The organism is Streptomyces sp. NPDC048288 (assembly GCF_043201555.1).
In the GTDB taxonomy this organism is placed as follows: Bacteria; Actinomycetota; Actinomycetes; order Streptomycetales; family Streptomycetaceae; genus Streptomyces.
Window position 1 is genome coordinate 283,361 of sequence record NZ_JBICZD010000008.1, and the last position, 109,446, is coordinate 392,806.

At 71.4% G+C, this 109,446-nt stretch carries 107 protein-coding genes and 7 tRNA genes (1 of these 114 running past the window's edge); 77 read left to right on the forward strand and 37 right to left on the reverse strand.

The genetic code is table 11. The annotated features are described in order from the left end of the window. The 6 genes from ACGFZS_RS28865 to ACGFZS_RS28890 all read left to right on the forward strand — a co-directional run. On the forward strand, positions 1–22 hold the final stretch of the coding sequence (locus ACGFZS_RS28865; protein ID WP_393797565.1) for an ATP-binding protein. It extends 1,115 nt beyond the left edge of the window; 22 of the gene's 1,137 nt are visible here — the last part of the coding sequence; its start codon lies beyond the left edge, outside the window; it ends in the stop codon at positions 20–22. Between the two features lie 137 nt (positions 23–159). Then, positions 160–1,281: a phenylalanine--tRNA ligase subunit alpha gene (gene pheS / locus ACGFZS_RS28870; protein ID WP_393797566.1), complete on the forward strand. Its 1,122-nt coding sequence runs from the start codon at positions 160–162 to the stop codon at positions 1,279–1,281. Next, complete coding sequence (gene pheT / locus ACGFZS_RS28875) at positions 1,281–3,809, forward strand: phenylalanine--tRNA ligase subunit beta (RefSeq protein WP_393797567.1); 2,529 nt, start codon at positions 1,281–1,283, stop codon at positions 3,807–3,809. Before pheS ends, pheT begins: the two co-directional genes overlap by 1 nt. Positions 3,810–4,101: 292 nt before the next feature. Further along, positions 4,102–5,208 carry a PP2C family protein-serine/threonine phosphatase gene (locus ACGFZS_RS28880; RefSeq protein ID WP_393797568.1) on the forward strand — a complete coding sequence of 369 codons (1,107 nt, stop codon included), beginning with the start codon at positions 4,102–4,104 and terminating at the stop codon, positions 5,206–5,208. 192 nt (positions 5,209–5,400) lie between these two features. Next, positions 5,401–6,741 carry a transcriptional regulator gene (locus tag ACGFZS_RS28885; RefSeq protein ID WP_393797569.1) on the forward strand — a complete coding sequence of 447 codons (1,341 nt, stop codon included), beginning with the start codon at positions 5,401–5,403 and terminating at the stop codon, positions 6,739–6,741. Positions 6,742–6,808: 67 nt separating this feature from the next. Further along, positions 6,809–7,345: an NUDIX hydrolase gene (locus tag ACGFZS_RS28890; protein ID WP_355710957.1), complete on the forward strand. Its 537-nt coding sequence runs from the start codon at positions 6,809–6,811 to the stop codon at positions 7,343–7,345. Here the strand turns inward: ACGFZS_RS28890 and ACGFZS_RS28895 are convergent. Further along, positions 7,342–7,599 carry a hypothetical protein gene (locus ACGFZS_RS28895; protein ID WP_355710958.1) on the reverse strand — a complete coding sequence of 86 codons (258 nt, stop codon included), beginning with the start codon at positions 7,597–7,599 and terminating at the stop codon, positions 7,342–7,344. The two genes, ACGFZS_RS28890 and ACGFZS_RS28895, sit on opposite strands and share 4 nt — an antisense overlap. 207 nt (positions 7,600–7,806) lie before the next feature. Beyond that, a complete protein-coding gene (locus ACGFZS_RS28900) occupies positions 7,807–8,667 on the reverse strand; it encodes a 3-hydroxybutyryl-CoA dehydrogenase (RefSeq protein ID WP_365685349.1) in 861 nt (286 codons plus the stop codon). 183 nt (positions 8,668–8,850) lie between these two features. Between ACGFZS_RS28900 and ACGFZS_RS28905 the strand changes: the two genes are divergently transcribed. After that, complete coding sequence (locus tag ACGFZS_RS28905; protein ID WP_393797570.1) at positions 8,851–10,116, forward strand: glycoside hydrolase family 10 protein; 1,266 nt, start codon at positions 8,851–8,853, stop codon at positions 10,114–10,116. Positions 10,117–10,149: 33 nt separating this feature from the next. On the opposite strand, the gene ACGFZS_RS28910 is transcribed toward ACGFZS_RS28905, so the two are convergent. Together ACGFZS_RS28910 and ACGFZS_RS28915 are read right to left on the reverse strand one after the other, a co-directional pair. Further along, entirely contained in the window at positions 10,150–10,350 is a 201-nt protein-coding gene (locus ACGFZS_RS28910) for a DUF1918 domain-containing protein (RefSeq protein WP_355710961.1), read from the reverse strand. 13 nt (positions 10,351–10,363) lie between these two features. Then, on the reverse strand, positions 10,364–11,302 hold the full coding sequence (locus ACGFZS_RS28915) for a DMT family transporter (protein ID WP_393797571.1): 939 nt from the start codon (positions 11,300–11,302) through the stop codon (positions 10,364–10,366). On the opposite strand from ACGFZS_RS28915, the gene ACGFZS_RS28920 reads away from it, so the two are divergent. The 3 genes from ACGFZS_RS28920 (at position 11,301) to ACGFZS_RS28930 (ending at position 13,946) form a co-directional block, all read left to right on the forward strand. After that, positions 11,301–12,746, forward strand: a complete 1,446-nt coding sequence (locus tag ACGFZS_RS28920) for a PLP-dependent aminotransferase family protein (RefSeq protein ID WP_393797572.1) — start codon at positions 11,301–11,303, stop codon at positions 12,744–12,746. The genes ACGFZS_RS28915 and ACGFZS_RS28920 overlap by 2 nt on opposite strands. Positions 12,747–12,789: 43 nt before the next feature. After that, positions 12,790–13,236: a GNAT family N-acetyltransferase gene (locus ACGFZS_RS28925; protein WP_393797573.1), complete on the forward strand. Its 447-nt coding sequence runs from the start codon at positions 12,790–12,792 to the stop codon at positions 13,234–13,236. 116 nt (positions 13,237–13,352) lie between these two features. Then, positions 13,353–13,946, forward strand: coding sequence for a histidine phosphatase family protein (locus ACGFZS_RS28930; protein ID WP_393797574.1), 594 nt, complete (start codon positions 13,353–13,355; stop codon positions 13,944–13,946). A gap of 246 nt (positions 13,947–14,192) precedes the next feature. Here ACGFZS_RS28930 and ACGFZS_RS28935 read toward each other — a convergent pair whose 3' ends face one another. Next, positions 14,193–14,642, reverse strand: a complete 450-nt coding sequence (locus ACGFZS_RS28935) for a DUF6314 family protein (RefSeq protein ID WP_393797575.1) — start codon at positions 14,640–14,642, stop codon at positions 14,193–14,195. A 5-nt stretch (positions 14,643–14,647) separates the two neighbouring features. Then, entirely contained in the window at positions 14,648–14,773 is a 126-nt protein-coding gene (locus ACGFZS_RS28940) for a hypothetical protein (protein WP_393797576.1), read from the reverse strand. Between the two features lie 148 nt (positions 14,774–14,921). Between ACGFZS_RS28940 and ACGFZS_RS28945 the strand changes: the two genes are divergently transcribed. After that, on the forward strand, positions 14,922–17,408 hold the full coding sequence (locus tag ACGFZS_RS28945) for an alpha-L-arabinofuranosidase C-terminal domain-containing protein (RefSeq protein WP_393797577.1): 2,487 nt from the start codon (positions 14,922–14,924) through the stop codon (positions 17,406–17,408). Here ACGFZS_RS28945 and ACGFZS_RS28950 read toward each other — a convergent pair. From ACGFZS_RS28950 to ACGFZS_RS28960, 3 genes are all read right to left on the reverse strand, one after another. Further along, positions 17,395–17,829, reverse strand: coding sequence for a carboxymuconolactone decarboxylase family protein (locus tag ACGFZS_RS28950; RefSeq protein WP_365685328.1), 435 nt, complete (start codon positions 17,827–17,829; stop codon positions 17,395–17,397). The genes ACGFZS_RS28945 and ACGFZS_RS28950 overlap by 14 nt on opposite strands. An 88-nt stretch (positions 17,830–17,917) precedes the next feature. Next, on the reverse strand, positions 17,918–18,904 hold the full coding sequence (locus ACGFZS_RS28955; RefSeq protein WP_393797578.1) for a phosphotransferase family protein: 987 nt from the start codon (positions 18,902–18,904) through the stop codon (positions 17,918–17,920). A 60-nt stretch (positions 18,905–18,964) separates the two neighbouring features. Next, positions 18,965–19,873 carry a LysR family transcriptional regulator gene (locus ACGFZS_RS28960; RefSeq protein WP_365685324.1) on the reverse strand — a complete coding sequence of 303 codons (909 nt, stop codon included), beginning with the start codon at positions 19,871–19,873 and terminating at the stop codon, positions 18,965–18,967. An 81-nt stretch (positions 19,874–19,954) separates the two neighbouring features. On the opposite strand from ACGFZS_RS28960, the gene ACGFZS_RS28965 reads away from it, so the two are divergent. The 11 genes from ACGFZS_RS28965 to ACGFZS_RS29015 all read left to right on the forward strand — a co-directional run bounded on the left by ACGFZS_RS28965 (position 19,955) and on the right by ACGFZS_RS29015 (position 31,449). Further along, positions 19,955–20,878, forward strand: a complete 924-nt coding sequence (locus tag ACGFZS_RS28965) for a DMT family transporter (protein ID WP_393797579.1) — start codon at positions 19,955–19,957, stop codon at positions 20,876–20,878. Between the two features lie 194 nt (positions 20,879–21,072). Further along, positions 21,073–23,694, forward strand: a complete 2,622-nt coding sequence (locus tag ACGFZS_RS28970; RefSeq protein WP_393797580.1) for a YfhO family protein — start codon at positions 21,073–21,075, stop codon at positions 23,692–23,694. A 25-nt stretch (positions 23,695–23,719) separates the two neighbouring features. Next, on the forward strand, positions 23,720–24,694 hold the full coding sequence (locus tag ACGFZS_RS28975) for a glycosyltransferase family 2 protein (protein ID WP_393797581.1): 975 nt from the start codon (positions 23,720–23,722) through the stop codon (positions 24,692–24,694). Continuing rightward, positions 24,694–25,140, forward strand: a complete 447-nt coding sequence (locus ACGFZS_RS28980; protein WP_393797582.1) for a GtrA family protein — start codon at positions 24,694–24,696, stop codon at positions 25,138–25,140. The genes ACGFZS_RS28975 and ACGFZS_RS28980 overlap by 1 nt, the downstream gene beginning before the upstream one ends. A 45-nt stretch (positions 25,141–25,185) precedes the next feature. Beyond that, complete coding sequence (gene argC / locus ACGFZS_RS28985; protein WP_393797583.1) at positions 25,186–26,214, forward strand: N-acetyl-gamma-glutamyl-phosphate reductase; 1,029 nt, start codon at positions 25,186–25,188, stop codon at positions 26,212–26,214. Beyond that, positions 26,211–27,362, forward strand: coding sequence for a bifunctional glutamate N-acetyltransferase/amino-acid acetyltransferase ArgJ (gene argJ / locus ACGFZS_RS28990; RefSeq protein WP_393797584.1), 1,152 nt, complete (start codon positions 26,211–26,213; stop codon positions 27,360–27,362). Before argC ends, argJ begins: the two co-directional genes overlap by 4 nt. Continuing rightward, positions 27,359–28,261 (forward strand): acetylglutamate kinase, encoded by a 903-nt coding sequence (gene argB / locus ACGFZS_RS28995; RefSeq protein WP_393797585.1) that lies wholly within the window; start codon positions 27,359–27,361, stop codon positions 28,259–28,261. The genes argJ and argB overlap by 4 nt, the downstream gene beginning before the upstream one ends. Further along, positions 28,258–29,454 carry an acetylornithine transaminase gene (locus tag ACGFZS_RS29000; protein ID WP_393797586.1) on the forward strand — a complete coding sequence of 399 codons (1,197 nt, stop codon included), beginning with the start codon at positions 28,258–28,260 and terminating at the stop codon, positions 29,452–29,454. The genes argB and ACGFZS_RS29000 overlap by 4 nt, the downstream gene beginning before the upstream one ends. Positions 29,455–29,461: 7 nt before the next feature. Beyond that, positions 29,462–30,007 (forward strand): arginine repressor, encoded by a 546-nt coding sequence (locus ACGFZS_RS29005; RefSeq protein ID WP_123978432.1) that lies wholly within the window; start codon positions 29,462–29,464, stop codon positions 30,005–30,007. A 109-nt stretch (positions 30,008–30,116) separates the two neighbouring features. After that, a complete protein-coding gene (locus tag ACGFZS_RS29010; protein ID WP_355710981.1) occupies positions 30,117–30,704 on the forward strand; it encodes a sigma-70 family RNA polymerase sigma factor in 588 nt (195 codons plus the stop codon). Beyond that, positions 30,694–31,449, forward strand: a complete 756-nt coding sequence (locus ACGFZS_RS29015) for a zf-HC2 domain-containing protein (RefSeq protein ID WP_393797587.1) — start codon at positions 30,694–30,696, stop codon at positions 31,447–31,449. The genes ACGFZS_RS29010 and ACGFZS_RS29015 overlap by 11 nt, the downstream gene beginning before the upstream one ends. Before the next feature lie 31 nt (positions 31,450–31,480). On the opposite strand, the gene ACGFZS_RS29020 is transcribed toward ACGFZS_RS29015, so the two are convergent. The 7 genes from ACGFZS_RS29020 to ACGFZS_RS29050 form a co-directional block, all read right to left on the reverse strand. Next, entirely contained in the window at positions 31,481–33,352 is a 1,872-nt protein-coding gene (locus tag ACGFZS_RS29020) for an ABC transporter ATP-binding protein (RefSeq protein ID WP_393797588.1), read from the reverse strand. Next, entirely contained in the window at positions 33,309–33,467 is a 159-nt protein-coding gene (locus ACGFZS_RS29025; RefSeq protein ID WP_393797589.1) for a hypothetical protein, read from the reverse strand. Before ACGFZS_RS29025 ends, ACGFZS_RS29020 begins: the two co-directional genes overlap by 44 nt. A gap of 155 nt (positions 33,468–33,622) precedes the next feature. Beyond that, positions 33,623–34,363 carry an FAD:protein FMN transferase gene (locus tag ACGFZS_RS29030; RefSeq protein ID WP_393797590.1) on the reverse strand — a complete coding sequence of 247 codons (741 nt, stop codon included), beginning with the start codon at positions 34,361–34,363 and terminating at the stop codon, positions 33,623–33,625. Between the two features lie 55 nt (positions 34,364–34,418). Continuing rightward, on the reverse strand, positions 34,419–35,213 hold the full coding sequence (locus ACGFZS_RS29035) for an FMN-binding protein (RefSeq protein WP_393797591.1): 795 nt from the start codon (positions 35,211–35,213) through the stop codon (positions 34,419–34,421). 46 nt (positions 35,214–35,259) lie between these two features. Further along, on the reverse strand, positions 35,260–36,642 hold the full coding sequence (locus ACGFZS_RS29040; protein ID WP_393797592.1) for a ferric reductase-like transmembrane domain-containing protein: 1,383 nt from the start codon (positions 36,640–36,642) through the stop codon (positions 35,260–35,262). A gap of 59 nt (positions 36,643–36,701) precedes the next feature. Then, the gene (locus ACGFZS_RS29045; protein ID WP_393797593.1) at positions 36,702–37,205 is read right to left on the reverse strand and encodes an FMN-binding protein; all 504 of its coding nucleotides are present in this window, start codon (positions 37,203–37,205) and stop codon (positions 36,702–36,704) included. Between the two features lie 10 nt (positions 37,206–37,215). Next, on the reverse strand, positions 37,216–38,574 hold the full coding sequence (locus tag ACGFZS_RS29050; RefSeq protein WP_393797594.1) for a ferric reductase-like transmembrane domain-containing protein: 1,359 nt from the start codon (positions 38,572–38,574) through the stop codon (positions 37,216–37,218). A 151-nt stretch (positions 38,575–38,725) separates the two neighbouring features. On the opposite strand from ACGFZS_RS29050, the gene ACGFZS_RS29055 reads away from it, so the two are divergent. Both ACGFZS_RS29055 and ACGFZS_RS29060 read left to right on the forward strand, forming a co-directional pair. Then, the gene (locus tag ACGFZS_RS29055) at positions 38,726–39,466 is read left to right on the forward strand and encodes a response regulator transcription factor (protein ID WP_359222658.1); all 741 of its coding nucleotides are present in this window, start codon (positions 38,726–38,728) and stop codon (positions 39,464–39,466) included. Positions 39,467–39,522: 56 nt separating this feature from the next. Continuing rightward, positions 39,523–40,998 (forward strand): sensor histidine kinase, encoded by a 1,476-nt coding sequence (locus tag ACGFZS_RS29060; protein ID WP_393797595.1) that lies wholly within the window; start codon positions 39,523–39,525, stop codon positions 40,996–40,998. A 25-nt stretch (positions 40,999–41,023) separates the two neighbouring features. On the opposite strand, the gene ACGFZS_RS29065 is transcribed toward ACGFZS_RS29060, so the two are convergent. After that, entirely contained in the window at positions 41,024–41,923 is a 900-nt protein-coding gene (locus ACGFZS_RS29065; RefSeq protein ID WP_393797596.1) for a LysR family transcriptional regulator, read from the reverse strand. Between the two features lie 162 nt (positions 41,924–42,085). Here ACGFZS_RS29065 and ACGFZS_RS29070 point away from each other — a divergent pair, with 162 nt between their 5' ends. Further along, on the forward strand, positions 42,086–42,709 hold the full coding sequence (locus ACGFZS_RS29070) for an NADPH-dependent F420 reductase (RefSeq protein ID WP_393797597.1): 624 nt from the start codon (positions 42,086–42,088) through the stop codon (positions 42,707–42,709). Between the two features lie 49 nt (positions 42,710–42,758). After that, entirely contained in the window at positions 42,759–43,700 is a 942-nt protein-coding gene (locus tag ACGFZS_RS29075) for an SDR family oxidoreductase (RefSeq protein WP_393797598.1), read from the forward strand. A gap of 10 nt (positions 43,701–43,710) precedes the next feature. Here ACGFZS_RS29075 and ACGFZS_RS29080 read toward each other — a convergent pair whose 3' ends face one another. From ACGFZS_RS29080 to ACGFZS_RS29090, 3 genes are all read right to left on the reverse strand, one after another. Continuing rightward, positions 43,711–44,415 carry a L,D-transpeptidase gene (locus ACGFZS_RS29080; protein ID WP_393797599.1) on the reverse strand — a complete coding sequence of 235 codons (705 nt, stop codon included), beginning with the start codon at positions 44,413–44,415 and terminating at the stop codon, positions 43,711–43,713. Positions 44,416–44,418: 3 nt separating this feature from the next. Further along, complete coding sequence (locus ACGFZS_RS29085; protein WP_393797600.1) at positions 44,419–45,006, reverse strand: pyridoxamine 5'-phosphate oxidase family protein; 588 nt, start codon at positions 45,004–45,006, stop codon at positions 44,419–44,421. Positions 45,007–45,175: 169 nt separating this feature from the next. Beyond that, complete coding sequence (locus ACGFZS_RS29090; protein WP_393661684.1) at positions 45,176–46,045, reverse strand: hypothetical protein; 870 nt, start codon at positions 46,043–46,045, stop codon at positions 45,176–45,178. A gap of 189 nt (positions 46,046–46,234) precedes the next feature. Between ACGFZS_RS29090 and ACGFZS_RS29095 the strand changes: the two genes are divergently transcribed. From ACGFZS_RS29095 to ACGFZS_RS29115, 5 genes are all read left to right on the forward strand, one after another. After that, positions 46,235–47,431, forward strand: a complete 1,197-nt coding sequence (locus tag ACGFZS_RS29095; RefSeq protein ID WP_393797601.1) for an argininosuccinate synthase — start codon at positions 46,235–46,237, stop codon at positions 47,429–47,431. A 99-nt stretch (positions 47,432–47,530) separates the two neighbouring features. Then, entirely contained in the window at positions 47,531–48,964 is a 1,434-nt protein-coding gene (gene argH / locus ACGFZS_RS29100; protein ID WP_393797602.1) for an argininosuccinate lyase, read from the forward strand. A gap of 160 nt (positions 48,965–49,124) precedes the next feature. Further along, the gene (locus ACGFZS_RS29105; protein ID WP_393797603.1) at positions 49,125–50,096 is read left to right on the forward strand and encodes an aldo/keto reductase; all 972 of its coding nucleotides are present in this window, start codon (positions 49,125–49,127) and stop codon (positions 50,094–50,096) included. 102 nt (positions 50,097–50,198) lie between these two features. Beyond that, on the forward strand, positions 50,199–50,750 hold the full coding sequence (locus tag ACGFZS_RS29110) for a TetR/AcrR family transcriptional regulator (RefSeq protein WP_393797604.1): 552 nt from the start codon (positions 50,199–50,201) through the stop codon (positions 50,748–50,750). Beyond that, on the forward strand, positions 50,747–52,273 hold the full coding sequence (locus tag ACGFZS_RS29115; RefSeq protein ID WP_393797605.1) for an MFS transporter: 1,527 nt from the start codon (positions 50,747–50,749) through the stop codon (positions 52,271–52,273). Before ACGFZS_RS29110 ends, ACGFZS_RS29115 begins: the two co-directional genes overlap by 4 nt. Positions 52,274–52,356: 83 nt before the next feature. Here the strand turns inward: ACGFZS_RS29115 and ACGFZS_RS29120 are convergent, their stop codons facing one another. After that, positions 52,357–53,994: a multicopper oxidase family protein gene (locus tag ACGFZS_RS29120; RefSeq protein ID WP_393797606.1), complete on the reverse strand. Its 1,638-nt coding sequence runs from the start codon at positions 53,992–53,994 to the stop codon at positions 52,357–52,359. A 203-nt stretch (positions 53,995–54,197) separates the two neighbouring features. Then, positions 54,198–54,947 (reverse strand): lysophospholipid acyltransferase family protein, encoded by a 750-nt coding sequence (locus ACGFZS_RS29125; protein WP_359222719.1) that lies wholly within the window; start codon positions 54,945–54,947, stop codon positions 54,198–54,200. Positions 54,948–55,189: 242 nt separating this feature from the next. Between ACGFZS_RS29125 and ACGFZS_RS29130 the strand changes: the two genes are divergently transcribed. From ACGFZS_RS29130 to ACGFZS_RS29140, 3 genes are all read left to right on the forward strand, one after another. Further along, the gene (locus tag ACGFZS_RS29130; RefSeq protein ID WP_393797607.1) at positions 55,190–56,374 is read left to right on the forward strand and encodes a glycerophosphodiester phosphodiesterase; all 1,185 of its coding nucleotides are present in this window, start codon (positions 55,190–55,192) and stop codon (positions 56,372–56,374) included. A 74-nt stretch (positions 56,375–56,448) separates the two neighbouring features. Beyond that, positions 56,449–56,955, forward strand: a complete 507-nt coding sequence (locus tag ACGFZS_RS29135) for an RNA polymerase sigma factor (RefSeq protein WP_393797608.1) — start codon at positions 56,449–56,451, stop codon at positions 56,953–56,955. Between the two features lie 44 nt (positions 56,956–56,999). Next, positions 57,000–57,497, forward strand: a complete 498-nt coding sequence (locus tag ACGFZS_RS29140) for a GNAT family N-acetyltransferase (protein ID WP_181806979.1) — start codon at positions 57,000–57,002, stop codon at positions 57,495–57,497. Positions 57,498–57,593: 96 nt separating this feature from the next. On the opposite strand, the gene ACGFZS_RS29145 is transcribed toward ACGFZS_RS29140, so the two are convergent. After that, entirely contained in the window at positions 57,594–58,013 is a 420-nt protein-coding gene (locus ACGFZS_RS29145; RefSeq protein WP_393797609.1) for a hypothetical protein, read from the reverse strand. A 1-nt stretch (position 58,014) separates the two neighbouring features. Next, positions 58,015–58,374, reverse strand: a complete 360-nt coding sequence (locus tag ACGFZS_RS29150) for a hypothetical protein (RefSeq protein ID WP_393797610.1) — start codon at positions 58,372–58,374, stop codon at positions 58,015–58,017. A gap of 69 nt (positions 58,375–58,443) precedes the next feature. On the opposite strand from ACGFZS_RS29150, the gene ACGFZS_RS29155 reads away from it, so the two are divergent. From ACGFZS_RS29155 to ACGFZS_RS29195, 9 genes are all read left to right on the forward strand, one after another. Next, entirely contained in the window at positions 58,444–59,094 is a 651-nt protein-coding gene (locus ACGFZS_RS29155) for an HAD family hydrolase (protein ID WP_393797611.1), read from the forward strand. A 374-nt stretch (positions 59,095–59,468) separates the two neighbouring features. Next, entirely contained in the window at positions 59,469–60,503 is a 1,035-nt protein-coding gene (locus ACGFZS_RS29160) for a methionine ABC transporter ATP-binding protein (protein ID WP_393797612.1), read from the forward strand. Continuing rightward, positions 60,500–61,225: a methionine ABC transporter permease gene (locus ACGFZS_RS29165; RefSeq protein ID WP_393797613.1), complete on the forward strand. Its 726-nt coding sequence runs from the start codon at positions 60,500–60,502 to the stop codon at positions 61,223–61,225. The genes ACGFZS_RS29160 and ACGFZS_RS29165 overlap by 4 nt, the downstream gene beginning before the upstream one ends. A 70-nt stretch (positions 61,226–61,295) precedes the next feature. Then, the gene (locus ACGFZS_RS29170) at positions 61,296–62,132 is read left to right on the forward strand and encodes a MetQ/NlpA family ABC transporter substrate-binding protein (RefSeq protein ID WP_359222682.1); all 837 of its coding nucleotides are present in this window, start codon (positions 61,296–61,298) and stop codon (positions 62,130–62,132) included. A gap of 198 nt (positions 62,133–62,330) precedes the next feature. Beyond that, positions 62,331–62,960, forward strand: coding sequence for a GNAT family N-acetyltransferase (locus ACGFZS_RS29175; protein WP_393661702.1), 630 nt, complete (start codon positions 62,331–62,333; stop codon positions 62,958–62,960). Between the two features lie 112 nt (positions 62,961–63,072). Next, positions 63,073–64,299 (forward strand): precorrin-6y C5,15-methyltransferase (decarboxylating) subunit CbiE, encoded by a 1,227-nt coding sequence (gene cbiE, locus ACGFZS_RS29180; RefSeq protein ID WP_359222684.1) that lies wholly within the window; start codon positions 63,073–63,075, stop codon positions 64,297–64,299. Between the two features lie 344 nt (positions 64,300–64,643). Then, the gene (cobT, locus tag ACGFZS_RS29185) at positions 64,644–68,315 is read left to right on the forward strand and encodes a nicotinate-nucleotide--dimethylbenzimidazole phosphoribosyltransferase (protein WP_393797614.1); all 3,672 of its coding nucleotides are present in this window, start codon (positions 64,644–64,646) and stop codon (positions 68,313–68,315) included. A 281-nt stretch (positions 68,316–68,596) separates the two neighbouring features. Beyond that, positions 68,597–69,829, forward strand: coding sequence for a uroporphyrinogen-III C-methyltransferase (gene cobA / locus ACGFZS_RS29190; RefSeq protein WP_393797615.1), 1,233 nt, complete (start codon positions 68,597–68,599; stop codon positions 69,827–69,829). A gap of 92 nt (positions 69,830–69,921) precedes the next feature. Continuing rightward, positions 69,922–70,740 carry an RNA methyltransferase gene (locus tag ACGFZS_RS29195; protein ID WP_093505269.1) on the forward strand — a complete coding sequence of 273 codons (819 nt, stop codon included), beginning with the start codon at positions 69,922–69,924 and terminating at the stop codon, positions 70,738–70,740. A gap of 22 nt (positions 70,741–70,762) precedes the next feature. Here ACGFZS_RS29195 and ACGFZS_RS29200 read toward each other — a convergent pair whose 3' ends face one another. After that, complete coding sequence (locus ACGFZS_RS29200; RefSeq protein ID WP_393797616.1) at positions 70,763–72,106, reverse strand: protein kinase; 1,344 nt, start codon at positions 72,104–72,106, stop codon at positions 70,763–70,765. A gap of 196 nt (positions 72,107–72,302) precedes the next feature. On the opposite strand from ACGFZS_RS29200, the gene ACGFZS_RS29205 reads away from it, so the two are divergent. From ACGFZS_RS29205 to ACGFZS_RS29220, 4 genes are all read left to right on the forward strand, one after another. Beyond that, a complete protein-coding gene (locus ACGFZS_RS29205; protein ID WP_393661708.1) occupies positions 72,303–72,578 on the forward strand; it encodes a hypothetical protein in 276 nt (91 codons plus the stop codon). A gap of 207 nt (positions 72,579–72,785) precedes the next feature. Further along, entirely contained in the window at positions 72,786–72,962 is a 177-nt protein-coding gene (locus ACGFZS_RS29210) for a hypothetical protein (RefSeq protein ID WP_046726640.1), read from the forward strand. Positions 72,963–73,303: 341 nt separating this feature from the next. Further along, entirely contained in the window at positions 73,304–74,230 is a 927-nt protein-coding gene (locus ACGFZS_RS29215; protein ID WP_393797617.1) for a phosphotransferase family protein, read from the forward strand. A gap of 143 nt (positions 74,231–74,373) precedes the next feature. Beyond that, on the forward strand, positions 74,374–74,661 hold the full coding sequence (locus tag ACGFZS_RS29220; protein WP_355711015.1) for a zf-TFIIB domain-containing protein: 288 nt from the start codon (positions 74,374–74,376) through the stop codon (positions 74,659–74,661). A gap of 54 nt (positions 74,662–74,715) precedes the next feature. Here the strand turns inward: ACGFZS_RS29220 and ACGFZS_RS29225 are convergent. The 5 genes from ACGFZS_RS29225 to ACGFZS_RS29245 all read right to left on the reverse strand — a co-directional run bounded on the left by ACGFZS_RS29225 (position 74,716) and on the right by ACGFZS_RS29245 (position 75,186). Next, positions 74,716–74,787: transfer RNA gene (locus ACGFZS_RS29225), tRNA-Val, on the reverse strand. Between the two features lie 34 nt (positions 74,788–74,821). Continuing rightward, a tRNA-Val gene (locus ACGFZS_RS29230) sits at positions 74,822–74,893 on the reverse strand. A 35-nt stretch (positions 74,894–74,928) separates the two neighbouring features. After that, positions 74,929–75,000: transfer RNA gene (locus tag ACGFZS_RS29235), tRNA-Val, on the reverse strand. Between the two features lies 1 nt (position 75,001). Then, positions 75,002–75,075 (reverse strand) — tRNA-Cys (locus ACGFZS_RS29240). A gap of 38 nt (positions 75,076–75,113) precedes the next feature. Next, positions 75,114–75,186: transfer RNA gene (locus ACGFZS_RS29245), tRNA-Gly, on the reverse strand. A gap of 178 nt (positions 75,187–75,364) precedes the next feature. Here ACGFZS_RS29245 and ACGFZS_RS29250 point away from each other — a divergent pair. The 3 genes from ACGFZS_RS29250 to ACGFZS_RS29260 are packed head-to-tail and all read left to right on the forward strand — an operon-like array spanning position 75,365 to position 78,114. Next, positions 75,365–76,417 carry a chorismate-binding protein gene (locus tag ACGFZS_RS29250; protein WP_393797618.1) on the forward strand — a complete coding sequence of 351 codons (1,053 nt, stop codon included), beginning with the start codon at positions 75,365–75,367 and terminating at the stop codon, positions 76,415–76,417. Next, positions 76,414–77,235, forward strand: a complete 822-nt coding sequence (locus ACGFZS_RS29255) for an aminotransferase class IV (protein ID WP_393797619.1) — start codon at positions 76,414–76,416, stop codon at positions 77,233–77,235. The genes ACGFZS_RS29250 and ACGFZS_RS29255 overlap by 4 nt, the downstream gene beginning before the upstream one ends. A 54-nt stretch (positions 77,236–77,289) precedes the next feature. Continuing rightward, on the forward strand, positions 77,290–78,114 hold the full coding sequence (locus ACGFZS_RS29260; protein WP_393797620.1) for a GNAT family N-acetyltransferase: 825 nt from the start codon (positions 77,290–77,292) through the stop codon (positions 78,112–78,114). Between the two features lie 216 nt (positions 78,115–78,330). Here ACGFZS_RS29260 and ACGFZS_RS29265 read toward each other — a convergent pair whose 3' ends face one another. Beyond that, positions 78,331–78,858 (reverse strand): DsbA family protein, encoded by a 528-nt coding sequence (locus ACGFZS_RS29265; protein WP_393797621.1) that lies wholly within the window; start codon positions 78,856–78,858, stop codon positions 78,331–78,333. Positions 78,859–79,103: 245 nt separating this feature from the next. On the opposite strand from ACGFZS_RS29265, the gene ACGFZS_RS29270 reads away from it, so the two are divergent. Both ACGFZS_RS29270 and ACGFZS_RS29275 read left to right on the forward strand, forming a co-directional pair. Beyond that, positions 79,104–79,550: a hypothetical protein gene (locus tag ACGFZS_RS29270; protein ID WP_393797622.1), complete on the forward strand. Its 447-nt coding sequence runs from the start codon at positions 79,104–79,106 to the stop codon at positions 79,548–79,550. Between the two features lie 165 nt (positions 79,551–79,715). After that, the gene (locus tag ACGFZS_RS29275) at positions 79,716–79,868 is read left to right on the forward strand and encodes a hypothetical protein (RefSeq protein ID WP_365685222.1); all 153 of its coding nucleotides are present in this window, start codon (positions 79,716–79,718) and stop codon (positions 79,866–79,868) included. A gap of 56 nt (positions 79,869–79,924) precedes the next feature. On the opposite strand, the gene ACGFZS_RS29280 is transcribed toward ACGFZS_RS29275, so the two are convergent. Both ACGFZS_RS29280 and ACGFZS_RS29285 read right to left on the reverse strand, forming a co-directional pair. Beyond that, the gene (locus ACGFZS_RS29280; RefSeq protein WP_393797623.1) at positions 79,925–80,485 is read right to left on the reverse strand and encodes a CGNR zinc finger domain-containing protein; all 561 of its coding nucleotides are present in this window, start codon (positions 80,483–80,485) and stop codon (positions 79,925–79,927) included. 270 nt (positions 80,486–80,755) lie between these two features. Continuing rightward, entirely contained in the window at positions 80,756–81,169 is a 414-nt protein-coding gene (locus ACGFZS_RS29285; RefSeq protein WP_004002642.1) for an SsgA family sporulation/cell division regulator, read from the reverse strand. Between the two features lie 191 nt (positions 81,170–81,360). Here ACGFZS_RS29285 and ACGFZS_RS29290 point away from each other — a divergent pair, with 191 nt between their 5' ends. The 10 genes from ACGFZS_RS29290 (at position 81,361) to ACGFZS_RS29335 (ending at position 89,858) form a co-directional block, all read left to right on the forward strand. Next, on the forward strand, positions 81,361–81,825 hold the full coding sequence (locus tag ACGFZS_RS29290; protein WP_393797624.1) for a TIGR02611 family protein: 465 nt from the start codon (positions 81,361–81,363) through the stop codon (positions 81,823–81,825). Between the two features lie 75 nt (positions 81,826–81,900). Beyond that, positions 81,901–81,972 (forward strand) — tRNA-Val (locus ACGFZS_RS29295). Positions 81,973–82,232: 260 nt separating this feature from the next. Next, complete coding sequence (locus ACGFZS_RS29300; protein ID WP_393797625.1) at positions 82,233–82,373, forward strand: hypothetical protein; 141 nt, start codon at positions 82,233–82,235, stop codon at positions 82,371–82,373. A 242-nt stretch (positions 82,374–82,615) separates the two neighbouring features. Further along, positions 82,616–83,902 carry an ABC transporter substrate-binding protein gene (locus tag ACGFZS_RS29305; RefSeq protein ID WP_393797626.1) on the forward strand — a complete coding sequence of 429 codons (1,287 nt, stop codon included), beginning with the start codon at positions 82,616–82,618 and terminating at the stop codon, positions 83,900–83,902. A gap of 8 nt (positions 83,903–83,910) precedes the next feature. Next, positions 83,911–84,879: a carbohydrate ABC transporter permease gene (locus tag ACGFZS_RS29310; protein ID WP_393797627.1), complete on the forward strand. Its 969-nt coding sequence runs from the start codon at positions 83,911–83,913 to the stop codon at positions 84,877–84,879. Further along, positions 84,876–85,748 carry a carbohydrate ABC transporter permease gene (locus tag ACGFZS_RS29315; RefSeq protein WP_393797628.1) on the forward strand — a complete coding sequence of 291 codons (873 nt, stop codon included), beginning with the start codon at positions 84,876–84,878 and terminating at the stop codon, positions 85,746–85,748. Before ACGFZS_RS29310 ends, ACGFZS_RS29315 begins: the two co-directional genes overlap by 4 nt. Positions 85,749–85,752: 4 nt before the next feature. Continuing rightward, on the forward strand, positions 85,753–86,340 hold the full coding sequence (locus tag ACGFZS_RS29320) for a hypothetical protein (protein WP_365685211.1): 588 nt from the start codon (positions 85,753–85,755) through the stop codon (positions 86,338–86,340). 97 nt (positions 86,341–86,437) lie between these two features. Then, positions 86,438–89,176, forward strand: a complete 2,739-nt coding sequence (locus tag ACGFZS_RS29325; RefSeq protein WP_393797629.1) for a Tat pathway signal sequence domain protein — start codon at positions 86,438–86,440, stop codon at positions 89,174–89,176. A 121-nt stretch (positions 89,177–89,297) separates the two neighbouring features. Further along, complete coding sequence (locus tag ACGFZS_RS29330; protein ID WP_393797630.1) at positions 89,298–89,744, forward strand: SRPBCC family protein; 447 nt, start codon at positions 89,298–89,300, stop codon at positions 89,742–89,744. 39 nt (positions 89,745–89,783) lie between these two features. Next, a tRNA-Val gene (locus tag ACGFZS_RS29335) sits at positions 89,784–89,858 on the forward strand. Positions 89,859–89,907: 49 nt separating this feature from the next. Here the strand turns inward: ACGFZS_RS29335 and ACGFZS_RS29340 are convergent. Next, positions 89,908–90,633, reverse strand: coding sequence for a 3'-5' exonuclease (locus tag ACGFZS_RS29340; RefSeq protein ID WP_393797631.1), 726 nt, complete (start codon positions 90,631–90,633; stop codon positions 89,908–89,910). 169 nt (positions 90,634–90,802) lie between these two features. Here ACGFZS_RS29340 and ACGFZS_RS29345 point away from each other — a divergent pair, with 169 nt between their 5' ends. The 3 genes from ACGFZS_RS29345 (at position 90,803) to thrS (ending at position 94,688) form a co-directional block, all read left to right on the forward strand. Further along, entirely contained in the window at positions 90,803–91,369 is a 567-nt protein-coding gene (locus tag ACGFZS_RS29345) for a DUF4365 domain-containing protein (protein ID WP_355711031.1), read from the forward strand. Next, on the forward strand, positions 91,366–92,601 hold the full coding sequence (locus ACGFZS_RS29350; RefSeq protein WP_359222704.1) for a hypothetical protein: 1,236 nt from the start codon (positions 91,366–91,368) through the stop codon (positions 92,599–92,601). The genes ACGFZS_RS29345 and ACGFZS_RS29350 overlap by 4 nt, the downstream gene beginning before the upstream one ends. A 110-nt stretch (positions 92,602–92,711) precedes the next feature. Beyond that, positions 92,712–94,688: a threonine--tRNA ligase gene (gene thrS, locus ACGFZS_RS29355; RefSeq protein WP_393537898.1), complete on the forward strand. Its 1,977-nt coding sequence runs from the start codon at positions 92,712–92,714 to the stop codon at positions 94,686–94,688. 30 nt (positions 94,689–94,718) lie between these two features. On the opposite strand, the gene ACGFZS_RS29360 is transcribed toward thrS, so the two are convergent. Next, a complete protein-coding gene (locus ACGFZS_RS29360; protein WP_393797632.1) occupies positions 94,719–95,378 on the reverse strand; it encodes a potassium channel family protein in 660 nt (219 codons plus the stop codon). A gap of 67 nt (positions 95,379–95,445) precedes the next feature. Here ACGFZS_RS29360 and ACGFZS_RS29365 point away from each other — a divergent pair, with 67 nt between their 5' ends. Continuing rightward, positions 95,446–96,006 carry an HIT family protein gene (locus ACGFZS_RS29365; protein ID WP_393661748.1) on the forward strand — a complete coding sequence of 187 codons (561 nt, stop codon included), beginning with the start codon at positions 95,446–95,448 and terminating at the stop codon, positions 96,004–96,006. A gap of 52 nt (positions 96,007–96,058) precedes the next feature. Here ACGFZS_RS29365 and ACGFZS_RS29370 read toward each other — a convergent pair whose 3' ends face one another. Together ACGFZS_RS29370 and ACGFZS_RS29375 are read right to left on the reverse strand one after the other, a co-directional pair. Continuing rightward, positions 96,059–97,702 (reverse strand): hypothetical protein, encoded by a 1,644-nt coding sequence (locus ACGFZS_RS29370; RefSeq protein WP_393797633.1) that lies wholly within the window; start codon positions 97,700–97,702, stop codon positions 96,059–96,061. 161 nt (positions 97,703–97,863) lie between these two features. Further along, the gene (locus ACGFZS_RS29375) at positions 97,864–100,062 is read right to left on the reverse strand and encodes an elongation factor G-like protein EF-G2 (protein ID WP_393797634.1); all 2,199 of its coding nucleotides are present in this window, start codon (positions 100,060–100,062) and stop codon (positions 97,864–97,866) included. Positions 100,063–100,342: 280 nt separating this feature from the next. On the opposite strand from ACGFZS_RS29375, the gene pgsA reads away from it, so the two are divergent. From pgsA to yajC, 11 genes are all read left to right on the forward strand, one after another. Beyond that, a complete protein-coding gene (pgsA, locus tag ACGFZS_RS29380; RefSeq protein ID WP_359222708.1) occupies positions 100,343–101,020 on the forward strand; it encodes a phosphatidylinositol phosphate synthase in 678 nt (225 codons plus the stop codon). After that, positions 101,017–101,925 (forward strand): phosphatidylinositol mannoside acyltransferase, encoded by a 909-nt coding sequence (locus ACGFZS_RS29385; RefSeq protein WP_393797635.1) that lies wholly within the window; start codon positions 101,017–101,019, stop codon positions 101,923–101,925. The genes pgsA and ACGFZS_RS29385 overlap by 4 nt, the downstream gene beginning before the upstream one ends. Further along, positions 101,922–103,082 (forward strand): glycosyltransferase family 4 protein, encoded by a 1,161-nt coding sequence (locus ACGFZS_RS29390; RefSeq protein WP_393797636.1) that lies wholly within the window; start codon positions 101,922–101,924, stop codon positions 103,080–103,082. Before ACGFZS_RS29385 ends, ACGFZS_RS29390 begins: the two co-directional genes overlap by 4 nt. 110 nt (positions 103,083–103,192) lie before the next feature. Further along, positions 103,193–103,744 carry a hypothetical protein gene (locus ACGFZS_RS29395; protein ID WP_393797637.1) on the forward strand — a complete coding sequence of 184 codons (552 nt, stop codon included), beginning with the start codon at positions 103,193–103,195 and terminating at the stop codon, positions 103,742–103,744. A 105-nt stretch (positions 103,745–103,849) separates the two neighbouring features. Continuing rightward, positions 103,850–104,755 (forward strand): pyridoxal 5'-phosphate synthase lyase subunit PdxS, encoded by a 906-nt coding sequence (gene pdxS, locus ACGFZS_RS29400; RefSeq protein WP_393797638.1) that lies wholly within the window; start codon positions 103,850–103,852, stop codon positions 104,753–104,755. Beyond that, positions 104,755–105,357, forward strand: a complete 603-nt coding sequence (pdxT, locus tag ACGFZS_RS29405) for a pyridoxal 5'-phosphate synthase glutaminase subunit PdxT (protein WP_393797639.1) — start codon at positions 104,755–104,757, stop codon at positions 105,355–105,357. The genes pdxS and pdxT overlap by 1 nt, the downstream gene beginning before the upstream one ends. Before the next feature lie 52 nt (positions 105,358–105,409). Continuing rightward, the gene (locus tag ACGFZS_RS29410) at positions 105,410–106,162 is read left to right on the forward strand and encodes a YebC/PmpR family DNA-binding transcriptional regulator (protein WP_359222713.1); all 753 of its coding nucleotides are present in this window, start codon (positions 105,410–105,412) and stop codon (positions 106,160–106,162) included. Positions 106,163–106,297: 135 nt separating this feature from the next. Further along, positions 106,298–106,837, forward strand: a complete 540-nt coding sequence (gene ruvC, locus ACGFZS_RS29415; RefSeq protein WP_089103224.1) for a crossover junction endodeoxyribonuclease RuvC — start codon at positions 106,298–106,300, stop codon at positions 106,835–106,837. After that, on the forward strand, positions 106,834–107,439 hold the full coding sequence (ruvA, locus tag ACGFZS_RS29420; protein WP_359222715.1) for a Holliday junction branch migration protein RuvA: 606 nt from the start codon (positions 106,834–106,836) through the stop codon (positions 107,437–107,439). Before ruvC ends, ruvA begins: the two co-directional genes overlap by 4 nt. A gap of 27 nt (positions 107,440–107,466) precedes the next feature. Then, on the forward strand, positions 107,467–108,540 hold the full coding sequence (gene ruvB, locus ACGFZS_RS29425) for a Holliday junction branch migration DNA helicase RuvB (RefSeq protein ID WP_393797640.1): 1,074 nt from the start codon (positions 107,467–107,469) through the stop codon (positions 108,538–108,540). 242 nt (positions 108,541–108,782) lie between these two features. Beyond that, positions 108,783–109,334 (forward strand): preprotein translocase subunit YajC, encoded by a 552-nt coding sequence (gene yajC, locus ACGFZS_RS29430; protein ID WP_393797641.1) that lies wholly within the window; start codon positions 108,783–108,785, stop codon positions 109,332–109,334. Positions 109,335–109,446 lie beyond the last annotated feature (112 nt).

A 109,446-nucleotide genomic window follows, 5' to 3' on the forward strand; every position in this document is an offset into this window, starting at 1 on the left:
CACGCCGGCGTATCTCGTCTGAGATCTGCCGAGCGGCCCGCGGGCGCATTCGTATTCCTCCACCCCGTTAGACTCGGCCTTTGGCACCTTTGTGTCCTTCTCACGGCCCATCAACGGTCTCGGGGACCATCCGCCAGCCAATCGGAAGCACGGGAAGAGATGTCGGCACCGAATAAGTCGTACGACCCTGTAGAGGTCGAGGCCTTGAAACCGGAAGAGATCGAGCGCATGCGGGACGAGGCGCTCGCCGCCTTCGCCGCCGCGGACTCCCTCGACGCGCTCCAGGAGGCCAAGGTCGCCCACACCGGCGGCACCTCCCCGCTGGCCCTCGCCAACCGCGAGATCGGCGCGCTGCCCCCGCACGCCAAGGCGGCCGCCGGCAAGCTGGTCGGCCAGGCCCGCGGCGCGGTGAACAAGGCCCTCGCCGGCCGCCAGGAGGAGCTGGAGGCCGAGCGGGACGTCCGGGTGCTGGTCGAGGAGGCGGTGGACGTCACGCTGCCGTACGACCGTGTCCCGGCCGGCGCCCGCCACCCGCTGACCACGCTCTCGGAGCGCATCGAGGACGTCTTCGTGGCCATGGGCTACGAGGTCGCCGAGGGCCCGCAGGTCGAGGCCGAGTGGTTCAACTTCGACGCCCTCAACATCGGCCCGGACCACCCGGCGCGCGGTGAGGCGGACACCTTCTTCGTGCAGGGGCCCGAGGGCGGCACCGAGTCCGGTGTCGTGCTGCGCACCCACACCTCGCCGGTGCAGATCCGCTCGCTGCTCGACCGCGAGCTGCCGGTCTACGTGATCTGCCCGGGCCGCGTCTACCGCACCGACGAGCTGGACGCCACCCACACCCCGGTCTTCCACCAGGTCGAGCTGCTCGCCGTCGACGAGGGCCTGACCATGTCTGACCTCAAGGGCACCCTGGACCACATGGTCCAGGCGCTGTTCGGCGAGGGCATGAAGACCCGGCTGCGGCCGAACTTCTTCCCCTTCACCGAGCCGTCCGCCGAGATGGACATGCTCTGCTACGTCTGCAAGGGCGAGTCCGTCGGCAACCCCGACCGCCCCTGCCGTACCTGCTCCTCCGAGGGCTGGATCGAGCTGGGCGGCTGCGGCATGGTCAACCCTCGGGTGCTCACCGCCTGCGGCGTCGACCCGGACAAGTACAGCGGCTTCGCCTTCGGGTTCGGCATCGAGCGGATGCTGATGTTCCGCCACAACGTCGAGGACATGCGAGACATGGTCGAGGGTGACGTCCGGTTCACCCGGCCGTTCGGGATGGAGATCTGATGCGGGTCCCGCTTTCTTGGCTGCGGGAGTACGTCGACCTTCCGGCGACTCGGACCGGCCGTGACGTCCAGGCCAAGCTCATCTCGGCAGGTCTTGAGGTGGAGACCGTCGAGCAGCTCGGCGACGGCCTCAAGGGCCCCCTGGTCGTCGGCCGGGTGCTGACCATCGAGGAGCTGGAGGGCTTCAAGAAGCCGATCCGCTTCTGTACGGTCGACGTCGGCACGGCGAACGGCACGGGCGAGCCCCAGGAGATCGTCTGCGGCGCCCGCAACTTCGCCGTCGGCGACAAGGTCGTCGTGGTCCTGCCCGGAGCCGTGCTCCCGGGCGGGTTCTCGATCAGCGCCCGCAAGACGTACGGCAAGACCTCCCACGGCATGATCTGCTCCAGCGGCGAGCTGGGCATGGGCGACGACGGCACCCACGGCATCATCGTGCTGCCGCCGGAGACCGAGGTCGGCAAGGACGCCATCGAGCTCCTCGAACTGGTCGACGAGGTCCTGGACATCGCCGTCACCGCCAACCGCGGCGACTGCCTGTCCATCCGCGGTGTCGCCCGCGAGACCGCCATCGCGTACGGCCTGCCGCTGCGCGACCCGGCGCTCCTCGACGTGCCGGGACCGAACGCCTTCGGCTACCCGGTCAAGGTCTCCGACCCGTTCGGCTGCGACCGTTTCACCGCGCGCACTGTCATCGGCCTGAGCCCCGAGGCCCGTTCCCCGATCTGGCTGCAGCGCCGCCTGCAGAAGGTCGGCATGCGCCCGATCTCCCTCGCCGTCGACGTCACCAACTACGTGATGATGGAGCTCGGCCAGCCGCTGCACGCCTACGACCGCACCCTGGTCCAGGGCACCGTCGGCGTCCGCCGCGCGGCCGAGGGCGAGAAGATCGTCACCCTCGACGGCGTGGAGCGGAAGCTGCACGCCGAGGACCTGGTCATCACCGACGACCGCGGCCCCATCGGCCTCGCGGGCGTCATGGGCGGCGCCAACACCGAGATCGCGGACCACGATGCCGGCGAGAACGGGGAGAACGCCACGACCGACGTGGTCATCGAGGCGGCCCACTTCGACGCCGTCGCCATCGCGCGCACCGCCCGCCGCCACAAGCTGTCCTCCGAGGCGTCCCGGCGCTTCGAGCGGGGCGTCGACCCGCAGGCCGCGGCCGCCGCCGCGCAGCGCACCGTCGACCTGCTGGTGCTGCTCGCCGGCGGCACCGCCGAGGCCGGCGTCACCGAGGTCATCGCGCCGTCCGCGCCGCACACCATCACGGTCGCGGCGGACCACCCCGACAAGGTCGCGGGTGTCGAGTACGGCCGCGAGACCGTCGTCCGCCGCCTCCAGGAGGTCGGCTGCGACGTCTACGGGCAGGACGAGCTGATCGTCACCGTCCCGTCCTGGCGGCCCGACCTCCTCGAACAGAACGACCTGGCCGAAGAGGTCATCCGGCTGGAGGGCTACGAGAACCTGCCCTCCACGCTGCCCAAGCCGCCGGCCGGCCGTGGCCTGACCCACCGTCAGCGCCTGCACCGCCGGGTGGGCCGCGCGCTGGCCGGGGCGGGGTACGTCGAGGCGCCGAACTACCCGTTCATCGGCGAGGGCGTCCTCGACCAGCTGGGCCTGGCCGCCGACGACCCGGCCCGCCGTGTCGTCAAGCTGACGAACCCGCTCAACGACGAGGAGCCCGCCCTCCGTACGTCGCTGCTGCCGGGTCTGCTCGGCGCGCTCCGGCGCAACGGCGGGCGCGGTGCGCACGACCTGGCGCTGTTCGAGACCGGCCTGGTCTTCCTCCCGCTCCCGCGCGAGGAGCAGGGCATCGCCGGGCACCTGCCCGTCGACCGCCGCCCGACCGACGAGGAACTCGCCGCGCTCGACGCCGTGCTGCCCGAGCAGCCGCGCCACGTCGCCGTCGTCCTCGCGGGCGCCCGCGAGCAGGCCGGCTGGTGGGGCAAGGACCGTCCGGCCGACTGGGCCGACGCGGTCCAGGCCGCGCGGACCGTCGCCGCCGAGACCGGTGCCGAGCTGATCGTGCGCTCCGGCCAGTACGGGCCGTGGCACCCCGGCCGGTGCGCCGAACTGGCGGTCCTCGCCGACGGCGTGGAGCGGGTCGTGGGCCACGCCGGTGAGCTGCACCCGCGCGTCGTCAAGGCGCTGGGGCTGCCCGCGCGCAGCTGTGCGATGGAGCTGGACCTGGACGCCCTGGAGCAGGCCGGCGACGGCACGCCCCAGGCGCCGAGCATCTCCACGTTCCCGGTGGCCACGCAGGATGTCGCCCTCGTGGTCGACAAGCCGGTGCCGGCGGCGGAGGTCGAGGCCGCGCTGCGCGAGGGCGCGGGTGAACTCCTGGAGGCCATCCGGCTGTTCGACGTGTACGAGAACGCCGCGCAGCTGGGCGACGGGAAGAAGTCGCTGGCGTACGCGCTGCGGTTCCGGGCGGCCGACCGGACGCTGACGGTCGACGAGGCGTCGGCGGCGCGGGACGCGGCGGTCGCCCTGGCCGGGGAGCGTACGGGAGCGGTGCTGCGCGGCTGAGTGCCGTGAGGGGGGACTGTTGTCGGCCGGCTGCGGGTGGTGTGTGGCTGGTCGCGCCCACGCGGCGGCAGCCGCATATCGGCACAGCCCCGCGCCCCTGACGGGGCGCGGCGGTGACGGGTGCTTACAAGTACTGCTACCTGCATAAATGCGGGTGTCTCGTTGGTGGTCACTCATTTGGGTGAGATCCATCCGGGACATGGCCCTTTCGGGGCATGCCGTCGACAGAATCGGACCGGCCTTTCGGGGTCGGTCCGTCTGTTCTGTCAGGGCCTACATGGGGGCCATCGGCATGATCCGCATCAAGGCTGGGGTTCCCTCCAGGAGGCGGCCCCGGACCAGTTCTCGGCCCTCGCGCCTCGTACAGACCCTGGGGTTGCCCACGGTCTGGGGCGCCGTCGCCGTGTCGTACAAATTCGGATGCCCGCTGGCCGAGCAGACCGGGCTCGGCGCGCGCATCGTCACCAGCGCCGTGTTCTTCGCGGTCGGTACCGGTCTCATACTCCATGTCCGCCGCACCCTGCTCAGGGAGCTGCGGCAGATCCGCAAGGTCGCCGGCGCCGCGCAGAGCGTGCTGCTGCGGCCGCTGCCGCCCCGGCTGGCCGGGCTGAACATCGCCGCCGCCCAGCTCTCCGCCGACCGGGGCGCGACCATCGGCGGCGACCTCTACGAGGCCGTCGCCACCGAACACGGCGTACGGGTCGTGATGGGCGACGTACGCGGCCACGGCCTCTCCGCCATCGGCACGGTCGCCGCCGTCCTCGGCAGCTTCCGTGAGGCCGCCCACGACGAGCCCGAACTCGGCCGGGTACTCGGCCGACTGGACCGCGCCCTCGCCCGCCACCTGCGCGAACGCGCCAGAGCCGAGCACCCGCCCAGCGGCCAGGACCCCGACACCCCGGTCGCCGAGGAGTTCGTGACCCTCCTGCTGCTGGAGATCGCGGGAGACGGGGAGCTGCGGGCGATCAACTGCGGCCATCCGTGGCCGTACCTGCTGAGCGGTGCTCGCGTCGAGCCCCTGTCGCGGGCCGATCCGCTTCCGCCGCTCGGGCCCTTCCCACTGCCGACGGACCTGGCTGCCACGCCCTGCGGTCATCTGCTCGCCGACGAGTCCCTGGTCCTGTACACGGACGGCGCGGAGGACGCGAGAGACGCCCGAGGCCGCTTCTTCTCCTTGCCGGAAGCCCTGACGGAAGCGGTGCGAAGCCACCTGGTCTCCCCCCAGGCCATCCTCCGCACGGTCTTCACCGCCCTGCTCCAGCACACGGCGGGCCGCCCCACCGACGACATCGCCCTCCTGGTACTACGCAACGAACGCGCGCACCAACACGCCTGCTTGGGGGCGCGGGGCACTGCGCGACCGACCCCCACGCACCCCCAGCCGACGAACCACCGCTGAGCCGCCAGCCAGGCCACCGCACTGTACGAGGGGGAGCCGGTGGCCCAGCCGGCCTCTTGCGAGGCAATTAAGTCAACCGGTACGACACTCTCCGCAACAGTGCGCGCACGCTACGGATGCGCGCACTCCGTTCACACCCCGTGTGAACGCACCCGCACTACGCTGACGGCACAGGCCACTCGGGGGGCATCCATGCAGCCCAACTCTCTGCTCGACGCGATCCTGGACGAGGCGGGAGTCTCGCACGCCGGTCTCGCCGCCCATGTCAACCAGGCGGGCCGGGCCCGTGGACTCGCGCTCCGTTACGAACACACCGCCGTGGCTCGGTGGTTGAAGGGGCAGCGGCCCAGGGGCCAGGTGCCGGACCTGATCTGCGAGGTGCTCGCCGCCCGGCTGCACCGGCCGGTCACCCTCGACGACATCGGCCTCGGCGTGCCCGGCGAGCCCAGCGTGCCGCACGCGACCTCGCTCTCCGGCTTCGTCGAACGGGCCACCGCCCTGTGGCGGTCCGACGAACAGCAGCGCCCGCACATACTGGGCGCCCCCGCCGTCACCGGCACCCCCGCCGTGATGCCGGTGTGGGAGTGGGAGAACCCCCCGGAGGACGTGGACGTCTCGCGGGGCGGGCGGCACCGGGTCACCGCGGCCGACCTGGAGATGCTGCGCTCCGCCCGGGCCCACTACGAGCAGATGTACCGCAAGGCCGGCGGCATGGCGACCCGCACCCGGATCGTCGGCTTCCTGAACGCCGAGGCGGCCCCGCTGCTGCGCGGCAGCTACACGGACGCCACGGGCCGTCAACTGCACCGGGCCACCGGCGGGCTGGTGGCGATCGCCGGCATCTGCGCGTACGACTCCGACGCCCACGGCCTCGCCCAGCGCTACTTCCACCAGGCGCTCCGGCTGTCAAAGGCCAGCGGGGACCGGGGACTCGGCGCCTACGTCATCGCGCTCCTGGTCAACCAGGCGCTGTTCATGCGGGAGTTCCGGCAGGCCGTGGCCTTCGCCGAGGCCGCGCTGCGCGCCGCGGGCAAGCACATCACCCCCGCCCTCGCCTCCGACCTCTACGCGATGCAGGCCAAGGCGTACGCCCACCTAGGCGACAGCACGAGCGCGCTGTCCTGCATCCGGCGGGCGGAGTCGGCCGCCGAACGCATCCGGCGGGGCTACGAACCCGACGAGACCGGCTATGTCCAGCCGGGGCTGGTCAACGTGCAGGTGGCCGAGGCGCTGCTCAGCCTCGGCGAGCTCGCCGCCGCCCGGGAGCACGCCGCGGCCGCCGTCGACAACCCGGCGCACGACCGGGGGCGGGTGCACCGGCTCGCCATGCTCAGCACCATCGAACTGCGTCAGGGGAACGCCGACAACGCCGTGGCCACGGCCGTGCAGATGGCCGAACAGGCCCGCGGAATGGAGTCCCAGCGCCTGCGTGACAGACTCCGCGCGGTACGCGAGCACCTGGTGCGCAGCGGCTCGGCCGGAACCGCCGAAGCCGCCGAACTCATCGACGGGGCGCTGCGCGTACCGCTGTAGAGGCACAGTAGGCCTGAGAAGTCCCTGCTGCGATATTGCCACTTACTCGGCGGAAGGTGGCAGAACCGTGCAGTGGACGAAACAGAACGAACAAACTGTGTATGAAAACCGCTGGTTCAGCGTCAATCTCGCGGATGTCGAGCTGCCGGACGGCCGGCACCTCGACCACTTCCTGATACGGCTGCGGCCGGTGGCCGTGGCGACGGTGGTCAACGAGGCGGGCGAGGTCCTCCTCCTGTGGCGCCACCGTTTCATCACCGACAGCTGGGGCTGGGAACTCGCGGCGGGAGTCGTCGAGGACGGCGAGGACATCGCCGTCGCGGCCGCCAGGGAACTGGAGGAGGAGACCGGCTGGCGGCCGGGAACCCTGCACCATCTGATGACCGTGGAGCCGTCCAACGGCCTCACCGACGCCCGGCACCACATCTACTGGTCCGACGAGGGTGAGTACGTCGGACACCCCGTGGACGACTTCGAGTCGGACCGCCGGGAGTGGGTTCCGCTCAAGCTCGTCCCGGACATGATCGCCCGCGGGGAGGTCCCGGCCGCCAACATGGCGGCCGCGTTACTCCTGCTGCACCACATGAGGCTCAGCGAAGACTAGTGGGCCAGCGTCTGCCAGACGGTGACGACGAGGGCGCCCAGTGCGGTGAGCGCGGCGATCGAGGGCAGGGGCCAGCGGGCGTGTTCCAGCGAGGCGAGACGGGTGTTCAGGTCGTCCAGTTCCTTGGCCGTCTCCTTGGTGCGGTGGCTCAGGAGGTTCAGCCCTCCCTCGACCTGTGCGTAGGCCACATCGAGGCGACGACGTAACTCTGCGAGTTCTCCTTGGACCACGGGATGCTCTGGTTCGGTGGCCACGGGTCCGCTCCTTTGCGTAGTCGAATGGGTAGTTCCGCATCCCTTGCATGCGCATGAAGAGTGAACTCGCCTGGTGAGCGCGTGGGGAGAGTGTGCGAAGGGCATATGCGAGCCCGGTGCGCACACGGTGTGTGAAACACACGGGCCCGGCACCGAAGGCGGTGCCGGGTCCGTGGAGCATCGCTCCCTGTGACCAACCGGGGGTGATCAGCCGTAGGTGTAGAAGCCCGAGCCGGTCTTCCGGCCCAGCCGGCCCGCCTCGACCATGCGCTGGAGCAGCGGGGGAGCGGCGTACAGCGGCTCCTTGAACTCGGCGTACATGCTGTTCGCGATGGACACGACGGTGTCCAGGCCGATCAGGTCGGACAGCTTCAGCGGGCCCATCGGGTGCGCGCAGCCCAGCTCCATGCCGTTGTCGATGTCCTCGCGGCTCGCGATGCCGGACTCGAACATCCGGATGGACGAGAGCAGGTAGGGCACCAGCAGCGCGTTGACCACGAAGCCGGAGCGGTCCTGGGCGCGGATCGCGTGCTTGCCGAGCACCTTCTCGGCGAAGACCTGGGCGCGGCTGATCGTGCCCTCGGAGGTGGTGAGCGCCGGGATCAGCTCGACCAGCTTCTGCACCGGGGCCGGGTTGAAGAAGTGGATGCCGATCACGTGATCGGGGCGGGAGGTGGCGACCGCCAGCTTGACCAGCGGGATCGAGGAGGTGTTGGAGGCCAGGATCGCGTCCGGGCGGGTCACCACCTGGTCGAGCACCTGGAAGATCTCCGTCTTCACCTGCTCGTTCTCGACGACGGCCTCGATCACCAGGTCGCGGTCGGCGAACTCGCCGAGGTCCGTGGTGAAGCTCAGCCGGGCCAGCGCGGTGTCCCGCTCCTCCTCGCTGATCTTGCCGCGCTCGGCGGCCTTGGCCAGGGAGTTGAGCAGCCGGGTCCGGCCGATCTCCAGGGCCTCGCCGGTGGTCTCGGCGACCCTCACGTCCAGACCGGCACGGGCGGCGACCTCGGCGATGCCCGCTCCCATCTGGCCGCAGCCCACGACTCCGACCTTCTCGATGTCGGTCACATCGTCCCCTTCGCTGATCTACGGGCGGCCGGCAGGACCTCCGGATCCGGTGCCTGCTTCCGTTCGTGCTCCGTTCGTGCACGTTACCCGTAAGTATCGATGATCGATCGTCCGGGTGGGGGCATCCTGTGGCGCGGAGGCGATCCGTGATCGCACGGGTCCGGAGAGTGAGAGGGTCTCACGATGGCAGGAGTGTCTCGCAGGGCGTTCGCGCTGGCGGCGCTGTCCACGCTGACGATGGCCGCCCCGGGATCGGCGGCCCCCGCCGGACGGCCGCACCGGCCGGGCCGGCCGCACCGGCCGGGCCGGCCGCGTCGGGCGGCCACCGAGATGCGGGGCATGTGGCTGGCGACCGTCTCCAACCGCGACTGGCCCTCCCGCACCGGGCTCTCGGCGTCCGACCAGCGCAAGGAGCTGACCGCCCTCCTCGACAAGGCCGTCCACTACCGGCTCAACGCGGTGATGTTCCAGGTACGGCCGACCGCCGACGCCTTCTGGCCCTCGCCGTACGAGCCCTGGTCCCAGTACCTCACCGGCACCCAGGGCAAGAACCCCGGCTGGGACCCGCTCGGCGTCGCCGTCGAGGAGGCCCACGCCCGCGGCCTGCAGCTGCACGCCTGGTTCAACCCGTACCGGATCGCCAACAACACCGACCCGGGCAAGCTGGTCTCCTCGCACCCGGCCCGCAAGCACCCGGACTGGGTGGTGCCGTACGGCGGCAAGCTCTACTACAACCCGGGCATCCCGGCCGTCCGCACCTTCGTGGAGCAGGCGATCCTGGACGCGGTCACCAAGTACCCCGTGGACGCCGTCCACTTCGACGACTACTTCTACCCCTACCCGGTGGCCGGCCAGACCTTCGACGACGACGCCGCCTACGACGCCCACGGCGGCGACTTCTCCTCGCGGGCGGCCTGGCGCCGGGACAACATCGACAAGCTGGTGACCGAGATCGCGGCCGGGATCAAGGAGCTGCGGCCCGGCACCCGGTTCGGGATCAGCCCGTTCGCGGTGTGGCGCAACGCCACCACCGACTCCCGGGGCTCGGACACCAGGGCGGGCGTCGAGACGTACGACGACCTCTACGCGGACACCCGCAAGTGGGTCCAGAAGAACTGGATCGACTACATCGTCCCGCAGGTGTACTGGCAGATCGGCAACTCCGCCGCCGACTACGCCAAGGTGGTCGACTGGTGGGCGGGCGTGGCCGAGGGGAGCGGGACGCGGCTCTACATCGGCGAGGCGCTGTACCAGGCGGGGGCGGCGGGCGCCGCCCCCGCCTGGCAGGACCCGGCCGAGCTGTCCCGGCACCTGACCCTGGCCGGGCAGTACCCGCAGGTCGGCGGACATGTGTACTTCGCGGCCAAGGACGTCGTCGCCGACCCGATCGGGGCCATGTCGCGGGTGGTCGCCGACCACTACCCGCAGCCGGCGCTCCCGCCGGGCTGACCTGCGCGCGGCCGGCGACCTCGGTACCGCGGCCTAACGTTGCGGATGGGTCTCCCGGTGCCTGACCTGGCAGTCGGGGCCGGGGGACATGATGGCCTCGTGGCCGTCCTCGAAGCGGACCCGGTAGGGCGGGGTGCCCTCCGGTCCCAGCACCTTGACGATGGTCGAGACATGGTCGTGCTGACCGACCACCCTGCCGTGCTGGACAAGCTGGTCGCCCTCGGATGCACGCATCTCCAGGGCCTCCTCACGATCGCGATCGTTGGGTGACGGCGATGCACACGAGCACGGCGGCGGCCGTGAGTGGAGCGGCCGCGGAGAGGTGCTCGCCCAGCAGCAGCACCGACCACACCAGTGTGAGCAGCGGCTGGGCCAACTGCAACTGGCTGGCCTTCGGAATGCCGACGGCCGCCATGCCCCGGTACCAGACCACCAGCCCGAGGAACTGCGAACCCGCCGCCACCCACAGCACACCGAGCACACCGTGCGCGTTCCAGACGACCGGTTCGTACGACAGCGCGAGCACGGCGGCCGGCACGGTGAGCGGCAGGCAGAGCACCAGCGCCCAGCCGATGACCTGCCAGCCCGGCATGATCCGGGCCAGCCGGCCGCCCTCGGTGTACCCGGCCGCGCACACCACGAGGGCCGCGAAGAGATAGGCGTCGGCGGTGGTCAGGGCCCCGCCGCTCTGGGCGACCGTGAACGCCAGCACGGCCGCCGCCCCCGCCAGCGCCGCCGCCCAGAAGGTGCGGGAGGGGCGGATGCCCATGCGCAGCGCGGAGAAGAGGGCGGTGGTCAGCGGGAGCAGGCCCACCACCACGGCCGCGTGCGAGGTGGTGGAGGTCTCCAGGGCGAGCGTGGTCAGCATCGGGAAGCCGAGCACCACCCCGGCCGCCACGACGGCGAGCCCCGCCCAGTGCCGGCGCTCGGGCAGCCGTACCCGGAGAAACAGCAGGCAGCCGCCCGCCATGGCCGCCGCGAGCACACTGCGCACCGCCACCAGCGCCCAGGGCCCGAAGCCCTCCAGGCCCCAGGCGGTGGCCGGGAAGGTGAGGGAGAAGGCGACGACCCCGAGGGCGGCCTGCAGGGTGCCTAGCCGGTGGGCGGCGGGGGCGGGCGCCCCGGCGGCCGGGGGAGTGCTGACCGCTATCGCAGTCGGGTCAGTAGCGCTACTCTGTGCTCTCATGCAAGAGCGTAGCAGTGTCCTTGAACTGGCGGAACAGCTGCGGCGGGACCTCGACCGCTACTCGACAGGAGGAAAGCTCCCGTCGAGCCGGGTGCTCGTCGAGCGGTTCAGGGTGAGCCCGGTGACGGTCTCCCGGGCGCTGGCCCAGCTGGTCGCCGAGGGACTGGTCGTCACCCGGCCCGGCGCCGGCGCCTTCAAGGCCCGGCCCCGCCCCGCGGCCGAACCCGCCGGGGACACCTCCTGGCAGGAGGTGGCGCTCAGCGCGGACGGCGCCCTCGACGTGGTCCCGCGCACGGTGGACGTGTCCGGGGTCACCGTCTGCCTGGCCGCCCCGCCGCCCGGTGTCCTGGAGTTCAACGGCGGCTACCTGCACGCCTCCCTGGAGCCCGAGCGGGCGCTGGCCGCGGCCCTGGCGAGAGCCGGCCGCCGCCCCGGCGCCTGGGGCCGACCGCCGCTGGACGGGCTGCCGGAGCTGCGCGAGTGGTTCGCCCGCGAGATCGGCGGGGCGGTCACCGCCGCCGAGGTGCTGATCGCGGGCGGCGGCCAGTCCGCCCTGGCCACCGCCCTGCGCGCGCTCGCCCCGCCCGGCGCCCCGGTCCTCGTCGAGTCCCCGACCTACCCCGGCATGCTCGCCATCGCCCGCGCCGCGGGGCTGCGCCCGGTCCCGGTCCCGGTCGACCCCGACGGCGTGCGGCCGGACCTCCTCGCCGACGCCCTGCGGGCCACCGGCGCCCGGGTCTTCGTCTGCCAGCCCCTCTTCCAGAACCCGACCGGCGCCGTCCTCGCCCCCGACCGCCGCGCCGAGGTGCTGCGCATCGCCCGCGCGGCCGGCGCGTTCGTCGTCGAGGACGACTACGTACGACGGCTGGTGCACGCGGACTCCGGCCCGCTGCCCCGCCCGCTCGCCGCCGACGACCCCGACGGAGTCGTGGTCCATGTGTGCTCGCTGACCAAGGCCACCTCGCCGAGCCTGAGGGTGAGCGCCCTGGCCGCCCGCGGCCCGGTCCTGGAGCGGCTGCGGGCCATCCAGATCGTCGACACCTTCTTCGTGCCCCGCCCGCTCCAGGAGGCGACCCTCGAACTCGTCGGCTCCCCGGCCTGGCCCCGCCACCTGCGCGGTCTCTCGGCCGAGCTGAAGACCCGCCGCGACACCATGACCGGCGCCCTCGCCCACCACCTCCCCGAACTCGCCCTCCCGCACATCCCGTCCGGCGGCTACCACCTCTGGCTGCGGCTGCCCGACGGCACCGACGACACGGTCTTCACCGCCGCCGCCCTCCGCGCGGGCGTCGCCATCACCCCCGGCCGCCCGTACTTCAGCGCCGAACCGCCGGCCGCCCACGTCCGCCTGAGCTTCGCGGCGGTCGCGGGGGCCGGCGAGATCACCGAAGGGGTACGACGGCTGCGGGCCGCGTGCGACGAGGTGCTGGGGTCCGGATCATGAAATCCGATCGACGCCGGCCTCCCGTACCGGCGAGGATCCCCGCATGAGCGACGCACCCAGCCTCCCCGGGGGCTACGAATTCTCCGCCGAGACGGACCGCGTGGACGTCGAGCGCGTACACGGCTGGCTGTCCGGCGACGCCTACTGGGCGACCGGCCGCCCGCGCGAGCAGCACGAGCGCGCGATGGCGGGCTCCCTCAACTTCGGGGTGTACGACACCGCCACCGGCGAGCAGGTGGCCTACGCCCGCGTGGTCACCGACGGGGCGCTGTTCGCCTGGCTCGCCGACGTGTACGTCGACCCGTCGGTGCGCGGCAAGGGCGTCGGCACGGCGATGGTCGGAGCGATCCGCGAGCACCTGCGGCCGTCCGGCATACGGCGCGTCCTGCTGGCCACCCACGACGCCCACGGGGTCTACCGGAAGCTCGGATTTGCCCCGCTCGAACACCCGGACCAGTGGATGGCCCTCTACTACGAGTCGCCCGCGTGACATTCCGGCCGACTTGTCGGACACCTCCTGACCACTGGGTAACGTTTCGTCCACCTCGGACGACTCACTGCCCGGCAGCCCTTGACCTGCGCACATGGGCGTCACACCATCGCCGCATGTCACTTCGGGTCACGTTCGTCGCAGCCGCGCGCAGCTCGGCGCTGCTCGCGGAGCGCTTCGAGGACGACCGCCCGCTGGACCAGGCGGGCTGGGAGGAGGTGCAGCGGGTCGCCGGTGATCTGCTGCCCCTGGCGGCGGCCGAGCTGCGCTACTGCTCGCCGACTCCGCGCAGCCGCGCGACCGGCGACGCGCTGGGGTACGCCCCGCTGGTCCAGCTCGCCCTGCGCGACTGCGACATGGGCCGCTGGCGCGGGCTGACGCTGGGCGAGGCGATGGCCAGGGAGCCGGGCCTGGTGGACGCCTGGCTCGCCGACCCGCGCGCCACCCCGCACGGCGGCGAGTCGCTGCTCGCGTTCATCTCCCGGGTGGGCGGCTGGCTGGACACCCGCCCGGTGGGTGACGGCGGCCGGATCGTCGCGGTCGCCGAACCCTCGGTGATCCGCGCGGCGCTGGTCTACGCCCTCAAGGCACCGCCCTCGATCTACTGGAACATCGACGTGCGCCCCCTCTCGACGACCACACTCACCGGCCTCGCCGGCCGCTGGAACCTGCGCCTGGACGTGTCACCGGCGCACTCCTCCCGCCCGTAGCCGCTCCGCTGGGTGCGCCGGGGCGCGTGGTGTGTCGGCTGCGGCGCCGTCGTGGCCGGTCGCGCAGTTCCCCGCGCCCCTTCGGGGGCGTTCCCGTGTCGCACTGGAATTCGCCGGGCTCGTGCATGTGGGCGTTCTGCCGTGGCGCGTGGTGTGTCGGCTGCGGCAACGTCGTGGCTGGTCGCGCAGTTCCTCGCGCCCCTTCGGGGGCGCTTTCGTGCCGCAGTTGGATTCGCCGGGTCGGATTCAGTCGGTGTCGCGTACGTAGTCCGTCGTCAGGAGCAGGTCCTTCGACGGGCCGCCGACCTGCCACACCGTGCGCCAGTGGTCGGCGTCCTGGACGGTGAACTCGCCGCGGTAGAGGTCGGCCGCGCAGGGGTGGTCGGCGACATGGTGTCCCGAGGTCAGGTCCAGGTCGTGGAAGGGGCGTCCGTCGGCGAAGCGTACGTCCGCCGTGCCCGGCCGGGCGCCGGGCAGGAACCGTAGCGTTCGCTCGGCGGGCCGGGGCACCCCCTGCCAGGTGAACGTTCCCGACTCCTCGTGCAGCAGTCCGCCGTCCGGCAGCGGCCGGAACAGCGTGGTGCCGTCGAAGCGTCCCTCGTCCCCGCCCGCCAGGTCCCGCACGGTCCGCCGGACCCGCCACCGCCCGCCGAGATGGGCCAGCACATCCGGCACCGGCCAGAACCCGTCGTCCACGGTCCTCACTTCTTCGGTCGGGGAGCGCCGGTCGCCATCTTGCGCTCGGCCTGCTGCCGGACCTCCTGGTACGCGGCCGGCGCGGTACCGGAACCGGCGAACGTGATCAGGTACGGCAGCAGGGTCTGCATGCCCCGACCCTACGCCCGCCCCATTGACGCGCTCATGCCCCGTACCTATCTTTCCGTTCGAAGTGCTGACCGCTGTCCGATATTTCGAATGCACCGAATGAGCAACCCCCTCAGTTCGTTCGACTCCTTCACGAGCCGCGGAGTATCCATGTCACGCACCACCCGCACCCGGCTGAGACTCGGCCTTGGGGCAAGCGCTTTCCTGCTGGCCGTCGGGCTGGTACCGGCCCCCGCCCACGCCGAGGACACCACCGACTACGCGATCACCGTCGACCCGGCCACCCGGGGCGCCAGGATCGACAAGACGATGTACGGCGTCTTCTTCGAGGACATCAACCGCGCCGCCGACGGCGGTCTGTACGCGGAACTGGTCCAGAACCGGTCCTTCGAGTACACGACCGACGACAACAAGTCGTACACCCCGCTGACCGCCTGGACGGTCACCGGCACCGCCCAGGTCGTCGACGACTCCGGCCGCCTCAACGACCGCAACCGCGACTACCTCGCCCTCGCCGCCGGTTCGTCCGTCACCAACTCCGGCTACAACACCGGCATCCGGATCGAGGACGGCAAGAAGTACGACTTCTCGGTCTGGGCCCGCGCCGAGGCCGGTACGACCCTCACGGTAGCCCTCGCCGACTCCGGCGGCACCCTCGCCACCGCCCGTCAGGTGGCCGTGAAGAAGAACGGCTGGGCCCAGTACAGGGCGGCCTTCACCGCGATCCGCACCAGCTCCACCGGCCGCCTCACCGTGGCCAGTTCGGACGCCGCCGCGCTCGACATGGTCTCCCTCTTCCCGCGCGACACCTACAAGCACGAGCCCAACGGCCTGCGCAAGGACCTCGCCGAGAAGATCGCCGCCCTGCACCCGGGCTTCGTCCGCTTCCCCGGCGGCTGCCTGGTCAACACCGGCTCGATGCAGGACTACAGCGAGGCCTCCGGCTACCAGCGCAAGCGGTCGTACCAGTGGAAGGACACCGTCGGCCCGGTCGAGACCCGCGCCACCAACGCCAACTTCTGGGGCTACAACCAGAGTTACGGCCTCGGCTACTACGAGTACTTCCGGCTCGCCGAGGACATCGGCGCCATGCCGCTGCCCGTCGTCCCGGCCCTGGTCACCGGCTGCGGCCAGAACAAGGCCGTCGACGACGACGCGCTGCTGAAGCGGCACATCCAGGACACCCTCGACCTCGTCGAGTTCGCCAACGGCCCGGTGACGTCGAAGTGGGGCGGGCTGCGCGCGCGGATGGGCCACCCCAAGCCCTTCCACCTCACCCACATCGAGGTCGGCAACGAGGAGAACCTGCCCACCGAGTTCTTCGCCCGCTTCACGCGGTTCCGGGCCGCGATCCAGGCGAAGTACCCCTACATGCAGGTCATCTCCAACTCGGGCCCGGACGACTCCGGCACGACCTTCGACACGGCCTGGCAGCTCAACAAGGACGCCAAGGTCGACATGGTCGACGAGCACTACTACAACAGCCCGCAGTGGTTCCTGCAGAACAACGACCGTTACGACTCCTACGACCGCAGCGGCCCGAAGGTCTTCGTCGGCGAGTACGCCTCGGGCGGCAACACCTTCAAGAACGGCCTCGCCGAGGCGGCCTACATGACCGGCCTCGAACGCAACGCGGACGTCGTCAAACTCGCCTCCTACGCCCCGCTGTTCGCCAACGAGGACTACGTCCAGTGGCGCCCGGACCTGGTGTGGTTCAACAACCACGCCTCCTGGGACTCGGCGAACTACGAGGTCCAGAAGCTGTTCATGAACAACGTCGGCGACCGGGTGGTGCCCTCCACGGCCACCGGTACCCCGTCGCTGCTCGCCCCGATCTCCGGCGCCGTCGGCCTGTCCACCTGGAACACCAGCGCCGCCTACGACGACGTCAAGGTCACCGACGCCGACGGGAACACCCTGCTCTCCGACGACTTCTCCGGTGACGCCGCGCAGTGGACGCACACCGGCGGCGGCAGCTGGGAGATCCAGGACGGGCAGTACGTCGAGACCTCCGACACCGCCGAGAACACCATGGTCCAGGCCGGTGACACCAACTGGCACGACTACGACCTGCATGTGAAGGCCACCAAGAAGTCCGGCAAGGAGGGCTTCCTCGTCGCCTTCGGCGTCAAGGGCACCGGCGACTACTACTGGTGGAACATCGGCGGCTGGAACAACACCCAGACCGCGGTCGAGCAGGCCGTGGCCGGCGGCAAGTCCACGCTGATCGCCAAGGCCGGGTCGGTGGAGACCGGCCGCGCCTACGACGTCGACATCAAGGTGCGGGGCCGGCAGGTGACCTTGTACCTCGACGGGCAGGAGTGGGGCAGCTTCGCCGACGACAAGCCCGCCGAGCCGTTCCGGCAGGTCGTCACCGAGGACAGGAAGACCGGCGACCTGATCGTCAAGGTCGTCAACGCCCAGTCCTCGGCGGCCCGTACGGCCATCGACCTCGGCGGTGCGAAGGTGGCCGGGAAGGCCCGGGTGACCACGCTCGCGGCGGCGCCCGACGCGGTGAACACGGAGACGTCCACCGCGGTCGCCCCCGTCACCTCCACCTTCACCGGGGTCGCGGACAGGTTCACGTACACCTTCCCGGCGAACTCGGTCACCTTCCTGCGGATCAGGCAGAGGTAGCGTCCGGCGCGGGCTGCTGGGTCACCGGCAGCAGCCCGCGCTCGGCGAACACCTTCTTCGCGACGAAGGTGGCGTTGAGGGCCTTCGGGAAGCCGCAGTAACCGGCGGAGTGCAGCAGGGCCTCGACGATCTCCTCGGGGGTCAGGCCCACGTTGAGGGACGCGTTGACGTGCACCTCCAGCTGCGGCTCGCAGCCGCCCAGCGCGGTGAGCATGCCCAGGGTCACCAACTGCCGGTCCCGGGGCGCGAGTCCGGGGCGGCTGTAGATCTCGCCGAAGCCCCAGGCGACGACCTGGTGGCCCAGCTCGGGGTTGATGTCGGCCAGCGAGTCGATGACCCGCTGCCCGACCTCGCCGTCGACCTTCCGCAGGACCTCCAGACCGTGGGCGAAACGTTCCTCGCGCGTGGTGCTCTCGCTCATGTCAGCTCTTCCGTTCTCCTCGGATCCGGTCACGACCAGAGGAACGCTAGGAGTTGGAGCGTGCTCCAGGTCAAGCCCGTCTCCGCGGTCACCCCAGTGCGCGCAGCGCGGCGACCCGCTCGCCCAGGAACGTCCGGGTCCAGTCGGCGTGCTCCCCCGTATAACCCCGGGGGCCGCACTCCACGACCAGGATCAGGCCCAGGTAGAGGCCGTACAGCGTGAGGCGGTGGCGCAGGGCCGGGGTGAAGTCGAGCCGGCCGCCGGCCTGTGCGTATCCCGCCACCAGATCGCTGTCCGGGCCGATGTCCCCGCCGAACTCCAGGGAGACCAGTTCGGCGGCCGGGTCGCCCCAGAAGGCCCGCTCGTGGTCGATGAGGCCGGTGATCCGGGCCCCGTCGCCGGTGTGGTCGACGAAGATGTTGCCCGGCCACAGGTCGAAGTGGACCAGGCGGGGCTCGGTGACCTCGTCGAGGGCCCGGCCGCCGGCGGCCACCAGGGCACGTATCCCGGCGGCGGACACCCCGAGGTCGGACCCCCAGCGCCCGGCGTCCTCCAGGACGGCCTCCACCATGGCGGTGAAGGCGGTGGGCCAGTCGGCGGCGGACAGGTCCGCCTCCGGCGCCGGATAGCCGAACCGGCCGTCCTCCGGGGCAATGGTGTGCAACCGGGCGGTGATCGCGCCCAGTTCACGGCGCAGCGCGGCCGCCGTGGCGGGCGGCAGCTGCTCGGCCGCCTTGTCCCACGGGGTTCCCTCCAGCACGGAGACGGCGAGGAAGCCGGCTCCCGAGTGCAGCAGCGCGGGCGTCGGCACCGCTGTGCCGGCGAGCGCGGCGAGCCGCCGGTAGACCATGGCCTCGGTGGCCATGATGCCCCGCTCGTACCTCAGCACGGGTGCCCCGGCGGGCGGGGCGAGCTTCACCACCGCCGGGCGTCCGTCGTCGAGGCGCACGCGATAGGCGGTGTTGAACCAGCCGTCGGTCAGTTCCGCCTCCAGCCGGCACCCGACGCCCGTCGCCGCGCGCAGGAGGGCGTCGAGTTCGGGCGCGGACAACTGCCGCTTGGTCAGGCTCTGCATGGGGCGACTCGCTCTCGTCCGGCGCTGCCTGGGAGCGCTCCCGAACTTACGGGACCCGCGTCAGCCGGGACCCCTGCTTCGGACGGTCTCCGCGGCCTCCAGCAGTTCGGAGAGCACGGTCCGCACCGCCCGGCGGGCCGCGCGCTCGGGGCGGTGGAGCACGTCGATGTGGCGGTGGGCCTCGATCCCGTCGAGCGGCCGCAGGGTGATGCCCGGGTGCGGCCGGGAGGTCCAGCGGGGCATCAGGGCGACCCCGCCGCCCGCGGCGACCACCTCGGCGACCACCGCGATCTCGTTGACCCGGTGGACGATGTCGACCCGGTGCCCGGCAGCGGCGGCGACCGCCTCGACGGTCGCGAGCAGCGGGAAGCCGTCGTGCACGGTGATCCAGGGCTGGCCGGCCACGTCCCGCGCGGTCAGCGCGGGCCGCTGTGCCAGCGGGTGGCCGACGGGCAGGGCGATGTCGAGGGGCTCGCGCAGCAGCGGGGTGGCCGTGACGGTCCTCGGCCAGCGCGGGGCGTGGTCCAGGCGGTGGGCGAGGACCAGGTCGTAGGCGCGGGTCAGGGGCGGGAAGTCGGCCTGGGCCACGTCCTCGTCGTGCAGGGCGAGCCGGGGTGAGCCGGGCGCGCGCAGCTGTCGTAGCAGCAGCGGGAAGAACGCGGCGGCGCCGCTGTGGAAGGCGGCCAGTGACACCCTGGCGTCGGGCTCGTCGACGTACGCGTCGATGGTGTGGCGGGCCCGGGCCAGCGCCGTCTCCACGCCGATCGCCGCGTCGGCCAGGGCCTGCCCGGCCGCCGTGAGGACCAGCCGGCGCCCGGCGCGTTCGGTGAGCGGGACCGGGATCGAGCGCTGCAGCAGGCGCAGCTGCTGCGAGATCGCCGAGGGCGTCACCCGCAGCGCCTCCGCGACCGCCGTGACACTGCCCAGTTCGCCCAGCTCCCGCAGGATCCGCAGCTGCCGTTCGTCCACGGCGTGAGTGTAGCTTTGCTAAAGGGTTGGTTGAGCAAGACGTCGTTTACTTCAACATGCAGGTCGTGGATCGTGAACAGCATGCCGACCAGCCGTCGTACCGATGGGGTGCTCCTGGCCGTCGCCGTCGTCTGGGGCTCCAGCTACCTGACGGCGAAGGCGGCCACGGAAGCCCTCCCCGTTCTGATCGTCCTCTTCCTGCGCTACGCCCTCGGCGCCCTCGCCTGCCTCCCCGCGCTGCGCGGCTCCCGCGCCCTCACCCGCGACGAGCGGACCTACGGCGTGCTGCTCGGCCTCACCCAGGCCGCGGTCCTCGTCCTGGAGACGTACGGCGTCGCCCACACCAGCGCCGGGAACGCGGGCCTGATCATCAGCCTCACCCTCGTCCTCACCCCGGTCCTGGACCGGGCGGTGCTGCCGGGGCGGTTCTTCCTGGCCGCCGGGGCGTGCGTGGCGGGGGTCGGGCTGCTGGTGTCCGGACACGGGCTGCGGGCCCCCGGAGCCGGTGATCTGCTGATGCTCGCGGCGGCGGTGGTCCGCGCGGGCCATGTGGTGCTGCTCGGGCGGGTGACCGCGCGCCGGGCCCTGCGCCCGTTCCAGCTGACCGCCGTGCAGAGCGTCGTGGGGGCGGTCCTCTTCCTGGTGCCCGCGGCGCCCGGACTGCCGCAGCTCGCCCGGACCGGCGCCGACACCTGGGCCCAGCTGCTCCATCTGGCCCTGTTCTGCGGGCTGTTCGCCTTCCTCGCCCAGACCTGGGCCGTCCAGCGCACCTCCCCGACCCGGGCCGGCCTGCTCCTCGGCACCGAACCGGTGTGGGCCCTGCTGACCGGCGTCGCCCTCGGCGGCGATCGCCTCACCGCGCTCTCCCTGCTCGGGGCCGCCCTGATCGTCGGCGGAACATACTGGGGCCAAGCCCTCGAACGCGGCCATCGCGCCGCCGCCCCGGCAGTCGCCCGCGACGCGGCCCCCGACCACGCCGACGCGGGCCTCACACAGGCGCGTTAACCTGGAAAACATTTCTTGGAAATCTTCTGTTTCCATTGAAGTCGCGAATTCTTTCCGGATCGCACGCGGATTCGGAATTCGACTTATTACTTCACAGGCGAGACACAACCATCAGGAACCACTACCCGTCTAAGTCGGCGAAACACCGACCTGCGGGGAGTAACGCCCCCGTTTTTCTCTGGGGGCCGCACGGAATGAATCGCACCACCCTGACCGGGCACGAACAGGGGGCGAAACCGGTAGGGCGCGAAGAGCAGGAGACGGGATCCGCGAGACGGCTCCATGCCGACCCGCGGTGGGCCGCCGCCCTGCTCGCGGCCGTCCTCACCACCGTCGCGTTCTGCGCGGCCGACGTGGTGGCCGGCAGCTACCCCTTCGGCTCCCGCACCCGCAGCGTCAACGACCTCGGCAACCAGTACGTGCCCTTCCACGCCCATCTGTGGGACCTGCTGCACGGCAGGGCCGACGGCGGGCTCCTCGTCAACTGGCAGTCCGGGTACGGCTCCAGCTTCCTGCCGGACGTCGGCACCTACGTCAGCAGCCCGTTCGCCCTGCTCGTCGCGGTGTTCCCGCGCGACGAGATCGACCTCGCCGTCTACACGATCACCGTGCTGAAGACGGCCACCGCCGGCGCCGCCATGGCCTGCCTGCTGCTCACCCTGCGCCGGGGGCGCTGGTGGGCGGCCGGTCTGCTGGGCGCCTCCTACGCCCTGTGCGGCTGGAGCCTCGCCCTCGCCTCCTACAACCCGATGTGGCTCGACGGCCTGATCGCGCTCCCGCTGCTCTGCCTGGTCGGCGAGTGGGCGCTGACCGGCCGCCGGCCGCTGCTCGGGGTGCTGGTCGTGGCGCTCGCCTGGATCGCCAACTTCTACACCGCCTACATGGCCACCCTCGGCGCCGCCCTGGTGCTGCTGCTCCGGCTGGTGCTCGCCGAACTGCCCTGGCGGCGCGCCCTCGCGGTCGTCGGCCGGGCCGCAGTGACCGTCGGGCTCGGCATCGGTCTCGCCGCGCCCCTGGTGATCGTCGTCTACTCCGGCACCAAGCACGCCTACCCCGGCCGCGAGGGCCACTTCGCCCCGGTCGGCGCCGACGACCTGCTCGCCCGGCTGCTGCCGACCACCTACAGCTACAGCTCCCCGGCCCTCTACGTCGGCATCACCGCGCTGGTGCTCGCCCTCTCCCTGCCCTTCCACCGGGCGGTCCCGGCCCGGGTGCGGGCGGGCTGGACCGTGCTGGTGCTGCTGGTCGCCCTCTCCCTGCAGTGGGCGCCGACCAGCCTGGCCTGGCACGCCTTCGCCGCCCCGAACGGCAGCTCCTACCGCCAGGCCTTCGTGCTCTGCGCCCTGCTGGTCATCGCCGCTTGGCATGCCCTCGCCTACGGGATGCCGGACTGGCGGGCGCTGGGCGCCGCGGCCGTGCTGCTGGTCCTCGTCGCCGCCGTCGCGAGCCGCAGCACCCTGACCCACCAGCACCATCACCACACCTGGCCGGTGGTCCTGCTCGCCGCCGCGGGCGCCCTGGGCGGTCTCGCCCTGCTCGGCCTGGGGAACGGCAGGCCCGTCCTGGTCGGCCTGGCCGCGCTGCTGCTGGTCGGCGCCCAGTTCGGCGAGGCCGCCGCCACCTCCGCCGTGGCCACCCGGACGCGCCTCGGCCAGATGGACGACTACGCCCCCTGGGGCGACCGCCAGCAGCGCGAGGCGGACGCCGTCGCCCAGGCCGACGCCTGGCCGAGGTACCGCACCGAACCCGGCCGCGACCAGACCGTCGCCAACGACCCGATGATGGTCGGCGGCCAGGGTTCCCAGTACTACAGCAGCCTCACCGCCGACGTCCTCAGCCGCACCATGACCGCCCTCGGCGACGGCTGGACCTCGCGCGGCCGCAGCCTGCAGAGCCTCGACAACCCCGTCACCGACGCCGTCTTCTCGGTGGGCGCCCGGGTGCACAACCCGCCGGACCCGCACCAGAAATGGCTGCCCCAGGGCGGCGGCCCGTCGACCGTCACCCGCGAGGACGTCCCGCCGCTGGTGACCGTGCGGCCCACCGCCGCGCACAGCACCCCCGCCGCCTTCGGACCCTCGCCGTACCGCAACCAGGAACTGCTCCTCGGCGCCCGCGTCTACACCCTGCCCCGCACCGCCCTCAGCGGCGAGCGCAAGGGCGACGAGGTGCGCGGCCTGCTGGTCGACGGCCCACAGACCGTCAGCGCCCAGTGCCGGGCCGGGAGTTCGGTCTTCCTGTGGGCACCGCACTACTCCGGCACGGCCCGACTCGCCGGTGGCGGCGAGCGGAAGCTGTTCCGCTCCGACGCCGAGGGCACGAAGATCGCCGCGATGCAGCCGCTCGGCACGGTCCGTGCCACGGGGCGGGTGCGGATCGAGCTGACGCCCAACCGGCTGAGCCGGATCCCCGCCCAGGGCGCGGTCGGCTGCCTCGACACCGCGAAACTCCGCGCCGCCGTCGGGCGGTTGAAGTCCTCCGGCGCCACCGAGGTGACCGTCTCCGACGGCACCCTGCACGCCCGGCTCCCCGCCGGCAGCAAGGGCACCGCCGTCGTGGCCGCCCCCAGGATCGCCGGCTGGCGCTGCTCCGCCGGCGGCCCCGAGGTCGCGGCGAGCGAGTTCCACGGCCTGATCGCCGTCCCGCTGGGCGCCTCCGCCACCAGCCTCACCTGCACGTTCCACCCGCCCGGCCTGCGCCTGGGCACCGCCGTCGGCGGTGCCTCCCTGCTGACCCTGATCCTGCTCGGCACCCTCGCGGCCGTGCGCTGCAGAACCACCGCCCGCTCCGGAGAGCCCACGACCACCGCTCACTGACCCGTCCCCAGGGGGAGAACAACCCATGCTGATATCGATCGTCGCGCCCTGTTACAACGAGGAAGACGTCATCGAGCGCTTCCACGAGCAGGTCCAGAAGATCGCCAACGAACTCCTGCCGCTCGGCCACGACATGGAGTTCGTGTACGTGGACGACGGCAGCCGCGACCGGACGCTGACTCTCCTCGCCACGCTCGCCGAGCGCGACTCCCGGGTCCGGTACGTCTCCTTCAGCCGCAACTTCGGCAAGGAGTCGGCGCTGCTCGCCGGCCTGAAGCACGCCACCGGCGACGCCGTGATCGTGATGGACGCCGACCTGCAGCACCCGCCGGCCCTCATCAAGCGCATGGTCGAACTGCGCGGCGAGGGCTACGACCAGGTCATCGCCAAGCGCACCCGGCAGGGCGACCGCTTCACCCGCACCCTCACCGCCCGCCTCTACTACCGGCTCATCAACCGGCTCGTCGACGTCGAACTCGTCGACGGCGTGGGCGACTTCCGGCTGATGTCCCGCCGGGTGGTGGACGCCGTCGTGAACCTCACCGAGTACAACCGGTTCTCCAAGGGCCTGTTCGCCTGGGTCGGCTTCCCCAGCACCACCTTCGAGTACGAGAACGCGGTGCGCGAACACGGCACCAGCTCCTGGTCGTTCCGCAGCCTGCTCAACTACGGCCTGGACGGGCTGCTCTCCTTCAACAACCGCCCGCTGCGCGCCGCGCTCTACCTCGGCATGACCCTGCTGGCCCTCGCCGGCGCGTACACGGCGTGGATCGTGGGCGCCACGATGATCCACGGCGTCCAGACGCCCGGCTATGTCACCATCATTACAGCCGTCACCGCCCTGGCCGGCGTCCAGATGATCATGCTCGGGGTCATCGGCGAGTACACCGGCCGGATCTACTACGAGGTCAAGGGGCGTCCGCACTTCCTGGTGAAGGCGACGAACGTGGACCGAACGGAAGACCGCACCCGCGGCACGACGAAGGACCTCATCCCCTGATGCCGAACGCCCTGTCGACCGCTCCGTCGACCACCAAGCCCCCGCGACCGATATCGGGGCAGATCATCACCTTCGCGGCGGTCGGCGTCGTCAACACCGCGACGTACTACGGGCTTTACCTGTTCTTTCTGATGTATTTGCCGTACCTCGCGGCGCACGTTATCTCCTTCACGCTGAGCATGATCGGCTCCTTTTTTCTCAATGCGAAGTTCACCTATCGGACGCGTCCCACCTGGCGGAAATTCCTGCTGTTCCCGCTGACCAATGCGACGAATTTCGTGATCACCACGGTGGGCGTGTACGTGATCGTCGACGTCCTTCACGTCGGCAGCGAGTTCGCCCCGCTGATGGCTTCGGCGGCGGCGATTCCGGTGACGTTCGTGGTGTCCCGCTGGGTGATGCTGCAGCGCCCCGAGGGGGCCCGGTCGAGCGATCCCGTTGCATAAAAGTGCAGCGGAACGTATAGTCATGCCATCTGGAGGAGGATGGACATGGCGGTACGTGCGGCGGTGGCCGGAGCGAGCGGATACGCGGGCGGAGAGGTCCTGCGGCTGCTCCTCGCGCACCCCGAGGTCGAGATCGGCACCCTGACCGGCAACTCCAACGCGGGCCAGCGCCTCGGCGCGCTCCAGCCGCACCTGCTGCCGCTGGCCGACCGCGTGCTCGCGGAGACGACCCCCGAGGCCCTCGCCGGGCACGACGTCGTCTTCCTCGCGCTGCCCCACGGCCAGTCCGCCGCCGTCGCCGAGCAGCTCGGCCCGGACGTCCTCGTCGTCGACATGGGCGCCGACTTCCGCCTGAAGGACCCGGCCGACTGGGAGCGCTTCTACGGCTCCCCGCACGCCGGCACCTGGCCCTACGGCCTTCCCGAACTGCCGGGTGCCCGCGCCGCGCTGGAGGGGTCCAAGCGCATCGCGGTACCCGGTTGCTACCCCACCGCCGTCTCCCTCGCCCTGTACCCGGCCTACGCCGCCCAGCTCGCCGAGCCCGAGGCGCTGATCGTCGCCGCCTCCGGCACCTCCGGCGCGGGCAAGGCGCCCAAGCCGCACCTGCTGGGCAGCGAGGTCATGGGCTCCATGACCCCGTACGGCGTCGGCGGCGGCCACCGGCACACCCCCGAGATGATCCAGAACCTCAGCGCGGCGGCGGGGGAGCGGGTCGCGGTCTCCTTCACGCCGACCCTCGCGCCGATGCCCCGGGGCATCCTCGCCACCTGCAGCGCCGCGGCGAAGGACGGCGTGAGCGCCGAGGCCGTCCGCGCCGCCTACGAGAAGGCCTACGCCGACGAGCCCTTCGTCCATCTGCTCCCCGAGGGGCAGTGGCCCGCGACGGCGTCCGTCTACGGTTCCAACGCCGTTCAGGTGCAGGTCGCGTACGACGAGGCCGTCGGCCGCATCATCGCGATCAGCGCCATCGACAACCTGACCAAGGGCACCGCCGGCGGTGCCGTCCAGAGCATGAACCTCGCCCTGGGTCTCGCCGAGACCACCGGGCTGACCACGATCGGAGTTGCGCCGTGAGCGTGACGGCAGCGAAGGGATTCACGGCGGCGGGCATCGCCGCCGGGATCAAGGAGAGCGGCAACCCGGACCTGGCCCTCGTGGTCAACACCGGGCCCCGCCGCGCCGCCGCGGGCGTCTTCACCTCCAACCGTGTGAAGGCCGCGCCGGTGCTCTGGTCCGAGCAGGTCCTCAAGAGCGGCCAGGTCTCGGCCGTCGTCCTCAACTCCGGCGGCGCCAACGCCTGTACCGGTCCCAAGGGCTTCCAGGACACCCACGCGACCGCCGAGAAGGTCGCCGAGGTGCTCGGGCGCGGCGCCATCGAGGTCGCGGTCTGCTCGACCGGTCTGATCGGCGTGCTGCTGCCCATGGACAAGCTGCTGCCGGGTGTGGAGACCGCCGCCGCGCAGCTGTCCGAGCACGGCGGCGAGAAGGCCGCCATCGCCATCAAGACCACCGACACCGTGCACAAGACGTCCGTCGTCACGAAGGACGGCTGGACGGTCGGCGGCATGGCCAAGGGCGCGGGCATGCTCGCCCCCGGCCTCGCCACCATGCTGGTCGTCCTCACCACGGACGCGGTCGTCGACAGCGAGGACCTGGACAAGGCGCTGCGGGCCGCGACCCGCACCACCTTCGACCGCGTCGACTCCGACGGCTGCATGTCCACCAACGACACCGTGCTGCTGCTCGCCTCCGGCTCGGCCGACGTCACCCCGGAGTACGCGGAGTTCGCCGAGGCCGTCCGCGCCGTCTGCGACGACCTCGGCCAGCAGCTGATCCGCGATGCCGAGGGCGCCAGCAAGGACATCAAGGTCGAGGTGGTCAACGCCGCCTCCGAGGACGACGCCGTCGAGGTGGGCCGGTCCATCGCCCGCAACAACCTCCTCAAGTGCGCCATCCACGGCGAGGACCCCAACTGGGGCCGCGTCCTCTCCGCGATCGGCACCACCAGGGCCGCCTTCGACCCCGACCGGCTCAACGTCGCCATCAACGGCGTCTGGGTCTGCAAGAACGGCGGCGTCGGCGAGGACCGCGAGAAGGTCGACATGCGCTACCGCGAGGTGCACATCGTCGCCGACCTCGCCGCGGGCGTCGAGACCGCGACGATCTGGACCAACGACCTGACCGCCGACTACGTCCACGAGAACAGCGCGTACTCGTCATGAGCACCACGCGCAAGCACACCGCGCTGCCCAAGGCGCAGATCCTCATCGAGGCGCTGCCCTGGCTGGTCCGGCACAACGGCAGGACCGTCGTGATCAAGTTCGGCGGCAACGCCATGATCGACGAGGACCTGAAGGCCGCCTTCGCCCAGGACGTCGTCTTCCTGCACCACGCGGGCCTCAGGCCGGTCGTCGTGCACGGCGGCGGCCCGCAGATCAGCGCCGCCCTCGACCGGCACGGCATCGTCAGCGAGTTCAAGGCCGGCCTCAGGGTCACCACCGAGGACGCCATGGACGTCGTACGGATGGTGCTCGCCGGGCAGGTCCAGCGCGAGCTGGTCAACCTGCTCAACCAGCACGGGCCGCTCGCCGTCGGACTGACCGGCGAGGACGCCCACACCATCACCGCGACCAAGCACCAGCCCAGGATCGACGGCGAGTTGATCGACATCGGGCGGGTCGGCGAGATCACCGCGATCGACACGGGCGCGATCGAGGCCCTGCTCGCCGACGGCCGGATCCCGGTCGTCTCCTCGATCGCCCGCTCCCAGGACGACGGACATGTCTACAACGTCAATGCTGATACGGCGGCTGCGGCACTCGCTGCTGCTCTGGGCGCCGAAACCCTCATGGTCCTCACCGACGTCGAGGGCCTCTACGAGGACTGGCCGAACTCCGACGAGGTGATCAGCCGCCTCACCGCTTCCCAACTGGAGAAGCTGCTGCCGGAGTTGAGCGCCGGCATGGTGCCGAAGATGGAGGGCTGCCTGCACGCCGTGCGCAACGGCGTGCAGACCGCCCGGGTCATCGACGGCCGGGTCCAGCACTCGATCCTGCTGGAGATCTTCACGGACGAAGGCATCGGCACGATGGTCGTGCCGGACGCGGAGGGGGACTCATGAGCAATCAGGAACTGACCACGCGCTGGCAGGGCGCGCTCATGAACAACTACGGCACCCCGCGCCTGCCCCTCGCCCGCGGCGAGGGCGTCAAGGTCTGGGACACCGACGGCCGGGAGTACCTCGACTTCGTCGGCGGCATCGCCACCAACGCGCTCGGCCACGCCCACCCGGCGATCGTCGAGGCAGTGAGCGGCCAGATCGCCTCCCTCGGCCACATCTCCAACTTCTTCATGGCCGAGCCCACCGTGGCCCTCGCCGAACGGCTGATCCAGCTCTTCGGCCGGGAGGGCAGGGTCTTCTTCTGCAACTCCGGCGCCGAGGCCAACGAGGCCGCCTTCAAGATCGGCCGGCTGACCGGACGCACCCACATGGTCGCCACCGACGGCGGCTTCCACGGCCGGACCATGGGCGCCCTCGCGCTCACCGGGCAGCCCGCCAAGCAGGACCCGTTCCGCCCGCTGCCCCCCGACGTCACCCACGTGCCCTACGGCGACGCGCAGGCCCTGGCCGCCGCCGTCACCGAGGACACCGCCCTGGTGATCATCGAGCCGATCCAGGGCGAGAACGGCGTGGTCGTGCCCCCGCCCGGCTACCTCAAGGCGGCCCGCGCGATCACCGCCGCCACCGGCGCGCTGCTCGTCCTCGACGAGGTGCAGACCGGTACCGGCCGCACCGGCACCTGGTTCGCCTACCAGGCCCACGAGGGCGTGCTCCCCGACGTCGTCACCCTCGCCAAGCAGCTCGGCGGCGGGCTGCCGCTCGGCGCGACCGTGGCCTTCGGCCGGGCCGCCGAACTGCTCCAGCCCGGCCACCACGGCACCACCTTCGGCGGCAACCCGGTCGCCTGCGCCGCCGGCCTCGCCGTCCTCGACACCATCGAGAACGAGGGGTTGCTGGAGAACGTCAAGCGGCAGAGCGAGAGGTTGCGGGACGGAATCGAGGGTCTCGGCCACGGACTGATCGATTATGTCCGGGGTGCGGGCCTCCTGCTGGGTATCGTGCTCACCGAGCCCCTGGCGGCGCAGGTCCAGCAGGCGGCTCAGGAGGCCGGGTTCCTGGTCAACGCGCCCGCTCCCGACGTCGTACGGCTGATGCCCCCGCTGAACCTCCGCGACGCCGAGACGGACGCGCTGCTCAGTGCCCTGCCCGGCATCCTCGACGCAGCGAGCGGGGACGGACGATCCGGAGAATGAGACGACGATGAGCCAGGCGCAGGAGTTCGACCAGTCCGGCGGGACGGGGGCGGCGGTGCCGCAGACCCGGACCGCCCGGCACCGCCGGATCGTGGACATCCTCAACCGGCAGCCGGTGCGCTCGCAGAGCCAGCTCGCCAAGCTGCTGGCCGACGACGGGCTCACGGTCACCCAGGCCACGCTCTCCCGGGACCTCGACGAGCTGAACGCGGTGAAGATCCGCAACACCGACGGCGAGCTCATCTACGCGGTCCCGAGCGAGGGCGGCTTCCGCACCCCGCGCGCCCCGCTGGGGGAGTCGGCGAAGGAGGAGCGGATGCGCCGCCTCTCCCAGGAACTCCTGATCTCGGCCGAGGCGTCGGCGAACCTGGTCGTGCTGCGCACCCCGCCCGGCGCCGCCCAGTTCCTGGCCTCGGCGATCGACCAGGCGGAGCTGCACGACATCCTGGGCACCATCGCCGGGGACGACACCCTGCTGCTCATCAGCCGGGAGCCGACCGGCGGCCAGGCCCTCGCGGACCACCTGCTGCGCCTGGCCCAGAACGGCCACTGACCCGCGTGCGGGGCCCGGCCCGCCGACGGAGAATGGGTATGTGATCTTCCGCGGCGGGCGGGAAGGCGGGCGGGCAATCCCCTGGCGGCCGTCGAACGTATACAGAGGTGTGTCGGGTTTCCGGTTCCCCGTCGGCCGCCTCCCGGACGAGGCGCTGCTGTCCGGGCTGGCCACCGGAGACCCGGAGCTCGCCGAGATCTTCGTACGGAGATTCCAGCACCGGGTCTTCGGCGTCGCCATGGCCGTCACCGGCGACCAGCAGCTCGCCGAGGACATCGCCCAGCAGACCTTCGAACGCGCCTGGCGGCACGCCCAGATCTACGACTCGCGCCGCGGCTCGGTCGCCACCTGGCTGACCACCATCGCGCACAACCTCGCCGTCGACGCCGTCCGCGCCCGGCGGACGGAACCGATGGCACCCGAGGACCTCGACCCGCTGCTCGACGCCGTCACCGAGACCCCCGAGCGGTGGGCGCTGGCCGAGGAGGCCTCCTCCCAGCTCCGCACCGCACTCGCGCGGCTGCCCAGGGAGCAGGCCAGGGCCCTGATGATGGCGGGCATCTACGGCATGACGGCCCAGCAGATCGCCGAGGCGGAGCAGATCCCGCTGGGCACCGCGAAGACCCGGATCCGAGCGGCGATGGCGAAACTCCGCACCGCACTCACGTCTCCGAAGCGGGGCGACCATGTCCAGTGACGCGCACTGCGAGAAGCTGCGGGAGGTCGGCGCCGAGCTGGCGCTGGGCGTCCTGCCCGGCCGCGAGCGGGCCGAGGCCGTCGCCCACCTGGACGGATGCGCGGACTGCCGGGAGTACGTCCGGCAACTGACCGGGATCGGCGACCGGTTGATCGGCCTGCTGCCCGACGCCGAACCCCCGCCCGGCTTCGAGACCCGGGTGGCGCGCGGCCTGGCCCGGCAGGCGGCCGGGACCGAAGGACAGCGGCCCGCCCGCACCGCCCCGCGCGGCTGGCGCGGCCCCGCCCGGCGGGCCCGGCTGCGGCTCGCCGCCCTCGCCACCGCCCTCGCCGTCGCCGTCGGCTTCGCCGGCTGGGCGATCGGCACCGCCGTGGAGGGCGCCGTCACCGCCTCGTCGCCCGCCGGCGAGTCCGAGCCCGTACTGGTCGGGGACATGATCCCGGCCGGGGGCGGACAGCCCGTCGGCGAGGTCTACGCCCACCCCGGCAGCCCCGCCTGGATCTTCATGTCCGTCGCCCTCACCGGCACCCCCTACAACGGCAGGGCCACCTGCCTCCTCGAACGCGCCGACGGCACCGCCACCCGCGTCGGCGACTTCCCGCTGCGCGACGGACGCGGCAACTGGGGCGTCGCGGTCCCCGTCGACCTCACCCGGTACAGCGGCGCCCGCCTGACCAGCGCCGACGGCACGGTCCTCGCCACCGCCCGGCTGCAGCAGGGCAAGGTGGTGACCCCGGAAGGGTGAGCCGCCCCGGGCGGCGGGGGAGCGGCGTCGCTCAGGACAGCACCGCGCCGCCCGCGTGCAGCCGGTGCAGCCGGGCGTACGGCCCCTCGTGCCCGAGCAGGTCCGTGTGCGCGCCGTCCTCGACGACCCGGCCGTGGTCGAGCACCACGATCCGGGTGGCGTCGCGGACGGTCAGCAGGTTGTGGGAGATGACGACGGTCGTCCGCCCGGCCATCAGCCGGCGCAGTGGATCCATGATCCGCCGCCCCGAGCGGACGTCGAGCCCCGTGGTCGGCTCGTCCAGCAGGAGCACCGGCGCGTCCCGGATCATCGCCCGCGCGATCGCCAGCCGCTGGCACTGTCCGCCGGAGAGCGTCCGGCCGCGCTGGCCGACCAGCGTGTCGTAGCCCTCCGGGAGCCGCTCGACGAACTCGTGCGCGTCCGCGGCACGGGCCGCCGCGACGATCTCCGCCTCCGTGGCCGCCGGCCGCCCGTAGGCGATGTTCTCCCGCACGGTGCCGTGGAAGACCAGCGTCTCCTGCAGCACCACCGCGACGCTCTCCCGCACGTCGGCGAGGGCCAGCTCGCGCAGATCGGTGCCGTCCAGGCGGACCGCGCCCCGGTCCGGGTCGTAGAACCGCAATTGAAGCTTCGCCACCGTGGACTTGCCCGCCCCGCTCGCCCCGACCAGCGCCAGCGTCTCCCCGGGCGCCACCCGGAAGGACACGTCCGACAGCGCCCAGGCCGCCGTACCGGGATAGCGGAACCACACCCCGTCGAACTCGACGGCACCGCGCGCCCGCCGGATCCGCCGGGCCCCCGCCGCCTCGGTCACCTGGGGCCGCTGGTCGAGCAGTTCGATGATCCGTTCCGCCGAGGCGGAGGCCGCGTAGAAGGTGGTGCCGAGCCCGGACAGCCCGTGCACCGGGCTGTACAGCTTGCCGATCAGCGCGAGGAACACCAGCAGGCCGCCGAGGCTCAGCTGGCCCTGGGCCAGCTTCCAGGTGCCCAGCCCCAGCACCGCGAGACCGCCCGCCGTCTCGACGAACTCCACGACGGGTCCGTACACGGCCCGGATCCGCGCCGAGGCCATCGCCGCCCGGAACCTGCCGAGGTTCTCCTGTTCGAACCGGCGCGCCTCCCAGCCCTGCCGGTTGTACGCCTGCACCAGCGCCACATTGCCGAGCGACTCCTCGGCGATCGCGCTCAGCGAACCGCTGCGTCGCCTGCGCTCCCGCGAGGCCTCCTTGACCAGCCGCGAGAAGTGCCGGGCGGAGCCCCAGAACAGCGGGACGACGAGAAGGGAGAGCAGGGTCAGGTCCCAGCTCAGGGAGAACAGCAGGCCGAGGAAGACACCGAGGTGGATCACGTAGTAGAGGGCGTCGGCGACCCCGGACAGCAGGAAGGCCTCCACCGCGTCGACATCGCCCGTGACCCGGGACAGCACGTCCCCGAGCCGCCGCCGCTCGAAGAAGCCGAGCGAGAGGCCCTGGAGATGCCGGAACACCTCGGAGCGCAGCGCGAGCAGGAAGTGTTCGCCGACCCAGGTGGAGGTCACGTCGTCGGCGTAGCGGAGTGCGCCGGAGCAGACGACGAGGCCCAGGCAGGCGGGCGCGATCCAGGCGAAGGGCCGCAGATCCCGGGTGACGAGGACGTCGTCGACGACGGTCTTGAAGAGCCAGAGTTCGGCGGCGTCGACGGCGGGGGAGGTCAGGCTCAGCAGGACGAGCGGCACGAGCCAGCGGCGGCCGCCGCGGGTGTACGGCCAGAACCGGCGGAACACCTCGCGCGGCGACACGGGGGGAGCGGCCGCCACCACGGCGTCGGCACGGAGCGGGCCGGCTCCCCCGGGGGTCGGCCCGCTCGGCCTTCCGATGCGGTCAGTAGCGGTCGTGGCCGTGGCCGTGGTGGTCGCCGTGGTCATGGCGGTGGTCGTCGTGGTCGTGACGGTGACCGTGGTGGTCGTCGTGCTCGTGGCCGTGGTGGTCGCCGTGGTCACGACGATGGTCGGCCGGCATGAGGTTGCTGAAGATGGCCATGTCGTTCCTCCTGGAACTTGCTTCACAGGAGGTACGGGTGAAGGGGGGGTTTGGATGGCCTTCTGGGGGATGAATCAGAAAAACTTCGCGTTGTGGGTCGGGTGCGGGCGGGTGGGGGCTGGTCGCGCAGTTCCCCGCGCCCCTGACGGGGCACGTCAGCCCAGACGCGCCGCAAGCCCCCCGGTGCACCGCACCTCGTCCCCCGCAGTGATCAGCAGTGCCTCCACCTCCGGCAGCGACTCCAGCCAGGACAGCCCCTCCCGCGAACCCATCGCGAAGGCCGCCGTGGCCCAGCAGTCCACCCATGTCAGGGCCGGACCCACGACCGTCACCGCCACCAGGTCCGTGACCGCGGACTTTCCCGTGCGGGGGTCGACGATGTGGGCGCCGCGCTCGGCCGTGCCCGACGTGGCCACCGCCAGTTCCGCGACGCCCGCCGCCGAGATGACCGCGGCCAGTCCGCCCGGCCGCAGCGGATCGGCGATGCCGACTCGCCAGGCGCGGGTGGGCTCGGGCGCGCCGTACATCTGGACGTCGCCGCCGCCGTTGACGCTGACGCCGGTGACCCCGGGCAGCAGGGAGAGCGAGCGGGCGGCCCGCTCGGCGGACCAGCCCTTCACGATCCCGGTGGGGTCGAGCCGGCCCCGGTAGCGCGTGCTGAACCAGCCGTCGCTCACCCGCTCCGCCTCGGCGGCCAGCTCCAGCACCTCGGCCACCTCGGGATCACAGGCGTCGACGTCGATCTCCTCGCGCGCCAGCCGGGAGACCTGGCTGTCCTCGCGGTAGGTGCTGAACACCTCGTCGACCCGGTGCAGATCGGCGACCGCCTCGTCGAGGGCCGCCCGTACCGCGTCCGGATCCCCGCCGCGGACGTCAAAGGAGAAGACAGTCCCCATGACCTCTTCCGCATGACGTACCGCGGCGGGAGCTTCCGCGGACTCCGCCACGGCCTCAACCACCGGCCTGGTCCAGCGCCGACTGCAGGGACTGCTTGTAGCCGGTGCTGGTGTAGGTGGCTCCGGAGACGGAGTCGATGTTGGCGTTGCCGGCCGCCACCGCCTCCTGGTTGAGCTTCGGGACGGACAGCGCGGTCTTCTGGTCGCTGGTGCCACCGCTGGGCGCCTGCACGGCCTCGGCCTTGGTGATCTTCCCGCCGGAGACCGTGATCCGGACCTGGACCGGCCCGTACTGGGTCTGCGCGACCTGCCCGGTCACCACCTTGGCCTGCGCGGACCCGGAGGACGAGCCCGAGGAGCCGGAGGACGAGGAGCCGGACGGCGTGGAGGCGGCCGCCTCCTTCATCTTGTCCAGTGCCGACTGCAGGGACTGCTTGTAGCCGGTGCTCGTGTACGTCGCCCCGGAGACGGAGTCGATGTTCGCGCTCTGCGCCGCCACCGTCTCCTTGTTGAGCTGGGGCACCGACAGCGCGGTCTTCTGGTCGCTGGTGCCGCCCTTGGGCGCCTGGATCGCCTCGGCCTGGGTGATCTTGCCGTTGGCCACGGTCAGCCGGACCTGCACGACCCCGTACTGCGTCTGGGTCGCGTCGCCGGTGACCGTGGTGGCCCCGGCGGCCCCGGTGCCGCCCTGTGGCGACTCCTGCCCGGCCGCCGCGGCCGACGGGGCCGCGCCCGCCGCCGACGCGGACGTGGGGTCCGACGACGGTTTCAGCGACAGCAGCAGCACGACGGCGGACACGGTTCCCGCGGTGGCCAGCACCACACGCCTGAGGGGGTGACTCTTCCTCATCGTTCCAGAACTCCCGATTCCCCTGGATTCCCTGAATTCCCGTCGCTCACATCTCGAACGACTCGTGATGGATGCGGCGGGCGGGAACCCCCGCGCCGCGCAGCGCTTCGTACACTCCCTGCGCGAACCCGGGCGGGCCGCACATGAAGACGTCGTGGTTGTCGATGTCCGGGATCTTCCGCTGGAGGTTCTCCGCGGAGATGTCGGGACGCTCGCCCTCCGGGCTGTTGACCGCGTACATCAGCCGCGCCCCGCGCTCGTTGGCGATCTTCGCGAGCTCGTCCCAGAGGGCCAGGTCCTGCGTGGTGTTGGCCCGGTAGAGCAGGGTCAGGTCGCCCGCGGCGCCGGGCAGCGTCTCGAACAGCGCCCGCATGGGCGTGATCCCGACGCCGCCCGCCACCAGCAGGACCTTGCCGCGGCTGCGCCGGGACGCGGTCATCGCCCCGTACGGCCCTTCGGCCCACACCTTGGTTCCGGGCCGTAGTTCGCGCAGCCGCGCGCTGTGGTCGCCGATCGCCTTGACGGTGATCCGCAACATGTCGGGGCGGGGTGCCGCCGACAGGGAGTACGGGTGCGAGCTGAACCGCATCCCGGGAGCCAGGAACCGCCAGCGGAAGAACTGGCCGGCCTCCGCGCCCATCCGGTGCAGCTTGCGCCCGCCGATCAGCACCGACACGATGCCGGGCGTCTCCTCGATGACCGCCTCGACCCGCATCCGGTGCCGCAGGTTGAGCCTGATCGGGGTGAGGATCCGGTACCAGACCACGAGCGCGGTGACGACGCCGTACAGCCCGTACCAGAAGGTCTTGGCGATCGGGGTGAGCGCGAAGTCGTTGCCGGTGGTGATCTGGTGCCAGAACGTCAGGAACACCGCCGCGTACGTCAGCAGGTGCACGTGGTACCAGGTGTCGTACGGCAGCCGGCGCCGGACCGGGCCGATCGAGGTCAGTCCGATCACGACGAACAGGCCGGTGCCGATGGCCGCCTTGCCCATGTCGGGCAGCTGGTTCACGGAGTCGATGGTCTGCTGGACGATGTCGTTCAGCGTCTTGCCGGCCTGCAGCGCGTATCCCCACATGATGAGGAACACGTGCGCGAAGACCAGGCAGAGGGTGTAGCGGCCGCTCATCGCGTGCCAGCGGGCGACGCGGTCGGAGCCGACCCGCCGCTCCAGCGCGGGCACCCGGGCCATCTGCAGCACGACGAGTGCCATCAGATAGCCGGCCAGCAGGCCGGTGATACGGCCCGCGTTGAGGATCTTGCCGTTCTGGTCGGCGATGGACGGGGTGTTGTGCCACCACAGCCAGAGCACGGCCGCCGCGCCCGCCCATACGGCGAGCAGCAGCGGAACGGCCGGGGAGCGGCGCGGGCGGATGCGGCGCATCGTCTGGCGGCGGGCGGCACGTCCGCCTGCGAGTGTGGTGGTCACGGTTCCTCCGTGGGGACTTGACCCTTGGCCCACAGATACGTGCCGCACAGCCTGAGTGTTCAGAGCCCCGCTGAGTCCAGCGCCGACTGGAGGGACTGCTGGTAGCCGTCGCTGGTGTAGGTGGCCCCGGAGACGGTGTCGATGTCCGCGCTCTGCGCCGCCAGCGCCTCGCTGCGCAGCTGCGGGACGGCGTAGCTGTTGATCTGCTGGTCGCGCGGATTCTCCGTCGGGTACTGCACCGCCGTGACGTCCGTGATCCTGCCGCCTTTGATGGTCACCTTCACCTGCACCGGACCCCAGCGGGTCTGCACGGTGTCCCCGGTGACGGTCTTGGTCCCGGTGCCCTTGGTGCTGCCACCGGAGCTCTTGGTGCTGCCACCGGTGCCGCTGGACGCCTCCGGTGCGGCGCTCGCGCTGCCGGACGGCGCCGGGGCCGCCGAGTCCGTCACCACGGTCGGGCCGGTGTGCGGCTTCAGCGCCAGCAGCAGCACGATCCCGGAGACGGTCGTGGCACTCGCCAGCAGGACGCGGCGCAGCGGACGGTTCTTGTTCAGTGCGTGCACAGCGGGGCCCTCACAGCTCGAACGACTCGTGGTGGATACGGCGGTCCGGCACCCCGGCGGCCCGCAGCGCGCCGTACACCTCCTGGGCGAAGCCGTGCGGGCCGCAGATGTACACGTCGTGCCCGGCGAGGCCGGGGAAGGTCGCCCGCAGCGCGTTCGCCGAGAGGTCGGGGCGCTCGCCGCGCGGCCCGTTGAGGGCGTACAGCACCCGGGCCCCGCGCCAGCGGGCTATCGCCTCCAGCTCGCCGCCGAGCGCCAGGTCCTCGGCGGTACGGGCCCGGTAGAGGAGGGTGACCTCGCCGGGCAGGGTCTCGAAGAGGGCCCGCAGCGGGGTGACCCCGACACCGGCCGCGATCAGCAGCGAGCGGTGGCTGGTGGCCCTGTCGGCGGTGAGCGAGCCGTAGGGGCCCTCCGCCCACACCCGGGTGCCGGGCCGCAGCAGCGACACGGCCGCGCTGTGGTCACCGAGCGCCTTGACCGTGATCCGCAGCAGATCGCCGCGCGGCGGCGCCGACAGGGAGTACGGCGTCGACGTCCAGCCCATCCCGTCGCCGCCGAAGAACCGCCAGCGGAAGAACTGCCCGGCCCGCGCGCCCAGTTCGCCGATCCGCCGCCCGCGCACCACGACCGAGTACACGCCGGGCGCCTCCTGCCGCACGGAGTCCACCCGCAGCCGGTGCCGGAGGTTGAGCCGCACCGGAGCCAGCACCCGGAACCACAGTACGAGGGCCGCGACCCCCAGGTACAGCGCGTACCAGAAGGCGGTGGCGACCGGCTTGCCGTTGAGGTCGTTGCCGAGCGCCAGCTGGTGGCCGAAGGCGAGGAAGACGGCCGCGTAGGTGAGGAGGTGGACGTAGTACCAGAACTCGTAGCCGGTACGACGGCGCACCGCGCGCACCGAGGTCACGCCCACCGCGAAGAGGATCAGCGTGCCTGCGGTGGCCTTGAGCATCTCCGGGTAGTGCAGGACGACGTCGACCGTCTCGCGGACCAGCGAGGCGTGGTCCTGGGCTGCGTACCCGGAGAGGATCAGCACGACGTGCGCGACCAGCAGACAGACCGTGTACCGCCCGGCCATCGCGTGCCACCGCGCGACCCGGTCGGAGCCGACCCGGACCTCAAGCAGCGGCACCCGGGCCATCAGACCGACCAGCACCGCGCAGGAGTACCCGCACAGCAGCCCCGCGATCCGCCCGGCCCCGGTCAGCCAGCCCGCCGCGCCGACGACCGAGCCGGTGTCCGACCACCACAGCAGGAGCACGGCCGCCGCTCCGGCCCACACCACGGCGAGCACGGCACCCGCGGGGGAGCGGCGCGTGGGCACGGCCGGCACGGCGGGGGCCGTATGCCGTTCGTCCACGGTCGTCATGAGTCGCGTCCTTTCTCCGTCCGGTGCCGCCACTGTGCAGCCCGAACTTCTGAGCAACCTCTCAGCGGCCGCCGGCTCAGCCGACTCAGAGCAAACTCAGAGGACCGGGAATCACCCCTCGTCACCCGGACGAGCGATGCTGGTAGACGCGATGAACACGACCCGCTCCGGCCGCCCGGCCCTCACCCGCCCCGACGGCACCCCGCTCCGCGTCCTCGTCGTCGACGACGACCCCGACCTCGCGGAGGTGCTCACCGGCGCCCTGCGCTACGAGGGCTGGCAGGTCCGCGCGGCCGGCGACGGCGCCACCGCGCTCACCACGGCTCGCGAGCTGCTGCCGGACGCGGTCGTCCTCGACGTGATGCTCCCCGACACCGACGGCTTCGCCGTGCTCCGCTCCCTGCACCAGGTCAAGCCGGACGTCTGCGTGCTCTTCCTCACCGCGCGGGACGCCGTCGAGGACCGGATCGCCGGCATCACCGCGGGCGGCGACGACTACGTCACCAAGCCCTTCAGCCTGGAGGAGGTCGTCGCCCGGCTGCGCGGCCTGCTGCGCCGGGCCGGCATGGCCCGCCAGCAGGAGGACGGCCCCCGGCTCACGGTCGGCGACCTCACCATGGACGAGGAGGCCCGCGAGGTCACCCGGGCCGGCGAACTGATCGAGCTCTCCCCGACCGAGTTCGAACTCCTCCGCTTCCTGATGCGCAACCCGCGCCGCGTCCTCAGCAAGGCCCAGATCCTCGACCGCGTCTGGTCGTACGACTTCGGGGGCCGCGCCCACGTCGTCGAGCTGTACATCTCCTACCTGCGCAAGAAGGTCGACGCCGGCCGCGAGCCCATGATCCACACCGTGCGCGGCGCGGGTTACGTCCTCAAGCCGGTGACCAGGTGAATCCCCTACGACGACGGCGGCCGGGGTCGCGGCTTCGGCACCTGCCCCGCCCCCGCATGCTCCGCATCCTCCGCATCCTCCGCATCCCCCGGACCCTCCGCGCCCGCCTCACCGCGGGCCTGGTCGTGCTGCTGGCGGTGAGCTGCGCGGCCGTGGGCGTCGCGGCGGTGGTCGAGCTGAACGGCTTCCTCACCGGCCGCCTGGACCAGCAGCTCCAGCAGAGCGGCCCGAGCTTTCCGCAGTCCCTCGAACACGGCAGGTACAAGCCCAGCGACCGGGACGGCGACGAGCACGGCGACACCCGCCGCCAGGCCTCCGGCACCTTCGGCGCGCGCCTGTTGAACGGCCGGGTCACCAACGCGGCCCTGATCCCGGCCGGCGACGACCCGGACCTCACCGTCGGCCTCACCACCCACGACCGGGCGGTCCTCGCCGGGCTGCCGGTGGACGGCAAGGGGCACTCGGTCCGCCTGCGGTCGATCGGCGACTACCGGCTCGTGGCCTGGACCGGCATCGACGGCGACGTCCTGATCACCGGTCTGCCCCTGGAGCCGGTACGGGCCACCGTGCACCGCCTGGAACTGGTCGCCGCCGCGGTCTTCGGCCTCGCCCTGGCCGTCGCCGGGGTGGCCGGCGCCCTCTGGGTCCGCTGGTCCCTGCGCCCCCTCAGCCGCGTCGCCGCGACCGCCACCCGGGTCAGTGAACTCCCGCTCGCCAGCGGCGAGGTGGCCCTGCCACCGCGCGCCCCCGACACGGACCCCCGCGGCGAGGTCGGCCAGGTGGCCACCGCCTTCAACCGCATGCTGGGCCATGTCGAGGACGCGCTCACCAAACGCCACGCCAGCGAGGAACGCCTGCGCAGCTTCGCGGCCGACGCCAGCCACGAGCTGCGCACCCCGGTCGCCTCGGTCCGCGGCCACGCGGAACTGGCCCTCCTCCACCCCGGCCCGGTACCCCCCGAGGTCACCCGCGCCCTGGACCGCATCGCCGCCGAGTCCTCCCGGATGGGCGAGATGGTCGACGACCTCCTGCTGCTGGCCCGCCTGGACGCCGGCCGCCCCCTGGAGAGCCACCCGGTCGACCTCACCCACCTGATCCTCGACGCGGTAACCGACGCGCGCGCCGCCGGCCCCGACCACCGCTGGACCCTCGACCTCCCCGAGGACCCGGTCACCGTCACCGGCGACACCCACCGCCTCCAACAGGTCCTCGCCAACCTCCTGGCCAACGCCCGCCTGCACACACCCGCGGGCACCGAGGTCACGGTGCTGCTGGAGGCGGAGGACGGCTCCGCGATCGTACGAGTCCACGACGACGGCCCCGGCATCCCGCAGGACATCCAGCCGGGCGTCTTCGAACGCTTCACCCGGGCCGAACACCGCCGCCGCGCGGACGCCCCCGGCGGGGGAGCGGGCCTCGGCCTGTCGATCGTGGCGGCGGTGGTGGAGGCACACGGGGGAACGGTGACCCTGGAGAGCCGCCCGGGCTCGACGACGTTCACCGTGGGACTTCCGCTCGGGTCACCCGCCTAGGGGTGCGACCAGCCGCTCACCACGGTCACCCGACATCGATTCCGCGCTGCCACATTTCGTAGTTTCCGCATTCCGCGGTGATGTCGGCCGTTGCCTGAGCCGCGGCGAGGAAGACGTCGACCAAGGGCGAGGTGCGCGATTCCGCCACGGCGAGGCAGACCTGTTCGGGCGCCAGATCAGGGACGGGCACATAACTGACTTCCGGATGTGAGTAGAACACCGTCGCCGAACGGGCCAGGAACGAGATGCCCCGGCCGGCCGCGACGTGCTCCAGCGTCTCGTCCACCCCGCGCACCAGGTACCCGGCGTTGGGGTGCGGGCGCCTGGTGGGCTGGGTGCCGGCGTCGGCATGCCAGACCAGCGGCTCGCCGGCCAGGTCGGCCTGGGCGATCCGCTCCCGGCCGGCCAGCCGGTGGCCGGCGGGCAGCACCGCCACCCGCGGCTCGGTGTACAGCGGGGTCACGCGCAGGCCGGCCTCGTCGATGGGCAGCCGCACATAGCCGATGTCGATGCGGCCGTCGAGCAGCATCGCGGCCTGGTCGTCCCATTCGACGCGCTGCACGTCCACCAGGACGTCCGGGTGCCGGTCGGCGAACAGCCGTACCGCCGGGGTGACCGCGATGCCCGCCCGGAAGCCGACCATGAGCCGCCGGCTGCCCCGCGCGGCCACGGTCACCCGGCGGCGGACCGCGTGCGCGGAGGCCAGCAGCGGGCCGGCGTCGGCCAGCAGTTGCCGGCCCGCGTCGGTCAGCGCCACGCCGTGGCGATCCCTGGTGAACAGCGAGGCGCCGAGATCCTGTTCCAGCGCGCGGATCTGGCGGCTGAGCACCGGCTGCGCGATGTGCAGCTCATCGGCGGCGCGGCCGAAGTGCAGCCTGTCGGCGACGGCGGCGAAGTAACGCAGCTTACGCAGGTCCAGATCCATGGAGCCTCCTGGTCCGGTGATGCCTTCAAGGTATCACCGCGACCGAAAGAGGTCTTGGACAGGAATTCAGGCCAATGGCATCTTGAATTCGGAAGAAGAATCCTGACCCCCTCTTCCGGGGAATTTCAGCAGGCTCGACAAAAAGAAAAGAGAGCTCAATTCATGAGTGGCATCACCCTCATCGGTACGGGGAACATGGCCCGTACCATCGGCACGCTGGCGGTCGCGGGCGGCAACACCGTCGAGGTCATGGGACGCGATCGGTCCAAGGCCGATGACCTGGCCAAGGCGCTCGGCGGCGGCGCGACGACGGGCGAGTGGGGCGCCGTCCCGGCCGGGGACATCGTCATCACGGCCCTGTTGTACGACGGCGTCGTGCCGGTCGTCGCCGAGTACGGAGAGGCCCTCGCGGGCAAGGTCATCGTCGACATCAGCAACCCCTTCAACGCCACGTTCGACGGACTGGCCCACGGCGAGGAGACCTCGGTCGCGCGGGAAGTCGCCAAGGTGGCTCCGGCCGGCGCCGGCGTGGTGAAGGCGTTCAACACCATCTTCCGCGGCGTCCTGGAGAAGGGCCGGCCGGACGTCTTCCTCGCCGGCGACGACGCGCGGGCCAAAGCGAGTGTGGCGGCATTCATCGAGACCCTCGGGCTGCGCCCGCTGGACGTCGGCGGCCTGGGGATGGCGCACTGGCTGGAAGGAATGGGCCTGGTCACGGTGGGCCTCGCCGGTAACGGGGTCGGCCACGGGGACTTCGCCCTCGGGGTCGACGAATTCACTGGCTGACAACTTCACTGGCTGACAACTTCACCGGCTGACAACAAGGAGCAGCGGCATGCGCGTCCTGGTCACTGGCGGAACCGGCCATTCCGGTTCGTACATCATCCCCGAGCTCATCGCGGCCGGGCACGAGGTCACCGGCCTGGCCCGGTCGGACAGGGCCGCGGCGGCGGTGTCCGCGCTCGGCGCGAAGGTGCGCCGCGGCGACCTCCGGGATCTCGAAGGGCTCAAGGAGGCGGCCGCGGACTCCGACGGCGTCGTCCACGTCGCGCACCGGCAGGACCTGCTTCCGTCCGGCGGGATGGACGCCGTGGCCGCCGCGGAGCTCCCGATCGTCCTCGCGTACGGCGAGGCACTCGCGGGAACCGGAAAGCCGCTGGTCGCGGCGGGAAGCATAGGCTCGCCCGGGAACGGGGGGAACCTGGGCCGGCCGGCCACCGAGGAGGACCCGGCCCTTCCCGCCGGCGATGAGCACAAGGGCACCCTGCGGGCTCGTAACGTCGTGGAAGCCGCCGTGGTCGGCCTCGCCGAGCGGGGCGTGCGGTCGTCGGTCGTACGGATTCCCCCCATCATGCACAGCACGACCGATGCCGGCTTCCTCCCCGCGCTGATCGCGGTCGCGAGGCAGAAGGGCTTCGCCGGCTACCCCGGGGACGGCGCGAACCGGTGGGGCGCCGTGCACGTCCGCGATGCCGCCTCGGTGTTCCGCGTGGCGCTGGAGAAGGGCCCGGCCGGCAGGTACTGGCACGCCGTCCAGGACGGGGGCATCCCGTTCCGGGAGATCGCCGAGGCCATCGGCGGCCGCCTGGGCCTCCCCGCCGTCAGCGTTCCCGTGGACGAACTGATGCTCCCGGGATACTTCGGGTTCCTCACGGCCGTGGTCACACTGGACCTCCCGGCGTCCAGCCTCATCACCCGCCGGACCCTCGGCTGGGAACCCGCCCGGCCCACCCTGCTCGCCGATCTGGCCAACGGCCACTACTTCCCGGCCGGCTGACGCACCCCTCTCAATACCGGGTGAGCGCCGTATCCCCGCCCGTCGTCCCGATGGCCATGTGCGGCGCCTTCCCGGGATCCGCCCACTGCAGGATCCGCCGCATCGCGTCCTCCGGCACCGACACGCACCCCGCCGTGGCCCCCGCCCCGTTGACGTGCAGGAAGATCCCGGCCCCCCGTCCCCGCACCGGCTTGTCGTAGTTGAACCCGATCACCAGCGCGTACGCGTACTGCGTCCCGTACGACGACAGCTTCTCCGCCTCCGTGGCACGGCAGTCGGACGGCAGCGGCTCCACCCAACGGTTGTAGGAGGCGGAGTCGTTGTCCTGGCACCACCACGAATCCGCCGTGACCGCCCGGTACTTGACGGTCGTCCCCGCCGGCGCCGCCTGGATGCCGAACCCGAACGGAAGGTCGTACAACCCCGTGGGGGTCGTGTTCGTACCCTGCTGCCGCGCGGCCCCCTCGACCAGCCCCTTCGCCCCGAACCGCGCGTCGGCGGACCCCGCCTTCACCCACTCCCCGTCCCGCCGCTCCCACCACGTCAGCGTCCCCGACGTCGAGTTGAGCGCGGACGCCTCCGCGGTGATCAGCTGGCTGCCGCCACCCGTGTCGGCCATCCGGGCGGGCAGCGGCGAGGCGTCCCCGTCCCCCGGTGCCGCGCCGAGCAGCAGCAGGGACGCGGACACAAGGGAGACGACGAAGCCTGGGCGCATGGCTCAGACGGTAGAGGGAGGCAGCGGCAACGGCAGCCCGGGTAGGCCATCCAGGCTCACCGCGATGTGCTCCTTGCGCTCGAAGTACGCGCTCAGCGACGCGTCGTCCTCGCGGGCGAACCGCTTCCCGTGCAGCTCGCGGTCGGCCTCGTACGCCATGTGGGGGACGGCGTAACCGCAGCTGTCCCGGACGAGTTCGGCGTGCACCACGATGATCGCGCGCAGGCCGTGCCGGGTGGGGTCGATGTCCGGGAAGCGGGCGAGGAGCTCCGGGAAGCGGGGGTCGTCGCGGAAGACCGCCTCGCCGCGGCCGTGCACCCGCACGATGTTCGGCGGCCCCTGGAAGGCGCACCACATCAGGGTGATCCGGCCGTTCTCCCGCAGATGGGCGATGGTCTCCGCGTTGGAACCGGCGAAGTCCAGGTAGGCCAGGGTGAGTTCGTCGATCACGACGAAGGAGCCCCGCAGTCCCTTGGGGGAGAGGTTGACCGTGCCGTCGCCCGCGAGCGGGGCGGTGGCGGTGAAGAAGACGGGCTGTTCCTCGATGAACGTGCGGAGCCTGCCGTCGATGCGCTCATAGGTCTTTCCCATACCTCGGAATTGTCCGCGCGATTACTTCACGCGTCTGAGGAATTCCGCGATACGGACGAGACGAGACGAGAGGGGGCGGGGCGGGCCAGGACAGGTCCGTCCCGGCCGGGCCCCACTGTGGCCGCCCCGGCCGGCGCTGTACACGGGGCGGCCACAGCTGCCTGTCACGTCACTTGGTGAGCGTGCAGGCGGCCAGGGAGTCGAGGCCGGTCGGCTTGGTCGACGTCCGGCCGATCGCGATGGCGATCCGGTCGATCGTCGACTTCCGCTTGTCCGCCAGCGGGCCGAGGATCGCGTTCTGCACGAAGTTCGGGCCGCCCTGTCCGACCGTGCTCTGGAGCCGGTTGTTGGCCTCGTCGATCTGCGTCTGGAGCAGCGTGAGGTTGCGGGTGACCTCGGCCTGCGCGGAGGCGGGGATCGCCGGCAGCTGGGAGGCGACGTCCGGGCAGGTGATCGTGCCCACCGCGCTGCCGGCCGCGGTGCCGGTGCTGCCCGTCGACTGCTGCTGGGTCGCCGCCGTGCTCGGCGTGGCCGAGGCGGAGGCCGCGCCGGTCGCGGTCCCGCTGCCGGTGTTCGTGCTCGTCCCGCTCGCGTTCAGGGTGCACGGAGCCAGCGAGTCCAGGCCGGTCGGCTTGGCGGCCGTCCGGCCGATCGCGGTCGCGATCCGGTTGATGGTCGCGACCCGCTTGTCCTTGAGGGGACCGAGGATCGCGTTGTTCACGAAGTTCGGCCCACCCTGGCCCACGGTGTCGACCAGCCGCTTGTTGGCCTCCTGGATCTGCGTCTGCAGGAGCGTGAGGTTTCTGTCGACCTCGGCCTTCGCGGTGGCGGGGATCGCCGGCAGCTGGGAGGCCACGTCCGGGCAGGTGATCGTGCCGGGCGAGGCCGCGAGGGTGCGGGCATTGCTGGTGTCGCTGCTCTTGTCCGGCGTCCCGGCGAGGGCCGAACCGGCGATGACCGCACCGGACAGCGCCACGGCGGCGGCGCCGCCGATGAACACGACACGACGCTTGTTGTACTTCGGAAGGGCCCTGGACATGCGGATGCCTCACTTGGGTCAGAGGTGGGTTTACAAACGCGGCGCCAGCGTTCAGGCATGGGTACGAGTAAGCGGTTTCGTTTGTTCAAACCTTTTTCACATCGGTCCGCCGAACCCGGTCGGATTGACGAATCATGCATAACTCTGCATACTCATGCATAGTGAGCGGATGTACGGGAGGAGGGACCCATGACCGAGCGCGTCGTGCTCGCCTACTCGGGCGGCCTGGACACCTCCGTCGCCATCGGCTGGATCGCCGAGGAGACGGACGCCGAGGTCATCGCCGTCGCGGTGGACGTCGGCCAGGGCGGCGAGGACCTGGACGCCATCCGCAAGCGCGCCCTCGCGTGCGGCGCGGTCGAGGCCGAGGTCGCCGACGCCAGGGACGAGTTCGCCGAGGAGTACTGCCTCCCCGCGATCAAGGCGAACGCCCTCTACATGGACCGCTACCCGCTGGTCTCCGCCCTCTCCCGGCCGGCCATCGTCCAGCACCTGGTCGCCGCCGCCCGCAAGCACGGCGCCACGACGGTCGCCCACGGCTGCACCGGCAAGGGCAACGACCAGGTCCGCTTCGAGGCCGGCATCGTCGCCCTCGCCCCCGACCTCAGGTGCGTCGCCCCGGTCCGCGACTACGCGATGACCCGCGACAAGGCCATCGCCTTCTGCGAGGCGAAGCACCTCCCGATCGCCACCACCAAGAAGTCCCCGTACTCCATCGACCAGAACGTCTTCGGCCGCGCTGTCGAGACCGGCTTCCTCGAAGACATCTGGAACGGCCCGATCGAGGACATCTACGAGTACACGCAGAACCCGGCCACCCCGCGCGAGGCCGACGAGGTGGTCATCACCTTCGAGGCGGGCGCCCCGGTCGCCCTCGACGGCAAGCCGGTCACCGTCCTCCAGGCGATCCAGGAACTCAACGAACGCGCCGGCGCCCAGGGCGTCGGCCGGATCGACATGGTCGAGGACCGCCTGGTCGGCATCAAGTCCCGCGAGGTGTACGAGGCCCCCGGCGCGATCGCCCTCATCACCGCCCACCAGGAGCTGGAGAACGTCACCGTCGAGCGCGAACTCGCCCGCTACAAGCGTCAGGTGGAGCAGCGATGGGGCGAACTCGTCTACGACGGCCAGTGGTTCTCCCCGCTCAAGCGCGCCCTGGACGGCTTCGTCAACGAGGCGAACCAGCACGTCACCGGAGACATCCGGATGACGCTCCACGGCGGTCGCGCGGTCGTCACCGGCCGCCGTTCCGACAGCTCCCTCTACGACTTCAACCTCGCCACCTACGACACCGGCGACACCTTCGACCAGGCCGCGGCCAAGGGCTTCATCGACATCTACAGCCTGTCGTCGAAGATCGCCGCACGGCGTGACCTGCGGGCGTAGCCCGACGTGACCTGTCCTGAGCAGTAACGTGACGACCGCCTCCCCGTTCATGGCCGGGGAGGCGGTGCCACATCCGGATCTCTTCTAGGAGCAACGCAAGTGAGCAGCAACAGCGGTGACGTTCGGCTCTGGGGCGGCCGTTTCGCCGACGGTCCCGCCGAGGCCCTGGCGAAGCTGTCCGCGTCCGTCCACTTCGACTGGCGGCTGGCGCCCTACGACATCGCCGGTTCGCGTGCCCACGCGCGCGTGCTGCACAAGGCCGGGCTGCTCACCGAGGACGAACTGACCCGCATGATCGCCGGCCTCGACCGGCTCGAAGCCGACGTCGCCGACGGCTCCTTCGTGGGCACGATCGCCGACGAGGACGTCCACACCGCCCTGGAGCGCGGCCTCCTGGAGCGCCTCGGCCCCGACCTCGGCGGCAAGCTCCGCGCCGGCCGCTCCCGCAACGACCAGGTCGCCACCCTCTTCCGGATGTACCTCCGGGACCACGCCCGCGTCATCGGCGGCCTGATCGCCGACCTCCAGGACGCCCTGGTCGGCCTGGCGGAGGCCCACCCGGACGTGGCGATGCCCGGCCGCACCCACCTCCAGCACGCCCAGCCGGTCCTCTTCGCCCACCACGTCCTGGCCCACGTCCAGTCCCTGTCCCGGGACGCGGAGCGGCTGCGCCAGTGGGACGAGCGCACGGCCGTCTCCCCGTACGGCTCCGGCGCCCTCGCCGGCTCCTCCCTCGGCCTGGACCCGGAGGCGGTGGCGAAGGACCTCGGCTTCGAGCACGGCAGCTCCGCGAACTCCATCGACGGCACGGCCTCCCGCGACTTCGTCGCCGAGTTCGCCTTCATCACCGCGATGATCGGCGTGAACCTCTCCCGGATCGCGGAGGAGGTCATCATCTGGAACACGAAGGAGTTCTCCTTCGTGACCCTGCACGACGCGTTCTCCACCGGCTCGTCGATCATGCCGCAGAAGAAGAACCCCGACATCGCGGAGCTGGCCCGCGGCAAGTCCGGCCGCCTGATCGGCAACCTGACCGGCCTCATGGCCACCCTCAAGGCCCTCCCGCTCGCCTACAACCGCGACCTCCAGGAGGACAAGGAGCCGGTCTTCGACTCCTGTGACCAGCTGGAGGTCCTGCTCCCCGCCTTCACCGGCATGATGGCCACCCTCACCGTCCACCGCGAGCGCATGGAGGAACTGGCCCCGGCCGGCTTCTCCCTCGCCACCGACATCGCCGAGTGGCTGGTCAAGCAGGGCGTCCCGTTCCGGGTGGCCCACGAGGTGGCCGGCGAGTGCGTCAAGGCGGCAGAGGCCGAGAACAAGGAACTCGACCAGCTGACCGACGACCAGTTCGCCAAGATCTCCGCCCACCTGACCCCCGAGGTCCGCTCCGTCCTCAACGTCCCCGGCGCCCTCGCCTCCCGCAACGGCAGGGGCGGTACGGCGCCGAGCGCGGTGGCGATCCAGCTGGCGGAGGTCAAGGCGAACCTGGCGCAGCAGCACGAGTGGGCCGAAGCCAAGAAGCAGGCGTAAGGGCAGCGCCCCGTCAGGGGCGCGGGGAACTGCGCGACCAGCCCCCACCCACCCGCACCCGCAAACGCACCGAACCCCCCGAGCTGAACGGCGACCCAAAGGTCATCGCGGGTTACGTTGGTCAAAGTCCTGTCCAAGGCCGACCGAAACGGAACCCGCGATGCCCTTCGCCCGACTGGCAACAGCCACAACCCCCACCTGCCACATCGGCCTAGGCCTCGCCGCGGTCGGCCGCCCCGGCTACATCAACCTCAACCGCGACGAGGACCTCGGAGAGCACCGCACGGTAGAAGCCCTCCGCACCCGCACCCACGAACTCCTCGACGCCGCCTACGCCCAGGGCGTCCGTTACTTCGACGTGGCCCGCTCCTACGGCCGCTCCGAGGAGTTCCTCGCCGACTGGCTGACCGCCCACCCCGACCTCACCGACGTGGTCGTCGGCAGCAAGTGGGGCTACACCTACACCGCCGACTGGACCACGGACGCCGAGAAACACGAGGTCAAGGACCACAGCCTCGCGACCTACGACCGTCAGCGCGCCGAGTCCGCCGCACTCCTCGGCGACCGCCTGGACCTCTACCAGATCCACTCGGTGACTCCGGACAGCCCCGCCCTCACCGACAAGGAACTCCACGCCCGCCTCGCCGAAGCGGCGGCGACCGGCCTCACCCTCGGCTTCTCCACCAGCGGCCCCGCCCAGGCGGACGCGATCCGCGCCGCCCTCGCGATCACGGTCGACGGCGAGCCCCTCTTCCGTACCGTCCAGTCGACGTACAACGCCCTGGAGACCTCGGCGGGTCCCGCCCTCGCCGAGGCGCACGACGCCGGACTGACGGTGATCGTGAAGGAGGGGATGGCCAACGGCCGGCTGGCCGCCCCGCACGCCCCCGACGCCCTGCGGACCGTGGCCGAGCAGACCGGCCTGGGCTGCGACGCCGTCGCCCTCGCCGTCGTCCTCTGTCAGCCCTGGGCCGGCGTCGTCCTCTCCGGCGCGGCGACCCTCACCCAGCTCGCCTCCAACCTGCACGCGGCCGCCGTCGACCTCGACGAGGACCAGTTGACCCGCCTGGCCGCCCTGGCCGAGGACCCGCGGACCTACTGGGAGCGCCGCGGCAGCCTGCCCTGGCACTGACCCGAAACGGGACCTGACCCGAAACCGGACCTGACCCGCCTCCTCTGAATCACACATGCCCACTGTGAGACAAAGATGTCTCACATGGGCTACTCTTGTCTCATGGCCCTCGACCGTGACCATGTGCTCCGCAGCGCGGCCGCCCTGCTGACCCGCAAATCCACCGCGACCATGGACGAGGTCGCCAAGGCCGCCGGGATCAGCCGGGCCACCCTGCACCGGCACTTCGCCGGGCGGGACGCGCTCGTCCGCGCGCTGGAGGCGCTCGGTATCGAGGAGTGCGAGGCGGCCCTGGACGCGGCCCGGCTGGACGAGGGCCCGGCGGACGACGCCGTGCACCGCCTGGTCCGCGAGATCGAACCGGCCGCCGCCCTGCTGGCCTTCCTCTACACCGAGAACCAGCTCTTCGAGGGCGACGGGCAGAACGAGGGCTGGAGCCGGATCGACGACCGCATCGCGGCGCTCTTCCGGCGCGGCCAGCGCGGCGGCGAGTTCCGTATCGACCTCACACCCGCCTGGCTCACCGAGGCGCTCTACGGCCTGCTGGCCTCCGGCGCCTGGGCGGTCTCCGAAGGCCGCGTCGCCCCCAAGGACTTCACCTACATGATCGTCGAGCTGCTGCTCGGCGGCGCACGAAGAAGAGAGGAATCATGAGCAGCACCCTGCGGCCGGCGCATGTCGCGGAGGCGGAGGAGAAGCGTCCGGGCCGCTGGCTCGCGCTCTCCGTCCTCGTGCTGGCCGTGCTGCTGGTGGCCGTCGACGCGACCGTCCTCGGCCTCGCGACCCCCTACATCAGCGAAGACCTCCGGCCCACCGGCACCCAGCTGCTCTGGATCGGTGACGTCTACTCGTTCGTCATCGCCGGTCTGCTGGTCTCCATGGGCAGCCTCGGCGACCGCATCGGCCGCAAGCGGATCCTGCTGGTCGGCGCGACGGCGTTCGGCGCGATATCCGTCCTGAACGCCTATGCGACGACCCCCGGCATGATGATCGCGGCCCGCGCCCTGCTGGGCGTCGCGGGCGCGACCCTGATGCCCGCCACCCTCGCCCTGATCCGCAACCTCTTCCACGACCCGCGCGAGCGCAGCCTCGCCGTCGGCATCTGGGGCGCCACCGCCTCCGCCGGTACGGCCGTCGGCCCGATCGTGGGCGGTTTCCTGCTCGAACACTTCTGGTGGGGTTCGGTCTTCCTCATCAACCTGCCGGTGATGGTGGTCCTGGTCCTCGTCGGCATCAGGACGCTCCCCGAGTCCCGCAACCCGGACCCCGGCCCCTGGGACCTGATCAGCGTCGTCCTGTCGCTGGTCGGCATGATCGCGGTCGTCTACGCGGTGAAGGAGGCCGCCGCCCACGGCCTCACCGCGGTGACCGCGGCCACCGCCCTGCTCGGTGCCGCCGCCCTCTACGGGTTCGTCCGCCGTCAGCTCACCATGCCCAAGCCCCTGTTGGACATGCGCCTGTTCCGCGGGCGCGGCTTCAGCGGGGCGGTCCTGGCCGACCTGCTGACCGTGCTCGGCATGTCCGGCCTGGTGTTCTTCCTCTCGCAGTACCTGCAACTGGTCCAGGGCAGGCCCCCGTTCGAGGCGGGTCTGGCCGAACTCCCGGCCGCCGTGGGCGCGGTGGCGGCGGGGCTGGTGGCCGGCCGGGCGGCCCGCCGCTACTCGGTGCGGGCGGTGGTCTCCGGCGGCCTGGCGGCCGTCGGCGTGGCCCTCGCGGCGCTGACCACCCTCTCCCAGTCCACCGGCTACCCGATCCTCGGCGCCGCCCTCCTGGTGGTCGGCGTCGGCGCGGGCTTCTCCTTCACGGTCACCGCGGACGTCATCCTCTCCAGCGTCCCCAAGGACCAGGCGGGCGCCGCCTCGGCGGTCTCCGAGACGGCGTACGAACTGGGCGCGGCCCTGGGCATCGCCCTGCTCGGCTCGATCGTCATGGGCGTCTACCGCGACTTCACGGCCCCGCCGGGCACCCCGGCCGCCGCCCGCGAATCCCTGGGCGCGGCCCTGGAGGCGTCGAAGACCATGCCGGCACCCACGGCGACGGAGATGCTGGCAGCGGCCCGTGACTCCTTCACCCACGGCCTCCACCTGGCCTCGGGCGCGGGCGCCGCGGTCCTCCTGGCCACGGCGGTGGCAGCGTGGTTCCTGCTCAAGGGGCAGAAACTGGAAAGCGCCGCGTAGGCGCAACCCCCTGGGGGCGCGGGGAACTGCGCGACCAGCCCCCACGCACCCGCCCCCGAAAGACCACCGAACCCCTCAGGACATCACTTCTTGTAACCCAGCACCGTCATCATCCCGCTCTCCGAGTGGTACTGGTTGTGACAGTGCAGCATCCACAACCCCGGATTGTCGGCATCGAAGTCCAGCACCAGCTTCCGATGCGGCAACACGATCGTCGTGTCCTTCCGCGCCCCCTCCGAGTTCAGCCCGGTCACCGCGAACGTATGCCCGTGCAGATGCATCGGATGCCACATGTCCGTCGCGTTGATGAGCGTCAGCCGCACCCGCTCACCGGCCCGCACGGCATGCCGCTGCCGCACGTCGTACGGCGTGTGGTCGAACCCCCAGTCGTACTTCTTCATCGTGCCCGTGATCCTGATCCGCAGGTCCCGGTCGGGCTTCCGGTCGTCCATGGCGACGGACTCGGCCGGCACCAGCCGCCGCGCCGGCACGCACTCACGGTCCAGTTCACTCGGGCGGACATCCGGCGCCGGAAGGTTTCTTCCCTTGTCGGTCCGGAGCAGCGCGAGCGCCTTGCCCGGCTTGCCCTCGGCCAGCGCGACGAACGGGAAGACGCCGTCCTTGGCGGTGACGAGCACGTCGTACCGCTCGGCCATGCCGACCAGCAGGGCGTCCGTCCGCTGGTGCTTCACGGGATAGCCGTCGGTGTGGGTGACGGTCATGTCGTGGCCGCCGAGCGCGACCCGGAAGGCGGTCTCGGAGCCCGCGTTGATGATGCGGATCCTGATCCGGTCGCCCGGCTTGCAGCGGAAGACGGACGGGTCGGTGCGCAGCCGCCCGTTGGCCAGGTAGTGCGGGTAGGCGACATTGCCGCCCTCCCCGTGCAGCATGCTGCTGTGGGAGTCGCGCAGCACCCGGTCCGGGCCCAACGCGGCCTTGGACTTCGACGGTGCCATGGACGCGTGCTTCGATCCGTGCGGGCTCGGGCTGCCGCGGCCGGGACCCATGCCCATTCCCCCCATGTCCATGCCCATGGAGCCGCCCGGCTTGAGCTGCTGGATCACCTGCTCGGGGTTGGAGCCGTCGATGCCGTCCACCCAGTCGTCCAGGACGAGGATCCACTCCTTGTCGTAGGAGAGGGGCTCCCTCGGGTCGTCGACGACGAACGGCGCGTACAGGGCACGGTCGGGCTGCATGCCGACGTGGGAGTGGAACAGATACGTGCCCGGGTGGGCGGCGACGAAGCGGTAGATGAAGTCCGTCCCCGCCTCGATGGGGGGCTGCGTCAGGTCCGGGGCACCGTCCATGTCGCAGCGCAGCCGCACCCCGTGGGCGTGCAGTGTGGTCTTCTCGGGCAGCCGGTTGCCGACGGTCAGGCTGAGCACGTCACCGGCGGTGACCCGCACCAGCGGACCCGGCACCGACTCGTTGTACGCCCAGCTGTGCACCGACCGTCCGCCCAGGTCCAGCATGCTCGGCGCGGCCGTGAAACTGACCATGCGGACCGGCCCGGACCCCCGCTTCCGCTCGGCCGCGAGAACCTCCGGGTCCGACGGGTTCACGAACCCCCGGGGCCCCTGGGGTACGAACGCTCCGGTGCCGGCCGTGTGTTGTGGGCCGGAGCGGGGTTCTGAGCCGGAGTCGGAACAGGACGCCAGAAGCCCCGCGCCTGCGGCAGCGAACGGAGCACGGAGCAGGGTACGCCGAGAAGGTTTCTGCATGTCTGAATAAGACATGCTGTGTGCTCATATGGCCGGTAAATACGGAGGAATGATCGAAGTGTCGGGCCAGATTCCACCGCCAGGCGGACGGCAGGCGCACCGAGGCGGATATCAGGCGGATGGCAGACAGAAGGGCACGGACCACAGGCCCGCGCCCTTGCGCCGAAAGAGTGTGTGCCGGACGGCCCGTGCCGTCGGGCGGCCTAGGCGGCCTTCGCCTTCGTGGCGTACATGTCCACGTACTCCTGCCCGGACAGCCGCATGACCTCGGCCATCACCGAGTCGGTCACGGCCCGCAGCACATAGCGGTCCCGGTCCATCCCCTCGTAACGGGAGAACTCCATGGCCTCGCCGAACCGGACGGTGACCTTGCCCGGCCGCGGGATGCCCGCGCCGCCCGGCTGCAGCTTGTCCGTGCCGATCATCGCGAAGGGGACCACCGGCGCGCCGGTCATCAGCGTCAGCCGCGCGATACCGGTACGGCCCCGGTAGAGCCGGCCGTCGGGGGAGCGGGTGCCCTCCGGGTAGATCCCGAAGATCTTGCCCTCTTCCAGGATCCGCCGCCCGGTCATCAGCGCCGCCACGCCGCCGTTCGCGCCGTCCCGGTCCACCGGGATCATGCCGACGCCGGTGAAGAACCAGGCCATCAGGCGCCCCTTGAGGCCCTTCCCGGTGACGTACTCGTCCTTGCCGATGAAGAACACCTGTCGCTTGGTGACCAGCGGCAGCACGATCGAGTCGATGAAGGTCAGATGGTTGCCGGCGAGGATGACCGGACCGTCCCCCGGGATGTGCTCCACGCCCTCCACCTGGGGGCGGAACATCAGGCGCATGATCGGTCCGAGCACTGCCTTGATGAGCGCGAAGCGGGACAACGGGTCCTCCGATGTCGAGGGGCGGTATGAGTCTGTGCAGGTGAGGACATTACTCGCGGCTGTGTGGGAAGCGCACATCGGGTACGGCCGGTTCACCGAGGTCTTACGCACTGTTGACGCTGGTTTACCTGCGGTGGCGCGCAGAAGACGGTTCGTAACGAGCTCGCGACGATGTGACCGAGGTCGCCGACGGCCCGTCATCACGCGCCGTCCATCAGCCATACGGCGTCACCCGACCGTTGGGTCGGTGGTCTCCCTTCGGTCACGTCGGCACCCCTACGATCAGCCGGCATCAAAGGGTGAAGGTCAGGAGAGCGCTCATGGACACGCACGACTCGAACGAGCGGACGTCAGTGAACGGCACGACCGGACGGCGGGCGCTGCTCGGCGCCGCGGTCCTCGGCGCCGGCGGCGCGGTCCTCGGACTGCCGGGTGCCGCGAGGGCCGCCGAGGCCAAGCAGGCCGGCTACGGCAACGGCGGCCTGAAGAGCCTCCCCAAGCCGACGATCATCGGCCACCGCGGCGCCAGCGGCTACCGCCCGGAGCACACCTTCGGCTCGTACAACCTGGCCCTCGACCTCGGCGCCGACATCGTCGAGGCCGGCGACCTGGTCCCCACCAAGGACGGTCACCTGGTCTGCCGTCACGAGCCGGAGATCGGCGGCACCACGAACGTCGCCGACCACCCCGAGTTCGCCGACCGCAAGACCACCAAGACGCTGGACGGCGTCCCCACCACCGGCTGGTTCACCGAGGACTTCACGCTCGCCGAGCTGAAGACGCTCCGCGCGATCGAGCGCATCCCGGCCAACCGCCCGCACAACACGCTCTACAACGGCCGCTGGGAGATCCCCACCTTCGAGGAAGTCCTCAAGTGGCAGGACGAGCAGACCCGCAAGCGCGGCAAGCAGGTCTGGATCTACCCCGAGACCAAGCACCCCACCTACTTCCGCCGGCTCGGCCTCGGCCTGGAGGAGCGGGTCGCCAAGCTGCTGCGCAAGTACGGCAAGGACAAGCGGAACTCGCCGGTCATCCTGCAGTCCTTCGAGCCGACCAGCATCCAGCGCCTGAACACGCTGGTCGACAACCCGCTGGTGGTCCTGCTCTCCGGCGCGACCACCCAGCCCTACGACTTCGTCGCCACCGGTGACCCGCGCACCGTCGCCGACCTGATCACGCCCAAGGGCCTCCGCGAGATTGCCGGCTACGCGCAGGGCATCGGCCCGACCCTGGACCTGATCATCCCGAAGGACGCGAGCGGCAACTTCACCACGCCGAGCACGCTGGTCGCGGACGCGCACAAGGTGGGCCTGATCCTGCACCCCTACACCATGCGCAACGAGAACCCCTTCCTGCCGCCGGCCTTCCGCAAGGGCACCGACGTGGACGCCTACGGCGACCCCTTCGGCGTGTTCAAGACGTACTTCGCCACCGGCATCGACGGTGTCTTCTCGGACAACGCCGACACCGCCGTCCTGGCCCGCGCCGACTTCGTCAACGGCTGAGCCCCCGCACCCCGTTCGGGGTGTCTCCCGGCCGCCCCGGCAACCTGCCCCGGGGCGGCCGCGTCGTTCCGCATATGACGTACGACCTGGTCACCGCGCTGCGCCCGCTGCTCACCGCGGAGGCCTCCGCCGAGGCGCACGCCTCGGGAAGCGACCCCGGCGACCTGGAGCAGACCGTCTGGCTCCGCCTCCTGGAACGCCTGCAGACCCACGGTCCGCCGAGCGCCCCCGAGGACTGGCTGCGCCGGGCCGTCCGCGCCGAGTCCCGCCGCACCCGCCGTACCACCCGCCTCGAACGCCCCTACGGCACCGAACCCGCCGACACCGCCACCCCCACCCCCGAACAGCGCGTCCTCGCCACCGCCGGCCACCGGGCCCTGCGTGAGGCGGTCGCCCGGCTCCCCGGCCGCTGCCCCCGCCTGCTCCAGGCCCTGCTCTCCCCGAAGGACCTCACCTACCGGGAGATCGCGGGGGAGTTGGGTATCTCACAGGGCAGTCTGGGACCGGAACGTTCCAGATGTCTGGGATGTCTGCGCCGATTGTTGACGCCGGAGGTTGCGTCCCGCGAAGTGCGGGGATAGGAGTGAGAACGACAGGCGATCAGGTGAGCGGGAGGCGTGCGCACATGGGCATGAGCGTGACCATCTCGGTGGCGACCGAGCAGGATGCAGAGCAGATCTTCAGGCTCCAGTACCTGTGCTTCCAGAGCGAGGCGGCGCTGTACGGCAACTACCGCATCGATCCGCTCGTCCAGAGCCTCGACTCGGTCCGCCAGGAGCTCGCCACCGACTGCGTCTTCGTCGCCCGGCTCGGCGAGGAGGTCGTCGGCTCGGTCCGCGGCTCGGTCACCGAGGACGGCGCCGCCGCCATCGGCAAGCTCTGCGTCCACCCCCGTCTCCAGGGCCACGGCATCGGCGCGCGACTGCTCCGCGCGGCCGAGGGGGCGTTGGAGGAGGAGCGCGGAGCGAAGAAGTTCCGCCTCTTCACCGGCCACCGCAGCGAGGGCAACCTCCGCCTGTACCGCCGCGTCGGCTACGAAACCGTAGGCACGTCCAAGGGCGCCGACGGCGTCCCCATGATCGTCCTGGAGAAGCCGGCCAGCACCTATGCAACTACGGCCTGAGTAGCGCCCCGTCAGGGGCGCGGGGCTGTGTTTGATTTGCGGCTGCCGCCGCGTGGGCGCGACCAGCCACAACGCACCGCTGGTCGCGCACCTTCCTCAGCCCGCCGCCCCCCGCGCGCCCTTCCGCAACCAGTACAAGGCAGAAATCGGCAACAGCACGGGAATGAACACATACCCCATCCCGTAATCCGACCACACCGTCGCATCCGGGAACGCGGAAGAGTCGACAAGCGTCCACGTACCCACGATCAACACCCCGGCCAGCTCAGCGGCACAGCACACCACGGCCACCCGCCGAGCCGTCTCGCCACCCCGCACCAACGTGTACGTGATGAACCCGTACACCACCCCCGCGACCGCCGACAACGCGTACGCGAGCGGCGCCCGGTCGAACTCGGTGGCGATCTGGTACGCGGACCGCGACACCGCCCCGACGACCATCACCCCGTAGAACCAGACCAGCAGCGTCCCCGGCCCGCTCGTCAGCCGCTTCGGCTTCTCCTCCACGGTGGTCATCTCACGCTCCCCAGATGTCATAGAGCCGCACCTCCAGCACGGCCAGTACCACACCACCCGCGGCGACCGTCACCGATCCCCACCGGGTCCGCTCGGCGAGCGACATGAACCCCGCCGCCGGCACACACGCGAACGCCCCCAGCAGATACGCCACGAAGATCGTCGTCCCCTGGTCCGGCTTCTCGCCCCGCGCCAGCAGCACGATCCCGGCCACGAGCTGGACCAACGCCAGCACCGACACCACGGCCATCCCGATGAAGTGCCAGTCCTTCGTCGGCTGGTCCCGGTACGCGGCCCACCCGCACCACACGGCGAGCAGCAGCGCGGCGACTCCGGTCACCGTCAGCAGGGCATTGAGCATGCCGTGACCTTATTACGGCCGAAACGGCCCGATGCCGTCGCCCCCGCCGTACGCCGTAGGGTCCAGACCATGACGATCCACGCACAAGCCCTGCTCTTCGACAACGACGGCACCCTGGTCTCCTCCCTCGACTCCGTGGACCGCTGCTGGACCCTCTGGGCCGCCGAGTACGGCATCACCCCGGAGGACTTCGCCCGCGTCGAACTGCACGGCCGTCCCGCCGTCGAGATCGTCGCCGACCTGCTCCCCGCCCACCTGGTCGCGGAGGCCGTCGCCCGCGTCGAACAGCTCGAAGTGGACGACGTCCCGGGCGGCGGCGTCCAACTGCTCCCCGGCACCGCCGCCCTCCTCGACTCGCTGCCCGCCGACCGCTGGGCTGTCGTGACCTCGGCCACCCGCCGGCTGGCCGAGGCCCGTCTGGAGGCGGTCGGGATACGGCCGAAGACCCTGATCGCCGCCGACGACGTCACCCGGGGCAAGCCCGACCCCGAGCCCTACCTCCTCGCCGCCCGCCGGCTGGGCGTCGACCCGGCCCGCTGCGTGGTCTTCGAGGACGCCCCCGCCGGGCTCCGGGCGGGCCGCGCCGCCGGGATGGCCACCGTGGCGTTGGCCACAACCCACCGCGCCGAAGAGCTGCGCGCCGACCTCGTCGTCGAGAACCTGTCGGCCTTGTCCGTGCTGGTCACCGACCACGCCGTCGAGATCTCCGAGCGCCGCTGAGGGCTGTCCGCGGCTGTCCAGGATGCGGACGGCGGCGGCCTGTCAGGACCGTAGGTCTGGTTTACTGATCGCATGACCACGACGAGCGACCGCACCCCTGCGACCGAGGCGACCATGACGCCCGGTGCTCGTTGTATGTGTCGAATGTGCGCCTTCTAGAGGGCCCCCGCACCACCCCAGAGCTCGCGCCCCGAAGCGAGACAGGTGGCATGTCCGTACGACGCCACGACGCGTGTATGTGACACCAGCCGCCCCCGCGCACATGTTCTCCCCGGTTCAGCGCCTTCGCGAGAACCGTGCCGCGTCCCTGCACGAACGCATCCGTGCGCCCGGGCACACCCACGCCCGCGCACTCGACAGTGACGGAAACCCACGTGATCACCACAACGGGCCTCACCAAGGTCTACCGCTCGCGCGGCCGCGAGGTCACCGCCCTCGACGGCGTCGATCTGCACGTCCGCGAGGGCGAGGTGTACGGCGTCATCGGCCAGTCCGGCGCCGGCAAGTCCTCGCTCATCCGCTGCGTCAACCTGCTGGAGCGCCCCACCGCCGGCACCGTGACGGTCGACGGACGGGACCTCACCGCCCTCGCCGGGCGCGGTCCCCGGGCCGGCAAGGAACTGCGCCAGGCCCGCAGCCGGATCGGCATGGTCTTCCAGCACTTCAACCTGCTGTCCTCCCGGACCGTCCAGGACAACGTCGAGCTGCCGCTCGAAATCCTCGGCACCTCAGGGAAGGAACGTTCCCGCAAGGCCCTGGAGCTGCTCGACCTCGTCGGTCTCGCCGACAAGGCGAAGGCCTACCCCGCCCAGCTCTCCGGCGGCCAGAAGCAGCGCGTCGGCATCGCCCGCGCCCTCGCCGGCGACCCCAAGGTGCTGCTCTCCGACGAGGCCACCAGCGCCCTCGACCCGGAGACCACCCGCTCCATCCTCCAGCTGCTGCGCGACCTGAACCGGCAGCTGGGCCTCACCGTCCTGCTCATCACGCACGAAATGGACGTCGTGAAGACCATCTGCGACTCGGCCGCCCTCATGGAGAAGGGGCGCATCGTCGAGCACGGGACCGTCAGCGAGCTGCTCGCGACCCCGGGCTCCGAGCTGGCCGCCGCGCTCTTCCCGGTCGGCGGCGAGGCCTCCGGCGCGGACCGCACCGTCCTCGACGTCACCTTCCACGGCGAGGCCGCCACCCAGCCGGTCATCTCCCAGCTCTCCCGCACCTACAACATCGACATATCGATCCTCGGCGCGGCCATCGACACCGTCGGCGGCCTCCAGATCGGCCGGATGCGCATCGAACTGCCCGGCCGCTACGAGGAGAACGTGGTGCCCATCGGCTTCCTGCGTGAACAGGGCCTGCAGATCGACGTCCTGGGCCAGGAGCCCGCGCTGGTGAAGGAAGGTGCCAAGTGAGCTGGTCCGACATGCAGCCGCTGCTGTCCCAGGCGTGTTGGGACACCCTCTACATGGTCGGCTGGTCCACGGTGATCGCCGTCGTCGCCGGACTCCCGCTCGGCGTCCTGCTCGTCCTCACCGACCGCGGCGGCCTGCTGCAGAACGTGCTGGCCAACAAGGTCATCGGGCAGATCGTGAACATCGCCCGCTCGATGCCGTTCATCATCCTGATGGTGGCGCTGATGAGCTTCACCCGCTGGATCACCGGGACGACCATCGGCCGTGAGGCCGCCATCGTGCCGCTCGCCATCGGCGCCATCCCCTTCTTCGCGCGCCTCGTCGAGACGGCTGTCCGCGAAGTGGACGGCGGGCTCGTCGAGGCCGTGCAGTCGATGGGCGGCAACACCTGGACCGTCGTCCGCAAGGTCCTCGTCCCCGAGTCGCTGCCCTCGCTCATCTCCTCCACCACGACCACGGTCGTCGCGCTCATCGGCTACTCCGCCATGGCCGGCACGGTCGGCGCCGGCGGCCTCGGCGACATCGCCATCCGCTACGGCTACCAGCGCTTCGAGACCGAACTGATGTGGATCACGGTGGCCATCCTCGCCGTCGTCATCTCGGTCATCCAGTTCGCCGGCGACTACGCCGCGCGCTCGCTGCACCGCCGGGGCGGCACGTCGGGCCCGGCGCCGAAGCTGCGCCTGCTGAAGGCGTCGGCGGCCACCGGCAAGACCGGCTGAGCCACGCTCCCCAGAACTCCCCGCACCACCCTTCGCGGGGTCGCTCCACCCTTAAGGAAAGGCACTTTTCGTGCGTAACACCGCCAAGCTCACCACCGCCGTCCTCGCCGCCGGAGCCCTCACCTTCGGGCTGACCGCCTGCGGCTCCGGCAAGGACTCCGCCTCCGGCTCCGCCGACTACAGCGGCCCGCTGGTCGTCGCCGCGAGCCCGACCCCGCACGCCGAGATCCTGGACTACGTCAAGGACAACCTGGCGAAGAAGGCCGGACTCGACCTGGAGGTCAAGGAGTTCACGGACTACATCACGCCCAACACGGCGACCGAGGACGGCTCGGTGGACGCCAACTACTTCCAGAACCAGCCGTACCTGGACGACTTCAACAAGAAGCGCGGCACCCACATCGTGCCCGTCGTCACGGTGCACCTGGAGCCGCTCGGCCTCTACTCCCACAAGGTGAAGAGCGCCGACGCGCTGAAGAGCGGTGCGACGATCGCCGTCCCCAACGACGCCGTGAACGAGGCGCGGGCCCTCAAGCTGCTCGCCGCCAACGGCCTCATCACCCTCAAGGACGGCGCCGGCAGCGAGGCGACCCCGCAGGACATCGCGAAGAACCCGAAGAACCTCCAGTTCAAGGAGGTCGAGGCGGCCCAGACCGCGCGCTCCCTGGACGACGTGGACGCCGCGGTGATCAACGGCAACTACGCCATCTCGGCCGGCATCAAGCCCGCCAAGGACGCCCTCGTCCTGGAGTCCGCGAAGAACAGCCCCTACGGCAACTTCCTCGCGGTGAAGAAGGGCAACGAGAAGGACCCGCGCGTCAAGAAGCTCGCGAAGCTCCTCACCTCGCCCGAGGTCAAGAAGTTCATCGAGGACAAGTACCAGGGCTCGGTCATCCCGTCCTTCTGATCGTCTCGGTGTGGCACGTATACGGCGTATCGCCACGCACGGGGTCCACTCGTTCACCACTGGGGGTCCCCCCACGCCTTTGAGGCAGTGGGGGAGGACCCCGTCGTGCGGTTCGGTGGTTTCATGCTGCATGCTGGGCAGTTCGCGGGTCCATAAGGTCTGGGCCCGGAAGGATTTCCGAAGGTTACGGAGCGGCGCATGACTAGCACCTTCCCCAACATCTCCATCAGCACGGAGCGGTTGGTGCTGCGTCCCCTCGACGAGGACGACGTGCCCGCCCTGGCCGAGATGATGAACGACGAGCAGGTCGGGGCCTGGACCGACGTACCGCAGCCGTTCACCGAGGACGGCGCCCGGCGCTGGATCGCCGAGTACGCGCCCGGCGAACGCACCGCCGGCCGGGGCCTCGACCTCGCGGTCACCGAGTTCCTCACCCAGCGGCTGGTCGGCATCATCCAGCTCGCCAAGACCAACTGGCACGTCCGCTCGACCGAGTTGTCGTACATCGTCGCCCCCTGGGCCCGCGGCGAGGGCTACGCCTCCGAGGCCGCACTCGCCACCGCCCAGTGGCTCTTCGGCGACCAGAAGCTGGAACGCATCGAGATCCGCACCGCCGCCGACAACACCGCCTCGCAGCAGGTCGCCCAGAAGATCGGCTGTATCAGCGAGGGCGTGCTGCGCAACGCCTGCATAGTCCACGTCCGCACCGAGGACGGCACCTGGCTGGACGCGCGCACCGACTACATCGTGTGGAGCCTGCTGCCCGAGGACCTGGACGGCGCGGGCGAGGAACTCGCCGAGAGCGGTGGCTTCACCTCCTGGAACTGACGCGACGGGACTCGCCCGCCGCGTTCCGGACACCTCCACCAGGTACCCTCACGGAGCCCGCCCCCTGGGCCCCGACCCTGACGGCCTGCGAAAACCCTGGAGACTGACGACGATGGCCGACCGGGTCACGGTGATCGGCTGGGACGGCTCGCCCCTGACCGCGGCAGCCCGCGGCGCCCTGGGCGCCGCCACCCTCGTCGCGGGCGCCGCCCACCATCTCGCCCTGCCCGAGGTGCCGCCCCGCGCCGAACGCATCCGCCTCGGCAGCGTCGCCCTCGCCGCCCGCCGCATCGCCGGCCACCGCGGCACCGCCGTGGTGCTCGCCGACGGCGACCCCGGCTTCTTCGGGGTCGTACGGACCCTGCGCGCGCCCGAGTTCGGCCTGGAGGTCGAGGTCGTCCCCGCCGTCTCCTCGGTGGCCGCCGCCTTCGCCCGCGCCGGCATGCCCTGGGACGACGCACAGGTGGTCGTGGCACACCGGCGCACCCTGCGACGCGCGGTGAATGTGTGCCGCGCCCACACCAAGGTCGCCGTCCTCACCTCACCCGGCGCCGGACCCGCCGAACTCGGCCTGCTGCTGGAGGGCGTCCACCGCACCTTCGTCGTCTGCGAGGAACTCGGCACCGACCGCGAGCAGGTGCACATCGTCACCTCCGACAAGGCCGCCGACCGCGCCTGGCGCGACCCCAACGTCGTCATCGTCATCGGCGGACCGGCCGGACCCGTGACGGCGGCCGAGGGCGGCGGCTGGATCGCCGGCCGGGACCCGTCGGCCGGCCCGCGCGGCTGGGTGCAGCCCGACACGGAGTACGGCGACGGAGCCGCGCTCGGCGAAGGGGAAACGGATCTGCTCCGGGCCGCCCAACTCGCCCGGCTGGGGCCCCGGGTCGGCGACCTCGTCTGGGACATCGGCTGCGGCAGCGGGGCGTTCGCCACCGAGGCCGCGCGCGCCGGGGCCGCCGTCATCGCCGTCGACCGGGACCTGGCGGCCTGTGTGCGCAGCGAGACGGCCGCCCGGAAGTTCGGCGTCCAGCTCCAGATCGTGCACGGCGGCGCGCCCCACGTACTGGAGAACCTGCCCGAACCCGACGTGGTCCGGGTCGGCGGCGGGGGAGCGGCCGTCGTCACCGCGGTCGCCGACCGCCGCCCGCAGCGCATCGTCACCCACGCCGCCACCCGGGACGCGGCCGAACTCATCGGCCGCGACCTGACCGAGCACGGATACGACGTCGAATGCGCCCTGCTGCAGTCCGTCGAACTCGACACCAGGGCGTGGACGGAGACCGAGCGGAACGTCGCGTTCCTGCTCAGCGGTGTTCTCCCCGAGCGCGCCCCGTGATCCTGTTGTCATACTGCGCGCGGTAGGCTGGCCGATCGCTGCACCGCACCGGTGGCCCGGAAATTCGTTCGTCAATGTCCGGAAAACACGCCCCTTTTGGGACGGGTGTGGTACGGCGGAACCGGGGACGCGCAACGTGGCGCAGTCCACAGCGGGCTGTCGCGGATCACGCTGTCGCGACGGTCGAACGGCCGGGACAATGCCACTGAATGGCTTTGTCGCCTTTTCCGGCGGGTCGTTCGTGCCGCTGGGCACGCACGCTCGTTCTTCACTGTGGGGCGGTCGGTGCGCCGCCCCGGGTGAGCTGGTCGTAGAAGGCACTAACCGATGGGCGAGGGGTACGCATGACGGACACCGGCCAGGTCCCGGGCGAGGGACTGCCGGAGAGCGCAGGCATGGTGGAACAGCCGGGCGTTCCCGCGCACGGCGCGTACACCTACCTCTCCGAGTCGCCCGCCGAGGACGAAGAGCTGCTGCTCCCCGGCGCCCAGGGCGCCTGGGGCAACGAAGTGCCGCCGCCGGCGCCGGAACCGGTCGTGGAGACCGTCCACGAGCCCGGACCGCACGAGACGGCGGGCCGCGACAGCGGATCGGTCGACCTCACCGGCGTCCGGCTGCCCACCTCGGTCCCCGCGTCTCCGATCCTCTCGGTGCCGCACGACCCGGCCGCCGCCCCGGCCCCGCGCCGCCCGCTCCATCTCGGGCCGCCGATCCCGGACACCTCCACCAGCCCGGTCCGCTCCCTGGCCGACCGCGGCCCGGCGGGCGCACCGGTACGGCAGCCGGGCCCGCCGGCCTCCGGCGGCCCCGAATACCTCGACGCCCAGCCGCTGCGCGAGGCCGTACCGCAGTCCGCCGCGCCCTGGGGTGCGCCGCAGGCGTTCCCGCAAGCCGTCCCGCAGGCCGCTCCGGTGGCACAGGTGGGCGTACAGGCCCCGGCTGCCGAAACGGTTGTTCCAGTGGCGGAGACCGTGTCCTCCACGGCTCTCGCCGCTCCTGCCGCGCCGCCCGCCCCCGCCGCCCCGGCGGCTCCCGCCGTTCTGGTGCCGGAGCCCGCGGTGGGCCCGCAGGTCCCGGCACCCGACCCGTCCGGCATCGCCCACGCGACTCTCGCCCGGCTCGCCACGGAGGCGGGCGTCGTGGGTGTGGCGGTGGAGCAGCAGAGGGCGGCGGGCGCGGCCCAGCCGGTCGACGGGACCGTTCCGGTTCCCGTCGCCGAGCCGGTGGCGCCGCAGGCCGTGGCCGCACCGGAACCGGTACCGGCCACGCTCGTCCCCCCGATTCCCCAGGCCCCGCACGGTCACGACCCGGTACAGGTGCCGGTACCCGTGCAGGTGCCCGGCGACGGGGCGGCTGCCGCTGAGTCCGTCGCGCCCGAGGCCGTGCCCGTGAGCGTGGCCGTGGCGGTGGCCGTGGTGGAGGAGACCGGTCAGCTGGCGGAGCCCGTGGCTCCGGAGCCGGTCACCGAGGCTGTGCCCATGGCCGCCGAGGCCGTCGTGGCCGAACCGCCGCAGTCCGTCCCAACGGTCGTGCCGGTCACACCGGTCGAGTCGGCCGCGCCGGAGCCGCAGGCCGAGGAGCCGGTCGTACCCGAGCAGGCCGTTGAGCCCGTTCCGGTCCCGGAGGCCGTGGCAGCAGCGCCGGTTCCGGTCCCGGAGGCCGTCGTGGCCGAGCCGGTCCAGCCGGTGGTGGCCGCACCGCTCGCGCCGGTGCCGTCCGAGGAGGCCGTCATCGAGGAGTCCGCTCCGCCGGCCCCCGAGCCCGTCGCCGAGGCCCCGCAGTCGCCGGAGCCCGTCGCTCCCGTGGCCCAGGAGGCCGAGGAACCCGTGCCGTTCGCCCCGGAGCCGGTGGGCGCCGAGGCCGCCGCCGAGGTCGTCGTACCCCTGGCCGAGGCGCAGCCCGTCCCGCAGGTCGAGGTGCCCCTCGCCGGCCCCCAGACGCAGGGCACCCAGGCCGGGGAGCCCCCGGAGCCGCAGGCCGCGGCCGTCCCGGTGGAGCCGGTGCCGGACCAGCCTCTCGGCGAGTTCGTCGCCGTGGACGGCCAGGTGCCGACCACCCCGCACCTCGCCCCGACCCCGCCGCACCCCCTGGTCCTCCCCGCGCAGGACCAGGGCGAGTCGGCACCGGAACAGGCCGCGACCGTCCCCGCCCCCCGCGAGGCCGAGCCCGGACCCGTGACGGAGCCCCACCCCGATGTCGTACAGCAAGCGGAGGACCTGGACACCAGGGCCGCCGACCAGGAAGAGAGCACGGCCCCCGTGGCAGAAGCACGTCAGTCCACCGGCCCGGCCGCGCCCGCCTACGACGACGCCGAGCGCGAGGCCGTCCTCAAGGTCATGCGCGAACGCCGTGACATCCGCAACGGCTTCCGCAGCGACCCCATCCCGCACGAGGTGCTGCTGCGCGTCCTGGAGGCCGCCCACACCGCGCCCTCCGTCGGCCACTCCCAGCCCTGGGACTTCGTCGTCATCCGCTCGGCCGACACCCGCCGCTCGATGCACGAACTGGCCATGCGCCAGCGCGACGCCTACGCCAAGTCCCTTCCCAAGGGCCGCGCGAAGCAGTTCAAGGAACTGAAGATCGAGGCCATCCTCGACACCCCGGTGAACATTGTCGTCACCGCCGACCCGACGCGCGGCGGTCGCCACACCCTCGGCCGGCACACCCAGCCGCAGATGGCGCCCTACTCCGCCGCCCTCGCCGTCGAGAACCTCTGGCTCGCCGCCCGCGCCGAGGGCCTGGGCGTCGGCTGGGTCAGCTTCTTCGACGAGCGCGAGATGGTCCGCGCGCTCGGGCTGCCCGAGCACCTCGAAGTCATCGCCTACCTGTGCGTCGGCTACGTCGACGAGTTCCCGGACGAGCCCGAGCTGATGCAGGCCGGCTGGTCCAAGCGCCGCCCGCTGTCCTGGGTCGTCCACGAGGAGACGTACGGCCGCCGCGCGCTGCCCGGCGAGGACCCGCACGACCTGCTCGCCGAGACCGTCGCCAGCGTCCGCCCGCTGGACGCCAAGGCGCTCGGCGAGGCCTGGGAGCGCCAGAAGCGGATGACCAAGCCGGCCGGTGCGCTCGGCATGCTGGAGATCATCTCCGCCCAGCTGTCCGGCCTGTCCCGGCAGTGCCCGCCGCCGATCCCGGAGCCCGCGGCCGTCGCGATCTTCGCCGGCGACCACGGGGTGCACGCACAGGGCGTCACCCCCTGGCCGCAGGAGGTCACCGCCCAGATGGTGGCCAACTTCCTCGGCGGGGGAGCGGTCTGCAACGCGTTCGCCGGCCAGGTGGGCGCCGAGGTGTGCGTGGTGGACGTCGGCGTGGCGACCGATCTCCCGGCCACGCCGGGTCTCCTCCCGCGTAAGGTCCGGGCCGGCACGTCCGACATGACGACCGGTCCCGCGATGACCCGCGAGGAGGCCAAGCAGGCCATCGAGGTCGGCATCGAGACCGCCCGCGACCTGGTGGCGGCCGGCAACAAGGCGCTGCTGACGGGCGAGATGGGCATCGCGAACACGACGGCGTCCGCCGCCCTCATCTCCGTCTTCACCGGCGCCGACCCCTCCGAGGTCACCGGCCGCGGCACCGGCATCAACGACGAGACCCTCGCCCGCAAGACCGAGGTCGTCCGCCGCGCCCTGGAACTCCACCAGCCGGACCCGGCCGACCCGATCGGTGTCCTCGCGGCCGTCGGCGGCTTCGAACACGCCGCGATGGTGGGCCTGTTGCTGGGTGGTGCCTCCCTGCGCACCCCGGTGATCCTGGACGGCGTCAGCGCCGGCGCCGCCGCGCTGGTGGCCCGCGCGATCGCCCCCGAGGTCCTGGCCGCCTGCATCGCCGGCCACCGCAGCGCGGAACCGGGCCACGTGGCAGCCCTCAACAAGCTGGGCCTGCGCCCCCTGGTCGACCTCGACCTCCGCCTGGGCGAGGGCACGGGCGCCCTGCTGGCCCTTCCGCTGGTCCAGAGCACGGCCAGGGCCATGCACGAGGTGGCCACGTTCGACTCGGCGGGCGTGACGGAGAAGTAGCGGGAGCCGCCGAGACGCCGGGGCCCTGGGACGACCGGTTCCGGGCGCCCGGCGCGGCGGGCCGGTGGTGGTGTGCCGCGGGCCGGCGATGCCGGGTTCCCTGTCGGCCGACCGGTGGTTGTGCCCACCCGTTCCGCAGGGCGGAACGGGTGGGCACAACCACCCACAGCCATGCACCCGGCCACCTAGCCCAGCCACCGGACACCTGAGCCGCCCAAAGCCCCCGCCCCTTAAAATCTGCACGTCAGGGCTATAGCAACGCCTCGGAGGAGCCGCACCTCATGGCCGAACACCCCGCCTACCCCGTAGGCCTCCGCCTCACCGGCCGCCGCGTGGTCGTCCTCGGCGGCGGCCAGGTAGCCCAGCGCCGCCTCCCCGCGCTCATCGCGGCGGGCGCCGACATCACCGTCGTATCCCCTGAAGCGACCCCGTCGGTCGAAGCCATGGCATACGCGGGTGAGATCACCTGGGAACGCAGGCCCTACGCCGAAGGCGACCTCACCGACGCCTGGTACGCCCTCATCGCCACCAGCGACCCCGCCGCCAACACCGCCGCCTCCGCCGAAGCGGAGCGCCACCGTGTCTGGTGCGTGCGCTCCGACGACGCCGACCAGGCCACCGCCTGGACCCCGGCGACCGGCCACAGCGAGGGCGTCACGGTGGCCGTCCTCACCACCGACGCACGCGGTCGCGACCCCCGCCACACCGCCGCCATCAGGGACGCGGTCGTCGAGGGCCTCCGCGACGGCACCCTCGTCGCCCCGCACCACCGCACCCGCACCCCCGGCGTCGCGCTGGTCGGCGGCGGTCCCGGCGACCCCGACCTGATCACGGTCCGCGGCCGCCGCCTGCTGGCGGAGGCCGACGTGGTGATCGCCGACCGCCTCGGCCCCCGCGACCTCCTCGCCGAACTCCCGCCGCACGTCGAGGTGATCGACGCGGCGAAGATCCCGTACGGCCGCTACATGGCCCAGGAGGCCATCAACAACGCCCTGATCGAGCACGCCAAGCAGGGCAAGTCGGTCGTACGGCTGAAGGGCGGCGACCCCTATGTGTTCGGCCGGGGCATGGAGGAGGTCCAGGCGCTCGCCGAGGCCGGGATCCCCTGCACGGTCGTGCCCGGCATCTCCAGCTCGATCTCGGTACCGTCCGCCGCCGGCATCCCGGTCACCCACCGGGGGGTCGCGCACGAGTTCACCGTGGTCAGCGGCCATGTCGCACCGGACGACGAGCGCTCGCTGGCCGACTGGCCGTCCCTCGCGAAGCTCACCGGAACCCTCGTCGTCCTCATGGGCGTCGACAAGATCGGGAAGATCGCCGAGACGCTCGTCGCCCACGGCAAGTCCCCGGACACCCCCGTCGCCCTCGTCCAGGAGGGCACGACGGCCGCTCAACGCCGGGTCGACGCCACCCTCGCCACCGTGGCGGAGGTGGTCCGCGCGGAGGAGGTGAAGCCCCCGGCGGTCATCGTGATCGGCGAGGTCGTGAACGTCGGCCCGCACCCGGCGGCCTGAAAGGGCACCCGCTCGGGCACCGACGTAACCCCGGGTAACGCAACCCGTTCCAGACCATTGGCACCCCACCCAGGACAAGGCAGTATCACCCTGTGGCCGATCTCATCACCGTTGAGGATCCCGACGACCCGCGCCTCCGTGACTACACGGGCCTGACCGACGTCGAGTTGCGCCGCAAGCGCGAACCCGCCGAGGGCCTGTTCATCGCCGAGGGCGAGAAGGTCATCCGCAGGGCGAAGGACGCGGGCTACGAAATGCGTTCGATGCTGCTGTCCGCCAAGTGGGTCGACGTCATGCGCGATGTCATCGACGAACTCCCGGCCCCCGTCTACGCGGTCAGCCCGGAGCTCGCCGAGAAGGTCACCGGCTACCACGTGCACCGCGGCGCCCTCGCCTCCATGCAGCGCAAGCCGCTGCCGACGGCGACCGAACTGCTGCGCACCACCCGCCGGGTCGTCGTCATGGAGTCGGTCAACGACCACACCAACATCGGCGCGATCTTCCGCTCGGCCGCCGCCCTCGGCATGGACGCGGTGCTGCTCTCACCCGACTGCGCCGACCCGCTCTACCGCCGCAGCGTGAAGGTCTCGATGGGCGCGGTCTTCTCCGTGCCCTACGCCCGTCTCGACACCTGGCCCAAGGGGCTGGACTCGGTCCGCGAGGCCGGGTTCACCCTGCTCGCCCTCACCCCGGACGAGAAGGCCCGCAGTCTCGACGAGGCCGCCCCGCACCGCATGGACAGGGTCGCGCTGATGCTCGGCGCGGAGGGCGACGGCCTCTCCACCCAGGCCCTGGTCGCCGCCGACGAATGGGTGCGGATCCCGATGTCCCACGGCGTCGACTCCCTCAACGTGGGCGCGGCGGCCGCGGTCGCCTTCTACGCGGTGACCGCCGGCCGCCCCGAGGCATAGCCCGCCACTGGGAGCCGGCCCGCTACTCCCGCAGAGCCGCGGTCTTCGCGGGTACGGCACCACCGGACACCGCACCACCGGACACCGCACCACCAGGTACGACGCCCATCCCGTGCGCCGGTCCGGAACAGCCCTGGGCCAGCGCGATCCCCAGCGCCACCAGCAGCGTCACCACGACGAACACGAACAGCCGCTGGCGCAGCAGCCGCGGATTGGCCGGCCGCCGTCCGGTGCCCGTGGGACGCGGCGCCGGACGCCCGCCACCACCGCGCGAGGCGGTCCGGTTGCCGTTCCCGGGCCGGGTGCCGTTGCCGCGCGGCGCGGGGGTGGGACGTACGCCGCCGCCCGGCCGTGACGGCACACCGCCGTTGACCCGCGGACCGCTGCCGCCCCGCGAGGGCGGGTTGGTGCCGCGTACCGGCGTCCCCTGCGTCCGCCGCTGGGTGCGCTGCGGCTCGGGGTAGGTCTCGGCGAGCCGCCCGGTGGGCCGGTCCGCCTCCGCGGCCCGCGGCGCCGGCGGCCGTACGTCGGGCAGCCCCTGCGCCTCGCGCGCGGCGATCTCCTTCAGCCGGAGCGAGAGCTGCAGCGTGCTCGGCCGCTCCTCCGGGTCCTTCGCCAGGCAGGCCCGCACGAGCGGCGCGAGCGCGTCCGGTACGCCGTGCAGGTGCGGCTCCTCGTGGACCACGCGGTAGAGCATCACCTCGGAACTGCCGTGTCCGAAGGGCGAGTCACCGGTCGAGGCGTACGCCAGGGTCGCGCCGAGCGAGAACACGTCCGTGGCCGGCGTGACCGCGGCCCCGCGCACCTGCTCGGGGGCGAGGAAGCCGGGGGAGCCCACCGCCGTACCGACGTGCGTGAGCGTGGAGGCCCCGGTGGCCCAGGCGATGCCGAAGTCGATGATCCGCGGGCCCTTGGGGGACAGCAGGATGTTGGACGGCTTGAGATCCCGGTGCACGACCCCGGCCTCGTGGACCGCGACCAGTCCCTCGGACAGTGCCGCCCCGACCGCCGCGGCCTCGGCCGCGTGCAGCGGGCCCTCGTCGGCGACCTTGTCGTGCAGCGAGGGCCCGGGTACGTACTGGGTGGCGAACCACGGCCGCTCGGCCTCCAGGTCCGCCGCGACCAGCCGTGCCGTGCAGCCGCCCCTGATCCGGCGGGCCGCCGAGACCTCGCGGGCGAAACGCGACCGGAACTCCTGGTCCTCCGCCAGATCGGGCCGGATCACCTTCAGCGCGACCCGCTGCCCCTTCTTGTCGGAGCCGAGGTAGACCACGCCCATGCCGCCGGCGCCGAGCCTTCTGTGAAGCCTGAACGAGCCGACGACGCGCGGGTCCTCGCGCCTCAGGCGCATCATCGCCATGTTCATCCCCGCTGCCCGGTCCGTTTGACGTGGCACAGCTTACGTTTACCGGGCCGCCCGTGCGCAGAGGCCGCGCCCTCTCGGCCCGATGGATTGTCAGTGCCGGGTGCGAGACTTGAGGAGTGGTCAGGAAGGCGCCGTATTCGGCGCCTTTGAGCACCCGTCTGCTCCAACAAGCCGTCACAGAAGGGGGATTGAAGCTGTGAAGGGTGACCGAGTGGAGATAGTCGTCGACGCCGGAGACACGACCCGCACGTACGAGGTGGTGGCGAGCAGGGCGGGCCGCCGGGTGGAGACGGCGGTACGGCGAGGGGTGGTGGAAGTGAGCGAAGTCACGCGAAACGGGACTGTTGTCCGTACCGCCCGGTTCATGGCCACCCGGGTCCTTGCCCTCGTCGAGCAGCCGGTGCCCCGTGAGGACAGCTCGGAAAAACACGGAAGGACCGGGCACCCCCTCGGGGAAGACCCCGAGACGTAGGACGAGACCGGGTCACCGTCTCCACCCAGGGGAGTAGACCGCAGGTCATGGCTCATCCTCTCGGAGGCCCGCGATTCGATACGAGGGCATGACGCCCGCCGGACGCCGCACGCCTAGATTTGAGGTCAAGCGGCGGGTGCAGCACTCGTCCCCCGAGGTCAGACACCCGCCGCTGCCAGACAACTGAGAACGGTCAGGAGAGGGACCATGGCCCTTACGGCACAGCGGACACACACCACCCGCCCCCGCCGACAGGGCCGTCGCCACCCACTGGTGGCGACGCTCATGGCCCTCCCCCTGGCGGCCCTGCTCCTCCTCGTCTTCGACGGTTGGGAGACGGTGGCCACTCAGGCGTCGTCCGTGGGAGTGATGCTGGGGCGCTGAGCGGCGACCCCAGGCCCGGAAGAGCGGTCCGGGCGGGGACATCCACCCATGAAACCCCGTGGGGACGGGGGTGCGGCGGACGGCACAAATGCCGGCGCAGCTGGGGAGCTGCGCCGGCATTGCTTTTTGCGTGCGCGGGCTCCAGCCGTGTCTCACGTAGCTGCGGGCATGCGTGCCGCTAGGGGTGGCACGGGTGGGCGCATCGGCACCCTGCCAGCGCCGGTAAGCGCCCCCTCGCCCCCAGCCCCCGCCCCGGGTCACGACCCCCACGTACGCTCACCTCACCACCGCAGCGCACCTCGCCACCGCACCGCACCGCACCCCCGCACCCCCGAGGCCCCGTGACGACCGCAGACGTACTCCCTCAACTGACCGCCAAGATCAGGGCCGCCGCCCACCCCGACCCGGCGGCCCCCTGTGCCTGCGGCACCACCACCCTCGCCGACCGCCCCGACACCACGGTCCTGCGCCACGCGGAAACCGTCGCCAAGGCCCACGCCCCCGGCACCGACCCCGCCGCCCTCGCCCTCCGTCTCGCCACCGCCTCCGTCCTCCCCGACGTCTTCCTCGCCCCGCTCGCGCAAACCCCGGCCGCCCTGCCCGGTGCCCGCCCGGTCACCCTCTGGCCGTACGGCGCTCCGATCGACCCGGAGGGCGACCCGGCCGAGGCCCCCTGGGAAGCCGCCGCCACCCTCCTCGCCCGTCTCCACCGCACCCCGCCCCCTCCCGGCACACCCGCCATGCGCGGCCCCGCCAAGGCCGCCCACGCGATGGCCCGGCTGCGCGAGACGCTGGCCGCCTCGCCCCCGCATCCCGCTGCCCCGCCCGTCCTCCGCGCCTGGTCCGCCCTGCCCGGCTGGGCCCGCGCCGAGGCTCCGATGCCCGGTGCCCCCGCCCTCTGCCACGGCGATCTGCACCTCGGCCAGCTGGTCCGGCACCCGGCGCCCGACGGACCCTGGCGGCTGATCGACGTCGACGACCTCGGCGTCGGTGTCCCCGCCTGGGACCTCGCCCGTCCCGCCTCCTGGTACGCGTGCGGCCTGCTGCCGCCCGAGGACTGGACCCGCTTCCTCGCCGCCTACCGCGCGGCCGGCGGCCCGGCCGTACCGGAGGACGGCGACCCCTGGCCCGCCCTGGACGTCCCGGCCCGTGCCCTCACCGTCCAGACGTCCGCCCGCTATCTCGCGAAGGCGATCGCGGCGGACCGCCCGCTGGACGAGGTCGAGCAGTCCCTGATCGACGCGTGTGCCCGTATGGCGTCGGAATGATCCCGCAATGCTCCTGAATGACCTTGGTCCCCGCCCGGTTGACCCTCGATTTCCCGAAGTAGGGTGCAACCGACCGGGTACGGACGGAGTCTGTCCTGGGAGAACCGCGAAGAAGTTTTGACCGGCGAGGAGTTGAGCCGACCATGCAGTGTCCGAAGTGTCATGCGCCGATGCACACCTACAACCGCAGTGGCGTCCAGATCGAGCAGTGCAGCGGCTGCCGGGGCATCTTCCTCGACTACGGCGAGTTGGAGGCGCTGACCCAGATGGAGGCCCAGTGGGCGAAGCCCGTCCCGCCGGCCCCGCAGGCCTACCCGGCGCCGCCCGCGCCGGCCTGGGGCGCCCCGCACCACGGCGGTCACCACGGCGGGCACGGTCACCACGGCGGTCACCACAACAAGAGCTGGGCCCACATGCTCTTCTCCAGCTGAGCACCGCATGAAGAAGCCCCGGCCGTTCGAGACGGCCGGGGCTTCTTCATCGTGTGGACGATACTGGGATTGAACCAGTGACCTCTTCCGTGTCAGGGAAGCGCTCTCCCGCTGAGCTAATCGTCCTCGGGACCATGATCCGGAGATCATGTGCACTGCGTGCGCGATACTGGGATTGAACCAGTGACCTCTTCCGTGTCAGGGAAGCGCTCTCCCGCTGAGCTAATCGCGCTGGGTCGGATGCTCGATCGTCAGACCAAGATCCAGTGGACGATACTGGGATTGAACCAGTGACCTCTTCCGTGTCAGGGAAGCGCTCTCCCGCTGAGCTAATCGTCCTTGGAGGTGGAGACGGGATTTGAACCCGTGTAGACGGCTTTGCAGGCCGTTGCCTCGCCTCTCGGCCACTCCACCAGGAGTGTAGGGGATCGGGAAGACCCCTGTTTCCTTCGAGCGGACGACGAGGCTCGAACTCGCGACCTCAACCTTGGCAAGGTTGCGCTCTACCAACTGAGCTACGTCCGCCTGTCGTTTCGGTCCGCTCTCGCGTCCCGGCGACGTGTTGAACTCTAGCGGATTCCCCGGCCAGCACAAAAACGCGTTTACGCAGCGTGCTGCGCCGGACCCGGCCGACTACCTGGCCGGGGCCCCCTCGGCGACATGCCCGGGCCACTCCCAGGACACCCGCCATAGACTCGACGACGTGCTCCGTCTCCCTCCCCTCGCCCGGTTCGGCGACCAGGTCGCCACCGGTCTCCTCGACGTCACCGGCGATCCCGCGGCCCTCGACTCCACCGGGTTCTGGGCCGTGTGCGCGGACTTCGAGGGCCGGCTGACCTGTGCCCGCTTCGCCGACGTGCGGCAGGAGCCGGTGCCCGCGCCGGTGCCGGGGCAGTGGCACGGCCCGGCGGCCGGTGACTGGGCGTCGTCCCTGGACCGGGCCGCGTACCGGGCGGCCGTGGACCGGATCCGGGCGCACATCGCGGCCGGCGAGGTCTACCAGGCCAACCTCTGCCGGGTGCTGTCCGCACCGGTCGCCCCGGACGCCGACGTGGACGCCCTGACCGCGCTGCTGGCCCGCGGCAACCCGGCGCCGTACGCCGGAACGATTCGCCTGCCCGGACACGGCGTGGAGATAGCGACCGCCTCGCCCGAACTCTTCCTGCGCCGGACGGGACGGACCGTCGAGAGCGGGCCCATCAAGGGCACCGGCCGGACCGAGGCGGACCTGCTGGAGAAGGACTACGCCGAGAACGTGATGATCGTGGACCTGGTCCGCAACGACATCGGGCAGGTCTGCGCCACCGGCACGGTGACCGTCCCCGACCTGTGCGCGGTGGAGAAGCACCCGGGGCTCGTCCATCTGGTCTCCACGGTCCGCGGCGAGCTGCGCGCGGACGCCGGCTGGCCCGAGCTGCTCGCCGCCGCCTTCCCGCCGGGCTCGGTCACCGGCGCGCCGAAGTCCAGCGCGCTGCGGATCATCGAGGCCCTGGAGACCGCGCCGCGCGGCCCGTACTGCGGCGGCATCGGCTGGGTAGACGCGGACCGGGGTGTCGGCGAGCTGGCCGTGGGGATCCGTACCTTCTGGATCGACCGGACCGCCGAGGACGCCGCCATGCTCCGGTTCGGCACCGGCGCCGGGATCACCTGGGGTTCCGACCCGGAGGGTGAATGGCGGGAGACCGAGCTGAAGGCCGCCCGGCTGCTCGCGGTAGCGTCGGGTACGTACGACGTGAACGAAGGGGGCCTCGGGTGAGGATCTGGCTGGACGGCGAGCTGCGGGACGCCGAGTCCGCGCGTGTCTCCGTCTTCGACCACGGGCTGACCGTGGGGGACGGCATCTTCGAGACGGTGAAGGCGACGGACGGCGAGCCGTTCGCGCTCACCCGCCATCTCGACCGGCTGACCCGCTCGGCGCGGGGCCTCGGCCTGCCCGACCCCGACCACGACGAGGTGCGCCGGGCCTGCGCGGCGGTCCTCGCCGCCAACCCGATGCCGCTGGGCCGGCTGCGCATCACCTACACCGGCGGCCACGGGCCCCTCGGCTCCGACCGCGGCGACCGCGGGCCCACCCTGGTGGTCGCCCTCGGCGAGACCGGCCGCCGTGCCGACTCCACCGCCGTGATCACGGTCCCCTGGACCCGCAACGAGCGGAGCGCCCTCACCGGCCTGAAGACCACCTCGTACGCCGAGAACGTCGTCGCCCTGGCCCGCGCGAACCGGCACGGCGCCTCCGAGGCCCTGTTCGCCAACACGGTCGGGCAGCTCTGCGAGGGCACCGGCTCCAACGTCTTCGTCGTCCTCGACGGCGAGATCCACACCCCGCCGGTCGCCTCCGGCTGCCTGGCCGGCATCACCCGCGCCCTGGCCGTCGAGTGGACCGGAGCCAGGGAGACCGACCTTCCGCTGGACGTCCTGGAGCGGGCCGACGAGATCTTCCTCACCTCCACCCTGCGCGACATCCAGGCCGTGCACCGCGTCGACGACCGTGAACTCCCCGGCGCCCCGGGCCCGGTGACCGCCAAGGCGATGCGCATCTTCGACGAGCGGTCGGGCGAGGACCTGGACCCGTAGGGGTTGCCGGAAAATGGGCTGCTGTGCGGCCTCTCCACGGGTAGAACACCCCTGATGACCACGACCCTGCGGCCGACCGAGCCGCTCCAGCACGGCGCCGACGGGGCGCTGTCCCGGCGCTTCCAGGTATGCGTGAACAGCCGGCCCGTCGGCACCCTCCACCTCGGCACCTCGCCGAACCTCGGCGCCCGGGTGGCCCGCATCGTCGACCTGAGCGTCGAGGAGCCCGACCGCCGCCGGGGCCGGGGCACGGTGGCCGCGCTCGCCGCCGAGGAGGTGGCGCGCGGCTGGGGCTGCCGGCAGATCGAGGCACATGTGTCCGCCGCCGCGGAGCCGGCCCTGCACCTCGTGCGGGCGCTCGGCTACGTCCTGCGCAACCGCGGTATGGAGAAGCAGCTCGGCCGGACCCCGCACGCGCTGCCGGCGGGCAGCGAGGGCCGCGACATGACCGAGGCCGAGTTCGAGGCGTGGCTCGCCCACGAGTCCGAGCACTACGCGCGCGTGTGGATCGGGTACGGCGTGCCCGAGGCCGAGGCCTTCGAGAACTCCCGGATCGGCCACGAGAAACTGCTGCCCCAAGGGCTCGCCACGGACGGCATGCGGTTCAGCGTCCTCGAACACGAGGGAACCCGCGTCGGCGTCCTGTGGGTGGCCTTCCGGGACAGCGGCGCGTGGGTGTACGACGTCGAGGCCGACGCCGCCCACCGTGGCCAGGGGCACGGCCGCACCCTCATGCTGCTGGCCGAGAACCAGGTGATCACCTCCGGCGGCAGCACCCTCGGCCTCAACGTCTTCGCCGGCAACACCCCGGCCGAGCGGCTCTACGACTCGCTGGGGTACGTCACCATGTCGCACTCCTTCTACAAGAACCTGACCTGACCACCAGGACTTGAGCCGACTGCGAGGACCTGCGCCGACTGCGAGGAGTGGAGCCGGCTAAGAGGATCTGGGCCGGCTAAGAGGAGCTTGAGTCGGTTGCGAGGACTCGGGCCGGCTACTGGGACCTGAGCCGACTGGGAGGACTTGAGCCGACTGCGAGGATCCGGGTCGGCTACGAGGCCCTGCGCCGACCGCGAGGTCTGATCCGAGTTCCGGTCAGGCCTGCTCGGCCAGCAGCCGGTCCGTGATCTCCTCGACGCGCTCCCGCAGGCCCTGCTGGCTCTTGCCGCCGTCGAGGCGCTCGCCGCCGATGACATAGGTCGGGGTGCCGGTCACGCCGATGGCCTTGCCCTCGGCCTGGTCGGCGTCGACGATCAGGATGTGTCGGCCGTCGATCAGCGCGGTGTCGAACTCCTCGGCGTCCAGGCCGAGTTCACGGGCGACCTCGACCAGGAACGGCTCGCCCCGGCGGTCCAGCTCCTCGACCCGGCCGAGGACCGCCTCGACGTACTCCCAGCCCTTCCCCTGCTCCAGCGCCTCCTCGGCGGCCTGCGCGGCGGCGAACGCGTGCTTGTGCTTCTCCAGCGGGAAGTGGCGCAGCCGCAGCTCCAGCCGGTCGCCGTACCGGGCCCGCAGGGCGCGGACGTCGTCCAGGGCGCTGCGGCAGTCGGGGCACTGGAGTTCGCACCAGACGTCCAGGACGGGGGCGCCGGGGGCGCCGGGGGCGGGGGAGGAGTCGTTCATGAACGCCAGTCTTCCAGGCCGGGCTCCGGCCACCCAATCGAGACGGTGGGCCGCGGCCCACGGCTGATGAGGCGAGGGCTCGTACCTGGGGTGGAGACGACCCGGAGCGGACCCCGAGATCGCCCTGATTGTCGGGCCTGGGCATGGATCGCACGGGCCGGGCGGTGCACGATGGAAGGGGCGAAGCACCACACGTGCCGCGCCCGAGGCACCGCATGCCCGACCCAGCCCGCCAGGAGGACCGGATGATCGCCGAGACAATCTGTTCCGCCGTGTCCGCGGCCGGCCTGGGCATCGCCGTGGTCACCGCCTACCGCAAGCGGTATCTGGCGGCCGCCCGTATCGCCGCCTACTCGCTCGTGCCCGTCGGCCTGGTCATGACCGGAGTCGTCGGCTGGCTCGCCGACACCGCCTTCAGCCCCACCGCCTGGGCGGGCTTCGGTGTGCTCGGCGTGGCCTGGGCCCTGTTCTCCACCACTCGTGCCGTGGAGCGCCGGCGCGGCGGCACCCGTGCCGAGCGCAAGGCGGCCGCCCGGGGTGCGCAGCGTGACGCCGTCGCCCCCACCGCCTCGGCCCCCTCGCTGAGCCCTGCCACCCGTCCGGCGGCCAAGCCCGCGGCGGCGCCCCGGAGCGGCACCTCGGGCGACGACTTCAGCGACATCGAGGCCATCCTCAAGAAGCACGGCATATGACATTCACATAAGGCATTGAAACGACACAGTGCGCCCGCGGCACGCACGCAACCGTTCACAGGGCGGGCGGAACCGAAACGGACATCACGGAATTCGGCGAACTCCCGCCCATTGCGGGCGTGTTGATCGCGCGGCGGGTGTCTTCTAGGTCATCATCGCCGCGAGATGCTGGACACGAAACAGAGCGAGGCCGCGTCGCCGAAGGACGAGCCGCGCGGGTGCCTCTTCGCCCTTTCCCAGCCACCGCTGATGATCTTCCTTGCGGTGATCGGGTGTCTGCTCCTCATGGCTGCGCTGCACGACCTGCTGTGGCTGTGAGCCGTACCCGCCCGTCCCGGCGCCATCCGCCGGGGCAGGCGTCGGCATCCAGCCGATCAGCCCGCCGCCTCCTTGCGGCGCGCCCGGTACGCGGCGACGTGCAGGCGGTTTCCGCAGGTCCGGCTGTCGCAGTAGCGGCGCGAACGGTTGCGGGAGAGATCGACGAAGGCGCGCCGGCAGTCCGGGGCCTCACAGCGCCGCAGCCGCTCCTGCTCCCCGGCGACGACGAAGAACGCGAGCGCCATCCCGCAGTCGGCGGCGAGATGGTCGGCGACCGAGGCGCCGGGTGCGAAGTAGTGCACATGCCAGTCGTAGCCGTCGTGGTCCGTGAGCTGGGGTGTGGTGCCGGCGGCCGCGACCAGCTCGTTGATCATCCCGGCCGCGGCCCGCGCGTCCGGGGCGGCGAAGACCGCCGCGAACCGTCCGCGGATCTTGCGCACCGCCGACAGGTCGAACTCCGACAGCACGCCGACATCGCTCATGTCGTGGCTTCGTACGAAATTCTGGAGGGCCGGGACATCGAGCAGCCCGTCCACCGCCGTGTCGTCCTCCGGCGCGGTGTTCACCAGATCCACCACAGCGTCGAGGGAACACCGGGTGTCGTGGGTGATCAGCACGTTTCGCTCCCTGGCCTGGGGGTCGGGCGGGCGCCCGCCGATGGTGGCCGATGGTAGCGACATACGGAGGCCCCGCACCGTGCCCTGCCCCACTGATGGCTGTCCCGTAGAACGGCCGGGGCCCGGCGGAGGTTCCCCGGGGCACACGGACACACCGGCGCCGCCCCGTGACCGAACACGGTGGCGGCGCCGGTGCTGCCGTATGCGGTTGTCTAGGCCCGAGCCGTCTCCCCGAGTGGACGGCGCCGGGCGGCTTTCAGGGGCGGCGGCCTAGCTCTCCGCCAGAATGTGCGAGAGCTCCTGATCGAGATCGAAGTGCCGGTGTTCCGTGCCGGGCGGCACGGCGGCGTCTGTTCGCTTCAGGAAGGACTCCAGGGCCCGCGCCGGGGCCTCGAGCAGAGCTTCCCCCTCCGGGGAGCTCAGGGCGATGCACACGACGCCCTGACCGTGGCTGCGGGACGGCCAGACGCGGACGTCGCCGGTGCCGGTGGGGCGGTGCAGCCCCTCGGCGAGGAGGTCGCGGGCGAACACCCACTCGACGGTCTCCTCGGCTCCGGTGTGGAAGGTGGCGTGCACGGCGTAGGGGTCGGCCGTGTCGTACCGCAGGCCTGCGGGGACAGGCAGGGAGGACTCGCTCGACACAACGAGGCGCAGGTGCAGCTCGCAGCTGACCGTGGTGTTCATAAGCGCCAGGGCCTTTCGCTCAGTGTGCGCTCGGGGATTCGCACGTCGGCGAAATCGACATGCCACCTACGGTGCCGTTGTAAACCCCTCTGAGTGTTTTGCGTGTGTTTACGTAACTCTTCCGGCCGAGAAGCTGAGCATGATCTACGACCATTCCGGTGACCGGAATCGCTCAGGTAGGGTTTGGTCGTATGAATACGGGGAGTAACGAACCGGGCGAGGTCGCCGTGGCCTCGGACGGGAACGAGGCGGACGGGACGACGGTGGACGGGGCACGCGACGAGCGGGGGCTCGGTTCGAGGGCGCCCGGCTTCGTCAAGGCGCGCCGGGTGCTGCACCTGAGCTGGCAGGTCGGGGTCTTCGCGGTCGGCCTCGCGGTCGTCGCCGTGGGCATCGTCCTGCTGCCGTTGCCCGGCCCGGGCTGGGTGGTCATCTTCGGCGGCATGGCGATCTGGGCGACCGAGTTCGTCTGGGCGCAGCTGGTGCTCCGCTGGACGAAGCGCAAGGTCACGGAGGCGGCCCAGAAGGCGCTCGACCCCAAGGTGCGCCGCCGCAACATCACGCTGACGACGGTCGGCCTGGTGATCGTGGCCGGCCTGGCCGGGGTCTATCTGTCCAGGTTCGGCGTCGTGATGCCATGGAAGATCGAGGAGTGACCCGGCCGTCGGTCGCGGGCCCCGGCGACTGGTCGGGGGCACCCCCTGACATGGGGTAATGTTCTTCCTGCGTCCGGGCGATTAGCTCAGTGGAAGAGCGCTTCGTTCACACCGAAGAGGTCACTGGTTCGAACCCAGTATCGCCCACCCGGAGCTACGGCCCACCTGCGAGACAGCAGGTGGGCCGCAGTCGTTTCCGGGGTCGGGGTAGTGAGGTCGCCGGACACGGTCCGTGGTCGAGGGGCGGCTGCCGTCGGAGGGCGCGGTCGATCTTCGGGACGGGCCGCGCGGGCGGGGTGCACCGGCTGTGGTGGTCGGAGGTGTCCGTCTCCCGTCCGCTCCGGGGCCGTCGGGATCACCGGCGCAGGCCCGCACCCGTCCCCGGGGCGAGCCGACGGATCCTCGTCGTGACGAGCCGATGGATCTTCGCCGCGGTCGTGGATCCGTGCGGTCTGCCGGAACCCCTCGGCCGCCCCGCAGCGGATCTTCGCCGCCCCCTCGCCGTCGGCCCGCCCCGGCGTGAACCGCTCGCCGAGGCCAAGCCGTAACCCCGGCGCCGGTCCGGCCGCCTGACGTTCGGTCACCCGACCGCGCGGCCCTCACCTGCGACGTCACCGGCCTCCCGGCCGCCGCGCCGGTGCGGCGCCACCCCGCTCGGCCGCCCCCGTCCACAAGAAAATCCTGTCCGAATCATTGACGCCTCACCGGGCCCTCCGTAACTTGTGCCAGCAAGCGCTTACTTGAAACGATTCATGCAGGCGGCGGCGACGCTGCGGGGAGGGGCCCGACTGTGGGAACCAGCAGGAATGTGGAGCGGCGGACCATCCTGAAGGCGGCCGGCGTCTCGGCGGCCGCGCTCGGTCTGGGAGCGACGACCGCGTGCGGTGGCGGCAGTGGCTCCGGGGACGGCACGGTGACGATCCGTTACTCGTGGTGGGGTGCCGACGAACGCGCCAAGAAGATCAACCAGACCATCAAGCTCTTCGAGAAGAAGTACCCGAAGATCAAGGTGAAGACGGACTTCCAGGACTACCAATCGTTCTGGGAGAAGTTCCAGACGCAGGCCGCGGGCGGAAATCCCCCGGACGTTTTCCAGAATGCTGTCGGATTTCTTCGGAAGTACGACAAGAGAGGAATTCTGCTCGACCTCAACTCCCAGGTAAAGGCGGGCAACCTGAGCCTGGATCACTTCCGGGCGGGCGTCACCAAGGTCGGCGAGGTCGACGGCAAGCAGCTCGGTGTCCCGGTCGGTTCGAACACCATGGCGCTGGTCATCGACAAGAAGGTGTTCGAGAAGGCGGGCGTGGACCCGCAGACCGGCTGGACCTGGGACGAGTACTTCAAGGCCCTGAAGACCATCCACGACAAGACGAAGATCGCGGGTGACACGGGCTACTTCTCCATCATGTACCTGTACGACCTGTACCTCCGCCAGAACGGCAAGGCCTTCTTCACCAAGGAAGGGCTCGGTTTCGACCAGGCCGACCTGACGGAGTGGTGGCAGGACGGCTACAGCAGGGTCAAGGCGGGCATCGTCACCGACCCGAAGATCGTGGCCCAGGACTCTCCCAAGTCCTCCCTCTCCTCCGGCCACGCGGCCTCCGAGTTCACCTGGGACAACTTCACCGTCCGCTACTCGGCGGAGGGCACCAGCACCTACGGTCTCGGCCCGATCCCCACCACCGACGGCAAGAACACCGGCCAGTACCTGGCCTCCCTGATGCTGAGCGCCTCCGCCCGCACCGCGCACCCCAAGGAGGTCGCCCAGTTCATCGACTTCATGGTCCACGACCCCGAGGTCGGCACGATCATGGGCTATGACCGGGGCATCCTCGCCAGCACCGAGCAGTACGCGGCGTTCAAGCCGACCGACGCGGTCAGCAAGGAGATCGCGCAGTACGAGGACGACACCGCCAAGGCCGGTGTCCTCGGCACGATCACCCCGCACCCCTCCGGCGCCGACACCATCGAAGCCGCCTTCCTGCGCATCGGCGGCGACATGTCCCAGGGCAAGACCAAGGTCTCCGACGCGGTGAAGCAGTTCTTCTCCGAGTCCGAGGCCGCCTTCCAGGCCTGACCAGTCCGATGGGAACCGCCGTGACGCTCGTCAAGGACACCGCTCCCGCCGCCCGCAGGGCACACCCCGCCGCCCCCGCCACAGCGCGGCGGCGGGGCCGCCGGGAGAACCTCGCCGGCTACCTCTTCATGTCCCCGTGGATCGCGGGCTTCCTCCTGCTGACCGCGGGCCCCATGGTGGCCTCGCTGTACTTCGCCTTCACCGACTACAACCTCTTCAACACCCCGAAGTGGGTCGGCCTCGACAACTTCACCCGGATGTTCGACGACCCGCGGTGGCAGAAGTCGGTCGAGGTCACCGCGAAGTACGTGATCATCGGCACCCCGATCAAGCTGCTGCTCGCCCTCGGTGTCGCCCTGCTGCTCGCCCAGAACCGCCGCGGCCAGGCCTTCTACCGGGCCGCCTTCTACGCGCCGTCGCTGATCGGCGCGAGCGTCTCGGTCGGGTTCGTCTGGCGGTCGCTCTTCTCCGACGGCGCCGTCGTGGACCGTACCCAGTCCTTCCTCGGCTTCCATGTCGGCGGCTGGGTCGGCAACCCCGACTGGATCCTCTACTGCCTGGTCGCCCTGACGGCGTGGCAGTTCGGCGCCCCCATGGTCATCTTCCTCGCCGGACTCAAGCAGGTCCCCAAGGAGCTCTACGAGGCCGCCGAGATGGACGGGGCCGGGCCGTTCCGGAAGTTCTGGAACATCACCCTGCCGATGATCTCCCCGGTGCTCTTCTTCAACGTGCTCCTGGAGACCATCCACTCCTTCCAGATCTTCGGCTCGGCGTATGTCGTCTCCAACACCCAGTGCGGTCCGGCCGACGCCACGCTCGTCTACACCTGTTACCTCTACCAGCAGGGCTTCAAGAACGCGCAGATGGGCTTCGCCGCCGCGATGGCCTGGATGCTGCTGCTCGCGGTGGCCCTGGTGACGGCCGTCCTCTTCTGGTCCCAGAAGAAGTGGGTGCACTACGAGGAGGACGCCCGATGAGCGCGACCACCAGCAAACCGTCCCTGCTGAGCCGCCGCCGGAGCGGTTCCCTGGGCTGGCACCTCGGCGCCCTGCTGATCCTCGCCGTCATCCTCTACCCGGTCGTCTGGGTCCTCGGGGCGTCCTTCAAGCCCAGCAAGGACATCATCAACAGCCTCACGCTGTTCCCGTCCCACCCGATCCTGGACAACTTCAAGGGGCTCGCCGACGGCATCGCGGACGTCTCGATCTGGACCTTCTTCCAGAACTCCCTGTTCTACGCCGGCGGAGCCGTCGTCGGCGTGCTCGTCTCCTGCTCGCTCACCGCCTACGCCTTCGCCCGCATCCGGTTCGCCGGCCGCAACCTGCTCTTCTCCCTGATGATCGGCACGCTGCTGCTGCCGTACCACGTGCTGCTGATCCCGCAGTACGTGATGTTCCAGAAGCTGGGCTGGATCAACACCTACGTCCCGCTGCTGATCGGCAAGTACCTCGCCACCGAGGCCTTCTTCGTCTTCCTGATGGTGCAGTTCATGCGGAACCTGCCCAGGGAACTCGACGAGGCTGCCCGGCTCGACGGCTGCGGGCACTTCCGTATCTACTGGTCGATCGTGCTGCCGCTGTGCCGGCCCGCCCTCATCACCAGCGCGATCTTCACCTTCATCAACGCCTGGAACGACTTCATGGGCCCGCTGATCTACCTCAACGAACCCGGCAAGTACACGGTCTCCCTGGGCCTGATGATGTTCCGCGACTCCGACGGCGTGGCCGCCAACTACGGCGGCATGATCGCCATGTCCCTGGTCGCGCTGCTGCCCGTGCTGCTGTTCTTCCTCGCCTTCCAGCGCTATCTGATCGACGGAATGGCGACCTCCGGACTGAAGGGCTGAGGCCATGGCCGACGACGCGCGAGTGAAGCCGACGCCCCTCTCGGACCGGTTCGGCGTCTTCGCCGAGTCCCTGCTCACCGGGGTGTGGATCGCCGTCGCCTCCCTGGGGGTCGTCACCTACCCGGCAGCCTTCGCCGCCGGTGCCCGGCATCTGCGCCGCCGCACCGGTCAGGTGGGCGGTGGCTGGCGGGAGTTCGTGAGCGACTTCCGGGCCGCGCTGCCCGGCGGCGCGCTCGTCGGGCTCGCCGGCTGGGGCGCGGTCGCGGTCGCCTGGGTGGACGTCCAGGCGGTGCGCGCCGGGCTGCCCGGCGGGCCGCTCGTGGGGGCCGTCGGCCTGTTCGCGGTGATCGGCCTCGCGGTCGCGGGGCTGCGCGCGGCGGCCGTCTGGGCGCCCGGCGACCGCTGGCGCACCCTGCTCGCGGCGGCCGGCCGCCGTACCGTCCTCGACCCCGGCGGATCGTTCCTGCTCGTCGGGGGAGCGGTCCTCGTGATCTGTTCAGCCCTGCTCGTCGCGCCGCTGGCGGTCCCCGTGCTCGGTGCCGTCGCGGCGGCGGCCGTCGCCGTGGAGGAGCGCCACCGGCGCCGTCACTGACGGGCCCCGCACCAGGGGCGGCGCCCGGTCGGCGCCGCACCTCCATCTGTCATGCCCCTGACCACCCTTGCGTGTGCACGGAAAGGAAAGGCGGACTATGTCTCCCATCCCTCGCAGGTCCCTCCTCAAGGCGGCCGCGGTCGCCGGTGCCGCCGCCCAGTTCAGCTGGGCGCTCGGGGCGAAGGACGCGCAGGCCGCGCCCAGAACCGAGGCCGCCGACGCGGACCCGGTGACCCTGGACTGGCTGGAGGACGGCGGCCTCGGCGCCGCGCCCGGCTCGACCGTCGGCGTGCCCTGGCCGATGGGCGCGTTCCAGGAGGACCAGACCTTCGCGCTGACGGACGCGGACGGCAAGGACGTGCCCGTCCAGTCCTGGCCGATCGCCTACTGGCCGGACGGCTCCCTCAAGTGGACCGCCCACGCGGTGAGTTCGGGGAGCGGAAAGCTCACCCTCGCGGCGGGCGACGCGGCCGCGCCGGACAAGAAGGTCACCGTCGACAGGAGCGGCGGGACCATCGACGTGTCGACCGGCGTGATCGCGGTGAAGATCGGCAAGAACGGCTCCACGCTGATCAAGTCCGTCACCCGGGGCTCCACCGAGATCGCCACGAACGGGCGGCTGGTCCTCGTCCGCCAGCCCGAGGTCGAGGACGAGGACCAGGGCACGGTCAAGACCGAGCGCTTCGACGGCGCGATCGACTCCGTCACCGTCGAACAGGACGGCCCGGTCCGCGCGGTCGTCCGTATCGACGGCAAGCACCGCAAGGGCAGCCGGAGCTGGCTGCCGTTCTCGATCCGTCTCTACTTCTACGCGGGCGCCGATTCCTTCCGCATGGTCCACACGATCACCTACGACGGCACCCAGGAGCCGGGCAAGGCCAGCGGCGACTTCATCCGCGGGCTCGGTGTCCGCTTCAGCGTGCCGATGCGCGACGAGGCCTACGACCGGCACATCCGGATCGGAGGCGAGGGGACCGGCCTGCTGCGGGAGGCCGTCCAGGGCATCACCGGGCTGCGCCGCGACCCGGGCGCGGCGGTCCAGGCGGCCCAGTACGCGGGCCAGAAGCTGCCCGACCCGGCCACCTGGGACCAGCGCGTCACCACCCGCCTCCAGTACATCCCGCACTGGGGCGACTACACCCTCTCCCAGCTCTCCGCCGACGGCTTCACCCTGCGCAAGCGCACCAGGAAGGGGTACGGCTGGATCGCGGCCGGCGGCGGCAGGCGCGCGTCCGGATTCGGGTACGTGGGCGGCGCGAGCGGCGGATTCTCCTTCGGGCTCAGGGACTTCTGGGAGAAGTTCCCGGCCCAGCTCGACATCCGCGACGCCCACACCGACGCGGCCGAGGTCACCCTCTGGCTCTGGTCGCCCGAGGCCCAGCCGATGGACCTGCGCTTCTACCACGACGGCATGGGCCAGGACACCTACGCCGAACAGCTCGAAGGCCTCAACATCACCTACGAGGACTACGAACCGGAGTTCGGCACCCCCTACGGCATCGCCCGCACCTCGGAACTCCTCTTCTGGGCCAACGAGTCGACGCCGACCCCGGAGGCACTCGCCGACCAGGTCGAAGCGGTCCGGGTCCTGCCGCAACTCACCGCCCCGCCCGCGCAGTTGATCAAGTCCAAGGTCTTCGGCCCGGGCCTGTACTCCGAGCCCGACCGCTCCACCGCCGCCAAGGCGAAGATCGAGGACCACCTCGACTTCCTCTTCACCTACTACAAGGACCAGGTGGAGCAGCGCCGTTGGTACGGCTTCTGGGACTACGGCGACTTCATGCACACCTACGACACCGTGCGCCACCAGTGGCGGTACGACGTCGGCGGCTACGCCTGGGACAACTCCGAGCTCTCGCCCGACCTGTGGCTCTGGTACGCGTACCTTCGAAGCGGCCGTTCGGACATCTTCCGGTTCGCCGAGGCGCTCACCCGGCACACCGGCGAGGTGGACGTCTACCACATCGGCCAGTGGGCGGGCCTCGGCACCCGGCACGGCGTCCAGCACTTCGCGGACAGCGCCAAGCAGCAGCGCATCTCCAACACCACCTACCGCCGCTTCTACTACTTTCTCACCGCCGACGAGCGCGTCGGCGACCTCATGGCCGCCAACGTCGACTCCGACGAGACGTTCCTCGTCCTCGACCCGCTGCGCAAGGTCCGCACCGACCCCTACACCCCCGACCGGCACGCCCTGTCCATCGGCTTCGGCACCGACTGGAGCGGCCTGGTCTCGGCCTGGCTCACCGAGTGGGAACGCAAGGGCCCCAAGTGGGAGAAGGCCAAGGCGCGCGTCCTGTCCACCATGGAGGGCATCGCCGCCCAGCCCAACGGTTTCGTCCAGGGCAGCGGCCTCTACGACCTCGACACCGGCAAGTTCGCCACCGCCGCCACCCCGGTCGTCTCGGTCTCCCACCTCTCGGCGGTCTTCGGCCTCAACGAACTCTGCGCCGAGCTGATCCACCTCGTCGACATGCCGAAGTTCAACGAGGTCTACTTCGACTACTGCCGCTACTTCAACGCCACCAAGGCCGAACAGGCGGCACGCTACGGCTCCAACTTCGGCACCCTGCTGCTCTTCCAGGGCCACTCGCGGCTCGACGCGTACGCCGCCGTACAGACCGGCGACGAGACGCTGGCCAAGCGCGCGTGGACGAAGTTCTACAGCTCCGACGGGTACCTGGAGTCCTCGCCGTGGAAGACCGAGTCGCTCTCCGGGCCGGTCACCCTCGTCGCGGGCAGCGAGGCGAGCTGGGTGTCCTCGAACGACACCGCGCTGTACGGCCTCGCGGCCATCGAGAACCTGGCGCTGCTCGGCGACAAGATGCCGTCGTAGCAGGTGAGAGGGGGAGCGCCGTCGCACGGGCGGCGGCGCTCGTACGGTGAGTGTGGTCCAGGTCACTCCGTAGGGGCATGAGTACGCGTACTCAGATCGCCTGCCCGGGCAGACTCCGCCCATGGACTGGACCCACTACCGCTTTCTCAGCCTGTGGCAGCTGCCCTACGGGGTCGCGGCCGTCTACCGGGCACTCGAACGCGTCGAGGACTATCCGGACTGGTGGCCCCAGGTGCGTTCGGTGAGCCGGCTGAACGACACCACGGGCGTCATCACCATCCGCTCGGTCCTGCCGTACGACATGACCTTCACCGCCCGCGAGACCCGACGCGATCCCGAGGCCGGCCTGCTGGAGATCGCCATGACCGGGGACATCGAGGGCTGGGCCCGCTGGACGGTCGCCGCCGACGCCACCGGCACGCTCGCCCGTTACGACCAGGTCGTCGACGTCAACAAGCCGCTGTTGCGGCGACTGGCCGTGCCCGGACGGCCCTTCTTCCGCGCCAACCACCGGCTGATGATGTGCGCCGGGCGGCGCGGACTGCTCGGGCACCTGCAAGCGGTTTGAACGAAACGCGCCGGTCCCTGTATTGTTCACTCCGGTCCCGGGCGATTAGCTCAGTGGAAGAGCGCTTCGTTCACACCGAAGAGGTCACTGGTTCGAACCCAGTATCGCCCACCACCGGGAAGGCCGGTCTGCCTACGCAGACCGGCCTTTTTCGTGCGGACTGTCACGCGGCCGTCGGCAGGTCCGGGCGGAGTGGCCAGTCCTGGTTCACTGTTTCCGGTGTGCCGCTGCGGTTGAACCATGCCTGGAGGCCGCGGGCCTGCGCCGCGTGCCAGGTCGTCTGCAGGGTGTGCAGTTCGGCGGGGGACAGGCGCTCCAGGCGGGCGGCGAAACGGCGGCCCAGGGCCCGTACGACCTCCAGGGACGCGAGCGCGTCGGCGCCCGCGTCGTGCGCGCCCTCGAGGGTGACCTCGTAGTGTGCGCACAGGTCGGTCAGGGTGCGGCGGCCCTTGCGGTAGCGGTCCAGATGCTTGTCCAGGACCCGGGGGTCGAGGACGAGCAGGGGGCTCGCCTCGAACCAGCGGTCCAGCGAGGACGCCCGATGCCGGCGCAACTCGCGGTCCAGCAGGGTCAGATCGAACGGCGCGTTCATCACCACCAGCGGGCGGTGCATCGCCGCGTGCTCGGCCAGTTCCTCGGCTATCTCATGCATCACCGGCGCCGGCCAACGGCCGTTGCGCTGGAGGTGCTCGTCCGTCAGCCCGTGCACCGCCGTCGCCGCTTCCGGCACCGGCACACCCGGGTTGACCAGCCAGCGGGTCACCCGGGGTCGGGTGCCCGGGGCGTCCTGGACGACGACCGCGGCGGACACGATGCGGTCGGTCTCCACGTCCACGCCCGTGGTCTCCGTGTCGAAGGCCGCCAGGGGCCCCTCGTACCAGCACGTCATGCCAATACAACTCCTCGTTCACCCACGGCAGATGACGTACCGTCTTCTGCCCGTTTGGTGATACCCGGGCCGTTTGCGACGTACGCCGGAAGGACACAACAGGAGTGCGGGTCTTTGCAGTTCAGCGGCCCGCCACGGGGAAACTCTTTGGCTGGGAAGGCTGTTGGTCATGGCGATAGCGCAGCCCGAGCGGGGCGGGCTGCTGCCCGAACGCACGGGCCCCCATCGCGGCACGCTCGCGACCACCGCCTGCATGGAGACACTGCAGGTGGGCTATCTGCATGCCGTCGCGGCGGCGGCCGGCTGCTCGCTGTCGCAGCCGTTTCCGGACAACGGCATCGACTGGCACGTCAGTCATGGCTCGCCCGGGCACACCGTCGACGACGAGGTGACCATCAAGGTGCAGCTCAAGTGCACGTACCAGATCGCACCCAACCCGCCGGGGCGTTTCTTCTCCTTCACGCTGGACAACGACCACCTGCGCAAGCTCGCCCGCACACCGGTGTCGGTGCACAAGATCCTGGTGGTGATGCTGGTACCGCGCTCCCAGGACGACTGGCTGCGCGCCAGCCACGACCGGCTCGATCTGCGCCACTGCTGCTACTGGGTCAACCTGGCAGGGCAGCCGATCACCGGCCGGCACCGGACCACCGTGCGGATTCCGACTTCGCGCATCTTCGACGACCGGGCGCTCTGCGAGATCATGACGCGGGTCGGGACGGGAGGCAGGCCATGAGGCACCGTCCGTACGAGGAGCAGCTGCGGGAGGTTCGCCCGCATCCCGACGATCTCCACGGGCCGCACTGGAACCATCCCCCCGAGCCCGCCGAGGTCGACCCGGTCGTGCTCGGCGCCCTGCTGCGCCGGCACGGCTGGCAGCGGCGCGGGGGAGCACCGGGCCGGTACGGCCGCTGGACCCCACCCGGGCCGGGCAACACCGGCACCAGCCTGCTGGTACCCGAGAGCCGCGCCTTCCCGGACAGTGACGACCTGCTCGGGGAGGCGCTCACCGCTCTCGTGCGCAGCGGCACGCCCGCCGCCCGTGAGGTGCTCGTCGGGCTCGCCGTGCCCAGCGACGAGATCCGCTGGTGGCGGGATGTCCCGAGCGGCCCGGCGGACGCCGCGTCCTGGACGGCCGAGGAGCAGTTGCGCACCGCCGCCCGGCAGACCCTGCTGGCCGGCGCGCTCGCCACCCGCGCGCGGGCCGGCTACTACGGCGCCCGGCACAAGCGCGCCGCCGCCGCGCTGCTCGACTCCGTCCTCGTCGGCTCGGCGGAGGGCGGGCGCGGACTGACCGCCTTCGTGCCCGTCGGCACCGGCCGGCCGCTCGCCGTACGCCTCCACCAGGCGCTGTACGCGGCCCGCGAGGCCATCGACTACCAGCGGGCCACCGGCGGCATGGACGCCTTCGACGGGGCGGTCGAGGCCGGTGTCAGCCGCGAGCTGACCGACGCCCTCGTCACGCTCGTACGCGGCACCGAAGGCGCCCGTATCTCCGTGGAGTGGGCGCCCGGCGCCGGGGTCCCCGACGACTGCGCGTCGGCCGCCGAACCCGTCGAGTTCTCGCCCGGCGACCTGCCCGTGCTGCGCGAGGCGAGCGCCCGCTACCTGCGCGACGAACCCTCGGTGGCCGTCCGCGTCACCGGCACCGTGGTCCGGATGCGCCGCTCCGAACCGCGCGGCGAGGGTGCGGTACGGCTGCGGGTGCTGGCCGGGGCCGACGTGCCCTACGTCCGGGTCACCCTCGACGAGGAGGACTACCGGATCGCCGGACAGGCGCACATCGTCGGACTCCCGGTGCGGGTGCACGGGCGGCTGGAGAGCCGCGGCGGCTTCCGTCGGCTGTCCGGCGCCTCCGGGGTCGTACCGGTGCAGGTGGAGGAGGCGGAGCGGGACCGGCTGATGAAGTCGCTCCAGGAGAACCTCGACTTCTTCGAGGAGGCGTGCAGCGGCGACGACTGCGACTGAGGGCCGACTGTCGGTAACCGTTTCGCAGTCGGTGGGGCCGGGTCGGTACGATCCGGTATGGCGTGCGCTCCGGTACGGCGCCCGCATCCACCTTCAGTCAGGAGAGACCGGTGTCAGACGTCCGTGTGATCATCCAACGCGATTCCGAGCGGGAAGAACGCGTGGTGACGACGGGCACTACGGCCGCCGAGCTCTTCGCCGGCGAGCGCTCGATCATCGCCGCCCGGGTCGCCGGAGAGCTCAAGGACCTCGCCTACGAGGTACGGGACGGCGAGACCGTCGAGGGCGTCGAGATCTCCTCCGAGGACGGCCTGGGCATCCTGCGCCACTCCACCGCGCACGTCATGGCGCAGGCCGTCCAGGAGATCTTCCCGGAGGCCAAGCTGGGCATCGGCCCGCCGGTCAAGGACGGCTTCTACTACGACTTCGACGTGGCGAAGCCGTTCACGCCGGAGGACCTCAAGGCCGTCGAGAAGAAGATGCAGGAGATCCAGAAGCGCGGGCAGAAGTTCGCCCGCCGTGTGGTCACCGACGAGGCGGCCCGCGAGGAGCTGGCGAACGAGCCGTACAAGCTCGAACTGATCGGTCTCAAGGGTTCGGCGTCCTCGGACGACGGCGCGGACGTCGAGGTCGGCGCCGGTGAGCTGACGATCTACGACAACCTGGACGCCAAGACCGGCGAGCTGTGCTGGAAGGACCTCTGCCGCGGTCCCCACCTGCCCTCCACCCGTCTTATCCCGGCGTTCAAGCTGATGCGCAACGCGGCCGCCTACTGGCGCGGCAGCGAGAAGAACCCCATGCTCCAGCGCATCTACGGCACCGCCTGGCCGTCCAAGGACGAGCTGAAGGAGTACCTGGACTTCCTCGCCGAGGCCGAGAAGCGCGACCACCGCAAGCTGGGCAACGAGCTGGACCTGTTCTCCATCCCGGAGCAGATCGGCTCCGGCCTCGCCGTCTTCCACCCCAAGGGCGGCATCGTCCGCCGGGTGATGGAGGACTACTCGCGCCGCCGGCACGAGGAGGAGGGCTACGAGTTCGTCTACACCCCGCACGCCACCAAGGGGAAGCTCTTCGAGACGTCCGGGCACCTGGACTGGTACGCCGACGGCATGTACCCGCCCATGCAGCTCGACGAGGGCGTGGACTACTACCTCAAGCCCATGAACTGCCCGATGCACAACCTGATCTTCGACGCGCGCGGCCGCTCCTACCGCGAACTGCCGCTGCGCCTCTTCGAGTTCGGGACCGTGTACCGGTACGAGAAGTCCGGTGTCGTGCACGGCCTGACCCGGGCCCGCGGCTTCACGCAGGACGACGCGCACATCTACTGCACCAAGGAGCAGATGGCGGAGGAGCTCGACAAGACGCTCACCTTCGTCCTGAACCTGCTGCGCGACTACGGCCTCACCGACTTCTACCTGGAGCTGTCCACCAAGGACCCGGAGAAGTTCGTCGGCTCCGACGAGGTCTGGGAGGAGGCGACCGAGACGCTCCGCGCGGTCGCCGAGAAGCAGGGCCTCCCGCTCGTCCCCGACCCGGGCGGCGCCGCCTTCTACGGCCCGAAGATCTCCGTGCAGGCCAAGGACGCCATCGGCCGCACCTGGCAGATGTCCACCGTCCAGCTGGACTTCAACCTGCCCGAGCGTTTCGACCTGGAGTACACCTCCGCCGACGGCTCCAAGCAGCGCCCGGTGATGATCCACCGCGCCCTGTTCGGCTCCATCGAGCGGTTCTTCGCGGTGCTCCTGGAGCACTACGCGGGCGCCTTCCCGGCGTGGCTCGCGCCGGTGCAGGCGGTGGGCATCCCGATCGGGGACGCGCACGTCGACTACCTGCACAAGTTCGCCGCCGAGGCCAAGAAGAAGGGCCTGCGCGTCGAGGTCGACGGCTCCTCCGACCGGATGCAGAAGAAGATCCGCAACGCCCAGAAGCAGAAGGTGCCCTTCATGGTCATCGCGGGCGACGAGGACATGGCGGCCGGTTCGGTCTCCTTCCGCTACCGCGACGGCTCGCAGGAGAACGGCATCCCGTTCGACGAGGCCATCGCCAAGATCGTGAAGGTGGTCGAGGAGCGGGCCCAGGTCTGATCGCACTCGGTCGCGCGGGGCCCCCGGAGATCAGTTCTCCGGGGGCCTTCCGGCGTTCTCGCTCCCCGAGAACCGCTGCAGCATCCAGGACGAGAAGGATCCGGTGACCGTGCCCAGCAGGGCCAGACCGCAGGCCATCAGTCCCGCGGCGATGAACCGCCCCAGGGTGGTCACCGGGACGTAGTCGCCGTAACCGACCGTGGAGAGGGTCGAGCAGGTCCACCAGAGGGAGTCGCCGAAGGTCCGGATGTTGGCGTTCGGGGCCGAGCGTTCGGCCTGGTAGACGGCGAGGGCGCCGGAGAAGCCCAGCAGCGAGATCGACAGCGCCGAGTAGGCCGCCACGCGCGCGTGCAGCCCCATCCGGGGCTCACCGTGCCGGCGCTGCATCGCCTCGTACGTCCGCACGACCCGCACCGGCCGCAGCAGGGGCAGCACCAGGACGACGGTGTCCAGCCAGTGCCGTCGTACGAACCCCGGACCCTCGCGGCTGAGCCGCCAGCGCACCGCGTAGTCGACGGCGAACATCGCCCAGGTCGCGTAGGTCAGCGACAGGAGGACGGCGTGCACGGCCTCGGGCAGGTTCGGCTCCAGCACATGCACCGCGTACGAACCCAGGAAGACCAGCGACGCGATACCGAGCGGCAGGTCGGTCCGTCGGTCCCAGCGGTCCAGCCGGCTGTCGTCGTCCATCCGCCCAGCTTCGCCGCCGAGCGGTTTGGGCTGGCCCCGGCGACACGCCGCGAACGGGCGAAGCCATATGCTTTCTGGCATGACGAGTGAGCCGGAGCAGCAGATCGGAGTGGGGACGCAGGACGCGTTCCAGCGCCTGTGGACGCCCCACCGGATGGCCTACATCCAGGGCGAGAACAAGCCGACCGGCCCCGGGGCCGACGACGGCTGTCCCTTCTGCTCGATCCCGGCCAAGTCCGACGAGGACGGGCTGATCGTCCGGCGCGGTGAGCACGTCTACGCGGTGCTCAACCTCTACCCGTACAACGGCGGCCACCTGATGACGGTGCCGTACCGCCATGTCGCCGACTACACGGACCTGACCGGCCCGGAGACCGTCGAACTCGCCGAGCTGACCAAGCAGGCGATGACGGCCCTGCGCGGCGCGTCCGGCGCCCACGGCTTCAACATCGGCATGAACCAGGGCACGGTGGCGGGCGCCGGCATCGCGGCCCACCTGCACCAGCACATCGTGCCCCGCTGGGGCGGCGACACCAACTTCATGCCGGTGGTGGGCCATACGCGCGTGCTGCCACAGCTGCTGGCCGACACCAGGAAGATGCTGGCCGAGGCCTGGCCGACGGCCTAGGCCCGACGGCTCCCCACTCCTGCGGTTCCCCTCCCTCAAGCCGGGGGAGGGCTCACGCGTCGTACTTGTCGGCCTTCTTGGGCGACGCCTCCTGGACCGACCCGCTGAGGGCGCCCGCGCGCGACGTGAACTTGTCGGTGTTGACGTCGTGTTCCTTGAGCACGCTGAGCGCGGCCCGGTGCACCGCGCGGAGTATCGGAGTGGCCGCGCGCAGCGCGTCGTCGGCCATGAAACGGTGGTTCCAGGGCTGGTCGGCCCAGGCGTGCCGCAGGCCGAACGGCTCGGGCAGGCCTATGGAACCGCCGAGCCACTTCAGCAGCGGCGGGTACCAGCTGACCGTCGCCCGCGCGGCGAGCCGGACCACCTCGTCCGGGGTGACCAGCGGCAGCTTGATGGTCCGGGTCTCCCAGAACCGCACGGTCTTGGCGACCGTCTTCGTGGGCGCCTCGGGCTTGCCGCTGAACAGGCCGTTGACCGGGCCCAGGGCATGGCCGGTGACCTCGATGCGGAGGGTCTCCTTGAGCACGGTCACGGTGGCCATCATCGTGATGATCAGCTCGCCGTTCCACAGGTGCGGCCACTGCACGCCCAGGTAGTGCCGGTCGCCCTTGTCGAAGTGGTTCTTGTTGCAGATGTCCTCGACGTCCTTGGGCCCCACCTTGTAGTCGGTTCCCTCGGGCCGGGACACCGCCTTGGCACCCTCTCCGACATGGCTGACGATCCAGTGCCTGACCTGCGGTTCGGGGAAGCCGCCGGTCTTGAGGTGCTGCCGGTGCAGCACGCTCAGCTCCTTCTCGATCTCCCGGACCACCGTCCAGGCGCGGAACTCGTGGATGCCCTTGACCGGGTCGAGCGGGACCAGCTCCTCCGCGAGGTGCCAGGAGCCCCAGCGGGTGCCCATGCCGAGTATGCCCTTGGAGCCGGCGTAGAAGACCGCGTTGGACTGCTGCTCGGCGCTGAGCCGGGCCAGGGACTGGCGCAGCTGCTCGGCCGCGGCCTGGTCGGGGCTGGTCGGCACCGCCTCGGGGACCTTCGCGCCGACGCTGCCGCCGGAGAGCAGACCGCCCCAGGCCTCGCGCAGGTCCTTCGCGGTGGTCTCGCACAGCCGCTTGGCCAGGTACCAGCCGACGACCGGGAGCACGATGCAGCCGCGCGCGTACCAGCCCCAGAAGCCGGTGAGCGGCATCCGGATCAGGAAGATCACCGCGACCACGCCGACGGCGGCCAGCAGGGCGCTGCCGAGCCCGGAGACCCGCTTGTTGTCGGTCTTCAGCATGGTGGCCCGGAGCTGGAAGACGAGCAGCCAGATCAGCAGGCCGGGCAGGAAGAGCACCCCGCACAGGAACATGATGGCGGTCAGCCGCTGGTCGCGTTCCCGGCGGATGCGGTTGGCGGCGAGGCAGTGCTCGACGACCACCTGGGGCTCGCTGCCGAAGGACTGGATGAGCGGCTTGCGGCCGACGCCCAGCATGCGGTCGATGACGGCCTGGGAGTACGCCTCACCGAAGTTGGGCCGGAAGATCTTCGCCCACTTGCGGCCCTCGTTGACCGCGGACTGGTGCCACTCGTTGTCGGCCTTCTTGATCTCCTCCATCGGGGTGTCCCGGTAGGCGGCCGAGGCCAGGGCGTAGGTCGGGGCCTGCGCCTCGCCGCCCGGCCTGGGCACCTGCGGCCCGAAGAAGTCCTCGAAGCTCATTCCCGCCCCCACTTGCCGCCGTCCCGCTTCTGCGGCTTTCCCGACTTCCGTACTCCGCACACCTGTTGATCAAGTACTCAGAGTATCCCCAGCCACCGACAACCGTCGGCGGACGGCCGAAGCCGCCCGCCGAACACCGTTGTTGTCGACTATGAGGGCACCTACGAGGCTTCCTTCGCCTGTTCACGGATCCGGTCGGCGATCTGCGGGGGCATCGGCTCGTGCCGGGCGTAGGAGCGGCTGAAACGCGCCGTCCCGTGCGACAGCGAGCGCAGGTCCACCGCGTACCGGCCGATCTCGAACTCGGGCACCTCGGCCTTGATGAGGGTGCGCCCGCCGCTGGTCTGCTCGGTGCCCAGCACCCGGCCGCGCCGCCCGGACAGGTCGCTCATCACCGCGCCCACGTAGTCGTCGCCGACCAGCACCGACACCTCGGCCACCGGCTCCAGGAGATGGATCCTGGCGTCCGCGGCCGCCTCCCGCAGCGCCAGCGCGCCCGCCGTCTGGAAGGCCGCGTCGGAGGAGTCCACCGAGTGCGCCTTGCCGTCGAGCAGGGTGACCCGCACGTCGATCAGCGGATAGCCGGCGGCGACCCCCTTGGCGGCCTGGAACCGGATGCCCTTCTCGACGGACGGGATGAACTGCCGGGGTACCGCGCCGCCGACCACCTTGTCGACGAACTCGATGCCGGAGCCGCCGGGCAGGGGTTCCACCTCGATCTCGCAGATCGCGAACTGCCCGTGCCCGCCGGACTGTTTGACGTGCCGGCCGCGCCCGCCGGACTTCCCGGCGAACGTCTCCCGGAGGGACACCCGGTGCGGTACGACGTCGACCTGGACGCCGTACCGGCTGCGCAGCCGCTCCAGGGCGACGTCCGCGTGCGCCTCGCCCAGGCACCACAGCACCACCTGGTGGGTGTCCTGGTTCTGTTCGAGCCGCATCGTCGGGTCCTCGGCGACCAGGCGGGACAGGCCCTGCGAGAGCTTGTCCTCGTCCGGCTTGCTGTGCGCCTGGATGGCGAGCGGCAGCAGCGGGTCGGGCATCTCCCACGGCTCCATGAGCAGCGGGTCGTCCTTGCCGGAGAGGGTGTCCCCGGTCTCCGCCCGGCCGAGTTTCGCCACGCACGCGAGGTCACCGGCGATGACATGGGTGACCGCGCGCTGCTGTTTGCCGAACGGGGTGGACAGGGCGCCGACCCGCTCGTCGACGTCGTGGTCCTCGTGGCCGCGGTCGGCCAGGCCGTGCCCGGAGACATGGACGGTCTCGTCGGGGCGCAGGGTGCCGGAGAAGACCCGGACCAGGGAGACCCGGCCGACGTACGGGTCGGACGCGGTCTTCACGACCTCCGCGACCAGCGGACCGCCGGTGTCGCACGGTTTGATCTCGCGCGGTGTGCCGTCGAGGGTGGTGACGCCCGGCGTGGGGTGCTCGAACGGGGTCGGGAATCCGCCCGTGACCAGTTCGAGGAGTTCCACCGTGCCGAGCCCCTGGCGGGCGCCGTCGGCGGCCGGGGCGGCGGCCAGGACGGGGAAGAACGCCCCGCGGGCCACGGCCCGCTCCAGGTCCTCGATCAGGGTCTTGAGATCGATCTCCTCGCCGCCCAGATAGCGGTCCATGAGGGTCTCGTCCTCGCTCTCCGAGATGATCCCCTCGATGAGCCGGTTGCGGGCCTCCTCGATGTCCGGCAGCTGGTCGGGGCCCGGTTCGGCCTCCTTGCGCTCCCCGGAGGAGTAGTCGAACAGCTTCTGGGTGAGCAGCCCGACCAGACCGGTCACGGGCGCGTGCCCGTCCGGGCCCGCCGCGCCGTGCAGCGGCAGGTAGAGCGGGAGCACGGCGTCGGGGTCGTCGGCGCCGAACGCCTCGGCGCACACCCGGGTCATCTCCGCGAAGTCCGCGCGGGCGGCCTCCAGGTGCGTGACGACGATCGCCCGCGGCATCCCGACCGCCGCGCACTCCTCCCACACCATCCGGGTCGAGCCGTCCACCCCGTCCGAGGCCGAGACGACGAAAAGGGCCGCGTCCGCCGCGCGCAGACCGGCCCTCAGCTCACCGACGAAGTCGGCGTATCCCGGGGTGTCCAGGATATTGATCTTGATTCCGTTCCAGTCGACCGGTACCAGCGACAGCTGTACGGAGCGCTGCTGCCGGTGCTCGATGTCGTCGTAGTCCGACACGGTGCCGCCGTCCTCCACACGGCCCGCCCGGTTGACGGCTCCCGCGGTCAGCGCGAGAGCCTCCACCAAGGTGGTCTTGCCCGATCCGGAGTGGCCGACCAGCACCACATTCCGTACGGACGCGGGGTGGTCGGCCGCCGTAGCCCTGCCGGCGGCCCCAGGGTGTTCCTTGATCTTGTCGCCCATGGCTATGCCTCCCGTGCACGGTGAGGTCTCTGTGGGCGCGGGCGAGCATGGCGGGCCGCGTGCGGTGGCGGCTCCGATGACGCCCGCGGTTATTCGAGCTTTCCACTCCCGTCACGGTGCGTCCATACGGACGACGCGATCGTGCCCGCGGGAGCCGTCCCGGAGGGCCGCCGGTGCCGTCTGCGAGTGCCCGCCCGTCGCACACACGCGCGCGTGGCTACGATGGGCCAGCCGGGGTGGCCAGCAGGGGCCGCACGGCGCTACGACCGTCGGGAAGGCCATGCTGAACAAGTACGCGCGTGCATTCTTCACGCGTGTCCTCACACCGTTCGCCGCGTTTCTCATCCGCCGGGGCGTGAGCCCGGACACGGTCACGCTCCTCGGCACGGCCGGAGTGGTCGCGGGCGCACTGGTCTTCTTCCCCAGGGGAGAGTTCTTCTGGGGCACGATCGTGATCACGCTCTTCGTCTTCTCCGACCTGGTCGACGGCAACATGGCCCGCCAGCTGGGCCGCACCAGCCGCTGGGGCGCCTTCCTGGACTCCACCCTGGACCGGGTCGCCGACGGCGCGATCTTCGGCGGCTTCGCCCTCTGGTACGCGGGCAACGGGAACGACAACGTCCTGTGCGCGGTCTCCATCTTCTGCCTGGCCAGCGGCCAGGTGGTGTCGTACACCAAGGCGCGCGGCGAGTCGATCGGGCTGCCGGTGGCCGTCAACGGCCTCGTGGAGCGCGCCGAGCGCCTGGTGATCTCGCTGGTGGCGGCCGGTCTGGCCGGTTTCCACAAGTTCGGCGTGCCGGGCATCCAGATCCTGCTCCCGATCGCCCTGTGGGTGGTCGCCGCCGGCAGCCTGGTCACCCTGATCCAGCGGGTCGTCACGGTCCGTCGCGAGTCCGCCGAGGCGGAGGCGGCGGCCGAGCGCGAGAAGGCCTCGCACGGGAGCGAGGCCTCCCAGTGAGCGCCGCCGACCGGCTCACCGACGCCTTGTACGGACTCGGCTGGGGCACCGTGAAGAAGCTCCCCGAGCCGGTCGCCGTGCGCCTCGGCGACTCCATCGCGGACCTCGCCTGGCGGCAGCGCGGCAAGGGCGTCCAGCGGCTGGAATCCAACTACGCGCGCGTGGTGCCCGACGCGAGCCCGGAGCGGCTGCGCGAGCTCTCCCGCGCGGGCATGCGCTCGTACCTGCGCTACTGGATGGAGTCCTTCCGGCTCCCCGCCTGGAGCGAGGACCGTGTCCGGGGCGGATTCGACGTCAAGGACGTCCACCACCTCACCGACGGCCTCGCCTCGGACCGGGGCGTGATCATCGCGCTGCCGCACCTGGCCAACTGGGACCTGGCCGGCGCCTGGGTCACCACCGAGCTGAAGACCCCGTTCACCACGGTCGCCGAGCGGCTCAAGCCCGAGACGCTCTACGACCGGTTCGTCGCCTACCGCGAGGGCCTCGGCATGGAGGTCCTGCCGCACAGCGGCGGCACCGCCTTCGGCACCCTGGCCCGCAGGCTGCGCGACGGCGGCCTGATCTGCCTGGTGGCCGACCGCGACCTGTCCGAGTCGGGGGTGGAGGTCGACTTCTTCGGCGACACCGCGCGGATGCCCGCAGGACCGGCCCTGCTGGCCCAGCAGACCGGCGCGATCCTCCTGCCCGTCACGCTCTGGTACGACGACACCCCCGTCATGAAGGGCCGGGTGCACGCCCCGGTCGACGTACCCGAGTCAGGTGACCGGGCCTCGAAGACGTCTGTCATGACACAGGCGCTGGCCGACGCCTTCGCCACCGGGATCGCCGACCATCCGGAGGACTGGCACATGCTGCAGCGCTTGTGGCTCGCGGACCTCGACCCCGCGAAGGGACCGTCGTGAGGATCGGCATCGTCTGCCCCTACTCCTGGGACGTCCCGGGTGGCGTCCAGTTCCACATCCGCGATCTCGCCGAGTACTTCATCCGGCTCGGCCACGAGGTCTCCGTGCTCGCCCCCGCCGACGACGACACCCCGCTGCCGCCCTACGTCGTCTCGGCGGGCCGCGCGGTCCCGGTGCCGTACAACGGCTCGGTGGCCCGCCTCAACTTCGGGTTCCTGTCCGCCGCGCGGGTGCGCCGCTGGCTGCACGACGGCGCGTTCGACGTGGTCCACATCCACGAGCCGACCTCGCCCTCCCTCGGCCTGCTGACCTGCTGGGCCGCCCAGGGCCCGATGGTCGCGACCTTCCACACCTCCAATCCGCGCTCCCGCGCGATGATCGCCGCCTACTCGATCCTCCAGGCCGCCCTGGAGAAGATCAGCGCCCGGATCGCGGTCAGCGAGTACGCCCGCCGCACGCTCGTGGAGCACCTCGGCGGGGACGCGGTGGTCATCCCCAACGGTGTCGACGTCGACTTCTTCGCCAAGGCCGAACCGCGCCCCGAGTGGCAGGGCGACACGATCGGCTTCATCGGCCGGATCGACGAGCCCCGCAAGGGCCTGCCGGTCCTGATGAGGGCCCTCCCGAAGATCTTCGCCGCCCGCCCGAAGACCAGGCTCCTGGTGGCCGGCCGGGGCGACGAGGAGGCCGCGGTCGAGTCCCTCCCCGCCGAGCTGCGCTCCCGCGTGGAGTTCCTCGGCATGGTCAGCGACGAGGACAAGGCCCGCTTCCTGCGCAGCCTCGACCTGTACATCGCGCCCAACACGGGCGGCGAGAGCTTCGGCATCATCCTGGTCGAGGCCCTGTCCGCGGGCGCTCCCGTCCTCGCCTCCGACCTCGACGCCTTCGCCCAGGTCCTGGACCAGGGCGGGGCCGGCGAGCTCTTCGCCAACGAGGACGCGGACGCGCTGGCCGAGGCGGCGGTACGGCTCCTGGAGAACCCGGAGCGCCGGGCCGAGCTGCGGGAACACGGCAGCGTCCATGTGCGGCGCTTCGACTGGTCCACGGTGGGCGCGGACATCCTGTCGGTGTACGAGACGGTGACGGCGGGCGCGGCGGCGGTGGCGGCGGACGAGCGGTCGGGGTTGCGGGCGCGGTTCGGGTTGGCGCGGGATTAGTGAGCCGCGAGAGGTCGTCCGATCTGGTGCGGCTTCGTTGTGGCTGGTGGCGCAGTTCCCCGCGCCCCTGACGGGGCGCTGCCGCGGGTGCTTCCTATAGCGTTCCGCCCGTGACCGCAACGCTCATCTGGACACTCTGGATTCTTGTCGCCCTTGTGGTGGTCGGCCTGTACCTGAGCTGGACCGCAGGCCGACTCGACCGGCTGCACGCGCGTATCGACGCGGCCCGTGCCGCCCTGGACGCCCAGTTGCTGCGGCGTGCCTCGGTGGCGCAGGAGCTGGCGACCTCGGGGGTGCTGGATCCTGCGGCCTCGATGGTGCTGTACGAGGCGGCGCACGCCGCGCGGCAGGCCGAGGAGGAGCAGCGGGAGGTCGCGGAGAGTGAGCTGAGCCAGGCGCTGCGGGCGGTCTTCGAGGACCCGCAGCAGGTGGAGGAGGTTCGTGAGGCGCCCGGTGGCGAGGCCGCGGCGACCGAGCTGGCCGAGGCCGTACGCCGGGTCCCGATGGCCCGCCGCTTCCACAACGACGCCGTCGGCGCGGCCCGCCGGCTCCGTGAACACCGCAAGGTCAGGTGGTTCCGGCTGGCCGGACACGCGCCCTTCCCGCTGGCCTTCGAAATGGACGACGAGCCGCCGACCGCACTGGTCGAGCGGGCCGCCTAGGGCCAAAACGATCCACCGGCTTCCCATTGGCCCTTGCTGTGGACTGGTCCGCTCGCGTTTCCTCGGTGTTCGCAGAAACCCTCTTTCACTTCAGCGAGGTCACCCGTGTCCACCATCGACAACCAGGCCCCCGAGACCGGTACCGCCCGCGTGAAGCGCGGCATGGCCGAGCAGCTCAAGGGCGGCGTGATCATGGACGTCGTCACGCCGGAGCAGGCGAAGATCGCGGAGGACGCGGGCGCCGTCGCCGTCATGGCCCTGGAGCGGGTCCCGGCCGACATCCGCAAGGACGGCGGGGTCGCCCGGATGTCCGACCCGGACATGATCGAGGGCATCATCGAGGCCGTCTCCATCCCGGTCATGGCCAAGTCCCGCATCGGTCACTTCGTCGAGGCCCAGGTGCTGCAGTCCCTCGGCGTCGACTACATCGACGAGTCCGAGGTCCTCACCCCGGCCGACGAGGTCAACCACTCCGACAAGTGGGCCTTCACCACGCCGTTCGTCTGCGGCGCCACCAACCTCGGTGAGGCCCTGCGCCGGATCGCCGAGGGCGCGGCCATGATCCGCTCCAAGGGCGAGGCCGGCACCGGCAACGTCGTCGAGGCCGTCCGCCACCTGCGCCAGATCAAGGGCGAGATCGCCAAGCTGCGCGGCTGCGACAACAACGAGATCTACGCCGCCGCCAAGGAGCTGCGCGCCCCCTTCGAGCTGGTCAAGGAGGTCGCCGAGCTCGGCAAGCTGCCGGTCGTGCTGTTCTCCGCCGGTGGTGTCGCCACCCCGGCCGACGCCGCGCTGATGCGCCAGCTCGGCGCCGAGGGCGTCTTCGTCGGCTCCGGCATCTTCAAGTCCGGCGACCCGGCCAAGCGCGCCGCCGCCATCGTGAAGGCGACCACCTTCTACGACGACCCGAAGATCATCGCGGACGCGTCCCGCAACCTTGGCGAGGCCATGGTCGGCATCAACTGCGACACCCTCCCCGAGTCCGAGCGCTACGCGAACCGGGGCTGGTGATGACCACTCCCGTGGTCGGAGTGCTCGCACTCCAGGGCGACGTACGGGAGCACCTGATCGCCCTGGCCGCGGCCGACGCCGTGGCCAGGCCGGTCCGGCGCCCCGAGGAACTCGCCGAGGTGGACGGCCTGGTCATACCCGGCGGCGAGTCCACCACCATCTCCAAGCTGGCCGTCCTGTTCGGCGTGATGGAGCCCCTCCGCGCGCGCGTGCGGGCCGGTCTGCCCGTCTACGGCACCTGCGCGGGCATGATCATGCTCGCCGACAAGATCCTCGACCCGCGCTCGGGCCAGGAGACGATCGGCGGCATCGACATGATCGTGCGCCGCAACGCCTTCGGCCGTCAGAACGAGTCGTTCGAGGCGGCGGTCGACGTACGCGGCGTCGACGGCGATCCTGTAGAGGGCGTGTTCATCCGCGCCCCCTGGGTCGAGTCCGTGGGCGCCGACGTCGAGGTGCTCGCCGAGCACGAGGGCCACATCGTCGCGGTCCGCCAGGGCAACGCGCTCGCCACGTCGTTCCACCCGGAACTGACCGGCGACCACCGTGTGCACTCCCTGTTCGTCGACATGGTGCACGCCAACCGGGCGACGGAGTCCTAGTAGGATCTCTGGCGTTCGTTGTTTGGATGGGTTACGCGAAGGAGACAGGCAGATGTCCGGCCACTCTAAATGGGCTACGACGAAGCACAAGAAGGCCGTGATCGATGCCAAGCGCGGCAAGCTCTTCGCGAAGCTGATCAAGAACATCGAGGTCGCGGCCCGGATGGGCGGCGTCGACATCGAGGGCAACCCGACGCTCTACGACGCCATCCAGAAGGCGAAGAAGCAGTCGGTCCCCAACAAGAACATCGACTCCGCGGTCAAGCGCGGCGGCGGCCTGGAGGCCGGTGGCGCCGACTACGAGACGATCATGTACGAGGGCTACGGCCCGAACGGCGTCGCGGTGCTCATCGAGTGCCTCACCGACAACCGCAACCGCGCCGCCTCCGACGTGCGCGTCGCCATGACCCGCAACGGCGGCAACATGGCCGACCCGGGCTCGGTGTCCTACCTCTTCAACCGCAAGGGCGTCGTCATCGTCCCCAAGGGCGGGCTGACCGAGGACGACGTCCTCGGTGCCGTCCTGGACGCGGGCGCCGAGGAGGTCAACGACCTGGGCGAGTCCTTCGAGGTGCTCAGCGAGGCCACCGACATGGTCGCCGTCCGCACCGCCCTCCAGGACGCCGGGATCGACTACGACTCCGCCGAGGCCAACTTCGTCCCGACCATGCAGGTCGAGCTGGACGAGGAGGGCGCCAAGAAGATCTTCAAGCTGATCGACGCGCTCGAGGACAGCGACGACGTGCAGAACGTCTTCGCCAACTTCGACGTCAGCGACGAGGTCATGGAGAAGGTCGACGCGTAACGCCGCATCGGGCCGCATCAGGCTGAACGGACCGAACGGGCCGACGGGACACACCCGTCGGCCCTTCGTCATGTCGGCCGTTGTCGGTGGTACCGGATAGCCTGCACAAACAGGTGACCCGAAGGGAGGGGGCGCGTGCGCGTACTGGGGGTGGACCCAGGGCTGACCCGTTGCGGTGTCGGGGTCGTCGAGGGCGTCGCCGGTCGGCCGCTCACGATGGTCGGCGTGGGGGTCGTACGGACGCCGGCGGATGCCGAACTCGGCCATCGGCTCGTCGCCATCGAGCAGGGCATCGAGCAGTGGCTGGACGAGCACCGGCCCGAATTCGTCGCCGTGGAGCGGGTGTTCAGCCAGCACAACGTACGGACCGTGATGGGCACCGCCCAGGCCAGTGCCGTCGCCATGCTGTGCGCCGCCCGCCGGGGCATCCCCGTCGCCCTGCACACCCCCAGCGAGGTCAAGGCCGCCGTCACCGGCTCCGGACGCGCCGACAAGGCCCAGGTCGGCGCCATGGTCACCCGGCTGCTCCGGCTCAGCGCCCCGCCCAAGCCCGCCGACGCCGCCGACGCCCTCGCGCTCGCCATCTGCCACATCTGGCGCGCCCCCGCCCAGAACCGACTCCAGCAGGCCGTCGCCCTGCACGCAGCCAACGCAACGAAAGGCCGTACGGCATGATCGCCTTCGTCAGCGGCCCGGTCGCCGCCCTCGCCCCGGACTCCGCGGTCGTCGAGGTCGGAGGGATCGGCATCGCCGTCCAGTGCTCGCCCAACACCCTGTCCGGGCTGCGCATGGGCCAGCAGACCAAACTCGCCACCTCCCTCGTCGTACGGGAGGACTCGCTCACCCTGTACGGCTTCGTCGACGACGACGAGAAGCAGGTCTTCGAGCTGCTGCAGACGGCGAGCGGTGTCGGCCCCCGGCTCGCCCAGGCGATGCTCGCCGTGCACAGCCCTGACGCGCTGCGCCGCGCGGTCGCCACGGGTGACGAGAAGGCGCTGATCGCCGTGCCCGGCATCGGCAAGAAGGGCGCGCAGAAGCTGCTGCTGGAGCTGAAGGACCGGCTGGGCGAGCCCATCGGCGCCCCCGCGATCGGCGCGCCGGTCAGCCAGGGCTGGCGGGACCAGCTGCACGCGGCCCTGATCGGCCTCGGCTACGCGACCCGGGAGGCCGAGGAGGCGGTGACCGCCGTGACCCCGCAGGCCGAGGCGGCGGGCGGCACCCCGCAGGTCGGCCAGCTGCTGAAGGCCGCCCTCCAGACCCTCAACCGCGCCCGCTGACCCCACCACCGCTGAGGCACATCACTTATGAACTGGGACGACACGACCGACACCGGCGCCGACGCGGAGCGGCTGGTGGGCGCCGTCGCCGACCGTGAGGACCAGGCCGTCGAGGCCGCGCTGCGCCCCAAGGACCTGGGCGAGTTCATCGGGCAGGAGAAGGTCCGCGAGCAGCTCGACCTGGTCCTGCGCGCCGCACGCGCGCGGGGGGCCACTGCCGACCACGTGCTGCTCTCCGGCGCGCCCGGCCTGGGCAAGACCACCCTCTCCATGATCATCGCGGCCGAGATGGGCGCGCCGATCCGCATCACCTCCGGTCCCGCCATCCAGCACGCAGGCGACCTGGCCGCGATCCTCTCCTCCCTCCAGGAGGGCGAGGTCCTCTTCCTCGACGAGATCCACCGCATGTCCCGGCCCGCCGAGGAGATGCTGTACATGGCGATGGAGGACTTCCGCGTCGACGTGATCGTCGGCAAGGGCCCGGGCGCCACCGCGATCCCGCTGGAGCTGCCGCCGTTCACGCTGGTCGGCGCCACCACGCGCGCGGGCCTGCTGCCGCCCCCGCTGCGCGACCGCTTCGGTTTCACCGCGCACATGGAGTTCTACGAGCCCACCGAGCTGAAGCGGGTCGTCCATCGCTCGGCCAACCTCCTCGACGTCGAGATCGACCCCGCAGGCGCCGCCGAGATCGCCGGCCGCTCGCGCGGCACGCCCCGGATCGCCAACCGGCTGCTGCGCCGCGTCCGCGACTACGCGCAGGTCAAGGCCGACGGGCTGATCAACCGCGAGATCGCGCACGCGGCGCTGGCCGTCTACGAGGTGGACGAGCGCGGCCTCGACCGCCTCGACCGCGCCGTCCTGGGGGCCCTGCTCAAGCTGTTCGGCGGCGGCCCGGTGGGCCTGTCGACGCTGGCGGTGGCGGTGGGGGAGGAGCGCGAGACGGTCGAGGAGGTCGCCGAGCCCTTCCTGGTCCGCGAGGGCCTGCTCGCCCGCACCCCGCGCGGCCGTGTCGCCACCCCCGCCGCCTGGGCCCACCTGGGCCTGACCGCGCCGCGCGGTGCGGCGGGCGGAACCGGCCAGCAGGACCTTTTCGGCACGTGACGCCCCTGCGGCGGGGCCGGCGGACGGGTCGCCGCCCGTCCGCCAGGGCCCGACGCCAGACGTGATCTCTTCGTGACGGCGGGGTATTGGCGGGCGCAGGAACCCAGGTGCCATGCTGAGCGTTGTTCCATGCGCGCGGACTCGCTTAGACTCCGCCGATGCCGCCTTTGCGGGCGGCGCCGACCACGCCCCCATCATCCAGGCCGCTCACCGCCGCGGCTGCGCGAAGGAAATTCCGTCCCGTGAATACCTTGACCCTTCTCCCGCTCATCGTGCTCATCGCGGCCATGTTCCTGCTGACGCGGTCGAACAAGAAGAGGCAGCAGCAGGCCCAGAACATGCGGAACGAGGTGCAGCCCGGCAGCGGTGTCCGCACCATCGGCGGCATGTACGCGACGGTCAAGGAAGTGAACGACGACACGGTCCTGCTCGACGCGGGCCCGGGCGTCGAGCTTCTCTTCGCGAAGAACGCGATCGGCTCCGTCCTCACCGACGACGAGTACAACCGCATCGTCCACGGTGTCGAGCACGACCTGAAGTCCGACGCCGCCGTCGTCCCGGACGACGCCTCCTCCCTCACCGAGACCGACGACGAGTCGGCCGACGCTGCCGCCGCCTCCGACGACAAGGCCGTCGACCTCGGCAAGAAGGACGAGGCCGAGGAGACCGCCGAGGCGAAGACCGAGGCGAAGACCGAGGACAAGGCCGAGGACGAGGTCGAGGAGGCCGGGACCGTCGAGGCGAAGGCCGGCGAAGAGCCGAAGAAGACCGACGGCGAGACCGACGCGAAGTAGCCGCGACCCGGGGGGTGGGGGGGGGGGGCGCCCCCCCCCCCCCCCCCCCCCCCCCCGGGGGGGTACCCCCCCCCCCCCCCCTCGTCGGCTCAGTAGACGGCTGCGGCCGCCC

What these genes read in the sequence shown, in the direction of transcription:
- pheS (WP_393797566.1), top strand. Translation starts at nt 160, where the DNA reads ATGTCGGCACCGAATAAGTCGTACGACCCTGTAGAGGTCGAGGCCTTG.
- pheT (WP_393797567.1), top strand. Translation starts at nt 1,281, where the DNA reads ATGCGGGTCCCGCTTTCTTGGCTGCGGGAGTACGTCGACCTTCCGGCG.
- ACGFZS_RS28880 (WP_393797568.1), top strand. Translation starts at nt 4,102, where the DNA reads ATGATCCGCATCAAGGCTGGGGTTCCCTCCAGGAGGCGGCCCCGGACC.
- ACGFZS_RS28885 (WP_393797569.1), top strand. Translation starts at nt 5,401, where the DNA reads ATGCAGCCCAACTCTCTGCTCGACGCGATCCTGGACGAGGCGGGAGTC.
- ACGFZS_RS28905 (WP_393797570.1), top strand. Translation starts at nt 8,851, where the DNA reads ATGGCAGGAGTGTCTCGCAGGGCGTTCGCGCTGGCGGCGCTGTCCACG.
- ACGFZS_RS28910 (WP_355710961.1), bottom strand. Translation starts at nt 10,350, where the DNA reads ATGCGTGCATCCGAGGGCGACCAGCTTGTCCAGCACGGCAGGGTGGTC.
- ACGFZS_RS28920 (WP_393797572.1), top strand. Translation starts at nt 11,301, where the DNA reads ATGCAAGAGCGTAGCAGTGTCCTTGAACTGGCGGAACAGCTGCGGCGG.
- ACGFZS_RS28915 (WP_393797571.1), bottom strand. Translation starts at nt 11,302, where the DNA reads ATGAGAGCACAGAGTAGCGCTACTGACCCGACTGCGATAGCGGTCAGC.
- ACGFZS_RS28925 (WP_393797573.1), top strand. Translation starts at nt 12,790, where the DNA reads ATGAGCGACGCACCCAGCCTCCCCGGGGGCTACGAATTCTCCGCCGAG.
- ACGFZS_RS28930 (WP_393797574.1), top strand. Translation starts at nt 13,353, where the DNA reads ATGTCACTTCGGGTCACGTTCGTCGCAGCCGCGCGCAGCTCGGCGCTG.
- ACGFZS_RS28940 (WP_393797576.1), bottom strand. Translation starts at nt 14,773, where the DNA reads ATGCAGACCCTGCTGCCGTACCTGATCACGTTCGCCGGTTCCGGTACC.
- ACGFZS_RS28945 (WP_393797577.1), top strand. Translation starts at nt 14,922, where the DNA reads ATGTCACGCACCACCCGCACCCGGCTGAGACTCGGCCTTGGGGCAAGC.
- ACGFZS_RS28950 (WP_365685328.1), bottom strand. Translation starts at nt 17,829, where the DNA reads ATGAGCGAGAGCACCACGCGCGAGGAACGTTTCGCCCACGGTCTGGAG.
- ACGFZS_RS28955 (WP_393797578.1), bottom strand. Translation starts at nt 18,904, where the DNA reads ATGCAGAGCCTGACCAAGCGGCAGTTGTCCGCGCCCGAACTCGACGCC.
- ACGFZS_RS28965 (WP_393797579.1), top strand. Translation starts at nt 19,955, where the DNA reads ATGCCGACCAGCCGTCGTACCGATGGGGTGCTCCTGGCCGTCGCCGTC.
- ACGFZS_RS28970 (WP_393797580.1), top strand. Translation starts at nt 21,073, where the DNA reads ATGAATCGCACCACCCTGACCGGGCACGAACAGGGGGCGAAACCGGTA.
- ACGFZS_RS28975 (WP_393797581.1), top strand. Translation starts at nt 23,720, where the DNA reads ATGCTGATATCGATCGTCGCGCCCTGTTACAACGAGGAAGACGTCATC.
- ACGFZS_RS28980 (WP_393797582.1), top strand. Translation starts at nt 24,694, where the DNA reads ATGCCGAACGCCCTGTCGACCGCTCCGTCGACCACCAAGCCCCCGCGA.
- argC (WP_393797583.1), top strand. Translation starts at nt 25,186, where the DNA reads ATGGCGGTACGTGCGGCGGTGGCCGGAGCGAGCGGATACGCGGGCGGA.
- argB (WP_393797585.1), top strand. Translation starts at nt 27,359, where the DNA reads ATGAGCACCACGCGCAAGCACACCGCGCTGCCCAAGGCGCAGATCCTC.
- ACGFZS_RS29000 (WP_393797586.1), top strand. Translation starts at nt 28,258, where the DNA reads ATGAGCAATCAGGAACTGACCACGCGCTGGCAGGGCGCGCTCATGAAC.
- ACGFZS_RS29005 (WP_123978432.1), top strand. Translation starts at nt 29,462, where the DNA reads ATGAGCCAGGCGCAGGAGTTCGACCAGTCCGGCGGGACGGGGGCGGCG.
- ACGFZS_RS29015 (WP_393797587.1), top strand. Translation starts at nt 30,694, where the DNA reads ATGTCCAGTGACGCGCACTGCGAGAAGCTGCGGGAGGTCGGCGCCGAG.
- ACGFZS_RS29020 (WP_393797588.1), bottom strand. Translation starts at nt 33,352, where the DNA reads ATGACCACGGCGACCACCACGGCCACGGCCACGACCGCTACTGACCGC.
- ACGFZS_RS29025 (WP_393797589.1), bottom strand. Translation starts at nt 33,467, where the DNA reads ATGGCCATCTTCAGCAACCTCATGCCGGCCGACCATCGTCGTGACCAC.
- ACGFZS_RS29030 (WP_393797590.1), bottom strand. Translation starts at nt 34,363, where the DNA reads ATGGGGACTGTCTTCTCCTTTGACGTCCGCGGCGGGGATCCGGACGCG.
- ACGFZS_RS29035 (WP_393797591.1), bottom strand. Translation starts at nt 35,213, where the DNA reads ATGAGGAAGAGTCACCCCCTCAGGCGTGTGGTGCTGGCCACCGCGGGA.
- ACGFZS_RS29050 (WP_393797594.1), bottom strand. Translation starts at nt 38,574, where the DNA reads ATGACGACCGTGGACGAACGGCATACGGCCCCCGCCGTGCCGGCCGTG.
- ACGFZS_RS29055 (WP_359222658.1), top strand. Translation starts at nt 38,726, where the DNA reads ATGAACACGACCCGCTCCGGCCGCCCGGCCCTCACCCGCCCCGACGGC.
- ACGFZS_RS29060 (WP_393797595.1), top strand. Translation starts at nt 39,523, where the DNA reads ATGCTCCGCATCCTCCGCATCCTCCGCATCCCCCGGACCCTCCGCGCC.
- ACGFZS_RS29065 (WP_393797596.1), bottom strand. Translation starts at nt 41,923, where the DNA reads ATGGATCTGGACCTGCGTAAGCTGCGTTACTTCGCCGCCGTCGCCGAC.
- ACGFZS_RS29070 (WP_393797597.1), top strand. Translation starts at nt 42,086, where the DNA reads ATGAGTGGCATCACCCTCATCGGTACGGGGAACATGGCCCGTACCATC.
- ACGFZS_RS29075 (WP_393797598.1), top strand. Translation starts at nt 42,759, where the DNA reads ATGCGCGTCCTGGTCACTGGCGGAACCGGCCATTCCGGTTCGTACATC.
- ACGFZS_RS29080 (WP_393797599.1), bottom strand. Translation starts at nt 44,415, where the DNA reads ATGCGCCCAGGCTTCGTCGTCTCCCTTGTGTCCGCGTCCCTGCTGCTG.
- ACGFZS_RS29085 (WP_393797600.1), bottom strand. Translation starts at nt 45,006, where the DNA reads ATGGGAAAGACCTATGAGCGCATCGACGGCAGGCTCCGCACGTTCATC.
- ACGFZS_RS29090 (WP_393661684.1), bottom strand. Translation starts at nt 46,045, where the DNA reads ATGTCCAGGGCCCTTCCGAAGTACAACAAGCGTCGTGTCGTGTTCATC.
- ACGFZS_RS29095 (WP_393797601.1), top strand. Translation starts at nt 46,235, where the DNA reads ATGACCGAGCGCGTCGTGCTCGCCTACTCGGGCGGCCTGGACACCTCC.
- ACGFZS_RS29105 (WP_393797603.1), top strand. Translation starts at nt 49,125, where the DNA reads ATGCCCTTCGCCCGACTGGCAACAGCCACAACCCCCACCTGCCACATC.
- ACGFZS_RS29110 (WP_393797604.1), top strand. Translation starts at nt 50,199, where the DNA reads ATGGCCCTCGACCGTGACCATGTGCTCCGCAGCGCGGCCGCCCTGCTG.
- ACGFZS_RS29115 (WP_393797605.1), top strand. Translation starts at nt 50,747, where the DNA reads ATGAGCAGCACCCTGCGGCCGGCGCATGTCGCGGAGGCGGAGGAGAAG.
- ACGFZS_RS29120 (WP_393797606.1), bottom strand. Translation starts at nt 53,994, where the DNA reads ATGCAGAAACCTTCTCGGCGTACCCTGCTCCGTGCTCCGTTCGCTGCC.
- ACGFZS_RS29125 (WP_359222719.1), bottom strand. Translation starts at nt 54,947, where the DNA reads ATGTGCGCTTCCCACACAGCCGCGAGTAATGTCCTCACCTGCACAGAC.
- ACGFZS_RS29130 (WP_393797607.1), top strand. Translation starts at nt 55,190, where the DNA reads ATGGACACGCACGACTCGAACGAGCGGACGTCAGTGAACGGCACGACC.
- ACGFZS_RS29135 (WP_393797608.1), top strand. Translation starts at nt 56,449, where the DNA reads ATGACGTACGACCTGGTCACCGCGCTGCGCCCGCTGCTCACCGCGGAG.
- ACGFZS_RS29140 (WP_181806979.1), top strand. Translation starts at nt 57,000, where the DNA reads ATGGGCATGAGCGTGACCATCTCGGTGGCGACCGAGCAGGATGCAGAG.
- ACGFZS_RS29145 (WP_393797609.1), bottom strand. Translation starts at nt 58,013, where the DNA reads ATGACCACCGTGGAGGAGAAGCCGAAGCGGCTGACGAGCGGGCCGGGG.
- ACGFZS_RS29150 (WP_393797610.1), bottom strand. Translation starts at nt 58,374, where the DNA reads ATGCTCAATGCCCTGCTGACGGTGACCGGAGTCGCCGCGCTGCTGCTC.
- ACGFZS_RS29155 (WP_393797611.1), top strand. Translation starts at nt 58,444, where the DNA reads ATGACGATCCACGCACAAGCCCTGCTCTTCGACAACGACGGCACCCTG.
- ACGFZS_RS29175 (WP_393661702.1), top strand. Translation starts at nt 62,331, where the DNA reads ATGACTAGCACCTTCCCCAACATCTCCATCAGCACGGAGCGGTTGGTG.
- cbiE (WP_359222684.1), top strand. Translation starts at nt 63,073, where the DNA reads ATGGCCGACCGGGTCACGGTGATCGGCTGGGACGGCTCGCCCCTGACC.
- cobT (WP_393797614.1), top strand. Translation starts at nt 64,644, where the DNA reads ATGACGGACACCGGCCAGGTCCCGGGCGAGGGACTGCCGGAGAGCGCA.
- cobA (WP_393797615.1), top strand. Translation starts at nt 68,597, where the DNA reads ATGGCCGAACACCCCGCCTACCCCGTAGGCCTCCGCCTCACCGGCCGC.
- ACGFZS_RS29200 (WP_393797616.1), bottom strand. Translation starts at nt 72,106, where the DNA reads ATGAACATGGCGATGATGCGCCTGAGGCGCGAGGACCCGCGCGTCGTC.
- ACGFZS_RS29210 (WP_046726640.1), top strand. Translation starts at nt 72,786, where the DNA reads ATGGCCCTTACGGCACAGCGGACACACACCACCCGCCCCCGCCGACAG.
- ACGFZS_RS29220 (WP_355711015.1), top strand. Translation starts at nt 74,374, where the DNA reads ATGCAGTGTCCGAAGTGTCATGCGCCGATGCACACCTACAACCGCAGT.
- ACGFZS_RS29260 (WP_393797620.1), top strand. Translation starts at nt 77,290, where the DNA reads ATGACCACGACCCTGCGGCCGACCGAGCCGCTCCAGCACGGCGCCGAC.
- ACGFZS_RS29265 (WP_393797621.1), bottom strand. Translation starts at nt 78,858, where the DNA reads ATGAACGACTCCTCCCCCGCCCCCGGCGCCCCCGGCGCCCCCGTCCTG.
- ACGFZS_RS29270 (WP_393797622.1), top strand. Translation starts at nt 79,104, where the DNA reads ATGATCGCCGAGACAATCTGTTCCGCCGTGTCCGCGGCCGGCCTGGGC.
- ACGFZS_RS29275 (WP_365685222.1), top strand. Translation starts at nt 79,716, where the DNA reads ATGCTGGACACGAAACAGAGCGAGGCCGCGTCGCCGAAGGACGAGCCG.
- ACGFZS_RS29285 (WP_004002642.1), bottom strand. Translation starts at nt 81,169, where the DNA reads ATGAACACCACGGTCAGCTGCGAGCTGCACCTGCGCCTCGTTGTGTCG.
- ACGFZS_RS29290 (WP_393797624.1), top strand. Translation starts at nt 81,361, where the DNA reads ATGAATACGGGGAGTAACGAACCGGGCGAGGTCGCCGTGGCCTCGGAC.
- ACGFZS_RS29310 (WP_393797627.1), top strand. Translation starts at nt 83,911, where the DNA reads ATGGGAACCGCCGTGACGCTCGTCAAGGACACCGCTCCCGCCGCCCGC.
- ACGFZS_RS29315 (WP_393797628.1), top strand. Translation starts at nt 84,876, where the DNA reads ATGAGCGCGACCACCAGCAAACCGTCCCTGCTGAGCCGCCGCCGGAGC.
- ACGFZS_RS29320 (WP_365685211.1), top strand. Translation starts at nt 85,753, where the DNA reads ATGGCCGACGACGCGCGAGTGAAGCCGACGCCCCTCTCGGACCGGTTC.
- ACGFZS_RS29325 (WP_393797629.1), top strand. Translation starts at nt 86,438, where the DNA reads ATGTCTCCCATCCCTCGCAGGTCCCTCCTCAAGGCGGCCGCGGTCGCC.
- ACGFZS_RS29330 (WP_393797630.1), top strand. Translation starts at nt 89,298, where the DNA reads ATGGACTGGACCCACTACCGCTTTCTCAGCCTGTGGCAGCTGCCCTAC.
- ACGFZS_RS29340 (WP_393797631.1), bottom strand. Translation starts at nt 90,633, where the DNA reads ATGACGTGCTGGTACGAGGGGCCCCTGGCGGCCTTCGACACGGAGACC.
- ACGFZS_RS29345 (WP_355711031.1), top strand. Translation starts at nt 90,803, where the DNA reads ATGGCGATAGCGCAGCCCGAGCGGGGCGGGCTGCTGCCCGAACGCACG.
- ACGFZS_RS29350 (WP_359222704.1), top strand. Translation starts at nt 91,366, where the DNA reads ATGAGGCACCGTCCGTACGAGGAGCAGCTGCGGGAGGTTCGCCCGCAT.
- ACGFZS_RS29360 (WP_393797632.1), bottom strand. Translation starts at nt 95,378, where the DNA reads ATGGACGACGACAGCCGGCTGGACCGCTGGGACCGACGGACCGACCTG.
- ACGFZS_RS29365 (WP_393661748.1), top strand. Translation starts at nt 95,446, where the DNA reads ATGCTTTCTGGCATGACGAGTGAGCCGGAGCAGCAGATCGGAGTGGGG.
- ACGFZS_RS29370 (WP_393797633.1), bottom strand. Translation starts at nt 97,702, where the DNA reads ATGAGCTTCGAGGACTTCTTCGGGCCGCAGGTGCCCAGGCCGGGCGGC.
- ACGFZS_RS29375 (WP_393797634.1), bottom strand. Translation starts at nt 100,062, where the DNA reads ATGGGCGACAAGATCAAGGAACACCCTGGGGCCGCCGGCAGGGCTACG.
- pgsA (WP_359222708.1), top strand. Translation starts at nt 100,343, where the DNA reads ATGCTGAACAAGTACGCGCGTGCATTCTTCACGCGTGTCCTCACACCG.
- pdxT (WP_393797639.1), top strand. Translation starts at nt 104,755, where the DNA reads ATGACCACTCCCGTGGTCGGAGTGCTCGCACTCCAGGGCGACGTACGG.
- ACGFZS_RS29410 (WP_359222713.1), top strand. Translation starts at nt 105,410, where the DNA reads ATGTCCGGCCACTCTAAATGGGCTACGACGAAGCACAAGAAGGCCGTG.
- ruvA (WP_359222715.1), top strand. Translation starts at nt 106,834, where the DNA reads ATGATCGCCTTCGTCAGCGGCCCGGTCGCCGCCCTCGCCCCGGACTCC.
- ruvB (WP_393797640.1), top strand. Translation starts at nt 107,467, where the DNA reads ATGAACTGGGACGACACGACCGACACCGGCGCCGACGCGGAGCGGCTG.